General features: G+C 67.8%; 88 protein-coding genes and 1 pseudogene (2 of these 89 running past the window's edge). 44 read left to right on the plus strand and 45 right to left on the minus strand.

The window, feature by feature from the left end:
• The 9 genes from G6N75_RS12825 to G6N75_RS12865 form a co-directional block, all read left to right on the plus strand.
• Nucleotides 1-136 carry the 3' portion of a nickel-dependent hydrogenase large subunit gene (locus G6N75_RS12825; protein WP_165348763.1) on the plus strand. 1,598 nt of this gene lie to the left of the window's left edge, so the window shows 136 of its 1,734 coding nt (coding positions 1,599-1,734); the start codon falls outside the window, past its left edge; the stop codon is at nucleotides 134-136.
• A gap of 120 nt (nucleotides 137-256) precedes the next feature.
• Nucleotides 257-1,576, plus strand: a complete 1,320-nt coding sequence (locus G6N75_RS12830; RefSeq protein ID WP_165348764.1) for a mechanosensitive ion channel domain-containing protein — start codon at nucleotides 257-259, stop codon at nucleotides 1,574-1,576.
• Nucleotides 1,573-3,540 (plus strand): oligopeptide transporter, OPT family, encoded by a 1,968-nt coding sequence (locus tag G6N75_RS12835; RefSeq protein WP_165348765.1) that lies wholly within the window; start codon nucleotides 1,573-1,575, stop codon nucleotides 3,538-3,540. Before G6N75_RS12830 ends, G6N75_RS12835 begins: the two co-directional genes overlap by 4 nt.
• Nucleotides 3,530-5,167, plus strand: a complete 1,638-nt coding sequence (locus tag G6N75_RS12840) for a peptidoglycan-binding protein (protein ID WP_165348766.1) — start codon at nucleotides 3,530-3,532, stop codon at nucleotides 5,165-5,167. Before G6N75_RS12835 ends, G6N75_RS12840 begins: the two co-directional genes overlap by 11 nt.
• An 84-nt stretch (nucleotides 5,168-5,251) precedes the next feature.
• Nucleotides 5,252-6,709, plus strand: coding sequence for a wax ester/triacylglycerol synthase family O-acyltransferase (locus G6N75_RS12845; RefSeq protein ID WP_165348767.1), 1,458 nt, complete (start codon nucleotides 5,252-5,254; stop codon nucleotides 6,707-6,709).
• Nucleotides 6,696-7,469 (plus strand): alpha/beta hydrolase, encoded by a 774-nt coding sequence (locus G6N75_RS12850; RefSeq protein ID WP_165348768.1) that lies wholly within the window; start codon nucleotides 6,696-6,698, stop codon nucleotides 7,467-7,469. Before G6N75_RS12845 ends, G6N75_RS12850 begins: the two co-directional genes overlap by 14 nt.
• An 81-nt stretch (nucleotides 7,470-7,550) precedes the next feature.
• Nucleotides 7,551-8,954, plus strand: a complete 1,404-nt coding sequence (locus G6N75_RS12855) for an alanine/glycine:cation symporter family protein (protein ID WP_165348769.1) — start codon at nucleotides 7,551-7,553, stop codon at nucleotides 8,952-8,954.
• A gap of 115 nt (nucleotides 8,955-9,069) precedes the next feature.
• A complete protein-coding gene (locus G6N75_RS12860) occupies nucleotides 9,070-10,116 on the plus strand; it encodes a lipocalin-like domain-containing protein (RefSeq protein ID WP_165348770.1) in 1,047 nt (348 codons plus the stop codon).
• A 27-nt stretch (nucleotides 10,117-10,143) separates the two neighbouring features.
• On the plus strand, nucleotides 10,144-11,553 hold the full coding sequence (locus G6N75_RS12865; protein WP_165348771.1) for a c-type cytochrome: 1,410 nt from the start codon (nucleotides 10,144-10,146) through the stop codon (nucleotides 11,551-11,553).
• On the opposite strand, the gene G6N75_RS12870 is transcribed toward G6N75_RS12865, so the two are convergent.
• On the minus strand, nucleotides 11,540-14,263 hold the full coding sequence (locus G6N75_RS12870) for an HAD-IC family P-type ATPase (protein ID WP_165348772.1): 2,724 nt from the start codon (nucleotides 14,261-14,263) through the stop codon (nucleotides 11,540-11,542). The two genes, G6N75_RS12865 and G6N75_RS12870, sit on opposite strands and share 14 nt — an antisense overlap.
• Before the next feature lie 146 nt (nucleotides 14,264-14,409).
• Between G6N75_RS12870 and msrB the strand changes: the two genes are divergently transcribed.
• The 7 genes and pseudogenes from msrB to G6N75_RS12905 all read left to right on the plus strand — a co-directional run bounded on the left by msrB (nucleotide 14,410) and on the right by G6N75_RS12905 (nucleotide 23,212).
• On the plus strand, nucleotides 14,410-14,928 hold the full coding sequence (msrB, locus tag G6N75_RS12875) for a peptide-methionine (R)-S-oxide reductase MsrB (protein ID WP_165348773.1): 519 nt from the start codon (nucleotides 14,410-14,412) through the stop codon (nucleotides 14,926-14,928).
• Nucleotides 14,925-15,563, plus strand: coding sequence for a peptide-methionine (S)-S-oxide reductase MsrA (gene msrA, locus G6N75_RS12880; RefSeq protein ID WP_165348774.1), 639 nt, complete (start codon nucleotides 14,925-14,927; stop codon nucleotides 15,561-15,563). Before msrB ends, msrA begins: the two co-directional genes overlap by 4 nt.
• A 25-nt stretch (nucleotides 15,564-15,588) precedes the next feature.
• Nucleotides 15,589-17,661, plus strand: coding sequence for a S9 family peptidase (locus G6N75_RS12885; RefSeq protein ID WP_206203119.1), 2,073 nt, complete (start codon nucleotides 15,589-15,591; stop codon nucleotides 17,659-17,661).
• 246 nt (nucleotides 17,662-17,907) lie between these two features.
• Complete coding sequence (locus G6N75_RS12890; protein ID WP_240901131.1) at nucleotides 17,908-18,945, plus strand: efflux RND transporter periplasmic adaptor subunit; 1,038 nt, start codon at nucleotides 17,908-17,910, stop codon at nucleotides 18,943-18,945.
• Nucleotides 18,945-22,031, plus strand: a pseudogene (locus tag G6N75_RS12895) (multidrug efflux RND transporter permease subunit); the annotation flags it as partial. The gene G6N75_RS12890 and the pseudogene G6N75_RS12895, both read left to right, overlap by 1 nt.
• Nucleotides 22,032-22,072: 41 nt before the next feature.
• Nucleotides 22,073-22,687 carry a TetR family transcriptional regulator gene (locus G6N75_RS12900; protein WP_165348777.1) on the plus strand — a complete coding sequence of 205 codons (615 nt, stop codon included), beginning with the start codon at nucleotides 22,073-22,075 and terminating at the stop codon, nucleotides 22,685-22,687.
• An 84-nt stretch (nucleotides 22,688-22,771) separates the two neighbouring features.
• Complete coding sequence (locus G6N75_RS12905) at nucleotides 22,772-23,212, plus strand: universal stress protein (RefSeq protein ID WP_165348778.1); 441 nt, start codon at nucleotides 22,772-22,774, stop codon at nucleotides 23,210-23,212.
• A 16-nt stretch (nucleotides 23,213-23,228) separates the two neighbouring features.
• Here the strand turns inward: G6N75_RS12905 and G6N75_RS12910 are convergent, their stop codons facing one another.
• From G6N75_RS12910 to G6N75_RS12935, 6 genes are read right to left on the minus strand one after another with little or no spacing between them, the layout of a single operon-like run.
• Nucleotides 23,229-24,842 carry a tetratricopeptide repeat protein gene (locus G6N75_RS12910; protein WP_165348779.1) on the minus strand — a complete coding sequence of 538 codons (1,614 nt, stop codon included), beginning with the start codon at nucleotides 24,840-24,842 and terminating at the stop codon, nucleotides 23,229-23,231.
• Nucleotides 24,839-26,551, minus strand: coding sequence for a CRTAC1 family protein (locus tag G6N75_RS12915; protein WP_165348780.1), 1,713 nt, complete (start codon nucleotides 26,549-26,551; stop codon nucleotides 24,839-24,841). Before G6N75_RS12915 ends, G6N75_RS12910 begins: the two co-directional genes overlap by 4 nt.
• A gap of 21 nt (nucleotides 26,552-26,572) precedes the next feature.
• Nucleotides 26,573-28,396, minus strand: coding sequence for a CRTAC1 family protein (locus tag G6N75_RS12920; protein WP_165348781.1), 1,824 nt, complete (start codon nucleotides 28,394-28,396; stop codon nucleotides 26,573-26,575).
• A gap of 2 nt (nucleotides 28,397-28,398) precedes the next feature.
• Complete coding sequence (locus tag G6N75_RS12925; protein WP_165348782.1) at nucleotides 28,399-31,188, minus strand: multiheme c-type cytochrome; 2,790 nt, start codon at nucleotides 31,186-31,188, stop codon at nucleotides 28,399-28,401.
• Nucleotides 31,185-34,496: a VCBS repeat-containing protein gene (locus G6N75_RS12930; RefSeq protein ID WP_165348783.1), complete on the minus strand. Its 3,312-nt coding sequence runs from the start codon at nucleotides 34,494-34,496 to the stop codon at nucleotides 31,185-31,187. The genes G6N75_RS12925 and G6N75_RS12930 overlap by 4 nt, the downstream gene beginning before the upstream one ends.
• On the minus strand, nucleotides 34,493-35,470 hold the full coding sequence (locus G6N75_RS12935; protein ID WP_165348784.1) for a nitrilase-related carbon-nitrogen hydrolase: 978 nt from the start codon (nucleotides 35,468-35,470) through the stop codon (nucleotides 34,493-34,495). Before G6N75_RS12935 ends, G6N75_RS12930 begins: the two co-directional genes overlap by 4 nt.
• A 61-nt stretch (nucleotides 35,471-35,531) precedes the next feature.
• On the opposite strand from G6N75_RS12935, the gene G6N75_RS12940 reads away from it, so the two are divergent.
• Nucleotides 35,532-36,965, plus strand: coding sequence for a GntP family permease (locus G6N75_RS12940; protein WP_206203121.1), 1,434 nt, complete (start codon nucleotides 35,532-35,534; stop codon nucleotides 36,963-36,965).
• Here G6N75_RS12940 and G6N75_RS12945 read toward each other — a convergent pair.
• The 18 genes from G6N75_RS12945 to G6N75_RS13030 form a co-directional block, all read right to left on the minus strand.
• Nucleotides 36,962-38,287 (minus strand): MFS transporter, encoded by a 1,326-nt coding sequence (locus G6N75_RS12945; protein WP_165348785.1) that lies wholly within the window; start codon nucleotides 38,285-38,287, stop codon nucleotides 36,962-36,964. The two genes, G6N75_RS12940 and G6N75_RS12945, sit on opposite strands and share 4 nt — an antisense overlap.
• 16 nt (nucleotides 38,288-38,303) lie before the next feature.
• The gene (locus G6N75_RS12950) at nucleotides 38,304-38,786 is read right to left on the minus strand and encodes a cyclic nucleotide-binding domain-containing protein (protein WP_165348786.1); all 483 of its coding nucleotides are present in this window, start codon (nucleotides 38,784-38,786) and stop codon (nucleotides 38,304-38,306) included.
• 103 nt (nucleotides 38,787-38,889) lie between these two features.
• The gene (locus G6N75_RS12955) at nucleotides 38,890-40,320 is read right to left on the minus strand and encodes a DUF5666 domain-containing protein (protein WP_165348787.1); all 1,431 of its coding nucleotides are present in this window, start codon (nucleotides 40,318-40,320) and stop codon (nucleotides 38,890-38,892) included.
• A 177-nt stretch (nucleotides 40,321-40,497) separates the two neighbouring features.
• A complete protein-coding gene (locus tag G6N75_RS12960) occupies nucleotides 40,498-41,355 on the minus strand; it encodes a DUF6502 family protein (RefSeq protein ID WP_165348788.1) in 858 nt (285 codons plus the stop codon).
• Nucleotides 41,356-41,448: 93 nt separating this feature from the next.
• Nucleotides 41,449-42,432 (minus strand): aspartyl/asparaginyl beta-hydroxylase domain-containing protein, encoded by a 984-nt coding sequence (locus tag G6N75_RS12965; protein WP_165348789.1) that lies wholly within the window; start codon nucleotides 42,430-42,432, stop codon nucleotides 41,449-41,451.
• Between the two features lie 10 nt (nucleotides 42,433-42,442).
• Nucleotides 42,443-43,603 (minus strand): porin, encoded by a 1,161-nt coding sequence (locus tag G6N75_RS12970; RefSeq protein WP_165348790.1) that lies wholly within the window; start codon nucleotides 43,601-43,603, stop codon nucleotides 42,443-42,445.
• Between the two features lie 28 nt (nucleotides 43,604-43,631).
• Nucleotides 43,632-44,477, minus strand: a complete 846-nt coding sequence (locus tag G6N75_RS12975) for an alpha/beta hydrolase (protein WP_165348791.1) — start codon at nucleotides 44,475-44,477, stop codon at nucleotides 43,632-43,634.
• 10 nt (nucleotides 44,478-44,487) lie between these two features.
• A complete protein-coding gene (locus G6N75_RS12980) occupies nucleotides 44,488-46,122 on the minus strand; it encodes an ABC transporter ATP-binding protein (RefSeq protein ID WP_165348792.1) in 1,635 nt (544 codons plus the stop codon).
• Nucleotides 46,106-47,254, minus strand: a complete 1,149-nt coding sequence (locus tag G6N75_RS12985) for a hypothetical protein (protein WP_206203122.1) — start codon at nucleotides 47,252-47,254, stop codon at nucleotides 46,106-46,108. The genes G6N75_RS12980 and G6N75_RS12985 overlap by 17 nt, the downstream gene beginning before the upstream one ends.
• A 164-nt stretch (nucleotides 47,255-47,418) precedes the next feature.
• Complete coding sequence (locus G6N75_RS12990; RefSeq protein ID WP_240901154.1) at nucleotides 47,419-48,219, minus strand: glycine betaine ABC transporter substrate-binding protein; 801 nt, start codon at nucleotides 48,217-48,219, stop codon at nucleotides 47,419-47,421.
• A 116-nt stretch (nucleotides 48,220-48,335) separates the two neighbouring features.
• Entirely contained in the window at nucleotides 48,336-49,187 is an 852-nt protein-coding gene (locus tag G6N75_RS12995; protein ID WP_346765534.1) for a proline/glycine betaine ABC transporter permease, read from the minus strand.
• Between the two features lie 3 nt (nucleotides 49,188-49,190).
• Entirely contained in the window at nucleotides 49,191-50,399 is a 1,209-nt protein-coding gene (gene proV, locus G6N75_RS13000) for a glycine betaine/L-proline ABC transporter ATP-binding protein ProV (RefSeq protein WP_165348794.1), read from the minus strand.
• Nucleotides 50,400-50,529: 130 nt separating this feature from the next.
• Entirely contained in the window at nucleotides 50,530-51,477 is a 948-nt protein-coding gene (locus G6N75_RS13005) for a patatin-like phospholipase family protein (protein WP_165348795.1), read from the minus strand.
• Complete coding sequence (locus tag G6N75_RS13010; protein ID WP_165348796.1) at nucleotides 51,467-52,717, minus strand: mechanosensitive ion channel domain-containing protein; 1,251 nt, start codon at nucleotides 52,715-52,717, stop codon at nucleotides 51,467-51,469. The genes G6N75_RS13005 and G6N75_RS13010 overlap by 11 nt, the downstream gene beginning before the upstream one ends.
• 26 nt (nucleotides 52,718-52,743) lie before the next feature.
• Nucleotides 52,744-54,750: a S9 family peptidase gene (locus tag G6N75_RS13015; RefSeq protein WP_165348797.1), complete on the minus strand. Its 2,007-nt coding sequence runs from the start codon at nucleotides 54,748-54,750 to the stop codon at nucleotides 52,744-52,746.
• Nucleotides 54,751-54,870: 120 nt separating this feature from the next.
• Entirely contained in the window at nucleotides 54,871-55,317 is a 447-nt protein-coding gene (locus G6N75_RS13020) for a hypothetical protein (RefSeq protein WP_165348798.1), read from the minus strand.
• Nucleotides 55,318-55,333: 16 nt separating this feature from the next.
• On the minus strand, nucleotides 55,334-55,675 hold the full coding sequence (locus tag G6N75_RS13025) for a hypothetical protein (RefSeq protein ID WP_165348799.1): 342 nt from the start codon (nucleotides 55,673-55,675) through the stop codon (nucleotides 55,334-55,336).
• Between the two features lie 105 nt (nucleotides 55,676-55,780).
• Nucleotides 55,781-56,332, minus strand: coding sequence for a hypothetical protein (locus G6N75_RS13030; protein ID WP_165348800.1), 552 nt, complete (start codon nucleotides 56,330-56,332; stop codon nucleotides 55,781-55,783).
• Nucleotides 56,333-56,544: 212 nt separating this feature from the next.
• Between G6N75_RS13030 and G6N75_RS13035 the strand changes: the two genes are divergently transcribed.
• A complete protein-coding gene (locus G6N75_RS13035; RefSeq protein ID WP_165348801.1) occupies nucleotides 56,545-57,180 on the plus strand; it encodes a TIGR02466 family protein in 636 nt (211 codons plus the stop codon).
• Nucleotides 57,181-57,217: 37 nt separating this feature from the next.
• Here the strand turns inward: G6N75_RS13035 and G6N75_RS13040 are convergent, their stop codons facing one another.
• Nucleotides 57,218-58,690: an MFS transporter gene (locus G6N75_RS13040; protein WP_206203123.1), complete on the minus strand. Its 1,473-nt coding sequence runs from the start codon at nucleotides 58,688-58,690 to the stop codon at nucleotides 57,218-57,220.
• Between the two features lie 121 nt (nucleotides 58,691-58,811).
• Here G6N75_RS13040 and G6N75_RS13045 point away from each other — a divergent pair, with 121 nt between their 5' ends.
• The 8 genes from G6N75_RS13045 to G6N75_RS13080 all read left to right on the plus strand — a co-directional run bounded on the left by G6N75_RS13045 (nucleotide 58,812) and on the right by G6N75_RS13080 (nucleotide 72,042).
• On the plus strand, nucleotides 58,812-61,040 hold the full coding sequence (locus G6N75_RS13045; protein WP_165348802.1) for a glycoside hydrolase family 3 N-terminal domain-containing protein: 2,229 nt from the start codon (nucleotides 58,812-58,814) through the stop codon (nucleotides 61,038-61,040).
• Nucleotides 61,041-61,135: 95 nt separating this feature from the next.
• Nucleotides 61,136-62,095 (plus strand): glycosyl hydrolase family 17 protein, encoded by a 960-nt coding sequence (locus G6N75_RS13050; protein ID WP_165348803.1) that lies wholly within the window; start codon nucleotides 61,136-61,138, stop codon nucleotides 62,093-62,095.
• A gap of 6 nt (nucleotides 62,096-62,101) precedes the next feature.
• Nucleotides 62,102-63,019, plus strand: coding sequence for a LysR substrate-binding domain-containing protein (locus tag G6N75_RS13055; RefSeq protein ID WP_165348804.1), 918 nt, complete (start codon nucleotides 62,102-62,104; stop codon nucleotides 63,017-63,019).
• A gap of 107 nt (nucleotides 63,020-63,126) precedes the next feature.
• A complete protein-coding gene (locus G6N75_RS13060; protein ID WP_165348805.1) occupies nucleotides 63,127-63,327 on the plus strand; it encodes a hypothetical protein in 201 nt (66 codons plus the stop codon).
• 174 nt (nucleotides 63,328-63,501) lie between these two features.
• Complete coding sequence (locus tag G6N75_RS13065; protein WP_165348806.1) at nucleotides 63,502-64,455, plus strand: glycoside hydrolase family 16 protein; 954 nt, start codon at nucleotides 63,502-63,504, stop codon at nucleotides 64,453-64,455.
• Nucleotides 64,456-64,528: 73 nt separating this feature from the next.
• The gene (locus tag G6N75_RS13070) at nucleotides 64,529-68,095 is read left to right on the plus strand and encodes a carbohydrate binding domain-containing protein (protein WP_165348807.1); all 3,567 of its coding nucleotides are present in this window, start codon (nucleotides 64,529-64,531) and stop codon (nucleotides 68,093-68,095) included.
• Nucleotides 68,096-68,154: 59 nt separating this feature from the next.
• Nucleotides 68,155-71,292: a hypothetical protein gene (locus tag G6N75_RS13075; RefSeq protein ID WP_165348808.1), complete on the plus strand. Its 3,138-nt coding sequence runs from the start codon at nucleotides 68,155-68,157 to the stop codon at nucleotides 71,290-71,292.
• A gap of 33 nt (nucleotides 71,293-71,325) precedes the next feature.
• Nucleotides 71,326-72,042 (plus strand): hypothetical protein, encoded by a 717-nt coding sequence (locus G6N75_RS13080; RefSeq protein ID WP_165348809.1) that lies wholly within the window; start codon nucleotides 71,326-71,328, stop codon nucleotides 72,040-72,042.
• Between the two features lie 12 nt (nucleotides 72,043-72,054).
• Here the strand turns inward: G6N75_RS13080 and G6N75_RS13085 are convergent, their stop codons facing one another.
• From G6N75_RS13085 to G6N75_RS13095, 3 genes are read right to left on the minus strand one after another with little or no spacing between them, the layout of a single operon-like run.
• Nucleotides 72,055-73,089, minus strand: coding sequence for a LacI family DNA-binding transcriptional regulator (locus G6N75_RS13085; protein WP_165348810.1), 1,035 nt, complete (start codon nucleotides 73,087-73,089; stop codon nucleotides 72,055-72,057).
• Nucleotides 73,090-73,106: 17 nt separating this feature from the next.
• Nucleotides 73,107-73,994, minus strand: a complete 888-nt coding sequence (locus G6N75_RS13090) for a glycosyl hydrolase family 17 protein (RefSeq protein WP_165348811.1) — start codon at nucleotides 73,992-73,994, stop codon at nucleotides 73,107-73,109.
• 22 nt (nucleotides 73,995-74,016) lie between these two features.
• The gene (locus G6N75_RS13095) at nucleotides 74,017-77,478 is read right to left on the minus strand and encodes a hypothetical protein (protein ID WP_165348812.1); all 3,462 of its coding nucleotides are present in this window, start codon (nucleotides 77,476-77,478) and stop codon (nucleotides 74,017-74,019) included.
• A 267-nt stretch (nucleotides 77,479-77,745) separates the two neighbouring features.
• Between G6N75_RS13095 and G6N75_RS13100 the strand changes: the two genes are divergently transcribed.
• The 3 genes from G6N75_RS13100 (at nucleotide 77,746) to G6N75_RS13110 (ending at nucleotide 83,407) form a co-directional block, all read left to right on the plus strand.
• Complete coding sequence (locus G6N75_RS13100) at nucleotides 77,746-80,169, plus strand: phosphoketolase family protein (RefSeq protein ID WP_165348813.1); 2,424 nt, start codon at nucleotides 77,746-77,748, stop codon at nucleotides 80,167-80,169.
• A 119-nt stretch (nucleotides 80,170-80,288) separates the two neighbouring features.
• Complete coding sequence (locus G6N75_RS13105) at nucleotides 80,289-80,870, plus strand: ECF-type sigma factor (protein ID WP_165348814.1); 582 nt, start codon at nucleotides 80,289-80,291, stop codon at nucleotides 80,868-80,870.
• On the plus strand, nucleotides 80,867-83,407 hold the full coding sequence (locus tag G6N75_RS13110) for a serine/threonine-protein kinase (protein ID WP_165348815.1): 2,541 nt from the start codon (nucleotides 80,867-80,869) through the stop codon (nucleotides 83,405-83,407). The genes G6N75_RS13105 and G6N75_RS13110 overlap by 4 nt, the downstream gene beginning before the upstream one ends.
• A 132-nt stretch (nucleotides 83,408-83,539) precedes the next feature.
• Here the strand turns inward: G6N75_RS13110 and G6N75_RS13115 are convergent, their stop codons facing one another.
• Both G6N75_RS13115 and G6N75_RS13120 read right to left on the minus strand, forming a co-directional pair.
• A complete protein-coding gene (locus G6N75_RS13115; RefSeq protein ID WP_165348816.1) occupies nucleotides 83,540-84,799 on the minus strand; it encodes a hypothetical protein in 1,260 nt (419 codons plus the stop codon).
• A 15-nt stretch (nucleotides 84,800-84,814) separates the two neighbouring features.
• Nucleotides 84,815-85,321 carry a hypothetical protein gene (locus tag G6N75_RS13120; protein ID WP_165348817.1) on the minus strand — a complete coding sequence of 169 codons (507 nt, stop codon included), beginning with the start codon at nucleotides 85,319-85,321 and terminating at the stop codon, nucleotides 84,815-84,817.
• 322 nt (nucleotides 85,322-85,643) lie between these two features.
• Here G6N75_RS13120 and G6N75_RS13125 point away from each other — a divergent pair, with 322 nt between their 5' ends.
• The 6 genes from G6N75_RS13125 (at nucleotide 85,644) to G6N75_RS13150 (ending at nucleotide 94,699) form a co-directional block, all read left to right on the plus strand.
• Entirely contained in the window at nucleotides 85,644-86,234 is a 591-nt protein-coding gene (locus tag G6N75_RS13125; RefSeq protein WP_165348818.1) for a peptidoglycan-binding protein, read from the plus strand.
• A gap of 32 nt (nucleotides 86,235-86,266) precedes the next feature.
• Entirely contained in the window at nucleotides 86,267-88,147 is a 1,881-nt protein-coding gene (locus tag G6N75_RS13130) for a peptidoglycan-binding domain-containing protein (protein ID WP_165348819.1), read from the plus strand.
• Nucleotides 88,148-88,290: 143 nt separating this feature from the next.
• Nucleotides 88,291-89,958 carry a LamG domain-containing protein gene (locus G6N75_RS13135; protein WP_165348820.1) on the plus strand — a complete coding sequence of 556 codons (1,668 nt, stop codon included), beginning with the start codon at nucleotides 88,291-88,293 and terminating at the stop codon, nucleotides 89,956-89,958.
• A 69-nt stretch (nucleotides 89,959-90,027) separates the two neighbouring features.
• Nucleotides 90,028-90,480, plus strand: coding sequence for a hypothetical protein (locus G6N75_RS13140; protein ID WP_165348821.1), 453 nt, complete (start codon nucleotides 90,028-90,030; stop codon nucleotides 90,478-90,480).
• Nucleotides 90,481-90,539: 59 nt separating this feature from the next.
• Nucleotides 90,540-93,578, plus strand: a complete 3,039-nt coding sequence (locus G6N75_RS13145) for a serine hydrolase (RefSeq protein WP_165348822.1) — start codon at nucleotides 90,540-90,542, stop codon at nucleotides 93,576-93,578.
• A gap of 53 nt (nucleotides 93,579-93,631) precedes the next feature.
• A complete protein-coding gene (locus G6N75_RS13150; RefSeq protein ID WP_165348823.1) occupies nucleotides 93,632-94,699 on the plus strand; it encodes a Yip1 family protein in 1,068 nt (355 codons plus the stop codon).
• Nucleotides 94,700-94,729: 30 nt separating this feature from the next.
• On the opposite strand, the gene G6N75_RS13155 is transcribed toward G6N75_RS13150, so the two are convergent.
• Together G6N75_RS13155 and G6N75_RS13160 are read right to left on the minus strand one after the other, a co-directional pair.
• Nucleotides 94,730-95,368: a DUF4412 domain-containing protein gene (locus G6N75_RS13155; RefSeq protein WP_165348824.1), complete on the minus strand. Its 639-nt coding sequence runs from the start codon at nucleotides 95,366-95,368 to the stop codon at nucleotides 94,730-94,732.
• A gap of 82 nt (nucleotides 95,369-95,450) precedes the next feature.
• Entirely contained in the window at nucleotides 95,451-96,602 is a 1,152-nt protein-coding gene (locus G6N75_RS13160; protein WP_165348825.1) for a hypothetical protein, read from the minus strand.
• A gap of 236 nt (nucleotides 96,603-96,838) precedes the next feature.
• On the opposite strand from G6N75_RS13160, the gene G6N75_RS13165 reads away from it, so the two are divergent.
• The 6 genes from G6N75_RS13165 (at nucleotide 96,839) to G6N75_RS13190 (ending at nucleotide 104,079) form a co-directional block, all read left to right on the plus strand.
• Complete coding sequence (locus G6N75_RS13165; protein WP_165348826.1) at nucleotides 96,839-97,561, plus strand: cytochrome d ubiquinol oxidase subunit II; 723 nt, start codon at nucleotides 96,839-96,841, stop codon at nucleotides 97,559-97,561.
• A gap of 97 nt (nucleotides 97,562-97,658) precedes the next feature.
• Nucleotides 97,659-98,474, plus strand: coding sequence for a hypothetical protein (locus tag G6N75_RS13170; RefSeq protein WP_165348827.1), 816 nt, complete (start codon nucleotides 97,659-97,661; stop codon nucleotides 98,472-98,474).
• An 18-nt stretch (nucleotides 98,475-98,492) separates the two neighbouring features.
• The gene (locus G6N75_RS13175) at nucleotides 98,493-98,843 is read left to right on the plus strand and encodes a hypothetical protein (RefSeq protein WP_165348828.1); all 351 of its coding nucleotides are present in this window, start codon (nucleotides 98,493-98,495) and stop codon (nucleotides 98,841-98,843) included.
• Between the two features lie 168 nt (nucleotides 98,844-99,011).
• Complete coding sequence (gene acnD, locus G6N75_RS13180; protein WP_165348829.1) at nucleotides 99,012-101,612, plus strand: Fe/S-dependent 2-methylisocitrate dehydratase AcnD; 2,601 nt, start codon at nucleotides 99,012-99,014, stop codon at nucleotides 101,610-101,612.
• A complete protein-coding gene (prpF, locus tag G6N75_RS13185) occupies nucleotides 101,609-102,787 on the plus strand; it encodes a 2-methylaconitate cis-trans isomerase PrpF (protein ID WP_165348830.1) in 1,179 nt (392 codons plus the stop codon). Before acnD ends, prpF begins: the two co-directional genes overlap by 4 nt.
• Nucleotides 102,787-104,079: a serine hydrolase domain-containing protein gene (locus tag G6N75_RS13190; RefSeq protein WP_206203124.1), complete on the plus strand. Its 1,293-nt coding sequence runs from the start codon at nucleotides 102,787-102,789 to the stop codon at nucleotides 104,077-104,079. The genes prpF and G6N75_RS13190 overlap by 1 nt, the downstream gene beginning before the upstream one ends.
• 24 nt (nucleotides 104,080-104,103) lie before the next feature.
• On the opposite strand, the gene G6N75_RS13195 is transcribed toward G6N75_RS13190, so the two are convergent.
• Together G6N75_RS13195 and G6N75_RS13200 are read right to left on the minus strand one after the other, a co-directional pair.
• Nucleotides 104,104-104,295, minus strand: coding sequence for a hemin uptake protein HemP (locus tag G6N75_RS13195; protein ID WP_165348831.1), 192 nt, complete (start codon nucleotides 104,293-104,295; stop codon nucleotides 104,104-104,106).
• 71 nt (nucleotides 104,296-104,366) lie between these two features.
• On the minus strand, nucleotides 104,367-104,762 hold the full coding sequence (locus G6N75_RS13200; protein ID WP_165348832.1) for an HMA2 domain-containing protein: 396 nt from the start codon (nucleotides 104,760-104,762) through the stop codon (nucleotides 104,367-104,369).
• A gap of 128 nt (nucleotides 104,763-104,890) precedes the next feature.
• Between G6N75_RS13200 and G6N75_RS13205 the strand changes: the two genes are divergently transcribed.
• The gene (locus G6N75_RS13205; RefSeq protein ID WP_165348833.1) at nucleotides 104,891-105,310 is read left to right on the plus strand and encodes an HMA2 domain-containing protein; all 420 of its coding nucleotides are present in this window, start codon (nucleotides 104,891-104,893) and stop codon (nucleotides 105,308-105,310) included.
• Between the two features lie 13 nt (nucleotides 105,311-105,323).
• Here G6N75_RS13205 and G6N75_RS13210 read toward each other — a convergent pair whose 3' ends face one another.
• From G6N75_RS13210 to G6N75_RS13250, 9 genes are all read right to left on the minus strand, one after another.
• Nucleotides 105,324-105,644 (minus strand): YtxH domain-containing protein, encoded by a 321-nt coding sequence (locus G6N75_RS13210; protein WP_165348657.1) that lies wholly within the window; start codon nucleotides 105,642-105,644, stop codon nucleotides 105,324-105,326.
• A gap of 15 nt (nucleotides 105,645-105,659) precedes the next feature.
• Entirely contained in the window at nucleotides 105,660-107,810 is a 2,151-nt protein-coding gene (locus G6N75_RS13215) for a heavy metal translocating P-type ATPase (protein ID WP_165348834.1), read from the minus strand.
• Nucleotides 107,811-107,822: 12 nt separating this feature from the next.
• Nucleotides 107,823-108,128 carry a hypothetical protein gene (locus G6N75_RS13220; protein WP_165348835.1) on the minus strand — a complete coding sequence of 102 codons (306 nt, stop codon included), beginning with the start codon at nucleotides 108,126-108,128 and terminating at the stop codon, nucleotides 107,823-107,825.
• Entirely contained in the window at nucleotides 108,121-108,477 is a 357-nt protein-coding gene (locus G6N75_RS13225; RefSeq protein WP_165348836.1) for a hypothetical protein, read from the minus strand. Before G6N75_RS13225 ends, G6N75_RS13220 begins: the two co-directional genes overlap by 8 nt.
• On the minus strand, nucleotides 108,474-108,896 hold the full coding sequence (locus tag G6N75_RS13230; protein WP_165348837.1) for a hypothetical protein: 423 nt from the start codon (nucleotides 108,894-108,896) through the stop codon (nucleotides 108,474-108,476). Before G6N75_RS13230 ends, G6N75_RS13225 begins: the two co-directional genes overlap by 4 nt.
• Before the next feature lie 161 nt (nucleotides 108,897-109,057).
• Nucleotides 109,058-109,405 (minus strand): heavy-metal-associated domain-containing protein, encoded by a 348-nt coding sequence (locus G6N75_RS13235; protein ID WP_165348838.1) that lies wholly within the window; start codon nucleotides 109,403-109,405, stop codon nucleotides 109,058-109,060.
• Nucleotides 109,406-109,639: 234 nt separating this feature from the next.
• Nucleotides 109,640-110,551 (minus strand): non-homologous end-joining DNA ligase, encoded by a 912-nt coding sequence (gene ligD / locus G6N75_RS13240; RefSeq protein WP_165348839.1) that lies wholly within the window; start codon nucleotides 110,549-110,551, stop codon nucleotides 109,640-109,642.
• A 1-nt stretch (nucleotide 110,552) separates the two neighbouring features.
• Nucleotides 110,553-111,560: a non-homologous end-joining DNA ligase gene (gene ligD, locus G6N75_RS13245; protein WP_165348840.1), complete on the minus strand. Its 1,008-nt coding sequence runs from the start codon at nucleotides 111,558-111,560 to the stop codon at nucleotides 110,553-110,555.
• A complete protein-coding gene (locus tag G6N75_RS13250) occupies nucleotides 111,553-112,071 on the minus strand; it encodes a DNA polymerase ligase N-terminal domain-containing protein (protein ID WP_165348841.1) in 519 nt (172 codons plus the stop codon). The genes ligD (G6N75_RS13245) and G6N75_RS13250 overlap by 8 nt, the downstream gene beginning before the upstream one ends.
• A gap of 80 nt (nucleotides 112,072-112,151) precedes the next feature.
• Here G6N75_RS13250 and G6N75_RS13255 point away from each other — a divergent pair, with 80 nt between their 5' ends.
• Nucleotides 112,152-113,387: an APC family permease gene (locus tag G6N75_RS13255; protein ID WP_165348842.1), complete on the plus strand. Its 1,236-nt coding sequence runs from the start codon at nucleotides 112,152-112,154 to the stop codon at nucleotides 113,385-113,387.
• On the opposite strand, the gene G6N75_RS13260 is transcribed toward G6N75_RS13255, so the two are convergent.
• Nucleotides 113,384-114,463, minus strand: coding sequence for an AI-2E family transporter (locus tag G6N75_RS13260; protein ID WP_165348843.1), 1,080 nt, complete (start codon nucleotides 114,461-114,463; stop codon nucleotides 113,384-113,386). The genes G6N75_RS13255 and G6N75_RS13260 overlap by 4 nt on opposite strands.
• Nucleotides 114,464-114,618: 155 nt before the next feature.
• Here G6N75_RS13260 and G6N75_RS13265 point away from each other — a divergent pair, with 155 nt between their 5' ends.
• A protein-coding gene (locus G6N75_RS13265) for a CARDB domain-containing protein (RefSeq protein WP_165348844.1) crosses the window boundary here: on the plus strand, nucleotides 114,619-115,343 show its 5' portion. 799 nt of this gene lie beyond the right edge of the window; only the first 725 of its 1,524 coding nucleotides appear in the window; the start codon lies at nucleotides 114,619-114,621; its stop codon lies beyond the right edge, outside the window.

Raw genomic sequence — 115,343 nt, forward strand, 5'->3', positions numbered from 1 at the left:
CAACCACCAGATGTACGATCCGCAGCAGCCGATCGAGATCCTGCGCACCGTCCACAGCTTCGATCCCTGCCTGGCCTGCGCCGTCCATGTGGCGGACGAGGACGGCAAGGAGCTCATCCAGGTGAAGGCCGTCTGAGGCTCGCCTGAAGAAGCTGCGCGGGTTTGCGCCCGCGGGAAAGCCCGGCTCCGGCCGGGCTTTTCTTTTTTGTGACGATGGTATTCTGCGCAGCTGAAGGCCGCGGCAACCGAGGCAACGATGGAGGAGTGGTACAACCCGGAGCAGCTCTCCCAGTGGGTGGGGACGGCCTGGGCCTGGGTGCGCGCGGAGGTCATCGTCTGGCCGAGCCTGCTCCAGCTGCTCGCCGTTCTTTCGACCTTGCTGCTGGCGGCCGTGGTCGGGCCGCGGCTGCGGCGCTTCCTCGGCAAGATCGGAGGCACCGGGCGCGGCCAGCGCATCGTGGCCGCCTCGGGCCCCCTGTTGCTGCCGCTGCTCTGGCTGCTGCTGGTGGGGCTGGCCTGGCAGGTAGCGGTACTGCAAGCATGGCCCGCGCGAATTCTCGAGATCGCCGTCAGCCTGTTGTCGGCCTGGGTGGTGATCCACCTGGCTTCGATGGTGATCCGCAACCCGGTCTGGTCGCGCGCCGTGGCGATCAGCGCCTGGACCGTCGCCGCGCTGAACATCCTGCGGCTGCTCGAGCCGACGGTGACCCTCCTCGACGGCGTGGCGATGCAGCTCGGCGGGGTGCGGATCTCCCTGCTGTCGCTGGTGAAGTCGGTGTTCGCGCTGGCAGTGCTGCTGTGGGTCGCCACGGCGCTGTCGGAGCTGCTCGAGACCCGTCTCAGGCACAGCCCGAATCTCACGCCTTCGGTGAAGGCGCTGTTCGGCAAGTTGCTGAAGTTCAGCCTGGTCACTCTCGCCGTGCTGGCGGCGATCACCACTACGGGGATCGACCTGACGGCGCTCGCCGTGTTCGGCGGCGCGCTGGGCGTCGGCATCGGCCTCGGCCTGCAGCGCGTCGTGGCGAACCTGGTTTCGGGCATCATCCTGCTCGTGGACAAGTCGATCAAGCCCGGCGACGTTGTCGCCGTCGCGGGCACCTACGGCTGGGTCAACACGCTCGGCGGCCGCTACGTGTCGGTCATCACCCGGGACGGCATCGAGCACCTGATTCCGAACGAGGAGTTCATCGCGACCACGGTCGAGAACTGGACCCACTCGGACACCAAGATCCGGGTCAAGATTCCGATCGGGGTCCACTACAAGTCGGACGTGGAGCGGGCGATCGCGGTCTGCGAGGAATGCGCCGGGGAGGTCGATCGGGTCATCGCCGATCCCGGGCCCGTCTGCCAGTTGCGCAACTTCGGCGACAGCGCGGTGGAACTGGAACTGAGAATCTGGATTGCGGATCCGATGAACGGGGTCAACAACGTGCGCAGTGAAACCCTGCGCCGCATCTGGCGGGCCTTCCACGAGGAGGGGATCGAGATTCCCTATCCGCAGCGGGATCTGCACCTGGCCAGCGCCGTGCCGCTCGAGGTCAGGCTCGGACAGGGACAAGGAGAAGAAGCGAAATGAGCGCGCGCAAGGGACTGGGGCCCGGCGCCTTCGAGCCGCCGCCGCCCGGCCGCTCGTACGAGCCTTACGTACCCGCGGCGGCAGGGCTGGCCGAGTTCACCTTCAAGGCGATCGGCCTGGGCATCGTGTTCGGCATCGTGTTTGGCGCCGCCAACGCCTACCTCGGCCTGCGGGCCGGGTTGACCATCAGCACCTCCATCCCGGTCGCGGTGATGACCGTGGCCGTGTTCAAGGCGCTGCAGGCGGCGGGCCGCAAGGGCACCATTCTCGAGGCCAATCTCTCGCAGACGGTCGGCTCGGCCTCGAGCTCGCTGGCCAGCGGCATCATCTTCACGCTGCCGGCCCTGTTCCTTTGGGGACTGTCCCCAAGCCTGCTGCAGATGACCATGCTGGCCATGTGCGGCGGGCTGCTCGGCATCCTCTTCATGGTGCCGCTGCGCCAGTTCCTCATCCACCGGGAGCACGGCAAGCTGCCCTATCCCGAGGGCACGGCCTGTGCCGAAGTGCTGGTGGCGAACGAGACCGGCGGCGGCAACGCGCGTTTCGTGTTCATCGGCCTCGCCGCCGGCGCCGCCTTCAAGGCCCTGACCTCGTGGGCACGGGCGATTCCGGACTCGGTCCACGCGGCCCTGCCCTGGCCGCGCAAGGCCGAACTCGGCATGGACCTGTCGCCGGCCCTGTTCGGCGTGGGCTATATCCTCGGCATCCGCATCGCTGCAGTGATGGTGGGCGGCGGGCTGCTTTCCTGGCTGGTGATCATCCCGCTGCTCGACTGGTGGGGCGCCGGCCGGACGCTGCCGCTCTACCCGGAGACCCAGCTGCTCATGACCGACATGAGCCCGGCACAACTCTGGACCCGCTACGTGCGCTACATCGGCGCCGGCGCCGTCGCTGCAGCGGGCATCATCACCCTGGTGCGCAGCCTGCCGGTCATGCTCGACAGTTTCCGCATCGGGTTCGACCAGCTGCGCGACCGCCGGGACCAGGTCCCGGTCGCCGTGCCCCGGACGGCCCGCGACCTGCCGCTGCGCTTCGTCGGCATCGGCGTGGTGACCATCGTGGCCGTGCTCGCGGTCGTGCCGGTGGCGTTCGGCGAGGTGGGCGGGGTCGGCATCCGGCTGGTGGCGGCGGTGTGCGTGGCGGTGTTTGCCTTCTTTTTCGTCACCGTCGCCTCGCGCATCGTCGGGCTGGTCGGCGTGACCAGCAATCCCACCAGCGGCATGACCATCGCCGCCCTGCTGGGCACGGCCGGCATCTTCCTGGCCTTCGGCTGGACCGATCTCAGCGGCAAGGCGGCGGCGATTACGGTCGGTTGCGTGGTGGCGATCGCGGCCTCGATCTCGGGCGACACCTCCCAGGACCTGAAGACCGGTTACCTGCTGGGCGCGACACCGCGCCACCAGCAGGTCGGCGAGCTGGTGGGCGTGCTGACCTCGGCGGTGTTCGTCTGCCTGGCCGTGCTCCTCCTGGCCGAGACCTTCGGCTTCGGCAGCACCGAGCTCCCCGCGCCGCAGGCCACCCTGATGAAACTGGTGATCGACGGCGTGCTGGACCAGTCGCTGCCGTGGGGGCTGGTCGCGGTTGGCATTGGGATTGCGGTGGCCTGCGAGTTGCTGAAGATCCCGTCGCTGCCCTTCGCTGTCGGGGTCTACCTGCCGGTCTCAACCATGACGCCGATTTTTCTCGGCGGGCTGATCCGCTGGTGGGCGGAGCGCAGTGCGCAGGGTGCGGTGGAGGCCGGCGAGCGGCGCGAGCGCGGCATCCTGCTCGGCAGCGGTTTCGTCGGCGGCGAAGGGCTGCTGGGCGTGGCGATCGCCGGCGCGGCGTTCGTGCTGGGCCGGCGGCCCCTCGGGCTGGGCACGGGCTGGCTGGGCAGCGACCTGCTGGCCACGCTGGTGGGCCTGACGGCTTTTACCGCTTTCGCGGCCTGGTTCGTGCTGCAGGTATACCGCAGTGGGCGTTGAGGGCGCGCGCGGCCTGGCTAGGGGCGCCCGGCTCGCGGCCTTGCTGGTCCTGGTCGCCTGCCTCGGCGCCTGGGGCCCGGTGGCCCGGGCCGCCCCGGAGCCGGCGCAGATGGCCGAGCTGCTCCGCCGGGCGGCGGAGCAGTTGCGCAGCACCGGCCGCATGGAGGTTGCCGGACAGCCGGTGTTGTCGGCCGCCACGCTGCCCCAGCTCTACGAGCAGCGCGGTTTCACGCTGCTGTGGACCGTGCCCGCGAACCGGGAGGCCATGCTGGGAGAGATCGCGGCGGCCAGCGGCGACGGGCTGGACCCGGCTGACTACCACTTCCAGGTCCTGCGCCGGATGCAGACGGCGCGCGAGCAGGCCCCGGACGACCCGGCGCTGGCCGTGGCCGCGGACCTCTTGTTCAGCGATGCCCTGGTGCGCCTCGCCGCCCACCTGGCGCACGGCAAGCTCGACGCCGAGACGCTGGCGCCGCGCTGGGACGCGGACCGGCCGCTGCGTGGCGAGCCGGCGGCCACGGTCCTGACGCGCATCGCCACCGGCAACGCGCTCGCCGTCCAGCTGGCCGAACTGCGGCCGGTCCAGCCGCTGTACGGGCGCCTGAAGTCCATGCTGGCGCGCTACCGGCTGGCGGAAGAGCAGGGCGGGTGGCCCGAGATCGGCTCCGGGCCGGTGCTGCAGGAAGGCATGGAGGATCCCCGGGTCCCGTTGCTGCGCCGGCGACTGGCGGAAACCGGGGATTTCGACGGGGTGGTCGTGGATTCGCCGCGCTTCGAACCGGCCCTGGCTGCCGCCCTGCGCAGCTTCCAGGCGCGGCGCGGCCTGGAGGCGGACGGCATGTTCGGCCCGGCGACCCGACGGGCCATCAACCTCCCGGCCGCAGAGATGGTCAACCGGCTGCGGGTCAACCTGGAGCGTGCGCGCTGGCTGCTCAGCGAGGTGCGCGGGCGCTTCCTCGTAGTAGACCCCGCGGGCGCGCGCGTCCTGCTGCTGGACAACAGTGAGCCGACGGTTTCCCTGGCTGCTGAATTCGCGCCCGCCCTGGCGGCACTGCCTGCGCTGCGCGGCGAGTTACGATATTTCGTCGTGAACCCCGACTGGGTGCTGCCGCCGGCCCTGGTGCGCGGCCAGGTCGGGCCGCTGGCCCGACGTTCGCCCGCCCGGCTGGAGGCCATGGGCATCCGGCTGCTGAACCGCGACGGCACGGCGCGGGCGCCGGCCGCAGTGAACTGGACGGCAGGGGACATGGTGGTGCAGCAGCTGCCCGGACCCGGCAGTTTCCTCGGCGGCTTCCGCTTTCCTGCCGGTCCGCGGCCGGAAGTTTTCCTGCACGGCGCGGCGACGGCGTCGGGAGAATCCCTGCCCGGCTCGGTGCGGCTGGATGATCCGGGGTCGCTGGCTTTCGGGCTGGCCTCGCCGGAGGCAGCGTGGGATGCGAGCGAGGTCCGAGCGGCGCTGGAATCCGGCAGCCCGCGTACCTTTGTCCTGCCGCGGCCGGTGCCCGTGCTGTTTGCGCCCTGGACGGCCTGGGCGGACAACGCAGGGCAACTGTTCCTCCGGCCCGGCTACGAGGAGCGGGATGCAGCGATCGCGGCCGGTCTTGCCCGGCGCGCTGCGCAGGACTGAGCGCTCCGGCATGGTCTGCACTGCGCTTGCTTGCCGCCCGGGGCGGCGCATAATCAGGGGTTGACCCGGACGAAAATGAGCCCCATGGAGCAGCTTTCCGGCCTCGACGCCGCTTTCGTTTATCTTGACGCTCGCAACGCGCCCATGCATGTGGGCGGCCTGCACGTTTACCAGCCGTCGCAGGGCCGCTTCGGTTTCGAGGAATTCCGCGCCCACATCGCCGCCTGTATCGACCGGTCGCCCATCTTCCGGCGCCGGCTGCAGCAAGTGCCGCTGCGGCTGGGCCGTCCCTTCTGGATCGACGACCCGCATTTCGACCTCGACCTGCACCTGCAGCATTCCGCGCTCCCCGCGCCGGGCAACTGGGAGGCGCTGCGCGAGCTCGCGGCCCGGATGTTCTCCCGCCCGCTCGATCCTGAGCGGCCGCTCTGGCACCTGACCTTCGTCGCGGGCCTCGAGCATTGCGGCAGTTTCCCGCCGGGCAGCTTCGCGGTGATCTCCCGAGTTCATCATGCGGCTGCGGACGGGCTGGGCACGCTGGACATGTTCAACGCTATCTGGAGCCACCAGCCGCAGCGCCTCAAGGCCCGCCGTCATCGTGCGCGGCCCCGGCCGCCGCGTCCGCCCGGCGCGCTCAAGCTGCTGCGGAAGAGCCTCGGCGGCGTGTTCCGTGAGCCGGGCGACACGCTCGGCTGGGCGGCCGGCGTGCTGCGCGGCGGCCTCGGCGTCGGGCGGGAGTTCATCGCCCGCGAGCACCATGCGCCGCCGATGCTGTTCCAGGCGCCGCGCAGCCCTTTCAACGTGCCGATCAGTTCACGGCGGGTGTTCGACGCGGCCAACCTGCCGCTGGAGCAGGTGCGCGCGATCCGGGCGGCCGTGCCGGGCGCCACCGTCAACGACGTGGTGCTGGCGGCCTGCAGCGGCGGCTTGCAGCGGTACCTGGGGGACTACGGCAACCTGCCGGAGCGGGATCTGATCGCGATGGCGCCGATTTCCGTCCGCAACCAGGTCAACAAGGGCGGCAACCGGGTGTCGGCCATGCTGGTGCCGCTGGAGCTCAAGGCAAAGGACCCGCTGGAGCGCCTGCGCCGGATTCACGAGCACGCCGTCGACAGCAAGGCCTACACCGAGGCCATCGGCGCGGCGACGCTCGCCGACACTTCCCGGTTCGTGCCGTACTCACTGGCGACTGCGGCGGCGGGGCTGTACTCGGGCCTGCACCTGGCGCGCTACCACCGGCCGCCGTTCAATCTGGTCATCACCAATGTCCCTGGGCCGCGCGAACCGCTCTATCTCGGGACTGCGAAGCTGCTGGAGGGCTACGGGACCGCCCCGGTCCTCGACGGCCTCGGCCTCATCCTGGTGGTCACCAGCTATCTCGATACCCTGACGGTCAGCGCCACCGCCGCGAATGAAGCCGTGCCCGACGTCGAGCGGCTGATCGAAGGCGTCCGGGCGAGCTTCGCCGAGTTGCACGCCGCCATCGGCAAGCGGAAACCGGTGCCGAGGGCGAAGAGGAGGCGCGCCGATGCCGCCGGCTGAAGAACGGGTCGGCCCGCCGCCGCTGCTGTGGCAGTTCCTGGAAGGCCGGGCGATGCTCGAGCTCGGCGCCATGGCCTGGCTCTACCCGCTGCTGCGGCAGGCGCCCCGGGGCGACGGCCATCCCGTGCTGGTGATTCCGGGCTTCCTCGCCAGTGGCAGCTCCACCTTTCCGTTGCGCCATTTCCTCAAGACGCTCGGCTATGCCGCGCACCGCTGGAAGCAGGGGCGCAACCTCGGCGGGGTAGGAGAGACCGAGGAACGCCTGGTCGGCCGATTGAAAGAGCTGCGGGAGCGCTACGGGCGCCGGGTCAGCGTAATCGGCTGGAGTCTCGGCGGCATGTACGCCCGCGAGCTTGCCTGGCTGGCGCCCGACGACGTGCGGCTGGTGATCACGATGGGCTCGCCGTTCCGCAACCATACCGGTACTGCGGTGGCGTTCCTGTACGAGGATGTCAGCGGCCAGAGCGAGGCGCACATGGACCCGCGCCTGCTGGACCGGCTGTCGCAGCCGCCGCCGGTGCCCGCGACTTCCATCTATACGCGGACCGACGGCGTGGTGCACTGGCGCTGCTCGCTCGAGCATCCCTCGCCGACGACCGAGAACATCCGGGTGGCGGGGAGCCACTGCGGGCTGGGGCACAACCCGCTGGCGCTGTGGGCCATCGCCGACCGGCTGGCGCAGCCGGAGGGCGACTGGCGGCCTTTCCGGCGGGAAGCGTTGCGCCGTTTCGCTTACCCGGCGCCCGACCGCGGCGACTAGCGGCCGGGCAGGTACCCCCCTGCGATACCGCCCGTTCTGGCGTAGACTCTCGCGCTGTTCCAGTCCCGGAGAGCGAACCCCGTGAAGGACTTCGTCGACGCTGCCAACAACCTCATGTGGGGTTCGCTGCTGATCTGGCTGCTGCTGGGCGCCGGGGTGCTGTTCACGGTGATCTCCGGTTTCATCCAGCTGCGGCACTTCGGCCACACTTTCGGGGTCATGAAACGCAGCTTCCGGCGCGAGCACGGCGGCATCTCCTCCTTCGAGGCCTACTGCACCAGCCTCGGCGCCCGCGTCGGCACCGGCAACCTCGCCGGCGTGGCGGTGGCGCTGGAGCTCGGTGGTCCGGGCGCGGTGTTCTGGATGTGGGTCACCGCCATGCTCGGCATGGCCACGAGCTTTTTCGAGTCGACGCTGGCCCAGCTGTTCAAGGTGCCGAACGGGGACGGCAGCTACCGCGGCGGCCCCGCCTTCTACATGCAGTACGGGCTGGGCAAGCGCTGGATGGGCGTGCTGTTCTCGGTGTTCCTGATCCTGGCGTACCCCATCGCCTTCAACGGCGTGCAGTCCAATACCATGGCGGCGGCCGTGGCGGAGGTCACCGACATCGGCACCGCCTGGACCGGGGTGCTGACGGCTTTTTTCGTCGGGCTCGTGATCTTCGGCGGCATCCGCCGGATCGCGCGCGTGGCCGAGATCATCGTGCCTTTCATGGCGCTGGCATACCTCGGCATGGCCCTGTGGCTGGTCGCCACGCACGTGGGCCAATTGCCCGGCGTGTTCCGCCTGGTGATCGAGAGCGCCTTCGGCATCGGCGAGGCGGCCGGCGGCGTGCTGGGCTACGGGATCGCGCAGGCGCTGATGCACGGCGTGCGCCGCGGGCTGTTCTCGAACGAGGCGGGGTCGGGCAGCGCGCCGATCGCGGCCGCGACCGCCGACGTGCGTCATCCTGCGAGCCAGGGCTACGTGCAGATGCTGGGCGTGTTCACCGACACCATCGTGATCTGTACCAGCACGGCCGCGATCATCCTGCTGTCGGGGCAGTTCGAGGCTGGCGCGGGGCTGACCGGCATGGCGTTGACCCAGGGCGCCATGAGCGCGCTGGTGGGCGACTGGGGCGCGGGCTTCATGACCGTCGCGTTGCTGTTTTTCGCCTTCACCTCGATCATGGCGAACACCTACTACGGCGAGACCAGCCTGGCGTTCATCCGCAGCGACGCGCGGCTGGTGACGGCCTACCGCTGTATCGTCCTGGTGGGCGTGTTCGTGGGTTCGCAGCTCAACCTGCCGCTGGTCTGGGCCATCGCCGACCTCTCGATGGGCTTCATGACCATCGTCAACCTGGTTGCCGTGCTGCTGCTGTCGGGGCTGGTGATCAGGGTCATGCGAGACTACAACGCGCAGCTCGCGTACCACGTCGAGCCCGTGTTCGACGTCTCGCGCCACCCCGAGATCCAGCGACGGTTGCCCGGCGGAAGCTGGTGAGCGCGCGCTGCGCATGAATCGCCTGGGCCGGATGCCGGCGGCGGCGCGAGATACACTCCTTGGCATGCGCAAGAGCAGGGTTGCCAGGATGGCCGGGGTAAACCGATGGGTGGGGATGGGCCTCGCGCTGGTCCTGGCGGCCGGCTGCGCGCCCGGCGACGAGCAGCCGGCGCCGGGCGGCATGCGCGAGTTCGAGGCGTCACTCGAGGGACTCGAGCAGCTGGCGCGCGAGTTCCCGCCGGTCGACGGCGCCCCGCTGCGCTGGCCGCAGGACCATGCGGCCCATCCTGGCCAGTTCACCGAGTCCTGGCTGGTGGCCGGCCTGCTGCGCGACCAGTCTGGCGGGCGACACGGTTTCCAGCTGTTGCTGCAGCGGGTTGCGCTGTGGTCCGCCGAGGCGGAGCGGGCGTCGGCCTGGGCCGCCGAGGCCGCGTGGTACGGCCGCTTCGTGCTGGAGCAGCCGGGTGCGCCGCAGCTGGCGGCGGATCGGCTCAGCCGCGATGCGCTGGGCCTGGCGGGGACGACCGAGGCACCGGTGGCGGCGTGGCTCGAGGACTGGCGGATCGAACTGCAGCCCGAGAGCGGCACGCTGACAGTGCGGGCACAAAGCGACACGGGCGGCATGGAGTTGCGCCTGGCGCTGCCGCCCGCGCCGCCCGCACCGCTGGCCGCGGAGGCGCGGCGCGGTTACTGGTGGCCGGGCCTCGAGGGTACTGGTGCCATCCGGCACGGCGAGACCGTGCTCGAGGTACGCGGCACTGCGCTGCTGGAGCGCTGGTGGGGCCGGGCGCCGCCGGCCGGCAGCGGCCAGCTGGCGCTGGCCCGCGTGTGGCTGCTCGACGCGACGGGTGGCGCCGTGCGCTGCGAACAGTTGCGACGTCGCGGCGGCGGCGGCACCCCCCTGGGTTCGTGCACCGAGTATCCTTCCGGCAGGGAAATTACCGCCGTGCCGGCGCCCGCAGGCGACGAGGGCGTCGCGGGGGCGCCGCCGCTGCGCTGGCGGCTGGACTGGCCGGGCGGCGGGGGCGACTTCGCCTGGGAACCGCTGGCGAGGCCCGGCGACCCGGGCCCGGAGTGGTCAGGCTTGCTGGTGCCAGAAGCGGCCGGCGTCGCGGCCGGTCGCTGGGGCTTGCTGGCCCTGAGCAATTTCGGGGCGCCCTGAGCCGCAAGCGGAAGGAGGACCCGTGCCATGAAATCCCCGGCCATCGCTGTTGCCACGCTGATCGGACTGCTGGCGCTCGCGGGCTGCGGCCGAAGCGAACAGGTTCCGGTCGAACTGGGCGCGCCCGGTCAGATTCCGCCTTCGGCCCAGCGCGCGGGTGATCCGGCGCTGGGCTACGAGATCCTGGTCAATCGCGGCTATGTCAGCTGTGGCGTGCCGCGCGCGGCCTTCGAGCGAGCCGCTGCCGAGGCCCCGGCAACACGCCGGTTCGAGCTGCCGGGACGCGACGAGCACAATGCCGGCCTGCCTTACCAGCTGAACGCCGCCACCACCGCCGACGGCGTCGAGCTGGTGGTGTCCAATTGCCTCGCGTGCCACGGCGGGGAGTTCAACGGCGAACTGGTGGTCGGGCTCGGTGACGCCTTCGCCGACTTCACGACCAGTCCCATGGCAGGTATCGAGCGCCTCGGGCTGCTGGTGGAAGACGGGGCGGAGGCCGCGGCCTGGCGGCGCTGGGCCGACCGGATCGGCGCCATTGCACCCTACATGGTGACCGACACTGTCGGCGTGAATCCCGCTCCCAACCTGACCATGGCGCTGATGGCCTATCGCGACCCGGATACGCTCGCCTGGCACGGCGAGCCGCGGCTGGAACCGCCGCCGTACGAGCCCCTGCCTACGGCCGTGCCGCCCTGGTGGCGCATGCAGAAGAAGCACGCCATGTTCTATCACGGCGGCGGGCGGGGCGATCACGTGCACTACATGATGCTCAAGTCGCTGGTATGCACCGACGAGGTCGAAGAGGCGCGGGAGATCGACGGCTGGTTTACGCATGTGCGTGCCTACATCAGTTCGCTGCAGCCGCCGGCCTGGCCGTTTGCGCTCGACGAGGCGCTGGCGGCCGAGGGGCGCGTCGTGTTCGAGCGCCAGTGCGCCGCCTGCCACGGCACCTATGGCGAGAACGAGACCTATCCGAACCTGGTGATCGGCCTCGAGGAGGTCGGCACCGATCCCGCTTACGCACTGCAGGCGGTCGAGGCCGAGCGCTTCATCCGCTGGTTCAACGGTTCCTTCTACGGCCAGGGTGCGCAGGCGATGCCGGCGCCCGGCTATGTCGCACCGCCGCTGGACGGCGTCTGGGCCACTGCGCCGTACCTCCACAACGACTCGGTGCCGAGCCTGGCGGCGCTGCTGGACAGCAACCGGCGCCCGACCTATTGGCGGCACCGGACCGGGCCGCGCGAATACGACCCGGCAGCGCTGGGCTGGGCCTACGATGCGCTCGATCGCGGCAAGGAAGGCGCGGCCGATCCGGCGGCAGCACGCTACATCTACGACACCACCCGGCGCGGCTACGGCAACTACGGCCACACTTTCGGCGACGCTCTGACCGAGCGGGAGCGGGCCGCGGTGCTGGAGTACCTCAAGACCCTGTGAGGTTGCCTCCGCCGGCCCCGCGCCGCCGCAGCAGGAACTTCTCCAGCTCCACCAGGGGCACCACCGTCGCGGCGACGAGGACCAGCGGGAGCCACTCGCTACGGCCCAGCGGCGCGGTGCCGAAGAGGGTGTTGAACGTCGGCAGGTAGGTGAAGCCGAGCTGGAACAGCAGCACGACGACGACCGCGGCGACGGCGACGCGATTGCCGAACAGGCCGTTGCGGTTGAGGGTCGGCGCCAGCAGGTGTCGCACCGTCAGCAGGTAGAAGACCTCGAACAGCACCAGCGTGTTCACTGCCATGGTGCGCGCCGTCTCGAGTTCGTAGCCCGCGTTGCGGGCCGCCAGGAACACGCCGAAGGTCCCGGTGACGACGAGCAGGGACACGAAGGCGATGCGCCAGGTGACGAAGCGCCCGAGCAGCGGCTCGTCGGGGCGCCGGGGCGGGCGCTGCATGATGTCCCGCTCGGGAGGCTCGAAAGCCAGCGCCAGCGCCAGCGTGACCGCGGTGATCATGTTCACCCAGAGAATCTGCAGCGGCGTGATCGGCAGGGCGCGGCCCAGTGCGATCGCGAGGATGATCATCAGCGCTTCCGCGGCATTGGTGGGGAGGATGAAGAGGATCGCCTTGCGGATGTTGTCGTAAACGGTGCGCCCTTCCTCCACGGCGCTTTCGATGGAGGCGAAGTTGTCGTCGGAGAGCACCATCTCCGCGGCCTGGCGGGACACTTCCGTGCCGCCCCTGCCCATGGCCACCCCCACGTCGGCGCGTTTGAGCGCCGGCGCGTCATTGACCCCGTCACCCGTCATGGCGACCACTCGGCCGCTGGCCTGCAGGGCTTCCACCAGCCGCAGCTTGTGCTCGGGGCTGGCGCGCGCGAACACGTCCGCTGCCACGGCCACGCGGCGGAGCTCGCTGTCGCTCAGCCCCTCGAGGTCTGCGCCCAGCACGGCGGCAGAGCCATCCCCGATCCCCATTGCTGCGCCCACTGCGCGCGCCGTGCTGAGGTGATCGCCGGTGATCATCTTGACCCGGATGCCGGCGCTGCGGCACCGGGCCACGGCGGTGACCGCCTCCTCCCGCGGCGGGTCGATCAGGCCCACCAGCCCGAGCAGCGTCAGCCCCGACTCGACCTCGGCGAGCTCGAGTTCCGGGCCAGACTCCGGACCCGGGGTGCGAGTGGCCAACGCCAGCACCCGCAAGCCGTCCCGCGCCAGCGCCTCGGCGCGCTCCAGCCATTCCCCGGCGCGGCAGGGCGCCACGCCATCGGCGCCGGCGACCTGCGCGCACATTTCGAGAATTCGCTCGGGTGCGCCCTTGGCGAAAATCACCCGGTGGCCTTCGTGGTCGTGATGCAGCGTGGCCATGTAGCGGCGCTCGGACTCGAAGGGGATGGTGTCGTCGCGGGGCAGCGCGTCCCCCAGGCGGCCGGGGTCCAGGCCGGCCTTCAGCGCCAGCGTCAGCAGCGCCCCCTCGGTGGGGTCGCCATCCAGTTTCAGGCCGCCGGCCCGGGCGTGAAACTCCGCGTCGTTGCACAGTGCCGCGGCGCGACACAGCCGCATCAGCACCGCGTCCCCCGCCGGGTCCGGCTCTTCGTCTCCCAGGCGCAGGGCGCCGTGGGGGTCGTAGCCGACACCGGTGACGTGGTACTCGCGCCCGGCGAGCACGATCCGGCCGACGGTCATTTCGTTGCGCGTCAGCGTTCCGGTCTTGTCGCTGCAGATGACGGACACCGAACCCAGGGTCTCGACTGCCGGCAGCTGCCGGATGATGGCGTTGCGCGCGGCCATTCGCTGCACGCCGATCGCCAGGGTAATGGTGATGATTGCGGGCAGCCCCTCCGGGATGGCGGCCACGGCGAGCCCGACGGCGGCAAGGAACATCTCGTCGAGCGGGTAGCTGTGGACCAGCGAGCCGAAGGCCATCGTGCCGAGCGCAACAACCCCGATGACCAGGCTGAGCTTGCGGCCGAAACGGTCCAGCTGCCGCGTCAGCGGGGTGCTCAGGGTCTGGACGCGGGCCAGCATGGCGCTGATGCGGCCGAGCTGGGTCTGCGCCGCCGTGGCGACCACCACGCCGGTGCCGGTGCCGGAGGCCACCAGCGTGCCGGACCAGGCCATCGATGCCCGGTCCCCGAGCCCGGCGCCTGGAGCGACCGGGGCGGCGCTCTTGGCCGCGGCGACGGATTCGCCGGTCAGGAGCGCCTCGTCGACCTGCAGGTTGCGGCACTTCAGCAGCCGGAGGTCGGCCGGCACGAGGTCACCCGCCTGCAGCAGCACGATATCGCCCGGCACGATTTCCTCGGCCGGCAACTCGCTCCGGCGGCCGTCGCGAAGCACCATCGCGCGCGGGGAGAGCAGCTCCGTGATGGCCTCCAGGGCACGCTCGGCCTTGCCTTCCTGCACGAAGCCGATGATCGCGTTAATCAGCACCACGCCCAGGATTACGCCGGTGTCGGTCCATTCGCCGAGCAACCCGGTGACCGTAGCGGCGGCCAGCAAGACCCAGATGAGCACATTGTTGCATTGCGCGAGGAACCGTCGCAGGGCGCTGCGCCGGGCCGGCTCGGGCAGGCGGTTGGGCCCGTAGCGGGCCAGCCTTGCCCTGGCCTCTTCGGCGGCGAGGCCGGCGGTATTGGCAGCGAGCTGGGCCAGGACATCGGCGGCCGGCAGGCTGTGCCAGGCGGGCGCAGTATCCGGGGCGAGCGGCATGGAACTCTCGAGTGGCTTTCCCATCTAGAGGCTAGACGGGTGGCATACACATGCAAGTCGTGTTTTCCGTCGCCGTGCCTGGTGCCGACTCCGGTGTCTCGGCTGCCTCGAAGTACAATCCACTCTCTGCGCACGAGGAACTGGAGATGAGGAGACGAACGATGCTGGGTCACATGGCCTTGATGCTCCTGGCGCCACGCGTATGGCCGGTAGCTGCATTCGCTGACGAGCCAGGACCTGCGCGGCCGCTGCAGGCTACGCGGGAGGACTGGAAGGAAATCCTGCCCGAGGACCGCTATCACATCCTGTTCGAGGAGGGCACCGAGCCGGCGCGCAGCAGCCCGCTGGACAAGGAATACGGCGACGGCACCTACATCTGCGCCGCCTGCTACCAGCCGCTGTTCGACAGCGCCGACAAGTTCGACAGCGGCACCGGCTGGCCGAGCTTCACGCGGCCGCTGCCGGGCGCGATGGACACCAAGCGCGACTTCAAGCTGATCTGGCCGCGGACCGAGTACCACTGCAGCCGCTGCGGCGGCCACCAGGGCCACGTCTTCAAGGACGGCCCGCCGCCGACCGGCGAACGCTGGTGCAACAACGGCCTGGCGCTCGAGTTCGTGCCGCAGGGCCAGCCGCTGCCGCCCCTGCGGGACCCGGGCCAGTGAGGGCGCGCTGGCAGGCTGCGCTCGCCCTGGCCCTCGCCGGGCTGGCCGCAGGCGCCGCAGCGAATCCCGCCGGCGAATCCGGGCCTGCGACGGGCGAGAAGGCCGTTGCCACCTTCGCGGGCGGCTGCTTCTGGTGCATGGAGCCGCCCTACGACGCGCTCGAGGGCGTCCTGTCCACGACCTCGGGCTATGCCGGCGGCACGGAAGAGGATCCGAGCTACGAGCAGGTGGCACGCGGCCTGACCAGCCATGCCGAGGTGGTGCAGGTGGTCTACGACCCCGCCCGCGTCAGCTACGAGGAGTTGCTCCGCGTGTACTGGCGCAACATCGACCCGCTCGCCGTGGACCGGCAGTTCTGCGACGCCGGGCGGCAATATCGCAGCGCCATCTACTATCACGACGAAGCCCAGCGGGCGGCGGCGGAGCGGTCCTTGCAGGAAGTGCAGGCGCGATTCGACGCGCCCGTGGCGACCGAGATCGAGCCGCTCGCCGACAGCTTCTACCCGGCCGAGGCCTACCACCAGGACTACTACCAGAAGAACCCGCTGCGTTATCGCTTCTACCGCTTCAATTGCGGTCGCGACCAGCGGCTGGCGGAGCTTTGGGGTGAAGAAGCAGGCGGCTACAATAAATAAAACAGAAGTTTAGGGGAATTATCTGATGTTGATTATCATGCGTATCCTGGTGCTCGCCGGATTGTTGGCCATGGCGGCGACAGTGGCTGCGGCGCGGCCCTTCGACGTCGAGGACCTGGTGCGGCTCGCCCGGGTGTCCGACCCGCAGGTGGCGCCGGACGGCCGGGCGGTAGTTTATGTTCTGCGCGAGACCGACATCGAGGGCAACCGCGGGCTGAACGGCATCTGGCTGGCGCGCACCGACGGTGCGGCCGAACCGGTTCGGCTGACTGCGCCCACCGCCAGTGCCTGGCACCCGCGCTGGGCACCGGACGGTTCGGCGCTGTATTTCCTCTCCACCCGCAACGGCTCCGCCCAGGTCTGGCGACTGCCCCTGGCCCAGCCCGGCGAGGCGCGCCCGGTCACCGGCTACCCGCTGGCTGTGAACGCCTTCGCGGTCTCGCCGGCGGGCGACCAGCTGGCGCTCGGCATCGATGTGTTCCTCGACTGCGACAGCCTGGCCTGTACCCGGGAGCGGCTCGACGAACGCGCGGCCGACCCGGCCACCGGCGCCGTCTTCGACCGCACCTTCGTGCGGCACTGGGACAGCTGGAAGGACGGGCGCCGGGGGCAGCTGTTCCTGGCGGAGCTCGATGCCGACGGCCAGGCCGGCGCACCGCGTCGGGTCAGCGTCGGGCTGGACGCCGATATTCCCACCCGTCCGTTCGGCAGCGCCGGCGAGTGGGCCTTCAGCCCCGAGGGCGATGACCTGGTGTTCGTGGCCCGGGTCGAGCCGGCGGGCGAGCCCTGGAGCACCAACACCGACCTGTACCGCGTGGCGACCCGTGGCGAGGCGCAGCCGGAGAACCTCACCCCCGACAATCCCGCCTACGACAACTCGCCCGTGTTCTCGCCGGACGGCCGGTACCTCGCTTGGCTGGCCATGAGCCGCCCGGGATTCGAGGCCGATCGCAACCGCATCCTGCTGCGCGACCTGCGCAGCGGAGCAACCCGCGAAGTGGCGCCGGATTGGGACCGCTCGGCGCATGGCCTTGCGTTCTCGCCCGACGGCCGCCGGCTCTACACCTGGGCGGACGACCTGGGCCATCGCCGCCTGTTCGGGGTGGATGTCCGCTCGGGCCGTGTCGACGCGCTCAGCGGCGACGGCAGCGTGGCCGGATTCGGCATCGGCCCGGGCGTAGCGGTATTCGCGCGCCAGCATCTCGCCTCGCCGGCGCAGCTGTTTGCCGTCGACCTCCGCGGGCGGGGGGAGCGCCAACTCACCGGTCACAACGGCGCGCTGCTGGAGGAGGTCGCGTTCGGCGCCTATGAGCAGTTCAGCTTCCCCGGCGCCGGCGGCCGGACCGTCTACGGCTGGGTGGTGAAGCCCGCGGCCTTCGAGCCGGGCCAGCGCTACCCGGTGGCCTTCATCGTCCACGGCGGGCCGCAGGGCAGCATGGGCAATTCTTTCCATTACCGCTGGAATCCCCAGACCTACGCCGGCAAGGGCTATGCCGTGGTGTTCATAGACTTCCATGGATCAACGGGTTACGGGCAGGACTTCACGGACAGTATCACGGGAGACTGGGGCGGGAAGCCGCTCGAGGACCTGCGGCTGGGATGGTCCGCCGCGCTCGAGCGGTACGACTTCCTGGACGGCGAGCGGGCTTGTGCACTGGGCGCGAGCTACGGCGGTTACATGATCAACTGGATCGCCGGGGCGTGGGCCGACGGCTTCGACTGCCTGGTCAACCACTCGGGGATCTTCGACAACCGCAGCATGTATTACTCCACCGAGGAACTCTGGTTCCCCGAATGGGAAATGGGCGGGCCGCAGTTCGTGGCGCCGCAGGGCTTCGAACGGCACAACCCGGTCAACCTCGTCGCCGGGTGGGAGACGCCCATGCTGGTGATCCACGGCGCCCTGGACTTTCGCGTGCCGCTGGAGCAGGGGCTGGCTACGTTCAATGCGCTGCAGCGGCGAGGGATCCCGAGCCGGTTCCTGTACTTCCCGGATGAGAACCACTGGATCCTGAAGCCGGCGAACTCGGTGCAGTGGCACCGGGTGGTGGAGGACTGGCTGGACCGCTGGATCGGGGCCGGCGCCGCGCAGGACTGAGTAGCTCGAGGGGCGCCGGCCGGGCCCGCGCCCCTCTTTTTCGATTGTTTACATACATCCATGAATGTATAATTCAGGGTCTGTTGTCCCGCCGCCGGCGTCCCGTTGGAGTCAAGCATGCATGCGCCCCCCATGACCGGCCGTGGCCTCCCGTCATGGCTTCTCCTGCCAGCTGTCCTCGCGCTCGCTGCGTGCAGCCAGGAGGGCGGCGAGGGCCAGCCCGGGGGCCCGGGCGGCCCGGGCGGGATGCCGCCCGCGCCCGTTACCGTACAGGAGGTGACCACGCGCTCGGTGGTGGTCGAAGCCGACTACACGGGCCGCGTGCGCGGCCTGCGGCAGGCCGAGGTCCGGGCCCGCGTCGGCGGCATCCTCGAAACCCGCCTGTACGAGGAGGGCGAGGAGGTCGCCGCGGGCGCGCCCCTGTTCCAGGTCGATCCGGCGCCGTTTCGCATCGCAGTGCAGCGAGCCGAGGCGGCACTTGCCAATGCGCGGGCCGAGCTGAACCAGGCCCAGCGCGAGTGGCGGCGCGTGTCGCGGCTGTTCGAGCAGGGCGTGGCGAGCGAGCGTGAACGCGACCTGGCCCTGTCGGTGCGCGAACTCGCCGAGGCCGGGCTCGCGCAGGCCGAGGCCGGACTGGCGCAGGCCGAGCTGGAACTGGGCTATGCCACGGTCCGCGCGCCTGTCGCCGGGTTTACGGGCCTGGAAGCGGTGACGCCGGGCAACCTGATTGCGGCCGGGGACCTCCTGACGACGGTCACCCAGCTCGATCCGGTGCAGGTCCGGTTCTCGCTCCCGGCCGACGCCGCCGCGGCGCGCCGGGCCCTGGCCCGGACAGGCGCAGGCGCGGATCAGGAGACCCTGCAGCTGACGCTCGTCCAGCGCGGCGCCCCGCCGTATCCGGAGCCGGGCCGGATGGATTTCCTCGCCAGCACGGTGGACCCGGCGACCGGCAACGTGATGGCGCAGGCCGTGTTTCCGAACCCGGAGCGGATCCTGCGCCCGGGCGAGACGGTGCGCGTGCGGCTGGCAACCGAGCGGCTCTCGGGGGTGATCGTCGTCCCGCCGGAAGCCGTCTCGCAGAGCCCGCGCGGCGCCACGGTATTCGTGGTCGGCGGAGAAGGGAAGGCCTTGGCGCGGGTGGTGACGCTGGGGCCGGTACTGGAGGAGGGCCAGGTGATCCTCGACGGCCTGGAGGCCGGCGCGCGGGTGGTGGTGAACGGGCAGGTGGCGTTGCGCGACGGCGCCAGGGTCGAGGTCCAGGCGCCGGGTGACGAGGCCCGCTGATGCTGCGCTTCTTCATCGACCGGCCGATCTTCTCCGCGGTCGTCTCCATCCTGATCGTGATCGGCGGCGCCGCGGCGCTGCGCGTGCTGCCGGTCGAGCAGTACCCCGACGTGGTGCCGCCGCAGGTCGTGGTCACGGCAATCTTCCCTGGCGCGAGTTCACAGGTGCTGGCCGACTCCGTGGCGGCGCCGCTGGAGCAGGAAATCAACGGCGTCCAGGACATGATCTACATGGAGTCGGCGGCGAATGATTCCGGCGCGGTCCAGGTCACGGTGTCGTTCGAGATCGGCACCGATCCGGACCAGGCCCAGGTCGACGTCAACAATCGCGTGCAGGCAGCGCTGCCGCGCCTGCCGCAGACCGTGCGCAATCTCGGGGTCCGGGTCGAGGCGCGTTCGACCAGCATCCTGATGGTGCCGGTGCTGCTTGCTCCAGACGGACGGCACGACACGCTGTTCATCAGCAATTACGCCCTGCTGAACGTGCTGGACGAGCTGGTGCGCCTGCCGGGCGTGGGCGATGCCGCGCTGTTCGGCGCGCAGGACTATTCCATGCGCATCTGGCTGCGCCCCGACCTGATGGCGCAGTACGGGCTGACGCCGAGCGACGTGGCGGCTGCCCTCCGCGAGCAGAACGCACAATTTGCCGCGGGCCGCATTGGCGCCGCCCCGGCGCCGCCGGACCAGGCTTTCACCTACACGCTGTCGACCCGCGGGCAGCTGACGACGGCCGCGGAGTTCGAGGACATCATCCTGCGCAGCGAGCCCGACGGTTCGATCCTCCGGCTCGGCGACGTCGCCCGCGCCGAACTGGGTGCCCAGGACTATGGTTTCTCGGCGACCTACAACGGCCAGCCGGCCGTGCCGATGGGGATCTTCCTCCAGCCCGGCGCGAATGCGCTGGATACGGCCGACGCCGTCTACGCCGCCTTCGATGAGATGTCCCAGCGCTTTCCGCCGGGGCTCGAGTACCGCATTCCCTACGACACCAGCGATTTCGTCCGCATCTCCATCCGGGAGGTCTATGTCACGCTGTTCATTGCCGTGGGGCTGGTGGTGCTGGTGACCTTCCTGTTCCTGCAGCACTGGCGGGCCACGCTCATCCCGATCGCCGCCATCCCGGTGTCGCTGGTCGGCACCTTCCTCGGCATGCAGGCGTTCGGGTTCTCGGTGAACCTGCTGACGCTGTTCGGCCTGGTGCTGTCGATCGGCATCGTGGTCGACAACGCCATCATCGTCATGGAGAACGTGGCGCGACTGATCCAGGAGGAGGGGCTGAAGGCCCGCGAAGCCTCCATCCGCACCATGCAGCAGGTCGCCGGCGCGGTGGTGTCCTCGACCCTGGTGCTGGTGGCGGTGTTCGCGCCCGTGACCTTCCTGGGCGGGCTCTCCGGCGAGCTGTACCGCCAGTTCGCCGTGACCATCGCGATTTCGGTGGTGGTTTCCGGCATCGTGGCGCTGACGCTCACGCCGGCGATGTGTGCGCTGCTGCTTGACCGCGAGGCGCGCGCCGTAGCCGCCCCTTTCCGGCTGTTCAATACCGGCTTCGAGCGCCTCACCTCGGCCTTCGTTGCCGGCGTCGGTTTCCTGTTGCGGCGCCAGGCGCTGGGCGTGCTCTTTTTTGCCGCCATGATCGCCGTGACCGGAGTGCTGTTCCAGCGGCTGCCGACCGGCCTGGTGCCGCAGGAAGACCAGGGTGTCGCCATCGTGGTCGGCCAGCTGCCGCCGGCCTCGGCGCTGCCGCGGACCGAACGGGTCCGCGACCAGCTGTCGGCGCAGCTCCTGGGCGGCTTCGAGGAAATCGAGGAGTTCACCAGCTTCGCCGGCTTCGACATCATTGGCCGGGCGCAGCGGACCAATGCCGTGGTCGGTTTCGCGCGTTTCGCCGACTGGCGCGAGCGCACCGGCCCGGGCCAGGACACCGCAGCGGTGGCGCAGAAGATCATGGGCATGGGCTTCGGCATCCAGGAAGCCAGTGTCTTCGCCTTCACCCCGCCGCCCATCCAGGGCCTGTCGCTGACGGGCGGGGTCGAGGGCTACCTGCAGGCCCGCGGCGCACTGGACGCCGGCAGCCTCGGGATGCTTTCCAACCAGTTCCACGGCGCGACCGAGGGCCGGCCGGCGATCGGCAGCCTGCGGCTCTTCATCGACGCCAGCGTGGCCCACTATCGCGCCGAGATCGATCGCGACCGGGTGCGGACGCTCGGCGTGCCGATCGATGCCGTGTTCGACGCCATGCAGAGCACCTTCGGCAGCCTGTATGTCAACGACTTCACGCTCGAAGGCCGGAACTGGCAGGTGAACGTCCAGGCCGAGGGCGAGTTCCGCAGCCGCCCGGAAGACCTGCGCCGCATCTTCGTGCGGGCCGGCGACGGCAGCATGGTGCCCCTGAGCTCGCTGGTCCGACTCGAGCGCTACGGCGCTGCCGACAGCGTGGAGCGCTACAACCTCTTCCCGGCCATCCGCTTCCTCGCCGAGCCCGCGCCCGGCTACACCAGCGGCGAGGTGAAGGCGGCGCTGGAGGCGGCCATGGCAGAGGGCATGGGCAGCGGCGCGCGGCTCGGCTGGATCGGCGAGGCCTACCAGCTGGAGGCGGCCGCCGGCGCCGGCGGCATCGCTTTCGCCATGGGCCTGGTGATGGTCTTCCTGATCCTCGCGGCGCAGTACGAGCGGTGGTCATTGCCGGTCGCGGTCGCCACCGCGGTCCCCTTCGGCGTGCTGGGCGCGGTGCTGGCCGTCATGCTGGCGGGCTTCCCGAACGATATCTATTTCCAGGTCGGCCTGTTGGTGCTGATCGGCCTGGCGGCCAAGAACGCCATCCTGATCGTCGAGTTCGCGGCCCAGAACCGCGCGGCGGGCATGGACGCGGCCGAGGCCGCGCAGCGGGCCGCGCGCCAGCGTTTCCGGGCCATCATGATGACGGCCCTGACCTTCATCATCGGCAGCCTGCCGCTGGTTTTCGCCACCGGCGCGGGCGCTGCCAGCCGCCGGGAGATCGGCACCGTGGTGGTGGGCGGCATGATCCTGGCCAGCACGCTGGCGCTGCTGTTCGTGCCCCTGTTCTACAAGCTGCTGGAAGACCTGTCGGCCTGGCGCCGGCCGGCTGCCGGCCCGGCCGGGGGCTGAGCGTGCCCAGGCGCACCCGGGCCGAGGCGGAGGCGACGCGCGAGGCCCTGCTCGATGCGGCGGAACAGGAGTTCCTGCAGCGCGGCGTCGCCCGCACCAGCCTCGAGCACATCGCCCGGCGCGCAGGGGTCACCCGCGGCGCGATCTACTGGCATTTCCGCGACAAGGCCGCCTTGTTCGCGGCCATGCTGGAGCGCGTCCGGCTGCCCTTCGCCGACATGGCCGACGCCTACCGGCGGGAAGTCGACGGCCAGGACCCGCTCGGGTTGCTGCGCCGGCTCTGCCGCATTGCCCTGGCGACGCTGGCCACCAACGAGACCTACCGCAACGTTTACAGCATCCTGTTGACCCGCTGCGAGTTCGCCGGCGAGGTCAATCCGGCCTTCGAGGGGCAGATGGCCATCGATGCGGAGAGCCTGCGACGGGTCGAGGGGGACTTCCGCCTGGCGCGCGACCTCGGCCAGATGGCGCCGGACATCGAGCCCGACGTAGCCGCTCGCGCCCTCTATGCCCTGATGAACGGGATCTACACCTCCTGGCTGCGCGCCCCGGAGAGCTTCGATATCCGGGCCGACGGCGAGGCCATGCTGGACCTGTTTTTCCGCGGCCTGCGCTGAGCCGCGCTCGCTGCTGGCGGCCGCCGGGGGGACAGCTAAACTCAGGGTAGGCGTCCCGGCGGCGGGACAGGCGGGAGAAGCCGGATGAAGGGCTACATCAACTCGATCCTCGTGCCGGTCGACGGTTCGGAGAACTCGGCTCGCGCGGCGCGTTTCGGTATCCAGCTGGCGGCCAGCCTGGAGGTCCCGGCGACTTTGTTCTACGTCTTTCCCGCCGCCTCGATGGAGCTGGTCGGGATGGCCGGCATGTCGCGCCAGGACGTCGAGGAAGCGGCCCAGGGCTGCGGCCAGCGGGCTTTCGACCAGGTCCGCCTGGCGCTCGATGCCGAGATGCAGCAGCGCTTCGAGCCGGCCATCGCCATCGGCGACCCGGCCGAGCAGATCATCGCCCGGACCGAGGCAGAGCCGGCGACCCTGGTGGTGATGGGCCGGCGCGGGATGTCACCGCTGCGGACCCTGGTGCTCGGCAGTGTCAGCGACAAGGTACTGCGCCACGCCGCCGTGCCCGTGACCGTGGTGACCTAGGACACGAACGCCCGGCTCAGGAGCCGAGGCGCCGCGCACTGAACAAGGGGTGTTCCGGCGCATAGGCCGCCGCCGCCCCCTGGCCGCTCTCGTAGCGTTGCAGGTTCTCCCGCAGGTCGGGGCGACCTTCCAACCCACCGGACTTGAGGGCTTCGAAAATCGCCTGCATCTGCAGTTCCACCGCCTCGTCGAAACTGCCGGCCGCCGCGTAGGCCATGGCCAGGGCCTCGGCCGACACCTGCCCCGGGACCTGCTGGTAAAGTGCTTCCGCCAGGACCACCGCGGCCTGGCGACGGGCCGGCTCGTTGCGGCCGCAGGTCGCGCGCAGGCGCACGACCATGGCGGTCAGCTCCACGGCCGCCTGGCCGGTGGTTTGGAGCGTCTGCTCCGCCGCGGCCAGGGCGCGCTCGCAGTCGCCAGCGCCGAGCAGGCTCGCCCCCAGCAGCAGGCCGTAGAGGGTTTGCTCCTCGACGCGTCCCGCGCCGTCACGCAGGCGCTGGTATTCGACCGCGGCCGCCCGGAAGTCGCCGCGGCTGAACATCAGGTCGGCGAGCGCCAGCCTGGCGTCGGACTCCTCTGCATCCGCGGCCAGGGCACGACCGTAGCGCTCCAGCGCAGTTTCCGGCTCGCCCTCCAGTTCGTCCAGCTGGCCGAGATAGAACCAGGCGCGGCTGTCGTCGGGGTCCAGGGACACCAGGCGCTCGAAGACCATCCGCGAGGCAGCGGTGTTGCCGAGCCGGGCCAGCAGCTCGCCGGCATTGAGCAGGGCCGGGCGGGAATCGGGATCGAGCTGGATGGCCCGCTGCATGGCCAGGGCGGCGTCCTCCAGCCGGCCGGTGGCGGCAAGGTCCAGGCCCATTTCGACATAGAACTGCGAGCTGCGGGACTTGGACCGGACGGCGTCGAACAGCGGGTCCACGATCGAGGCTGGGCGGTTGCCGCGACGTTCCAGGTGGTAGCGGGCCCGCTCGATCTCACCCAGGCCGCGGTAGGCCATGCCCAGCGAGTGGTGCAGCTGGGAGGCGGCCGGATCGAGGGCCAGTGCCTGTTCCAGGTACTCCGCGGCTGCCGCATAGCGCTCCCCGGCGAGGGCCACCTGCCCGAGGCCGGCGAGCGCAGCCGGAGCCTGCGGCGCCAGCCCGCGGGCGCGCTCGAAGTCGCGCGCCGCGAGGTCCGGCTGGCCCGCTTCCAGGCGCATCCGGCCGCGCCGCAGCAGGGCCGGGACGTCGTCGGGCGCCAGTTCGAGCACCTCGTCCAGGAAAGCCGTGGCGGCAGCGGGATCATTGGCGCCGACCTCGACCAGGGCCTGCAGGTACGCCCAGGACTGGTTGTCGGGCTGCAGGGCCCGCGCCCGGGCGTAAGCTTCCCGCGCCTGGGCGAGCAGCTCATGGACGAACAGGACGTCCCCGTACTGGCCCCAGGCGAGGGCCTGGCGATCGGGCTGGCCGGGTTCGGCCAGCGCCTCCTCGAGGCTCGATCGGGCCGCCGTGATCGCGGCCTGCACCGGCGCCGGGAAGCCGCCGAGATCGGCGGTCGGAATCGTGGCGTCGGACGCCCGGACGGGACCGCCGGCGCCCAGCAGCAGCACGCACCACAGCGCGCCCAACATGATGCCGGGCCGTTTATTCACCGCGCGCCCTCCACGGCGACGCCTTCGCCCTGGGTGAGCGTGTGGTACCGGTCGGCGGCGAGGCCGCGAAACTCTTCGTCGCTGCCATCGGGCCAGCGCACCCGGACTGCGCGCGGCGCCGCGCTGTCGCCGAGGGCGAAGCGCAGGCGGGGGTCCTGGGCCGAGGCGTAGGACCCGTCCGCCCGCGCGTGGCGCAGGTACGGGGGCGCGTCTGCGTCGAGCAGCCAGGCGAAGCTCCCCGTCGCATGCCGCCGGCCCGAGGCGTCGACCAGCTCCAGCCCGAGCCAGTGGCCGGCAATCTCCATCCGGTTCATCAGCACCTGGGCCGGCCCCTCGATGTTGCTGAACACCACGTCCGGGCGGCCGTCGTTGTCCAGGTCGCCGACCGCGGCGCCGCGGGTCACATTGGGCACGGCGAAGGCCGGGCCGGCCGCCTCCGAGGCCTCGCGAAAGCGCCCGTTGCCCTCGTTGAGGAACAGCTGGTTGCGCTGGTGGTAGGGAAAGTCGCTGCCGGCCTCGACCAGGTCACGCTCGAGGGTGACGGCGCCATTGCCGATGACGAGGTCCAGCCAGCCGTCCAGGTTCACGTCGGTCCAGGCCGTGCCGAAGCCGGTATAGCTGAGGCTCGGCACCCCCAGCCCCGCGCTGGAGGTCACGTCGGTGAACCAGCCGTCGCCTTCGTTGCGATACAGCGTGTTGGTCTCGGCGCGCATATGAGTCACGAACAGGTCCTTGGCGCCCGAGCGGTTGTAGTCGCCGGCATCGACGCCCATCCCGGCTTCGGTCATGCCGTCCGCGTTGACCGCGCTGCCGGCCAGGAAGGCCTCGTCCCGGAAGCGCAGGCCGCCTTCGTTGAGCCAGAGCGAATTGGGATCGCCGTCGTTGGCGACGTAAATATCCGGCCGGCCGTCATAGTCGAGGTCCGCGACGATCACGCCCAGGCCGTGGCGTGCCACGTCGCCGAGGCCGGCCCTCGCAGTCGCATCCTCGAAGCGCCCGTCGCCGAGGTTGTGGAACAGCCGGTCGGGCACCCCCGCGTACGTGGAGGGAGAACAGTAATCCAGCTGGCTGGTCAGCGCGCTGCGGCATTCCTTGTTCCGGGCCACCGTGTAGTCGGCGTAGTTGGCGACCACGAGTTCCTCGCGGCCATCGCCGTCGAGGTCGGCGAAACTCGCACTGACGCTCCAGCCCGGGTCGTTGACCCCGGCGGTGCCGGTAACGTCGCTGAAAGTGCCGTCGCCGTTGTTGCGCCAGAGCTGGTTGTCGCCCAGGTTCAGCAGGTAGAGGTCGGTGAAGCCGTCGGCGTCGTAGTCCCCGGTGGCGACACCCATGCCGTAGCCGTGCGCCTCGATCCCGGCCGCGCGCGTGACATCGCGAAAGCGGGGCACCCAGCGGCCGTCCTCGTCCCGGAATGACTCGTTGCGAAACAGCCGGTCGCCGCCGGCCGCCTTCTGGTCACCCGCGGTGCCGGGCATGAGCCCGCCCTGCACCAGGTAGATGTCGAGCCGCCCGTCGTTGTCGTAGTCGAGCAGGGCGACGCCGCCGCCCATGATCTCGGGAAACCAGAACCGTCCGGCCATGCCGTTGCGGTAGGTGAAATCGACCCCGGCCTCGGACGCCACGTCTACGAACCAGGGCTCCTGGGCAGCGGCCGGGGCCGTCAGGGCGCCGAGCAGGATCGTCATGGCAGCCGGGCGAAATCCGTTCATGGCGCGGGATTATACGGCGGGTCAGGGCTGGTGGATGACATGCAGCCGGTCGGGCTCGAGGCCCTGCAGCACCTGTTCGGTGCCGTCCGGCCAGCGGATGGTCAGGGTTCCGACCGAGGTGGCGGCGCCCAGCCCGAAAGTCAGGGGCAGCTCGACCTGGGACAGGTAGCTGCGCGTCGGGTTTACCGTCCGTCGCTGCGCGCCGTCGGGACCCTCCAGCCGGACTTCGGCGCCGATGGCGTGGGTATTGGGCGCCCGGCCGACGAGCTGCAGCCTCAGCCAGCGGTGCGAGATCGGCGTCTCGTTGCGCAGCAGCAGCGGTGCGCCGCCGGCCTGGGTCAGCACGAGGTCGAGCCGCCCGTCGCCGTCGAGGTCGGCATGGGCGGCGCCGCGGCCGACGATGGGTTGCGCGAGATCCATGGTCTGCGCCGGCGGGACGAGCACGTATGGCTGCCGGCAGGCAGCGCCGCAGTTCCAGAACAGCTGCGCCGGCTGGCGGTACTGCTGGCCGGCCTGCACCCGGTTGATCTCGTTCTCGACATGGCCATTGGCCTGCAGGAAATCGAGCCGGCCGTCCAGGTCGTAGTCCAGGAACAGCACGCCGAAGGTCAGTGCGGCACGCGAGGCCGGGCCGATGCCGGCGATGATGGTTTCGTCGGAGAACTGACCACTGCCCCCGGCGGCGACGAAGAAGGAGCTCATCTCGTTGGCGAAGTTGCCGATGGCCACCGCCAGCGCGTCGTCGTTGCGGAAGTAGGCGGCGTCGATGCCCATGGCGCCGGTGGCCAGGCCGTTCCGGTCGAACCCCGCGCCGGCCGCGATGCCGATCTCCTCGAAGGTGCCGTCGCCGTGGTTAAGGAATACGAAGTTGCGCACGGTGTCGTTCGCCACCACCACGTCCAGGTCACCATCCTCGTCGAAGTCGACCAAGACCAGGGCGAGGCCCTTGCCGACCGGCTGGCCGGTGGCGGCGTGGCTGACGTGAATGCCCGCCGCGGCGCCGGTTTCGGTAAAAGTGCCGTCGCGGTTGTTGCGGTACAGGTAGGACTGGGTGCCGCGGAAGTTGGTCGGCGGCCCGTAAGCGCGGCCGACGCCGGCCAGCCGGTAGTCCACTTCCAGGTCGATCTCGCGCGACCACTGCACGTAGTTGACGACGAAGAGATCGAGCCAGCCGTCGCCGTCGTGATCGAAGAAACCCGCCGACGTGCTCCAGGTGTCGGCGCCGCCGGCGACGCCGGCCGCGGCGCTGACGTCGACGAACTTCCCGCCCAGGTTGCGGTAGAGGCGGTTCTCCCCCACGGCGGTGACGAACAGGTCCGTCCAGCCGTCGGCGTCGAAATCCGCGACGGCGACGCCCTGGCCATAGAATGCCGCGGCGCCGAGCCCGGCCTCGTCGGCGACGTCGGAGAAGCGACCGGTGCCGTCATTGCGGTACAGGTAAAGGGCGCGCGGGCGGGGCGCGGCTGGATCCCGCGCGAACGGCCAGGTGTCGGAATTGACGAACAGGAGGTCCTGGTCACCGTCGTTGTCGAAGTCCAGCCAGGCCACGCCGCCGCCCATGGTCTCCGGCAGCATGCGGTCGCCCCGGGCGCCGTTCTGGTGCACGAAGTCGATGCCGGCAGTGCGGGTGATGTCGCGAAACTGCGCCGGCGTCGGCGTCGGCTGGCGCTCGTTCGCGAGCAGGCCGGAGAGGTCGACATCGGCTTCGGGAATCTCCGGTGGCGGGGGCGCCCCGAGGAGCCGGACCAGGACGACGACCAGCGCCACGGCCGCCACCACGCCGATGACCACCAGCGAGCGCCGGAAGGCCACCCCGATGGCGGCGTCACGGGACGGTCGGTTCATGCTCACCGGTCCTCCAGGCCGGCCGCGAACGCCGGCACCGAGAGCGGGTAATCCGCGCGGCCCGGTCGGTGCAGGTCGTAGACCACGACCGGGTCGGCCGCATGGTTGGCCGCCGGGTTGGCCCGCCGCGCCGCGGCGACCGCATGGTCGCGGGCATTGTCGTTGACCCGGTAGCGGGCGTACTCGGCGCGGTGCCGGTCGGCCTCGGGCGCATCGCCGAGTTCGGCGTAGACCCGCGCCAGGTTGTAGTGCGCGGTGCTGTTCTCGGGATCCTCGGCGAGCGCGGCGAGAAACCACTCACGGGCCTCGCGCAGCGCTGCGCCCCGCGCCGCGCCGTCGCCGCCGCCAACCTGCCGGGCGCGCTCCAGCCATGTCAGGCCGAGCTGGTTGAGGAGGCGGTAGTCCCGCGAGAAGTCGAAGCCCCGTTGCCGGGCTGCGGCAAACCGGGTCTCCGCCAGCGCGGTGAAGGCGGCCGTGGCTTCTTCCAGGCGGCCCTGCTGAAACAGGAGCTGGCCGCCGAACCAGGCGCCGGACCAGGCCGGCGCCGGCTCGGGATGCTCGAGCGCCCGCCGGAGCGCGGCGGCGGCCTCGTCGAGGCGGCCCTCCTGCAGGTAGGTCCGGGCCAGGTTCAGCGAACCGTCAGCCCGGCCCAGGGCCTCGACGCGCCCGAAGGCCTCCTCGGCCTGCCGCAACTGGCGCCGCTGGGGCTTGCGCAGGGCGCCGATCCCGTAGTCGTTCCAGCGTTCCCATGCCGGCGTAGCCGGGGCCTCGACGGAGTGCCAGCCGCCGTCCTCGCCGACCTCGAACACCAGGGCATCCTCGGCCAGCGTCGTGATCGGCAGGTCGTTGCCGGCGAATGCCGGGCCCAGCATGAGCTGCATCAGCCGGGTGTCGAACTTGCGGTAGTGCAGGCGCGCCCGGATCTCGAGCTCGCCGGCAAGGCCCTCGGGCACGGCGAGACGATAGTGCAGCAGGTCCGCAGCGCCGGGTGGGACCTGGTGATCGTACAGCGGGACGAAGATGTCCTCGGCATTGCGCCGGTCGATACGCTGCCCGTCACGGTCGAGCATGTAGGTGTTGGCGAAATGCGCCCAGGGGTCGACGGCCCCAGTCACCGGATCAATGCCGCCGCTGCGGGCGATGACCGCGCCGTCGTGCAGCACTTCCAGTTCCACCCAGGTTTCGTTCGAGTCGGAAGTGCCCTGCGTGAAGGCATGCCCGACCCGCAGGTTGCGCAGCACGAGCTGCAACAGGTATTCGCGGCCCGGCTGCAGCACCGGCACCTGCGGCCGCAGCGGCCCGACCAGACGGCCGTCGACCGCGGCGCCCTCGCGCAGCGCCACGATGTCGAGGCGCATGGAGCCGGTAAGCATCTCCCGGTGCTCGGCCGTGACTTCCGGCGGCAGACCGAAGAAATGGGGCAGGGCGGTGTTGGCCGCCGGGAACAGGTGGCCCAGCACGGTCGCTTCCTCGCCGGGCGCCCGGACGCGGCTGGAAAAGTCGTCGGACGGGCGCGGCACCATGTGGCAGCCGTTGCAATTGGGCTCGGCCTCGGGCGGGTAGTAGAAGCTGGCGACGCCGTGGCCGGACACGCCGCTCAGCAGGAAGGAGTCGTAGTGGTTCTGGCCGCGCAACCACTGGTACCGGTTCAGTTCCTCGGGCAGGTGCACCTTGTGGCAGGCGCCGCAGAACTCGGGCGTGCGATGCAGCGGCTTGAGAAAGGTGCGGCGATGGAAGTCCGGCTTGGCCTTGATCAACTGCCGGTTGACCCAGGCCAGCAACGCGTTGTCGCTGAAGGCGAAGGGGTAGTGCCGGGGCGCCGTGATGGTGAGGTCGGCATTGCCCCGCGGGCTGTCGACCGAGGTCACGGCATGGCACACCGTGCAGTTGATCCCGGCGGCGGCGGTAGGATCGTGCACGTCGTCGAAGCCGGGATCGTCCAGGGCGCCCGAAAGCATCGGCACGACGTCGTGACAGCCGGCGCAGACGCGGACCCCGGCAACGTCGCCATCGCGCTCGGCCAGCACCTGCCGGGTGTTGCGCACGGCGAACAGGTAGACGGGATTGTTGAAGGACGCGAAGCGATGGGCGCTGTGGCTCCATTGCTCGTAAACGTCGGCATGACATTCGGCGCAGTACTCGTCCATCATCAGCTCGCGCGCCGGGATGTGCTCGCCGGTGGCGGTGGCCATGAGCGAGGGCGCGAACTGGGCGTCATCGTTGCCGCCGGCGGGACCGGCCCGGAGACCGTGGACCTGGAAGGCGACCAGCACGGCTGCCGCGGCCAGTCCCGGGCCCGCGATCAGCAAGCCGCTGCGCCAGCGGATCCGGGGCCCGGCCAGGCGATGCAGCACGAACAGCCAGACACACAGCAGGGGTGCGACCACGTGCACCCAGTAGGCGATCTCGCGCACCGCGGGGTTGCGCACGCTGAAGAAGTCGAAGCGCACCAGCAGCAGGCCGCTCGCCAGCAGGGCCGCAATGGCGGCAAGGAGGCCGAGGCCGGCCCGCACCGCGTTGCGATTCGGCCGGCGCCAGGCGCGGCGCAGGTGCGAGGCGATGAAGATCGCCGCCGGCACCACGAGTGCGAGTCCGGCCACGAGGTGGAACAGGAACATGAACTGGTAGAACTGGTCCTGGATGCCGCGCTGCTGCCACCACTCCAGGAAGGTCACCAGCCCCAGGTAGAAACTGTTGACCGCCAGCAGGCCGAATACCGCCAGCAGGATTGCCAGCAGGATTCTCAGCCGCGGGCTGACGGCGGGCCCGGTGACGACGGCGCGTGGCTTCATTCCCCGCCCTGGTAGCGGATCAGGTATTGCTCGTGCAGCGCCTCGCGGCGGCCCGGGTCGCCGGCGCCCGGCGTGCTGGGCAGCGGGCCGACGGTCTCGCCGTCGAGGGTGTACATGTCCATGTCCTTGGCGTAGCCGCGCGCCTCCAGCACGAGCACGCGGCGCCGGTCGGGCAATGGCGGCGGCGCGTCGAACTCTACGTGGAGCTCGTCACCCGGCCCGATCACGGCGAAGGCGTCGTTCTGTTCCTCGACCAGGGGCAGGACCGGTCCGAGCGCGGTATAGAAACCCGACTGGTAGCGGGTGTCCCAGAAGGGGCTGCGGTCCGAATAGTCGTAGTAGGGTCGCTGCTGCTCGAAAGTGACCCGGCGGGCGAAGCCGGTCTTGGCGACGCGCGCGGCGACCATGGACGGGGACTGCAGCACGGTGGCCGCGGGCTGCGGCTCGTGGCCGACGATCCGGATGCGATCCCAGTAGATTTCCCAGTTGGAGCGCAGCCGCAGCCGCTGCGTCCCGGCCGGCAGGCCCACCAGCGGGAGCGACATCTCGCGCGGCATGCCGGCCGGGTAGCCGAAGGCCTCGTAAACCACCACCCATTGGCCGGCGGCGTCCTGCGCCTCCAGCGTCGGCGGCGCGTACCCGGCGCCGGCCTGCCAGGCGGCGAACACGGTCTGGGAGTAGGGGTACTCCACCCAGCCGTCCGCCACCAGCACGGGCGGCCCGGCCAGGCTGTCCAGCGGCGCCTCGAACTCGAGTTCCAGCACGTGCTCCCCGGCCAGCCGGGCGAGGAAACGAGGGTCCCGGCGGCCGGGCGGCGCGGCGCGGTTATCGCGGGCGGCCAGCAGTTCGGTCACGTCGTCGCCACGGTCGTCGATCGCGCGCGCCACGGCGAGGATCTTGTCGTCCCGGTAGAACACCGGCGCGCCGGTCGGGGCCGGGCCGCCGCCGGTGTACATGCGCTCGTCCAGGGCGAGGTTCCAGCCGGGCGGCAGGTCGTAGACGTGCAGCCGCAGGGTGTCGAGATACGCGATCTCCTCCATCGGCTCGCCGATCTTCAGGGCATAACGGCCGTCGCGTGCGACCAGTGCGCCCTCCGGCAGACGGAAATACTCCCATGGGCGCGGCGTCGAATAGCGGCCCGGCTCGAGCAGGAAGCCGATGCCGCCCACCCCGAGCACGTCGCTGACGAATTCGAAGCGCTCGCCGTTCCAGGCGTAGAGGATGGGGCAGCTGGCCAGCTGCCGCTGGGTTTCCGCGATCGGGTGCAACTCGCCCGCGTCCAGGCCCAGCTCCGTCTGCAGCACGCCGTCGGTCCAGGTCAGCCGGATGAAGTCGGCGCGGTTGCGGCCGCCGAGCCCGAGGGCGAGCGGCTGCAGGCTCTGACCCGGGGCCGAGTGGCGGTCGTAGGTGTCGGCCAGGGTCCAGCCGTCGAGCGTGCGCAGCATCACCGCGGTGCCGATGCCCGATGCGTTCGAGCGCATGCCCTCGCCGGTATCCGAACGGCCGGTCGGCGCGAGGGCCAGGAAGGATTGCCGGCCGGGGCCGGCCGGCCAGAGCGCCAGCTCGGGACCGTCCGCTCCGGCCGCCACGCCGGCCAGCGCGTAGCCCCGTGCGGGGTCCAGCAGCACCGGCGCCAGGACATCGAGCGCCGCCTCTTCCTCGTGCAGCACCACGAGCTTGCCGGCGGCGTCGAAGCCGAGGGCCATGAAGCCGGCGGCATGGTGTAACAGCAGGTCGGCGCGCCCGGAACCGTCGAGATCCAGCAGCGCGAGCTCGACGGGGGCGCCGGGCGGGGCGACGGCTGGCCTGATCACGGCGGCGACCCATTGGCCGTCTTCGTCGGCCCGCCATTGCAGCAGGTCGCCGGCCGCGTCGACGGCGTAGAGTTCCAGCTCGCCGTCGGCATCCAGGTCGCCGGGCGAGGCGGCCGCCAGCGGCGTTGACGCAAAGGCGGCGAAACCCGCCGCAGGCTCGTAGCGCCAGAGACGGTCGTTGCGCAGCACCTGGTGGGGACCTTCTCGGTTGAGGACCAGGATATCCGCGTCCCGGTCGAGGTCGAGGTCCAGCGCCAGGCTGCGGCGCGCGGTGGCGGACTGGGGCGGCAGCGCGTCGAGCCGCCGGAAGGTGCCGTCGAGATTGTTGTTGAACAGCGTCGCCGGGCCGTCGACCAGGCTCAGCAGGAGGTCGATGTCGCCGTCGTGGTCCGCATCGAAGGCGGCGACCGCGATGCAGGAACCCGCGTCCGCCAGGCCGGCCGCTGCCGCCACGTCGCGCCAGCCGTCGGCATCCTGCAGGAACAGCGCCGGGGCATCCCGGCGGCAGAGGAACACGTCGAGCCGGCCGTCGTTGTCGATGTCGGCCCAGGCCGCTGCCGTCACGCCGGCATGCCCGCTGAGGGGATGGTCCGGACGGGCCACGAAGTGTCCCTCGGCGGACTGCAGCAGCACCAGGCTGGCGGCGTCATCCCCACCGGCAAGGTAAAGGTCGAAGCGCCCGTCAGCGTCGATGTCGGCGACCGTAAGGTCGATATAGCCGCCCTCCGGCACAGCGCCGGCGGTCACGCGCTGGCCGAACACGGGTCCGACGGGCCTGGCCGGCGGGTCTGCCTCGGGCAGGTCGATCGCCAGCGCTTCGGCCCGCGGCCCCTTGCGCGTATAGCGAAACTCTGCCAGGTGGGCGCGGGGGTTGTTCTCGAAGCGCTGGTAGGCCTCGAGCATTGCGCGCGCCTCCTCGCGACTGCCTTCGCGCCTCAGCACCAGGGCCGCACCGTAGTAGCCGCTGCGCAGGTAAGGGTCGCGGCGTACCGCCTCGCGGTACCACTGCAGCGCTTCCTCGGTGCGACCCAGCTGGACCAGCGCCTGGCCCAGGAAATACGCTGCATGCGCGTCGTCGGTCGCCTGGGTTGCGACGCGCTCCAGTTTCTCCACCGCGGCCTCGCTCGCGCCCAGGTACAGGTTCAGCAGGCCGGCCACATACAGGGCCCGCTCGTGGTCCGGATCCTCCGCCAGCACGGCACCGACGATGTCCAGCGCCCGTTTCTCGTCGCCCTCGCGCTGCCGGTTCAGCGTGGCGATGGCGAGGTTCACCCGCGCGTCCAGCCAGTCCGGCCGCGCTTCGACCAGCTCGGCAAAGACCTGCCGGGCATCCTCGTTGCGATACTGGCCCATCAGCCCGACGCCGAGGTTATTGCGCCGGATCTCGTCTGCGGAGAACGGATCGGGTGCGGGCCGGCAGCCGGCCAGTAACGCGCCGAGCACGACCGCGGCGAGCAGGGAAAGCATGCGCATCGAATGAGCTTTGGTGTTCATTTCAGCTCCCGCCGTGCCGCCACGATGCGCGCCTTCAGCGCATCGCTGCTGATCTCCGCGCCGGTGGCCGGCTCGAGGTAGGCGCGGCCGGCATAGCGGTGCACGGCGCTGCGGAAATGCGCGCGGGTGTCGTGACCGAGCCGTCGCTCCCGCTCCGCGCGGAGCATGTCGATGTTGATCGGCGCCACCACCACCTTTTCACCGGCGCCGGGATCGGCCTGCGCCAGGACACGGCCGTCGTAGTCCACCACCATGCTGCCGCCGGGCCAGCTGAATGGCGGGTAGTTCTCCAGCTTCGCGCCCTGGTTGGCCGCCACCACGTAGGCGGTGTTCTCCAGCGCCCGGGTCCGGTTGACCAGCGTCCACCAGTCCATCGGCGCGGCCGTGCCCCACGGGTCCATGTAGGCGGAAACGCGGATCAGCACCTCGGCGCCGCGGAAGGCCAGTTCGCGAATGGTCTCCGGAAACAGCCAGTCGTAGCAGATCGCCACTCCCAGCTTGCCGAGTTCCGTGTCGACGACCGGGAAGGGGTCGTCGGCGTAGTCCGGGAAATCATGCGGGCTGGCATGGATTTCCCAGGGAATCCAGGGATTCACCTTGCGGTATTTCGCCAGCACCCCCTGCGGTCCGACCAGCGCGGTCGTGTTGAACACCGTGCCGGGATAGTCGTCGTCCCGCTCCAGGAAAGTGCCGGTCTGGATATAGCAGCCGTATTTCCGCGCCAGTGCGTGGTAACGGTCGGTGTGCTCGTTCGGGACCGGGATGGCGAGGTGGCGCAGCAGCTTGTCGACCGAGTCGTGGATCGGCACGGCGTGGGCGAACTCGGGAAAGGCCAGCAGCCGCACGTCGAAAAAGGGCTCGTAGCCGAGAATGGCCTGCTCGGCGATCTCGCACATCCGCCGGGCACGGGCGGCGATCTCGGAGCGGTCGGCAGGGCAGGGGAAGTCGGTCTGGCAGGCGGCAGCGTAGTACATCGGTCAAGGGTCGTCGTCCGGGTGCCGGCCGGGGCCGACGCGAACCCGCAGGATACCTGATTTGGCCGGTTTTTCCCGCCCGATGCTGGACGCCGGCAGCCTGTCCAATTATCTTCCGCGGATGCTTGCGAACCTCGGCCTCCTGCTGTCCCTCGCCTTGCTGATCTGGCTGGTACTGCGTGGCGTGAATGTCATCCTGGCCTCGCTCCTGGCGGCGATCGTGGTGGCGCTCAGCAACGGGCTGCCGCTGACCGACAGCCTGCTGCAGCACTATGCGACCGGGCGCTCGGGCGCGTTCACTTTCGCGGGCCAGTTCTTCCTGATTTTCATTGCCGGCGCGATCTTTGGCAAAGTCATGGCCGAGGGGCGCGCCACGACCACCATCGCCCTGATGTTCCGCGACCTGCTCGGGCGTGAACGGGTACTGTGGATCATCATGCTGGCCTGCGCCCTGATGACCTACGGCGGCGTCGTGGTCTTCGTGGTGATTTTCGCCGTCTACCCCCTGGCGCTGGAGCTGGCGCGGGACGCCAACACGCCGAAGCGCCTGCTGGCGGGCGCAGCGGCGCTGGGCGCCGGCACTTTCACCATGACCGCCATGCCGGGCACGCCCTCGATCCACAACGTCATAGCGGCGCGCTCGCTGGGCACCGACCTGTTCGCCGCGCCCGTGCTGGGACTGGTGGCCAGCGCGCTCATGATCGTGTTCGGCATGGCCTACCTGGAGCGGGAGCGGCGCGCGGCCCTGGCGCGCGGCGAGGGTTTCGACCCGGCCCCGAGCGAGCACGTGCCGGACGACGCGGAGCTCGAGGCCGGCCGCCCCGGCCGCCTGGCGGCGCTGCTGCCCCTGCTGGTCGTGCTGGGCATCATCATCGGTCCCCGCCTGCTGGCGATCGTCATCCCGGCGGGCTCGGCTTCCCTGCCCGCCCGCGTGGTGGGCTTTGCCGGCAGCCAGCCCGTGTTCTGGCCCAGCCTGGCGCTGGCCGTTGGAACCGTCCTCGCGCTGCTGCTGCTGCCGCGGCTGCGCGGCCAGTGGCTGGCGAGTCTCGGGCGCGGCACCAACGACTCGATCCTGCCGATCGCGAACACGGCCGCCATCATCGGCTTCGGCGGCGTGGTGATCCAGACTACGGGCTTCGCGGCCTTCTCCGGCCTGGTCGTGGACAGCAGCCTGCCGCCGCTGTTGTCGGCCTTCCTGTCCATCAGCACGGTGGCCGCCATCACCGGGTCGGCCTCCGGCGGCCTGCAGATCTTCATGGCCTCGCTGGCGCCGCGCTACCTGGAGATGGGCATCGAGCCCGAGCTGCTGCACCGGATCGCAACCCTGGCCTCCGGCGGGCTGGACTCGCTGCCGCATTGCGGGGCCGTGGTCGTGATGATGACCATCATGGGCCTGTCCTACCGCAAGGCGTACCGGGATATCGCCATGGTGACCATCGTAGTGCCGGTGTTCGCCACCCTGGCGGTGCTGGGACTGGCAGTCCTTACTGGCTAGCGGCGGCGGTCCGGCGGCGTCGCCAGCGTCAGGTTCTGGCAGTTCGTCTCGACCAGCGCCCGGGACGCGAGCACGGCGAGGGCGGCGAAGCCCGCCAGCAGCCACAGCCCGCGGCCGTAATCCGTCGCGCTGTAGACCGGCGCCCCGCCGACCAGGGTCCCGTCCCAGCCGAGATCCATGGCCCAGCCGAACAGCGGCTGGAACAGGGCCGTGCCGAGAAACAGTCCCGTGTTGACCAGGGCGATGGCCATGCCGGAGACGGCGGGGGCGGTGACCTCCTTGGCGTGGGCGTAGGCCACGACGAAACTGCCGGCGCTCAGGCCGAGCAGGGCGAACAGCCCCAGCGCGAGCCAGCCCGGCCGCCAGGGCAGCAGTAGCAGCGCCAGGCATACCGCCAGGTAGACGAGGGCACCGCCGCGCAGGATGGGGCGCCGCCGGCCCATCCGGTCCGACAGGCTGCCCGCGACCAGGCAGCCCACGGCGAAGGCGGCCGTGGCCAGCGTGGTGTAGACGGAGGCCTCCCCGCGGCTCAGGCCGTGGACGTCGCGCAGCAGGGGCACCGCCCACAGGCCGAGCATGGCGAACAGGCTGCCGGTCATGCCGAAGTCGTAGACGAAGCCCGGCCACAGGCGCCGGTTGGCCAGCACCGAGCGCAGGTCCTGCAGCCAGTGCCGCGCGCGCGGCGCGTGCGCCGTCTCGCCCTCCATTTCCCGCACCGAGGGAAAGCCGAGCTCTTCCGGCCGGTTACGCACCAGCAACCAGGACACGACGCCCAGGACCATGGCGAACACGCCGAGTCCGACGAACAGGGTGCGCCATTCCATCCGCATCAGGATCAGCGCCATCGGCCCGGTCGCGGCGATGGCGCCGAGGTTGCCCAGCAGCAGCGTCAGGCCGCTGATGGTCCCGTAGCGGCGCTCGCTGAACCACGCGGTATTGCTCTTCATCAGGCCGACGAAGACGACGGACACCCCGAGCCCGACCAGGAAGCGGCCGGCGCTGGCCGCCGCGAAGGTTTCCGCCAGGCCGAAAATGATCGAGCCGCCCCCCGCCACCACGTTGCCGATGGTGACGCTGAAGCGGGCGCCGAGCGTGTCTGCGAGCACCCCGGCGGGAATCTGCATGGCGGTGTAGATGTAGAAGTACATCGCCGCCAGCGAGCCGAGGGCGGCGGCGGTGATACCGAAGGACTGGGCGAGCTCGGAGGCCACCATCGCCGGGGCGAAGCGATGGAAGAAGGCCAGCATGTAGGCGGCGATCAGGACGCCGTAAATGGTCCAGCGGATCCGGTCGAAGCGCGCCGGATCGTAGCCGCCCGTCATGGCCGGCGGGCGGGATTCAGTAGCGCCCGCCGGTCTTCATCATGTAGTTGCGCAGCTCGGTACTCTCGAGGTTCATCCGCATCAGGTTGGCATGGGTGACTCGGAACAGCGAGCGCATGACCTTGTAGACCGCCCAGGGCTGGCGCTCCACCAGGCCCTCGAAGTCCTCTGGCTCCAGTGTCAACACGGTGCTGTCGGCGTCCGCCCGCAGGCCCGCCTTGCGCGGCGAGCCATCCAGGAAGGCGCGCGTGCCGGCGACCTCGCCGGCGCGCAGCTGGTAGATGGCGTGTTCGCCCTCGTCACCGTGCGTGCAGACGCTGAGCCGGCCGTCGGCGAGCATGAACAGGGTCCGCCGGGCCTCGCCCTCGCGCACCAGGTAGTCACCCTTGCGGGTGGTCGCCACGCCCATCACGCCCGCAAGGGCCTCGAGTTCGCCGGCGTCGAGCTCGGCGCCGAGGATGGACTGGGAGATCGCGGCCGACTTGTCGAGGGTGGTCATGGTGCTGTCCCAAATGCTCCGGGCGAGGGATGAGGATCGTCAGCAGCAATTCTACCGCGTCCCGGAGCCCCGGTGTGCAGGGGCTCCGGGACGCCCGACCGGCTCAGTCGTCGATCTCGTCGTCCTCCTGTTCGACCTCGTCGGCCAGGATGGCGGCTTCGCTGATCTGGATCCCTTGCACGTCGACCAGCTCACCGGGCTGGATGGCGCCAAAGAACTCCGCCTGGGACGCATCGTCGTTGTCACGCAACTCGAACTCGGTGTTCGCCGTGGTCTGCACGGTGACGCCCAGGATCACGAGGTCCGGTAGGGCGAGGCTCTCGACGAAGCCCTGCAGGGAAACGTCATTGTCATCGTCGTCGGCGCGCTCGATCTTGGTCGCGACGACGTCTGCACCGGCATCTGCGGCTGGTGTGCCGATGATCTCCAGGTAATCGCCGACCCGAATGTCCTCGGCGCGGAACGGGAATGCCTGGGCGGCGCTGAAGTCCTCGAACCGGGTCGTGGCGGTCATCTGGACACGGATGCCCAGCAGTGTGACCAGGCCGTTGCCGAGGTCTATCGCTTGTACGGGGGCCTCGATCTCGATCGGCCGGTCATCGTCTTCGAAGTCGATTTCCTCGGCTACGATCACGCCGTCCGCGTTGATAAAGCCGTCGACCTCGAGCTGCACATTGATCGCGATGTCGGCCGCCGTGCCGTCCTCGAACGCGGTGTCGGCGTTGATCAGTACGCGGATGCCATTCAGTTCGAAGCTGGTGTCTGAAGTCACTGCCGAGACGTAGCCCTCGATCTCGACCTCGCAATCGCCGTCATCGTCGTCACCATCGAAGTCGTCGCAGAGCAGCCGTGGCCGGTTGCCCCAGAAGTCGATGTCGTCGGCGAACAGGGTGCCACTGTCGAATACAGTGCCCTCGACCTCGACGAGGTCGCCGTCGGCAATCGCGCCAGCCGGGAAATCGTCGTCCAGGCTCGCCCCGGAGTAGTCGACGGCCAGGCCGTTGATGGCGAACGTGCGGGCGCCGCTGTCCAGGCTGGTGACGTAACCCACGATCTCGAAGCCGTCGTTGTCATCGTCGCGTTCCACGCGGGTCGCGATGAACTGGCCGTCCCCGATGAAGCCGGCGATTTCCACGACGTCCCCGGTGGTCAGCCCTTCGAGGGTACGCGGTGTGAAGTCGTCATCGAAGATGGTGTCTGCGGTGACCATGACGGTCTGCTCCAGCACCGTGAACCGGCCCGCCGCCAGGTCGATGGAGTCCACCGCGCCTTCGAGTACATCGTCGGCGATCACGCGCTCGGCCACGCCGGTCACGCCGTCTTCATTGACCGTGCCTGCCACGAGCACCACGTCGCCGACGCTCAGGGCCGACTGGGCGGCGGGCAAGTCGTCGACGGTGACGGCGGCGTTCGTCGTGTCGTAGCGAACGCCCCTGACGACAATGCTGCCGAATGCAGTGATCTCGGCGTACAGCAGGCCGCCGCGATCGATGCCGATGCTCGGGTCGCCGCCGCCGCCCGGGGGCGGGGTCACGCCGCCGCCACCGCCGGGAGGGGGGGTTACGACAGAGCCGTCGCCGGACGACCCGCCCGAGCCGCCGCCGCACGCAGCCAGGGCCGCGGCGACCGCGAGCGCGGCCGTGGGCCGGTGTATCTTTGCGAGCTTGGACAAGAGTTCAATCATGATCGAGTTCCCTTCGGTGGAGGATGTTCAGGAGTTCGGCTTGGCAGGCGGAGCGGGGGTCCCGCTTTCAGGTGGCTCGGTGATCTGGTAGACGCCGACGCCGAGGCGGATCGCATCCTTGGCTTCGTGAGGGGACTGGGGTGCATGTTGCAGCAGCCAGCGGTCCATGGCCTCGAGAAAACGCATGCCCTCTGTTTCGAGGAACTGCCTGAATTCGGCTTCGGCTCGCGCCGGAATCTGCGGGTGGGTGGCCCGCCCTTCGAAGCGCCCGACGCTGCCCGGCTTCCGCGTCAGGTTGCGCGTCACGGTGTTGCCCATCGCCATCAATACGTCGCCGGCCCGATCCACCGCATCCGCCTCCAGGGGCAACGGCATGAAGTATCGGGTGAGCGCACGCAGGCGACCGTCCTCGCCGATGCCGACCGCGCCGGTCCGGACCAGGTCTTTCTCCAATGTGGAGGCGGGGATGTCGCCGCCATGCTCGTGGTGCAGTGCTGCGAACGAAGGGGCCGGGCCTTCCCGTGGGATCGCGAGCGGAGCGCCATCCGCGTCCTGGTACCCCGGTGATTCATGCCACGCGCTGAGCACGCGGGTGGCCTCCGTCGTCTTGCGCAACGCCGGGGCCGGCGGATCCTGCTGGGCCAGCTCGTCCCGCAGTTTCTTCACTTCCTTGCGTGCGATACCCGTCATGAGCGACACGCGTGAGACGTTGGTGGGACGGCCGCCGCGGCCAAATTCGTCCGTCGCCACGGAGACGAAGACGCGACGGGCAAGGGCGTTGAATTCGCGGAAAGTCAGGCCGCTGGCGAGCAGCATGCGCGCGAGCGGACGCAGGGCGCGGCTGGCGGCCTCTACGATGGCTGACTTGAAATCGTCGTTACTCATGGCGACCTAAATTGCATCTGGGGAGGCTAACCCCACATATAGGAATGTCAATCCCTGGCCGTGCGATCGCATCGTGGCTTCCGGTGCCTGTATTCAGCCCGAGGCGACGGCGGCGCTGTCCGCTTGCGGCCCGTTCCGGCGAAAATCGTAGATGGCGCGGTCAGGGTCAGCCCGCCACGCCCGGTGTACTGCATCGAGCCCCCCGGCTTCGGCGATCGCCCGGGAGATTTCCTCGGCTCGGATGCAGCCCGTGTCCAGCAGCCCGAGTGACCAGGCAACGGCGGATTCACGTCGGGCCCGCGCCGCACCGCCCAGACCGGGCCAGAACAAGCGCGCGAGTGCCCCGAGGGGCTTTTTCTGCGCCAGTTCCAGCAGGTTCGCAGCGGTGAGCGTGCGAGCCCAGCGCTCCGGCCGGCCCCGTGCCGCGACGTAGAGCGCGACCGCGCGGGCCACCTCCTCGACCGACCGTTCCTCCCGGGCAGCCAGCTCCGCTGCCAGGAGCCTGGCGGGATCTTCGACCAGCGCGGACGGTTCCGCATCCGCGGGCAGCAGGTCGAAGATCAGGTGGACTCGATCCGACCCCGAGTCATTGCAGGCATCGTGTACGGCCTTGTTGTCGAACCACCACAGCTCGCCCTCGCGCATGCGGGCCGATTCACCACCCGCGTTGAGCAGGCTGCCGGTCTGGCTCCGGATCACCAGGTGGTAGCGATCGCGCAGACGGTAATATTCACCGCGATCGATATGCGGCAACACCGTTTTGCCCGGCGGCAGGGACGCGAACCGCGCGCGGCCCGGCGAGCCGCGCTGCTCGGCGGCGAACGCCTCGATGAAGGCCACGGTGGCGGGAAACTGCGCGGACAGCGACGTCCAGCGACTCTCGTGCACGTCCCGCCGGCGGCGCCCCCGGATGCAGGACCGCCTGAGCCCCCGGATCGGTATCGCGTTGGTATGACGCTGCGCGGGCGCCGTAAGCTGGCGACCCACCTGAAGATCCCAGGCGCTCGAGTGCTGCGCCAGTTCCCGGCGCAGGGGCTCGAGGTCGACGCCAGCGCGAATGAGGCGGAAGTGTTCCATGGCCATTCTCCTACAAGGCAACCTGGAAGCGGAACATCAGGATTGAACCGTCCTCGTCGATGCCGTCACTGTTGGGCGCGGCATCGTAGCGGCTGTAGTTGAGGCTGGTCCGCAAGTTCTCGGTCAGGTACAGCGACACTGCGGCCGTGACCTGCGTCTGTTCCCCGCCCGTGACGAGCCCGTCATCGAGATCCAGCATGCTGTAGCGGAGGGAGAGTTCGAGGGCGCCCCAGTCGCCTTTCGGGCGCACCGCCGTCGGCACGCCGCGGGAACGGCTGTAGCGGTAGCGCTCCCCGGTTGCCAGCCAGCTCGCCTGGACATAGCCGCCGCTGAAGTCCGCGTCGCTGGGCCCGCCGTCCAGGCTCATGAGCATGTACTCGGTCTGCAGCCGCACATTGTCCAGGATGGCCATCAGCTCCAGCCCGGTGGTGGAGAGGCTGTCGACGCCGGCAATGCCGCCGGTGTCCACCAGGCGCTCATCGGTAAGCCGCGATTCCGGGCGCGCCCGGATGCGCACCTCCGCGTTGGAGTCTATCGAGCGGTACTCGTGGGCGAGACCGAAGTGCAGCACCTGGCGCCGCTTGCGGATGGGCGCATAAGTGAACCGGCCGATAACCGAGGTTCCGTCGGCGGTGCGCCGGTCGAGATCACTGAGTTCGTCGCCGAACACGCCCGCCGTCGCGCTCCAGTTCTTCCCCCAGGTCCTGGCGGCAACACCCGTGAGCATCGCGGGACTCAGGGCGGAAGCGAGCGACCGTTCCAGGAAAGCGAGGTCGTTCGAGCTCGACAGCTCGTCCAGGGAAAAGGGCGCCACCTGGTTGCCTGCGGTGACCCGCACGCGCTGCCAGCCGCCGTAGCGCACGTACAGGCTGCGCCAGCCGTCCACCAGGCCCAAGTCGTAGTCGGCGCGAAACTGCCAGTCGTCGTAGCCGGCGCGCAGTATCAGGCGCGCCCGCCGGAAGTCCTGGTCGTCCTCGAGCAAGGTGACATCGTCGCTGAAGCGGGCCAGGTCGTAGTGGATGCGGGCGCCGAGACGCAGGTAGCGATCGTCGTCCCAGGCTACTTTCGCGCCGTCTTCCAGCGTGACCGAAGTCTCTGCCCCCTGGGCGGCCACCGCAGGTGCCAGGGCAAGAGCGGCGATCACCAGGTAACGATTCCAGGGACTTTGCATCATCATCTCCATGAGTTCGGTAGGTTTGTCAGTGGGCGGCGACGCGCGTGGCGTCGACGGGCCGATGGTGTTCTTGCCGGCTGCGCCACAGGTCGTCGCAAAAGCGGGTGACGAGTTCATGCATGCGCCCACGCTCGTAGCATTCCTGCCAGTCGTGCCCCGCGCCGGGCACGACGACGAGCCGGCAGGCCGGCGCCTGGCCGGTTTTCTCGCTCGCGCGGTTGACGGCAGCCGCCCAGGCCGTGGCGCGGGCGAGACGGTTATCGCCCTGCTCGCGGTCCAGCACCTGGTTGGCACGCAGCGACGGGTCGCGTTCCACGTCCCGGTCGCCGACAAGGACACATTTCGGCAGCTGCAGGAAGGCCGCGAAGTCGATCACCAGCGACCCGGGCAGTCGGCCGGGCGCGAGTCCGTAGGGGAAGCTCGCCGCGGCGGTCGGGAAGGTGTACCAGCCTGCCGCAGCCAGGGCCATGCCGGCGACGCGCTCCGCGCGCACGAGGGCATAACGGTGGGCGAACTGGGCGCCCCCGGAGAACCCGTACAACAGGCAAGGCCGGTGGCCGACGGTCTCGTCGAGGATGGCGTCCAGCGCTGCCGTCGGGTGCAGCGTGCGGTTCGACGACTTGAGCCGCTGGTAGCCGCGGTAACGGCGGCGATCGAACAGCGGCGCCAGCAGCTCGGTGCCAGTTCGTTCGGCCCAGTCCATGAAGGCTGCCAAATGGCCCTCCGCATCCCGGCTGATGCCGTGCACGCAAACCAGCGGAGGACGCTGGGGGTCCGGGTTGCGGGGCAGGAATCGCAGGTAACGGGTGCGGTGGTCGATTGCCAGGCGGTGTGTTGCCGGGATGCCTGCGGGCAGGGGTGAACGGGTCACGCGGCGCCTCCTAGGCCACGGCCGCCGCCGGCCGGCGGCGGTCGCTGGCCACGGCGCCGTCTGCCCCCAGTTCGATCACGCGCTCGGCCGCATCCAGCAGGCGCGGGTCGTGGGTGACGATGATGACCGTGCCCGGGAAAGCGGCGATGACGCTGCGCAGCACCTCGAGGCTCTCGGCATCCAGGTGATTGTCGATCTCGTCCAGCAGCAACACGCTGGGTTCGGGCCACAGCGCCCGGGCCAGTGCCAGGCGCTGACGCTCCCCGCTGGACAGGTTGAGGCCGGCCTCCGCGATACGGGCCGGAGAATCGCCGCCGTTCTCCACGAGATGTTCCAGCCGGCAGCGCCGCATCAGCGCGCGGCAGGCCTCAGCCGTCATGCCCCGGCTGCGGTAACTCGCGTTGCGCCGCACCGAGCCACGAATGAGCGGGAGATCCGGGCCGACGATCGCGATGTGTTGTCTCAGGTCGCGGTTGCGCACCAGGGCAAGGTCCTGGCCGCCGAGCCGCACCCGGCCGGCCACCGGCGCCTGCAGCCGGGCCGTGACCGCGAGCAGCGAACTCTTGCCGCAGCCGTTCGGGCCGGTGATGACCGTGACGCTGCCGGGCTCGAGGGCCAGGTCCAGCGGCGTGCCGCCCGGGCAGGCCACCACGCCTTCGTAGCGCAGTTCGCCGCCGGGCCGGCGCAGCCGCCGGCCGTTGCGCACGCCGGGAAGCTGCGGCCAGCGAAAGAACGCGCTGATCCGCTCCCGGGCGACCGCTGCGGCCTGCCAGTATTCGAACACGCGCCCGAGATCCCGGATCGGTGTCGTGAGCCAGGCGACGATCGTGAGCGCGGCCACCATCTCACCCGCCTGCAGTCGCGCGGCGCCGATGATGAGGACGGCCAGCAGGGCGCCCGAGCCGAGCAGCTGCACCAGGCTTCGCGCCCGCCCGACGAGCACTGCGCGGTCACAGGCGGCCTCGATGACCTTCTCGCCGCGCGTATCGAGACGCCGCTGCTCGCGCAGCTCCTTGCCGTGCGCCTGCACCGAGGGGGCGGCGCCCATCATCTCGGTGACGAAACGTGCCAGTTGGCCGCGGCGGTTACGGAGTTCGCGGTTGGCGTCCGCCAGCGGGCGTGCCAGGAGGGCGGCGCCGATCGCACCGGCGCCCACCAGAACGGCCGCGGTGATGCCCAGCACCGGGTCCATCCAGCCCAGTACGGCCACGGAAGCCACCAGCATGGGCAGCGCCACGATGAGCTGCGCCAGGCCGCGGCTGATCCAGGACTTGATCGCCTGCAGGTCGCCCACGAAACGCACCAGCGCGCCCCCTTTCGGGCGCTCGCTGAGATCACGCGACGGCACGGCCAGCAGGTGATCGAACAGCCGCAGGCGCACGCCATGGACGAAGCGCTGGCCGAGCGCCTCGCCGTCGACGCGCTCGCGACCGCGGAGCCAGGCGCCGCCGAGCGCGGCCGCGACGAGCACCGCTATCGTCACCGCGCCCAGCCCGGAATTGATCGCCGCGCGGGCGCCCAGCGCGAGCGCTACGGTGCAGGCGGCCTGGGCGACGGCGTTGGCCAGCAGCGCCGCGAAATGCCATGGCGCGGCGGCGGCCGCCGCGCGGACGTCGAGCGGGAGCGACTCAGCCGGCGCGGGCATTGCACAGCTCCGCGCCGCGAGCGTCGCGGGCCAGGAGGGAACGGGAGACATAGCGATCTGAAAGGCCGTCGAGACCGATCACCGGTTGCTGCACCAGGTCACCCGCCTCCCGCATCGCCAGCGGCGCCGCGGTCAACACGCCGGACACGGCCAGCACTTCGTGGCCGCGCTGTTCCAGCCAGTCCACGCCGGCCTTCGCGCCCATGGCGTCCTGGGCGCAGAACACGACCCCGTCGATGGCATGCCGGAACCAGGCCGCGCTGAGGAGCCATGCGGTTTCCGCCTGGACCAGCCCGTCGGCGACCTCGAGCACCGCGACGTCAAGCTCATGGCGCCCGAGTTCCGCACTCAGGGTCTCCACGATCCGCCGGATCGCCGGCTCGCCGACGCGATAGGTAGAAACATGCCCTGCGTCGGTGAAATCCAGTACCACGGCTGCGCCGGCGTCCTGCATCAGGAAATAGTCGTTGCAGGCGCCGGTCCCCGTGACCTTGGCAGCGCCTACGCGCAGGCCGGCGCGACTGAGCCCGCGCACCAGGTGAGCACCGGCCGTAGTCTTGCCGGAGTCCATCGAGGTCCCGGCAACGACGATCAGGCGAGGGCGCGGGACCTCGCTCCGCTGCGGCTGCAGCGCGTAGTGCCGGAGGTTGAGGGCGCGGCCGTCGGCGTCCCCGAGTATCCCCAGCACCTCGATCTCGGTCGGGCCGCGCTGGATCCGCTGGTGCCAGTTCACCGCCTGCGCGGCCACGCCGCCCGAGGCGACGAGGTGGCACGGGCCGATGGTAGCCGGGACGTAGGCTTCGAACTGCTGGGGCGCATACCGGTCGCCGTAGCAGACCACGATCTCGTCGCCGTGAAAGAGCTGGACCCGGCGGCCGTTGGCGCACTGCAGCTTGGCGTGGTGGCGCAGGCGCTTGACGCGGGCCAGCACCACGTCGCCGGCCCGGGGCGCGGCCTTCGTGAGCAGGGTTCGGGCGTCTCCCAGTTCCACCCGCCGGGTGACGAACGCGGCCCGCGCAGCGGCCAGGCGCTCCTTGGCGAGGGGTAGCGCCTGGCCGGCGGGGCTGGTGGTATCCGCCTCCCCGGGACACGGCTCGCACGCGATATTCGAGATCGAGGCTTCACTGGTCATGAGGCGGACTTCCTTTTGGCCGGCGCTTGCCGGGAGGGGGCAGGTCAGGGGTGAAAGTTCATATGTGGGGAGAATAACCCCAAATATGAAATAGTCAACCCCCGGGCGATAAAAAAAGGGCGCCCAAAGGACGCCCTTCTTCACGACCGGGGTCTCGTGCGTGGTTACAGTTCCCCGGTCACCCAGTAATCGATGCGCGCGGCGTTCGCGGCGATGTAGTCGCTCACGGCCTGCTCGTAGGAGGTTTCCTGGGCTTCGTACATGGCGGCCTGCAGGTCATCGATCGGGATCTGCATGCGTGACAGGAAGGAGGCCACCTCGACATTCTCCTGGTAGAAACCCATCCGGGCCACTGCGTGCACGCGCTCGAAGCTGCCCAGCACGCCCTCTGGGTCTTCCAGGTAACGCAGGTCATAGGCGCCGAATTTCCAGTGCGGGCTCCAGCCGGTCACCACGATCCACTCGTCGCGGCGCACGGCGCGCTGCAGGGCGGCGGTCATGCCGGCGCCTGATGAAACCTGGAGCTCATAGCCGTCGAGGCCGTACGCGTCGATGGCTTCACGGGACAGGCGGGTCAGGCCCGCGCCGGGATCGATCCCGGTGATGGTGCCGTCGAGCCGCTCGCGCACCTCGGGCTTGGCCAGGTCGGCAATGCTTTTCACCTCGCTCTCCGGCACGTAGTTCGGCACCGCCCAGCCAAGGCGCGCATGGGTGTACAGCAGGCCGAGGTTGACCGTCTTTGCGCCCACCCGTTCGACGTAATCGGCATGCGTGTCCGGCTGCCAGGACATCAGCATCACGTCGATGCTGCCGGTCGAAAGCCCCTGGTACTGGGGAGCGATGTCGGTCTGCATCAGTTCGACCTCACGGCCGAAGCGATCTTCGATCACTCGCGCAGCCAGCTTGGTGACGAACTCGGCGTCCGACCAGGCGGTCCAGCCGATCTTGATGGGTTCCTGGGCCATCGCCTGCGCCCCCGCGCCCAGCGTCAGCGTGGCGATGATGAATAGCTTGCGGAAAATGCGTCCTGTCATGGAACGTCCCTCTTGTCGCTTGAATGGAACAGGCCAGCGCCCGGCGCTCAATGCGGATTGCGCCGCTCCGCGCCGAAGCTCTGGGTGATGCGATCCAGCAGGATCGCGAGGAGCACGACGCCGAGGCCACCCTCGAAGCCGAGCCCGACATCCAGGCGCTGGATGCCGGTGAGTACCGTGTTGCCGAGGCCGCCGGCGCCGATCATGGAGGCGATCACCACCATCGACAGGGCCAGCATGATGGTCTGGTTGACGCCGGCCATGATGGACGGCATTGCCAGCGGCAGCTGGACCTTGAACAGCAGCTGGCGAGGAGTGCAGCCGAAGGCGAGCCCGGCTTCGACGTTTTCCTCGCTGACCTGGCGAATGCCGAGGTTGGTCAGCCTGACGGCGGGCGGCATGGCGAAAATAAGGGTGGCGATCGCGCCCGGCACTTTGCCGAGCCCGAAAAAGATCGCGGCGGGAATGAGGTAAACGAACGGCGGCATGGTCTGCATGAAGTCCAGCACCGGGCGGATCACCATCTCCACCCCGTCGCTGCGGGCCATCGCGATCCCGATGGGAATGCCGATGATCAGCGCCAGCAGGCTCGAGCCGATCACCAGCGCCAGGGTCGAGATGGTCTCGTCCCAGATCTGCATGCCGAAAATGAGGATCATGGACACGGCCGCGAAGACCCCGAACCGCCAGCCGACGCGCCACCCCGCCAGGAGCACGATCGCCAGCGCCAGTCCGAGCGGCGGCAGCGCCAGCAATCCGTCCTCGAAGCCGTCGATGACGAAGGTGAGGCCGTCCGAGATCCCGTCCAGCACGCCGGTGAGGTTGTCCTGGATCCACTCGACGCCGCCCTGCACCCAGTCGCCGATGGGGATCGTGAATTGGTCCTGTGCGCGCGCCACGGCTCAGCCTGCCTTGTCGAGTGTCTGGAGGAGGATCTTGCGATCGATGATGCCGAGGTAGGTGCCGTTCTCATCGACCACGGGCACCGGCTGCTCGCTGCCCGCGACCAGCGACAGCACCTCCGACAGCTCCATGTTCTTCGGTGCGGGTGCGACGCCGGGGATGAAGGCCTGGTCCCATTTGGGCTCGCGGCCTGCCCGTTCGGCCGTGGCCAGCGTGTTGACGCTCACCAGCCCGCGGAACTTGCGGCCGCGGTCGAGTACCACGGCCAGGTTGCGATGGTGGTCGCGCAGCTGCGCGAGGGCGGCGCGGACGTTGACGCCCGGGCGCTCGAAGACCGTCAGGGCCTTGTTCTCGGCGATATCGCCCGCGCTGAAGACCTTGCTGACGTCCACGCCGTAGAAGAAGGAGCGCACGTATTCGTTGGCCGGACGCGTGACGATCTCCTCGGGCGTGCCGATCTGCACCACCGCGCCGCCTTCCATGATCGCGATCCGGTCGCCGATCCGGATGGCTTCGTCGAGGTCGTGCGAGATGAAGACGATGGTGTGGGCCTCCTGCTCCTGCAGGCGCACCAGCTCGTCCTGCATTTCGGTGCGGATCAGCGGGTCGAGAGCCGAGAACGCCTCGTCCATCAGCAGGATCGGGGCATCGGTGGCAAGGGCGCGCGCCAGTCCCACGCGTTGCTTCATGCCGCCGGAGAGTTCGTCGGGGTAGCTGTCGGCGAACGGCCGGAGGCCGACGGTTTCGAGCGCCCGCATGGCGCGCTCGCGGCGGTCCTCCCGCGGCGAACCGGAAACCTCGAGGCCGAAGGCGGCGTTGTCCACCACTGTCCGATGGGGCATGAGGGCGAAAGACTGGAACACCATGCTCATCTGGCGGCGACGCATCTCGATGAGCTCGCGCCGGCTCATCTGGGTGATGTCCTGGCCATCCAGCAGCACCCGACCGCGGGTCGGCTCGATGAGCCGGTTCAGCATGCGGACCAGCGTGGACTTCCCGGAGCCGGACAGGCCCATCACGACGAAGACCTCGCCGTCGCGAATGCTGAAATTGGCGTCCTGCACGCCGACGGTCGTACGGGTCTGCTCGAAGATCTCGTCTTTGGACAGGCCCTGCTCGAGAAGGCGCAGCGCCTTCTCGGGTTCCGGACCGAAGATCTTGTAAAGATCCTCGATGACGAGTTTCTCGGTGGCCGGAGTCTCGCTCATTCCACTGTCGTGGACGGGACCCGCGCGGCCGATGGTGCCAAGGCTACGAGGATGGGTCTGCGACCGTAAGGTTCGAATTCAACCGCGCTAGGATAGCAGTTCCGGCTGCAGCCCGCAGCGATGCGCCGCTTCAGTCGCGCGCTGCGCGCTGCACGTGCTCTTCCAGTCGGCGGCGGAGCTCCTGCGCGGCCGGCGCCGCCTGTTCGAGTACCTGGTCGATGCGGTTGAAATCGAGCAGACGGATGCCGCTGGTATCCACCTTGATGTAGATATCCGGCGGATCCCCGGCGAGTCGCAGCGCGATGAGCGACTGCTGCATGATCTCGAAGGTCTTGAACAGCATCTCGAGCATGCCCGGCGAGGCCTCGTCATCGCCGGCCCGGCGCGACCCGGTCACGTCGACTGCCACGACGATGTCGTGCCTGCCCTGGAGCAGGTCGAAGGGCAGCGGGTTCGACGTGCCGCCATCGACGAGGAGGGCGCCGCCGCGTTCGACGGGCGCGAACAGCGCGGGCACGGCCATGCTGGCGGCCAGCGCCGGGAACAGCTCGCCCTCGCTGATGACCCGGGTTTCGCCAGTCCAGTAATCGGTGGCCACGACACTGAGCTCGATCTCGAGGTCGGCGAAGGTCCGGGCCTCGATCTTGCCGCCCAGGAACTCCAGGAAGCCGTCGATATCCACCAGGCCCCCGTTGATCAGGTCCGTCTCCAGCAGGCCGGTGACGGGGCTGCCGCCGTCGGCCTCCAGCAGCCCGGACAGCAGGTCCAGGCGCGAGCCGCCGAACTCGCGAAACACCGCCCCGATTTCAGCGGCGTCGAGCCCGCCGGCATAGAGGGCGCCCATCACCGCGCCGATGCTGGTGCCGGCGATGGCCTGCGGACGCAACTCGAGCTCGTCGAAGACCTCGAGCATGGCGATGTGGGCCAGGCCTGCCGCGCCCCCGGAGCCGAGCGCGAGGCCGATGGAGGGCGCCGGCGGGGCAGCGGAGGCGAAGAGGGCAGCCGGCCCGGGGGCCGCTGCCAGGACGACGGCGAACAGCAAGGCGAGCCGCCGGCAGCAGGCGCGCTCAGCCGGCATCGCGGGGTACGAGGGCCTGGCGGATGTCCCCCCCGGCCGGCGCCTGGAATACCCGCAACCCGAACTCCGGCAGGATGGCGTACAGGTGGTCGAAGATGTCGGCCTGGATGCTCTCGTATTCGGCCCAGGCCGTGGTGCTGGTAAAGCAGTAGATCTGCAGCGGCAGGCCTTCGGGCCCCGGCTGGAGCTGGCGCACCATGCGGGTCAAGCCCTGGTGCACGCGCGGGTGCGCCGCCAGGTAGGCGGCGATGTAGGCACGGAAGGTGCCAATGTTGGTGACCCGGCGCGTATTAACGGGGTCGCGCCCCTCCGCCAGGAGGCGCTGGTTGTAGTCCTCCAGCTCCTTCTTCTTGCGGTCCAGGTACTCGTCGATCAGCGCGAAGCGGCGCATGCGGTCGCGCTCCTCGTCGCTCAGGAAGCGGATCGAGCCCTGGTCGATGTACAGCGCCCGCTTGATGCGCCGCCCGCCGGCTTCGCTCATCCCGCGCCAGTTCTTGAAGCTCTCGTTGATCAGGCGCCAGGTCGGGATGGTGGTGATGGTCTTGTCCCAGTTCTGCACCTTGACCGTGTGCAGGGCGATGTCGATGACGTCGCCGTCGGCGTTCAGGGCCGGCATCTCCAGCCAGTCGCCGACCCTCAGCATGTCCTGGCCGGACAGCTGGACCGAGGCGACGAAGGAGAGGATGGTGTCCTTGAACACCAGCAAGAGCACAGCGGTCATGGCGCCGAGGCCGGACAGCAGCAGCAGGGGCGAGCGGTCGATCAGCACCGCGAGCACCAGGATCGCCGCGACGATGAAGGCGACGAGCTTGACCAGCTGCAGGTAGCCCTTGATGGGCTTGTTGCGGGCCCGGACCGGATTCGCGGCCTCGTAGATATCGCCGAGCGCGTTGAGCAGGTTCCCGAAGGCCAGCGCCACCGTGAGGATCATGTACGCGCTGGCCACGCTGCGGGTCACGAGCGCGGCCGCCTCCGGTACCCCGGGCACATGCGGGATGCCGAGGTAGATGACCACGGCTGGGACCACGTGGGCGAGGCGCGAGATCACCCCGCGCCCCAGCAGGGCATCGTCGTAGCGCGTGGAGGAGGCGGCGACCGCCCGGCCGACCAGCCGCAGCAGGACGCGCCTGGTCAGCCAGTCGGCGGCAAAGGCCAGCAGGAGAAGGCCGGCAAGGAACACCGTGCTTTCGAGCCACGGTGTTCCCTGCAGGCGGACGAGCCAGCCTGGGCCCTCGGGCACGCCTCAGGCCTCGCAGGCGCGGCGCATCAGGGCGCCGAAGGGGCCTCGCCCGACGAGGGCCCCCCGGGGCCGATGTGATTCTCGAAAAAGGCCAGCATGGACTCGTAGAGATCCACGCGGTTGGGCACCTGGTAGAAGCCGTGCCCTTCCTTCTCCTTGATCATCCACTCGTAGTCCTTGCCGATCTTGTCCAGCGCGTCGCGCAGGCGGTATGAGTGACCGACGGGCACGCGCACGTCGTCTTCACCGTGGACGATGAACAGCTCGGCCTTGATCTTCTCGACATGGTGCACCGGCGAGTACGGGCGCAGCGACTCCGGCGTCGGGCCGACCGCCGAGCTCATGAAACGCTCGAAGTTCTCGCGCGACTCGCGGCCGAAATTCCGCGAAAAGTCCGAGCCGTCGCCTTCGCGGAACCAGGTCAAGTCGTAAACGCCGACGTAGCCCACGCCGCAGGCATAGAGATCGGGCTCCTTGATCACGCCCATCAGGGTGGCGTAACCGCCGTAGCTGCCGCCGTAGATGCAGACGCGCTCGGGATCGGCGATGCCCTGCTCGATGGCCCAGCGCGTCGCATCGGTGACGTCGTCCTGCATCTTGCCGCCCCACTCGCGCCAGCCGGCCTGCTGGAAGTCCGTCCCGCGGTTGCCCGAACCGCGGAAGTTGACCTGCAGGGTGGCGTAGCCGTGCTGGGCGAAATACTGGGCCTCGTCGTTGAAACCCCAGGAGTCGTAAATGCCGAAGGGACCGCCGTGCACGTTGACGATGAGCGGCAGGTTCTTCTTGGCGTCCTTCGGCCGCGTCAGCAGCGCATGCAGCACGAGTCCGTCCCGCGCGGTGATCCGCACCGGCTCCATGGGAACCAGCTTGTCCTTGTCGATGTCGGGATGGGAGGAGGAGAGGAACTCTACCTTGCGCGCTTCGCTGTCGAACAGAAAGAACTCCGGCGGCCGCCGGTCGCCGGTCACGGCCAGGGTGGAGAGCCGGCCGTCGCGCGTCGTGGAAGTAATGAAGACGTTGTCGTCCGGGAAGGCGTTGAGCAGCCCGACCAGCAGGCCGGCCTCGGTGGCCAGCGCCTCCACCTGGTCGTCGAACAGGGCATAATCCGCCGGCCCGAACACGCTGTAGGCGCCGAGGACCTTGCGGCCCGGTGTATACAGCAGGCCCCGCGCGTCGGACTCGTCGTCCCGGAACATGAGCTCGATGTCGCCGGTTTCGAAGTCGTAGCGGAACACGCCCATCGTATCGTTCTGTGGCATGTCGTGGTTTGAGGAGAAATAGATCTGGGTGTTGTCGGCCGAGAATCCCATGAAATTCACCATGGGCCGGGGACGCTGGCTGGGAAGGTCCACCGTCTCCCACTTACCCTCCTTCTTGACGTACAGCCGGATGTCGACGTCGTCGAGCGTGTCGCCGACCTTGACCGCCACGGCGCCGCGCAGGTTGCCGTCGTTGTCGGCCACCAGGCCGGCCATGTCCGGGTCGAGCGGCTGGTCGTCGAGAAACGTCAGGTCGCCGTCGTAGATGTCCAGCAGGTTGCCCTTGGGCTCGCCGTCGTCGCCGAAATGATAGCGCGCGATCAGGATGTGCCGCGGGTCGTCCGGCAGGGTATCGAGGATCTGGTAACCGGAGAACCCCGCTTCGAAGATCTGCTGCCGTTGCGTGCCATCGACATTAGCGGCATACAGCGAGGGCGGGCGCCGGGCGAAGAGTCGGTCGAGACTTCCAGTAACTTCGTTGACGCTCATCACCAGACGGGAATCGCTGGCCCAACCGAAACTGGTGACATGCATGTTCTCGCCAAAGCCGAAGGACGTGAGGATCTTCTTGCTCTCCCGCTCCATGACGCCAAGCTTGACCTCCGTGTCCTCCTCGAAGGTAAAGGCCAGGTGCTTGCCGTCGGGCGAGATCACAACCGACCGGACCAGCGCGTTGCCGAACATGATTTCGGCGGGGATCGTCTCCTCCGCCAGCGCGGGTGTGACAAAAAACGCGACGAGCGCGAGCACGAGAATCAGGAACTTCTTATGCATCGGGGCTTACCTATTCCACGTTGACGACGGGATACCTGCGGCCGGGAATTGTATAGCATCCCGGGCCGCGAGGCCCGAAGACTAAGAGTGGCGCAGGTGCGCCGGGGTTCCCCCCGCGCCTCAGCGCAGGACCCCGCGGGTGGTCATGGACTTGCTGTACCACACCAGCAGGACGCCGATGACGACGATGAGGCCGGAGAACACCACGCCGCCGTTGCCCATCATGGCGGCGCCGTCCGACAGCAGGAAGCTGTGGACAGTGCTGGCGAGCATGGCCACGAGTGAGATGGTGAACAGCAGGTAGGCCAGCCGGCGGCGGAGCAGCAGGGCGATCGAGCCGAACAGGGCGAACCACACCGCGCACGCCCAGGCCGCGACGGCCCAAGCCGGGAAACCATAGAAATAGTCCAGCTGTTCCTGGGTGAACTGGCTCATGTAGCCTTCGAGCCGGAGCTGGGTCGCGACGTAATCGAAGGCGCCCACGGCGTTCCACAGCAGCGCCAGTACGCCGACGACCCACAGGTGGGCCGGGGTCCTGCTGCGCTGCGGCGTTGCGGTGTCGTTCATCGGCTGCCTCCGCGCGCTAGTGTACGTCGCGCGGCTCCTCCGGCGAAACATTGCCGGGGCCGGGCACGGTGGGCGCCGCCAGCGCCTCGGCGAGCAGGTGGGCGCTCAGCCCGCCCATCCGCGCCGGGTCGCCGGGCAGGATGCGGGTGCGCACCGCCAGCGCCATGGCGACGGCCTGCAGCACGTCGCCGTTGCTCATCGGGCCGAGCTGGCGAATCTCGCGATCGAGCGTGGCGAGCACCGCGTCGAGCAGGTTGGCTACATGCACCGCCGAGCCGGTCTCGGGGTGGAGGGGGAAGTCGAAGTCGAACCGGTTGCCGCTCGCCGTGGTGGCGCGGTAGGGCAGTCGCTTGGGCATGTCGGGCTCCCGTGTCTGGTTTCCAGGCAAGGACTTCGCCCCCATGATGCCATTGGTGTCGCGCGCCTGGGTGAGCAGCGAGTTGCCATGCAGCCGGCCATGCGCCTATAGCGGATTGCGCGATGCTGCCCGGATCGCCTGCTCGAGCCCCGGGTCCCGTAGCGTGGGCACGCGCATGACGGCTGCACGGCCGACTCTCTCGATCGGGTCGAGGTAGCGGGCCGCTTTCCAGTACCACGGGCGGGTGGCGTAGTCGTCGAAGAAGACGAGTGTGCCGGGCCGCGCGTGGGCCGCGGTCGCCAGCGCGCAGGCCAGGCGAAAGCGCCCGTCGATGAGTACCAGGTCGGGCGCGAGGCCGAGCCGCCAGGGCGCGAGCGCGTAGTCACCCCAATGGCTGAGCGCGCCGAGGGTTTTCGGGAAGCCGAGATAGGCGGTCGGCCCGAGGTCAACGTGCACCGGGTTCCAGCTGATGGCTTTGCCCGCTTGCTCGACTACCCGTCCGACAGCCTCCAGGAAACGGCGGTCGGAGTCGACCCCGATGAGCGTCGCGGGTCCCGCCCGGGCCGCCAACTGGGTCGAGCCGCCGACACCGTATTCGAGGTAGGTATTGGAGCCCACCAGCAGCGAGGAGAGTCGGGCGGCCGCGTCGGCAGGCATCCAGGGGGAATCGGGCAGCTTCGGGGCGTTGTCTCGCATGGCCTCGGAAACAGGATAAACGGTTAACGCTGCCTGACCCAGATGACGAAATCATGAAAACGCCCGGTGGCCGGCCAGGCCGCAGCGGTCCGCGCGCCCTCCGGTTCGTCCGCAGGGGCAGTCGCGGTAGACTCCGGCGGTCAGGGCGCGTCGCCCGGATGGGGGAAATTGCGATGAGTGCTAAGGACCACAACCCGCCCGAGATCACGCGGCTGTGGCCGACCCTCATGCTGCGCCACCGCCTGCCGGGCGCCGAGCGGGCCAACCCGGTGCTGGTGAAGCTCCTGACCGGGCTGGACGAAGGCAAGGCGGAATTCACCACCGATTACCTGTCGGGCAACCTGTTCGACCACGAGCACCCCGCCATCGGCTGGCTCAAGAGCTGCGTGAACCGGGCCGTGCTGGACTACGCGAAGGCGGCCGGCGTCGACTACGAGCTGGATTTCTACCTGCAGGCCTGGGGCAACGTGAACCGCTTCGGCGATTACCACAACCTGCACAACCACCCGCATGCCTGGCTCAGCGGCACCTATTACGTGCAGGTGCCGGAGCCGAAGGCGCTGCCGGGGCGATCCGACCGCAACCCCGGCGCCATCAGTTTCTACGACCCGCGGCCGCAGGCGAACATGCTGGCCATCCGCGGCGATCCCCAGGTCGACCCGGAGCACCGGATCCTGCCGCAGGCGGGCGAGATCCTCGCCTGGCCGGCTTTTCTCCACCACCTGGTGCACCCGAACCTCTCCGACGAGCTCCGGGTGTCGATTTCCTTCAACGTGGTGTTGCGGATGCGGCGGGAATACCTGCCCTGAGGATTTCGAGCCGCGGCGTGCGCGTGCCCGCCAGTGCCTAGGCGGACGCGGCCGCCAGTTCGCCGCCGACACCGCGGCGGCGCTCGAGCTCGGCCCTGATCTCGTGGGCTCTCTCCTCCGTGATGGAGAAAGTGTAGATCGAGTAGATGGCGATCGCCGAGGCGAGGAAGGGGATGAAGGCGTCGAAAAAGCGCATCAGGTAGATGGTGCGTTCCGCCTGGGCCCCGCCGAGGGCCTCGTCGAAGCCGGTCGCGTTGAGCAGGAAGCCGCCCCCGGCGAGGGCCGCGGCCATGCCGAGCTTGACCATCCACCAGAAAATGGACCCGTACATGCCTTCCCGGCGCTCGTTCGTATCGAGCTCGTCGGCATCCACGACGTCGGCGATCATGGACGGCATCAGGGTGAACAGCGCGCCGAGCCCGAAGGCCATCAACGGCGCAGGGACGAGCACCAGCCAGGGGAGGTCCGGGTTGTAGCAGACCCACTTCAGGGCATAGCCGACCATCGAGACGCCGATCGCCAGGAAGAACGTCTTGCGCTTGCCGAGCCGGGTGCCGATCCAGGTCACCAGCACGATCACCACGAAGCTGGCGATGGCCTGGACGGTTCCGGCGGCGCCCGCGTATTTCGCGCCCGCCACCGTGTCGCCGCCCGCGACGTAATAGATGATGACGTAGAACTGGAAGGAGGCGATCAGCATGAAGCCGTTGAAGACCAGGAAGGTGGCCACGCAGAGCTTGACGAAGGGCTTGAACTTGAGCGAGAGCACGAAACCCTTGAGGAAGCACTTCAGGTTGCGCAGCAGGCTGGCGCCGAAAGTCTCCCGGGGAGCATGTCCGTCGCCGCAGGAATCCGCGATATCGGCCTTGAACCGCTCCCGCAGCAACAGGGCAGGCAGGACGCCCACGCCGGCGGCGATCAGGCCGATCATGATGGCGAGGCCCGCCGCGCCGTCTACCATGCCGTCGAAAAATCTCTCGTTCTGCATGAACAGCAGGAACCAGGGCGCGACGACATAGGCGAGCTGGCCGATGAAGTTCTGCGTGCCCATCAGGCGGGTGCGCTCGTGGTAGTCGGGCGTCAGCTCGTAGCCCAGCGCGACCCAGGGCGTGGCGAACATGGTGTAGGCGAGGTAGAACAGCACCGACCCGCCCAGGAAGAACCAGAAATAGAAGACCTCGCTGCGGCCCGCCGGCAGCTGCCAGAGGAGGGCGAAAAACAGCCCGGCCAGGATTGCGCCGCAGAAGATATAGGGCCGACGCCTGCCCCAGCGCGAGCGCGTGTTGTCCGAGATGTAACCCATCAGCGGGTCGGTGAAGGCGTCGGTAAGGCGGGGCAGGGCGGCGACCAGCCCGACCAGGGCGGGGTTCATCCCGAGGCCGATGTTCAGCACGATGACCATGCCGCCGATGGCGGCCGCCAGCAGGTTGTTGACGAACGCCCCGAGGCCGTAGACCACCTTGTGGTGGAAAGGTATCCGATCCCCCGGGGCCGTTTCGTAGTGCGTCATTATCGTTATGCCCTGGCCGCGATCCCCACATTGCGGCGTACCGCAGGAGCGATACTCCGCCAAATTGACAGCGCTGTCAAACATTGCTACAAGTCTTGACCCCCTTGGATTTCCGCAACAGATGAACGCGAGCCGCGCATACCCGTCTGGCCCGAGCGAGCCCATCGAGCAACTTGTCCAGGCGCTGCTCGCGCGCATGACCCTGGCCGAGAAGGTCGGACAGATGTGCCAGCGCAACGCCAGCGAGGGTCATCCGCCGGATTACCTCGGCGCGGACCTGCGCGCGGGCCAGGTCGGCGCGGTCCTCAATGTCGTGGAGGTCGACGCGGTCAACGAGCTGCAGCGCATCGCCGTCGAAGAGAGCCGGCTCGGCATTCCCCTGCTGGTGGGGCGGGACGTGATCCATGGCTTCCGGACGGTCATGCCGCTGCCGCTCGGCCAGGCGGCGAGCTGGAATCCCGGGCTGGTGCGCGAATGCGCCCGGATCGCGGCACGCGAGGCCGCGGGCGCCGGCATCAACTGGACCTTCGCCCCGATGATCGACATCGCGCGCGACCCCCGCTGGGGCCGCATCGCCGAGAGCTTTGGCGAGGACGTGTTCCTGGCCAGCCGGCTGGCGGCGGCGGCGGTCACGGGCTTCCAGGGCGAGGACCTTGCGGCTCCGGGGTCGCTGGCGGCCTGCGCCAAGCATTTTGCCGGTTACGGCGCGGCCGAGAGCGGGCGCGACTACGCCACGACGAGCATCCCCGAAGTGGAGCTGCGCAACGTGTACTTCCCCCCCTTCCAGGCGGCGATCGAAGCCGGGGTCCGCACCTTGATGCCGTCCTTCTGCGAACTCAACGGCGTGCCCTGCTCCGGCAACGAGTTCCTGCTGCGCGACGTGCTGCGCGGGGAGTGGGGCTTCGACGGGGTGGTCGTCAGCGACTGGGACTCTGTCCGCCAGCTGAAGGTCCACGGCCTGACTGCGGACGACCGGGCATCGGCGCTGGCCGCAGTGACCGCCGGGCTGGACCTGGAAATGGCAGGTGACGCTTATCGGAACCACCTGGCGTCGCTGGTGGAGTCGGGCGCCGTTGAGGAGGGCCTCCTCGACCAGGCGGTAGCCGGGATCCTCCGGCTGAAGTTCGAGCTCGGGCTGTTCGAGAATCCGTACACGGACCCGGCGCGCCTGCCGCCGCTGCTGGATGACGAGGCGCTGGCGACCGCCAAGCAGGCGGCCGCACAGAGCGCGGTGCTGCTGCAGAACCGCAACGGCGTGCTGCCGCTGAAGGCAGGGCGGCTGCAGGCGGTCGCCGTGATCGGTCCGCTGGCGGATGCGCCGCATGAGCAGCTCGGGACCTGGACCTTCGACGGCAGCGCGGCTGACGCCGTCACGCCGCGCCAGGCGATCGAGGCGCTGGCGGGCCCGGAGGTCCAGCTGCGCTTCGCCGCGGCGATGGCGAACTCCCGCAGCAGCGCCGGTCCCGGGTTCGACGAAGCGGTCGCGGCCGCGCGCGATTCGGACGTGGCGCTACTGTTCCTGGGCGAGGAGGCCATCCTCTCGGGCGAAGCCCATTCTCGCGCGGAGATCGGCCTGCCGGGCGCCCAGGAGGAACTGGTCAGGCGGGTGCGGGAAGCAGGACGGCCGGTGGTGGCCGTGGTGATGGCGGGCCGCCCGCTGACCCTGGCGGGTATCGTCGACCAGGTCGATGCGCTGCTCTTCGCATGGCACCCAGGGACGATGGGCGGGCCGGCCCTGGCGGAGCTGCTGTTCGGGGTGCAGTCGCCCTCAGGAAAGCTGCCGGTCACCTTCCCGCGCATGGTCGGCCAGGTGCCGATCTATTACAGCCAGAAGAACACCGGCAAGCCGCCGACGCCCGACCAGGTCGTCCACATCGACGACATCGACACCCATGCGCCACAGACTTCGATCGGCATGACCGCTTTTCACCTGGATGCCGGCTATCGGCCGCTGTTCCCCTTCGGCTTCGGCCTGTCCTACACCGAGTTCCACTACCGGGACATCCGGGCCAGTGCGCCCGAAATCGCGCTCGGGGAATCCGTGCGGATCAGCGCCGAACTCAGCAACCAAGGGCCGGTGGCGGCCGAAGAAGTGGTGCAGCTCTACGTGCGTGATCTCGTCGGCAGCATCACGCGCCCGGTGAGGGAGCTGAAGGGCTTCAAGCGCCTCCGGCTGGCGCCGGGGCAGACCGTGACCGTGGCTTTCGACTTGCACACCGACGAGCTCGCGTTCCACGGGCGCGACATGCGGCGCGTCACCGAGCCGGGCGAGTTCCGGGCCTGGATCGGCGGCAGTTCAGACACCGAGCTTGGCATCACGTTTCACATCAGGGGAGATACCTCGTCATGAAACCAGGGCACGGGATCGCAGCGATCATTATCGGACTGGCGCTGGGCGCATACGTCCCACCGAAGGAGGCTCCCGATGCGAGCGAAGAAGCACCAATGAGCGAGCAATCGTCGTCCTACCTGCTGGCCGGCGAGGTCGTCGCCATCGCCTACTCGGGTTTCCGCGAAGGCCAGCACCCGGATCGAGGGGACGGCGCAGTCAATCCCTCGCGGGCGGAGATCCTGGAGGACCTGGAGATCCTCGCGGCGAACGGCCTGCGGCTGATACGCCTGTACGACGCGGGTGAGAACGCCGTGATGACGCTGGAACTGATCGCGGAGCACGACCTGCCGATCAAGGTGATGCAAGGCATCTGGCTCAGCGCCGAGATCAGCAATCACGAGGGGTGCCCCTGGCTGGACGAGCCGATCCCCGACGAAGTCCTGGCGGCGAACCTGCTGAAGAACCAGGAGGAAGTGCGGCGGGGCATCGAGCTCGCGCAGCGCTTCGACGACATCGTGGTGGCGGTGAACGTCGGCAACGAGGCCCTGGTCAGCTGGAACGACCACATGGTTCCGCTGGACCAGGTGATCGCCTACGTGCGCCAGGTCAAGGCAGCCATCGACCAGCCCGTGACCGTCGCCGACAACTATGTCTGGTGGATCGAGGAGGGCGCGCCCCTGGCGGCCGAAGTCGACTTCGTCGGCGTCCACACTTACCCGGTCTGGGAAGGCAAGAGCATCGACGAGGGACTCGCCTACACCATCGAGAACATGGAGGCCGTGCGCCAGGCGCTGCCAGGCAGCCGGCTGGCCATCCTGGAGGCCGGCTGGGCGACCACGGCGGAGGAGTTCCCCGCCGAGGCGAATATCGAGAACCAGGTGCGCTACCTGCGTGAGCTGGTCGGGTGGGCGCGCGACGAGCAGATGACGGTATTCATCTTCGAGGCCTTCGACGAACCCTGGAAGGGGGACCCGGCGCGGCCCCTCGGGGCGGAAAAGCACTGGGGGATGTTCTACGTCGACCGGACGCCGAAATACCCTCTCGAGCAGGTGCTCCCGGCGGCGGAGAATTGAGCCCGGATGGCCGTCAATCCACGGTTTTCCCTGCGCGGCCTGCGCTCCTTCCTGGTGGCCGCGCGCTATGGCAGCTTCCGGACGGCGGCTGATGAGCTGTGCATCACGGCCTCGGCGGTGAGCCACCAGATCAAGAACCTGGAGGAAACCCTGGGAGAACAGCTGTTCGAACGCGGCAGCCGGGAGCTGAAACTCACCAGCGTCGGGGCCCAGCTGTGCGAGGACGTCAGCCCCATCATCGAGCAGCTCGACGCGGTAGTCTCGCGCTACAAGAAAGCCCCGGAGCGCAGCTCCATCCGGATCTCGGTGCAGCCGTTCTTCGCCAGCGAGTATTTCATTCCGCGCCTGCACGAGTTCAGCGCGGCGAACCCGAGCATCGACATCAAGGTGGGGACCAGCGACGAGAGCGCCGAGCGGCACCCGGCCGACGCGGACCTGTCGATCCGCCTGTTCCGCTCCCCGCCCGCGGACCTGCGCTCCGACCTGTTGTTCCCCTTGCGGATGGCGCCGGCGGGCTCGCCGGAGTTCCGGCGGCGGCTCCAGGTGAGGGACGGCCGCATCCTCAGCGACTTCCCGGTCATCGTCCACGAGACCTACCCCGCGGCCTGGAAGCAGTGGCAGGAAGGGGCCGGCATCAGGCTGCCGGACAACTCCAAGGTGATCCGCCTGGACTCGATGATCGCCTGCGTGCGCGCCGCGCAACGCGGGATCGGCGCGGCGCTCGTCCCCGTGCCGATCGGCCGGCTGTGGTTCGAGGAGGGCAGTGTGGTGCGGCTGTTCGACCACGAACTCGTGGCCAGCGTGAGCTATTACCTGGTCGGGCCGAAAGAGCCGGCGGCCGACGCAGGGCTGGCCAGTTTCCGCGCCTGGATCCTCGACGCCTTCGCCGAAAAAAGCGCTGACATTTCCTCAACCCAGCGCTGAATTCTTTTCGTTTGTAGTCCCATGGGCCGTCGCCTAGAGTGCGCTGGCGGACCGCGATGCTGCATGGCAGCAGGCGGCGGCCAGACGGACCGGAAGGAGAGACTGCCATGGGACAGAAAGCTCGAACCGCGCGTGACCCCTTCGCGTTCAGCCTCGGTGGCCTGACGGCCATCGCTGCCTTCGTGCCGCCCCCGGTGGTGGCCAGCGACAGGATCCGGACGCGCCGCCAGCGCCACGCCGGGCGCCCCTCGCCGGCCAGTGCCCAGGGCACTCCGGAAGCCGACAAGGACTGCGTCTCCGCCGCCTAGCGGCGACCGGCCTGCGCCGATCCGCGGCCGTTTCCAGGCGCCCTTGAATGGGAGCCGCGGCCGTGCCCGCAGCAAAATTGACAACGCTGTCATTTATTGCTACTTGTTAGCCCCGCGGACACAAAAAAACAGCCTGTCTGTCATGTTGCGGCCAGGTTATGGAGGGGCAGCCTGATGAAGTTCCTGGAGGGTCGCAGGCCCAGGGTCCTGCTTGTTCTTTGCGCGATCGGTGCGCTGGGCGGTTGCCTCGACAACGGGGCCGACGGACAGCTCCTGGACGGAGTCGAGGTCGCACCGCCGCTGGTCGTTCCGCCGCAGGACAACGTCAACAGCACCGATCCCGCGCTGACGCTGCTGGACAACGAACCGGTCGAGGTCGGGGATACGCTGCAGCTCGTCTGGAGCGACGAATTCGACGGCGACCGCCTCGATCCCGACGTCTGGTTTTTCGAGACCGGCGACGGCTCGCAGTACGGCATCCCGGGCTGGGGCAACAACGAGCGGCAGTTCTACCTGCCGGATAACGCGCAACTCGACGATGGCGTGCTGCAGATCACCGCCCGCCGCGAGCAGATCGGCGCATTCCGCTACACCTCCGCCCGCATCAACACCCGGGATCGCTTCGCCTTCCGCTACGGCCGGTTCGAGGCCCGCATGCGGCTGCCCGGGGGGCAGGGCCTGTGGCCGGCGTTCTGGATGCTCGCGCAGGACAGCCCCTATGGCACCTGGGCTGCGTCCGGCGAAATCGACATCATGGAGGGCGTCAATCTCGGCGCAGCCGGCGGCAACCGGATCTACGGCACGATCCACTACGGCGGCGAGTTCCCGAATAACCTCGAGTCCGGGGAGAGCTACGTCGTGGCCACCGACGTGACCACCGACTTCCACGTGTACGCCGTGGAATGGGATCCGACCGAGATCCGCTGGTACGTGGACGACGTCCTGTATGCCGTCCGGAACAGCTGGTCCTCGACCGCCGCCCCGTTCCCCGCGCCGTTCGACCAGCCGTTCTACCTGATCTTCAACGTCGCCGTGGGCGGCAATTTTCCCGGCGCGCCGGATCCGAACACCGAGTTCCCGGTGACCATGGAGGTCGACTGGGTCCGGGTGTATTCCGGCGAGACGTAGGCGGGCCGGCTCGGTTCGGGGCGCGCCCCGGCCTGATCGGCAGTCCTCATCGAATTTCTGAGAGATCAAGACCATGCATGCAACGAGCTCCCTGCGCCTCGGCCGCCTCCTGACCCTGCTCGCGGTGCCGCTCTTCCTGGCCGGCTGTCTCGGCGAGGGCGACGGTCCCACCCGGATCCCTGGGACGCCGGCGCCGCCGCCACCGGTGATCCCGCCGGGCTTCTGCGATGCGATCAACTTCGAGGATCTCTGCGGGCCGGTGGAGTTCATCAACTTCGGCGGCACCGCGACTGGCGCGGGCGGCCTGGCCGCGATCATCGACAACCCGGACGCGAGCGGCATCAACACCAGCGAAAGGGTGGCCCAGCTGCAGAAGTTCGCCGGCGAAGTCTTTGCCGGCAGCGCGATCCAGCTCAACGAGACGCTCGACTTCGCCGAGGGCGAGGCCTTCACCATGAAGGTCTGGGCGTCGCGCTCCGTGCCGCTGCTGTTCAAGCTGGAAGACGCGGTCTCCGGCGACCCGAACCTCGGCAAGGAGCGAACGGTCAACCACAGCGGCAGCGGCAGCTGGGAGGAGTTCTGCGTCGATTTCTCCGGCGACGTGGACGGCTTCTCGAGCGACAGGATCACGCTGATCTTCGACCTCGGCGTCGAGGGTGATGCGGCCGACAACCCGGGCGACTGGACCTTCTACATCGACGACATCGCGCAGGCAGACGACTGCGGCGGCGGCGGAACCGACCCGGTGAACCTGCCGGTCGATTTCGAACTGGAGCCGGCGAGCTACAACTTCGGCGCGGACGCCGGTTTCGGCGGCGGCGTCGCCACCGTGATCGAGAACCCCGACCAGTCCGGCCTGAACACCACGGCGCAGACGGCGCGCATGCAGAAATTCGCCGGCGAGGTCTTCGGCGGCAGCACGCTGGTGCTGAGCGATCCCATCGACTTCGGCGCGGGCGAGGCCTTCAGGATGAAAGTCTGGGCGGCCCGCGAAGTACCGTTGCTGTTCAAGCTGGAAGACGCGGTCTCGGGCGATCCGGCGCTCGGCAAGGAAGCCACGGCCACCCATAGCGGCAGCGGCAGCTGGGAAGAGTTCTGCTTTGATTTCTCTGGCGAGGTCGCGGGATTCTCGAGCGACTCGATCACCTTTATCTTCGACCTCGGCATCGCCGGCGATGCGGAGAACAATCCCACTGACTGGACCTTCTACTTCGACGAGATCGAGCAGGTGGCCAGTTGCGACGGCGGCGGTGGCGCGGATCCGGGCATCGTGCCCGATGTGGTGATTTTCTCGTCCTCCGCGCCGCCGGACCTGGTGTTCGGGGTGGATTACACGGGCTTCGAGCCTTTCGGGTCGGGTTCCGTGTTCGACAACAACGTCACCACGGACCCGGACTTCAGCCCGGCGTTCGGCGTGACCACCGGGGACGGCTACGGCGCCCAGGTCGGCCAGTTCGCGATCGTTGGCTTCCAGGCCGGGTTCGCCTCGAGTTACGAAACGCTGGATTTCAAGGCCAAGGGGCTGAACAACGACCTCATCCGCGTGCGGTTCCTGGATGACGGCGAATACCTGGACATCGTCCTCACGGGTTCGGCGTTCTCGACGCCGCTAGGCAACGACTGGTACCAGGTGTCGATCCCGCTGACCAGTTTCACCGGGGTGGATACGGCGACGGCGCTGCTGTTCGAGACGGACAATACCGCGCCCAGCGCGTTCACTTTCCTGCTGACCGATTTCGGCTTCAGCGGTTCGCGCGGCCCGGCCAACAGCCCGAACTCGATCATCCCCGAGAACGTGCTGTTCGCCACGGATCCCAATGTGCCCGTGGACTTCGTGTTCGGCGTGGACTACACCGGCTTCGACCCGTTCGGGTCGGGCTCGGTGTTCAATACCAGCTTCGCCGACGACCCGGACTTCATTCCTGCCATCTCGATCACGAGCGGCACCGGCTATGGCGCCAACGTCGCCCAGTTCGCGATCGTCGGCTTTGCCCCGGGCTTCGCGGCGGGTTTCGGCACCCTCGATTTCAAGATCAAGGGCATCCCGGACGACCTGGTCCGGGTCCGCTTCCTCGATGACGGCCAGTACGTCGACATCGACCTGGCGACCTCCGATTACTCGGCTCCGCTGGGCAGCGACTGGTACCAGGTGTCGATACCCTTGTCGCTGTTCACCGGTGTCGACACGGCGACCGCGCTGCTGTTCGAGAGCAACAACACCGCGCCGGCCCAGTTCACCTTCCTGCTGACCGACATCGGCTTCAGCGGCACGGCCGACACGGGCGGCGAGTTGCTGGTCAACGGTGATTTCGAGGCGGATGACGCCGACAAGGCCCCATGGATCAACGCCGGCGTGGTGGTCACGAACAATTACTACACGGCGACTGCGAATGACGGCGAGCCGGTGTTCCAGACCAACCTCAGCCAGGTCGTCGCCCTGACGCAGGGCGCCGACTACATCCTGACCTTCCGGGCCAGGGCGAACGTCGCGCGCACCATGCTTGCCGGCATCGGCCTCAACGTGAGTCCGTTCACGGCAGCGACGGAGAGCGTCTCGCTGACGACGGAATGGCAGACCTTCAGCTACACGCTTAGCGCCAGCGCGGATATCGGCACGGCCGAGAGCCGCGTGTTGTTCGACATGGGCGGCGTGGCCAGCACGGTCGACATCGACGACGTCAGCCTGGCGCTGGCGAGCGCGCCCGGCGTCAACTTGCTGGTCAACGGCGATTTCGAGGCAAGCGACGCCGACAAGGCGCCGTGGCTCAATGCCGGCGGAATCGCTACCAACAATTACTATACGGCGACGGCCAATGACGGCGAGCCGCCTTTCCAGACCAACCTCAGCCAGGTCGTCGCCCTGACCCAGGGTGCCGACTATGTCCTGACGTTCAGGGCCAGGTCTGACGTCGATCGCACCATGCTCGCGGGTATCGGCCTCAACGTGAGTCCTTTCACGGCAGCCACCGAGACCGTCGCGCTGACGACGGAATGGCAGACCTTCAGCTACACCCTGAACGCCAGCGCGGACATCGGCACGGCGGAGAGCCGCGTCCTGTTCGACATGGGCGGTGTCGCCAGCACGATCGACATCGACGACGTCAGCCTGGTCCTGGACGACGGCGGCAGCGGTGGCGGTGGCGGCGGCGGCGCCGGCGGTGAGCTCGCTGACAACGGCGGGCTGGAGGACGGCGGTCTCGAGACCGGCTGGACCGTGTTCGAGAACGGCGGTTCCGTCAGTGTCGTGTCGGACGCCTTCAACGGTTCCTTTGCGGCGGCGCTGGTCGCCGGTGAGAGCCAGAACCCGGTGCTGAAGCAGGAAGAAAAGGGCGCGGGCGTAGTGGCGCAGGGGGACACGATCAATGTCACCTTCGCCATGAAAGGCTCGGTCGGGCCCGGCGGCGTCATCTTCGTCGAGTTCTTCTCGGAGAACTCCGGCTCGGTGGATGCGCAGTTCCTCGGCGGCGGGCCGATCCCGCCCACCGCGGACTGGACCAGCTACACGTTCTCGCCGACGGTCGCCGGGGATGCGGCGCGCGGCATCACCCTGCAGTTCGCCGCAGTCTGCGGTCCTGTGGCGGGGTGCTCGGCCGAGATCACCGTCGATGACGTGAGCATGACCATCGCAGACGGCGGATGACGGCGATGAAAGCTTACGCAGAACCAAAAGAATTGCACGAACAGCAAAGAGTGGTCGCTATGGCGCATGCAAATCTTCCCAAGAGCCTCGGCCGGGTGGTCGGCGCGATTGTCCTCGTGCTGGCGGCGACGTTCGCCCTGGCCGGTCCGGCCCAGGCCAGTGCAGTCGTCACCACCTACAAGGACGACAATGGCTGGCAGCTGCGGGTGAACGGCGAGCCCTTCTATGTGAAGGGTGTCGTCTGGAGCTACACGCCGCGGGGCGAGAACTACACCTTTAACCTGTGGGGCGAGTCGGACGAACACATCCGGAATGTCCTCGACTACGACTTCGGGCTGTTGCGTGAAGCCGGCGTCAATGCGATCCGCAGCTTCGCGATGATCCCGCCGAAGTGGGTCACCTACATTTACCAGGAACACGGCATCATGACGGTCATCAACCCGCTCATGGGCCGCTATGGCGCCACCATCGGGGGCAAGTGGGTACCCTTCACCGACTACTCCGACGAGCTGACCCGCGCGACGCTGAAGGCCGAGACCCTGGCGATCGTCCAAGCCTACAAGGACGTCCCCGGGGTGCTCATGTTCGCCCTGGGCAACGAGAGCAACTACGGCCTGTCGTGGTCCAGCTTCGAGATCGAGAACCTGCCGGAGGGTGAGCAGAACACCGCCAAGGCCCGCTATCTCTATTCCCTGTTCAACGAAGTGATCGTTGCCGGCAAGAAGATTGCGCCGAACCACCCCTTCAGCATCGTCAACGGCGACATCCAGTACATCGACCTGATCGCGGAACTGGTGCCCGAACTCGACGTGCTCGGCAGCAATGTCTACCGCGGCCGGAGCTTCACCGATCTGTGGGCGCAGGTGGACGAAAAGCTCGACCTCCCCGTGCTGTATTTCGAGTTCGGCAGCGATGCCTACAACGCCCGGGAAGACCGCGAGGACCAGCTGGCGCAGGCCAGTTACCTCAAGGACCAGTGGCAGGAGATGTACCACAAGGCCTACGGCAACGACGAAGAGGGCAACGCGATCGGCGGCTTCGTCTTCGAGTGGCGCGACGAGTGGTGGAAGTACCTGCAGGAGGAGCGGCTCGACATCCATGACACGAACGCTTCATGGTCGAACCAGGCCTACCAGTTCGACTGGGTGGCAGGCCAGAACAACATGAACGAAGAGTGGTTCGGCATCGCCGCGCTGGGACTGCCGAATGCCGACGGCGTCTCCGCGGCGCGGCCGCGCATGGCCTACGATGTCCTGGCCGCGATCTGGGAGATCGATCCTTACGCCTACAAGAAAGAGGCGATCAACCAGCATTTCGCCGGCATCAACATGGATTTCCTCGAGCTCAAGGGCGAGGTCCGCGCGCTGAGGGAATCCACGGATGAGAGCCGCAAGACGCTGCACTTCACCGGCGGCGAGTTGCGGCTCGAGATGGTGATGAAAGGCGAGGAGCAGGCCATCACGGAATCCGGCGAGAACGGGGTCGAGTTCTCCGACGGGCAGATGGTGTTCCTCGACTTCGGCTTCGCCCCGACGGAGCGCATCGACGGGCAATTCTCGGTCAACATCCTCGGCAACGTGGCCGACACCGAGCCCCTGGAGATCCAGTACGGGCGCCGCGGCCTGCCCTTCGAAGTGGTCATCGCGCCCGACGGTAACGTGCGCCTGGCGCGGGCGGAAACCCTGACCGATCGCGAACGGGTCGAGATCTACGATTTCAACGCGACCTACGAAGGTGACCGCGTCGATATCGAGGCTTTCTACCATACGCCGCGCTACCACTGGAAATACGAGGGCGACTTCTTCGGCCTGATACGCGAGACCACCGATATCCAGGGCATGGATATCTGGAATGCGAAGGCGCCCAGCGGCGTGGAAATGAGGGGCAAGGGCGCTCTTGACGGCCTGACGTTCCTGTTCGGGCCCGAGGTCTACTGGGGCGCCAACCCCAAGTGGGTGCTGAAGTACGACTTCGACCTGGGCGGCGTCGAGTACACCTTCATCCACTCGGAAGACGTGGCGCGGCTCGACGACTCGGCCACCGCGACGCAGGCCACCGAGCGCCAGAGCCGCCAGACCACGATCTACGCCGCGACCGACGTCGCGGACGGCGTGAAGCTCGAACTCGGCGGGATCATTTCGGCGACCGAGAAAGTCGACGACCAGTTCGACCGGATCGAGGGCGGCAACGTCATTCTCGACGAGGTCGAGTTGAGGGACACCCTTGGCTTCAAGGGGCGCCTCAGCTTTGACGTGGACACGGCGCTGTTCGGAGGCATGGCCTACGTCGCCACGAACATCGGCGGCCTGGTGGCCGACGGCGGCGATACCCTGCGGGAGTTCGGCACCCGGCTGCCGTATTCGGCCTTCGGCAACAAGGAGGAGTACGAGGCCGGGCTGATGATGACCTTCGGCGACTACACGCTCTTCCCGCGGTTCCTCTACCGGACCAACCTGGTCGACGCCAACCCGTCGATTCCGGCCGAGATCGGCCCCGGCGGGGTGCTGTTCCCCGGGCTGACCCCGCGCAACCGCGACGACGACCCGTTCGCCGTGCTGGACAATCGCGAGGCGAGGGCGGCGGAGATCATCCTGACCTACGATCCCACAGGTGCGACACCGTTCTACGCCTGGGACAACGACATGCGTGAAGACGCGGGCTTCGCGTACAACATCGGCGCGAACTACACGCGCTACCCGACGTTCACCGACACCTACCAGTTCTTCTTCGACGAAGGCGGCACCAACGCGCCCTTTGGCGCCGGGCTGCCGGCCGAGGACGTCTGGATGCTGTCGAGCCGGATGGTGTTCAATCCGAACGTCAACGCGCGCTATATCGTCAACGCGATGGCGGGCTTCGACCAGTCGACGGGCGATCCCACGGGCGGCACGCGGAGGTTCTACGAGCTGGACGGCAAGATGGTCTTCAACCAGCGCCATGTCCTTGAGGCCTACTTCAAGAAGGACGCCTGGGGACCGTACGACTTCCACCGCCAGTTCAATATCACTTACCCGGAGCAGCTCATGATCGATTACTCGATCCTGCTCGACCACCAGCGGGACCAGCTGCGCTCGACCCAGATCGGGTTGCGGGGACTGTACCGCTCGCTGGACGAGAACTCTCCGGACAACGAGTTCCTGGACGGGGACAACGACTACCTCGCCCAGCTGCACTTCTACCTGATCTTCCGGTTCTGAAGACAGAGCATGGCTGACCAAGGGATAACGATCATGAGTGAGAAAAATACGCATGGCGCGGGCCCGGCCCGGCCGGCAAGCCTGGTTGCGCTCCTGCTCGGCTGCGCGATGCTCGGCGCGACCGGATGCGACGGCCGCTCGGCCAACGACGGCACGAACATCAACCAGATCCTCCTGCCGAGCGACACGCTGCTGAACCTCGCCTGCGCCGAGGTCGGCATCGGGCCGGAAACCTGCGTACTGGCAGATCCCGAGAATCCGTTTGCGACGGTTCCGGTGCCCGAGTTCGACGTCAACAACCCGGAAGGCGAGACCAAGTTCGACCTGGCGGACGACATTCCGGCTGGGCCGACCGGCGCCAAGGCCCGGTTCTACCTCTGGGCCACGGCGCTGGCGCGCCGGCCGTCCGGAGAGAACCAGTGGCTGACGGCGCGGGCGCTGCATGAGCTCTACGACGCCAACAGCGACCCGCTGATCCGGGACCAGGCGCTGAAGGCCTACCGCTCCGTGCTCGACAACTTTTTCGGGTCGGTGACCTTCTTCGAGTGCTGCGGCGGGGTGTCTTTCCCGGGCACCCTGAACGAACGGGTGGCCGACGACCTCTACCGGACCGAGGCGACCGGCTACGAGCGGCTGGTGCCCGGCGATCCGGTTAACGTGCTGTCCCTGTTCGGCGAGTGGGGCTACACCTACCGGCCGGCCAACCCGCCCAATTACGACGACGGACTGGTGACCATCAACCGCGGCTGACCAGCCAGGCGCTCAGTCGGGCGCGGGTCCGGTGGACTCGCGGTACTGGATCGTGCCGGCCACGATTTCCATCCCGCCGCCGGGGCCGTCGTCGACCGCGCCGTCGATGATGGACCATGCGGCGCGCTCGGCCATGGTCACCAACGGCTGCCGGATGGTCGTCAGCATCGGGTGAATCTGGCGCGCCAGCGAGATGTCGTCGCAGCCCGCTACCGAGAGCTCTTCCGGCACCTTCACCTCGTTCCTGGCGGCGACCCGCAGCACGCCGGCGGCCATGTCGTCATTAGCGGCGAAAATGGCAGTCGGCGGGTGCGGCAGCTGCAACAGCTGTTCCGCGCAACGTTCCCCGCTGCCGACCGAGTTGTCGCCCGCTACGACCAGCTCATCGGCACGCTCGAGCCCGGCGCCGCGAAGTCCGTCCAGGTAACCCAGGTAGCGCAGTCCGACCGCCTTGTGTTGCCGGTGTCCCTTGATGAAGGCAATCCGATGGTGTCCGAGCGAGGCGAGATAACGGGTCATTTCGGCCGATATCTCGCGGTCGTTGGTCGCCACCACCCGGTGCCCGGGAATCTCGCTGCCGGGGGACAAGCGGACCAGCGGCGTGCCGCTGGCTTCGATCGACGCCACGATCTTCGGCATGTTCGACAGCGGGGCCGCGAGGATGATGCCGGCCGGCCGGACCTGTGCGATCAGCGTGCGCAGCTCGTCCACCACCTGCCGGCTGTTGTACCGGCAAGGGTGGATCAGCAGCTCGTAACTCGCATCGCGACATGCCTTCAGCGTGCCTTGCTGCAGCCTCAGGATGTAGCCGGAGCTCGGCACCTCGTAGGCGCTGGGGTCGTCGTAGATCAGCGCGATCAGCCGCGACCGGTGGCTGGCCAGGTTGCGCGCGAACTGGTTGGGATGGTAACTGAGCTCGGCGATCGCCTGCTGGACCCGCTCCCGGGTGGCGGCGCGCACGTTCGGCTCGCGATTGACGACGCGGGAAACCGTCTTCGGTGAGACGCCCGCCAGCCGGGCCACGTCGTCAATGGTCGGTTTGGGCATCGTGGCTGTGCTCGCGCTCACCAGTACTTCGGGTCGCCGGCCTGGTCCCAGAGGCCCCAGTAAGCACCGACATCGCCCTCGGTGGCAACCTTCCAGGGCTCGTCGAAGGCCGAGAAGTAGAATACCTCCACTCCGTCCTCCTGTGCCCACTGGCAGGTATCGATGAAGTATTTGATGGCGTTCCGATACGAGGGCCGGGCGCCGCCGCAGTCGGCGCCCCGCGTGGGCCAGCCGGTCTCGCTGACGATCACCGGCTTGCCATGGGCGGCGCCGACGGCCCGCCGGTACATGTCTTTCATGTAGGGCAGCGCGTACTCGGCCGGGCAGCCTTCCCAGAAGGGATAGCAGTTGGCCAGCAGGACGTCGCAGGCGGCCGTCACGCGGGGGTAATCGACGAACTTGAAGTAGGCGTCGACATAGCCCACGGGCACGCCGGGAACCGCCTGGCGCGCCCGCTCGAGGAGGGTCACGAGCTCGTCTTCCCCGAGGTCTTCCCGGAGCAGCACCTCGTTGCCTACGGCGAGAATGTCGGCATGCCCGGCCCGGGCCACCGCAATGCCGTTGGCCAGCTCCTCCTCGTTTTTCTCGCGGTCGTCGCCGAGCCATACGCCGACCATGGTCCGCAGCCCGCGTGCTCGTGCCAGCGGCGGGATCAGCTCGTTGCCGTCGGTGCAGGAAAAAGTCCTGATCCAGCTCACATGGGGCCGGACGACCTCCAGGCGCTGGACAATGGCAGCGGCCTCGACCGGGGTGCCCGGCGCCTGGTCCGGCAGGTAAGGGCTGAAGCAGAGCCCGTGGATGCCTTCGGCGAGGAGTACGCGCACCATGGCGCGCAGTTCGTCCTCTGACATCTGCGTGCTGTCGATACCGGCCAGGGACAGCCTTCTCTGGTAAGCGTGCGACATGCGTGGCCTCTCCTTGGCGGGCCTAGGTGAACAGCCAGGTGCTGGGGAAATTCAGGTCGAGCCGCCGGATCCGGCCGTTGCGCGCGAACAGGTCCGCACTGTCGGCGGCCGGCAACGAGGGCTGGTCCAGCCGGTCCTGGCTGCCGTCGTCCCGGGTGACGACCAGGACCGGCTGCCCGGTTTCCGCCAGGTGATAGACGACCGGGACCTGGCACCAGGTGAAAGCCAGGGCGCCGGCCGGCACCTCGAGCTCCTGCCAGCAGCCGTCGACGTCCAGGTAGCGGAAGGGCAGGGGCGCCTCGCTGAACTCCCGCGGCTTGAGCAGCGCAGGCTGGAAACGTGCGGCGCCGCCCCTCACCCGGACCCCGAGCTCCCCGAAGCGGGCCAGGATCTCCTCCTTGACCTGGCCGGTCATGCCGGGCTGCTGGGCGCCCGCATGGCTTGGCGTGTGGGAGTACGGGTCGGTCGGAAAGGCGCCGTAGTCGGACGGGCGCTTGTTGAAGCCGATGCCGGCCCGGATCCGGTAATACAGCCGGCCCAGCCGACGGCAGGTTTCCTCGTCGGCGCCCTGGTCGACGGCGGCGAAAAAGTTTTCCTGGGCCGCGAGCAGCAGCTTGGCGACCATGTGCCAGTAGATCGACCCCAGCCCCTCGAAGGCGAACATGGTGCCCGAGCGGCCCGTAAAGGCCCGATGGCGGAAGACCGACTCATAGAGCCGGCGGAGCGCCGGTCGCGCCGCTTCGAGTTCGCCGCCGTACTCGGGCAGCAGGCGGTCGATCTCGGCGTCCAGGTCGCGGACGTTCCGGAACTCCGCGCTGAAGCGGTAACAGCCCTCGGCATCCTGCAGCACGAGGCGCTCGTCGCCTTCTGCCAGCATGCGCCCCAGCACCGGCAGTTCCGCGACGTCTGCGGGGGGGATCCGGTTCTTTTCCAGGAAGCTCGGGAGCTCCCGGTCGGGGTACAGCAGGAAGCTGTGCTGGTCGGGACGGTAGAGTTCGCTGTCGAAGAGGGTTTCCAGCACCTTTGCCGCCTCGCGCGGCGCGATGGTGCCGGCACTGAGGGCCGCGACCTGGCCTTCCAGCATCGGGTAGAGCGGCTCGACGCCTACCGCGTGATGACCGAGTGACACGAGGTTGTAGGAATGAAACAGGCCGTCCTCGCGCCGGTTGACCTGGATGCTGTGATCGATCGCGGCCAGGGCGTCGTCCAGCAGGCGCGTGACCCGGCCGGCCGGCACCTGGACGGGGCCGCTGAGACCCTCCTGGCGGTAAACCGTTGCGCGGTGACGACCGGCCGCCTCGCCGAGTTCAGCCAGGACGCGATAGCGCACTGTGTCTGCTAGCGGTTCGCGGTCCAGTTCGGGGCGCAGCTGCGCGAGCGCGGCTGCGGACTCCTCGAGCCAGCGGGCGACCTCGCTGGACAGCGCGAAGCCGCTGCCGGCTTCCGCCACGAGTTCGCCGAGGAAGGCCGCGTAACGGCGCATGTAGCACAGGGTCACCATCGAGAGGCCGTGACCGACGAGCGCATTGTTGGCGTCGTTCCACTCGGGCCGCTGCGTGTTGAGCCAGATGCCGCCGTCCACCACCAGGTTGCCGAGCTTGGCCAGGAGCGGCACCAGCAGCTTCTCGGCCAGCGTCACCAGCTGAACCTCGCCCGTATCGTCCAGCACCAGCTTGCCGTCGGCGCCCAGGCTGGCGATCCGGCGCTCGATCTCCTGCCCGAGTTCCTCGTCATAGCTGATGGTCTGCTGCGGGTCCTGCAGCAAGGCGCTGAACGGCTCGATGCGATAGGGCACGTTGGCGTAGCAGAACAGCCGCTCGTGCAGCAGGCCTCGTAGCTGGTCCGGATAGAAGCGGCGGGACAGTTCGAGCAGCTTGAGGAGGTAGATGACCTGGTGGTCGCCCCAGTAGCCGATGTAGCTCCACGGATCATCCGGATCCTCGACTTCCCAGTCGATCCCCTCCTGGGTGATCCGATACGGGTTGTACCCGTCCATGGTGGAGCCGTTGACGAACTTGGTGATCATGCCGCCGACAAAAGCGGGGAAGCTGAAAGCCAGGGCCTCCCAATTCTGGAAGATATCGCGCCAGTTGCCCTCGTAGGCCAGCAGGTCCTTGCCGTACTGGTCGTGCAGCCGGATGGCGAACTGGTTCCAGGGCCGGCTGGGGTCCCCGTGCCGGCGGCTGAAAGTGATCGGCAGGTACTCGGCGGCGAGCCGCGACAGCTGCGCATCACCGCGGCCGGCGACGGCGTTGTTGAGCTCCTCCAGCGAGATCCGCGGCGGCAGGCTATCCAGCAGGTCCTTGTTGCGCTCGTAAACGGGCTGGTTGAAATGCCGGACGGTCCGCGCGAAGTGGCCCGAACGGATCGAGTACTGGTCGAAAAAGATCCCGCCGCGGAGCACGTTGAACAGCACGTTGGCGTAATGATGGACGGTGACGTGCTCTTCGGCGGTGGCCTGGAAGCCGTCGGCCGCCGCCATGATGCGCGCCAGCCGGTCGGAGCCTGTCGCGATCGATCGTGCCAGCGCCCGGCGCAGTTCCGCCGGTTCCCGGAGTTCGCGCCGCAGGGCGACGACCTCCTTCTGACCCTGCGCCGTGTTGGCGACCAGCTCCCAGTCGTGAATGCCGCCGGGCGCAAGGTCCACGGCGGCACCGACGAAGTAGGCGCCGCGCTCGCCGCGCTGCCGCTCTTCCGTGACCAGCGGGAGACCGAGACGGAACCCATCGACCTGGCGCGAGGAAAGGAGCACGGTGGGCGCCTCGAGTCCCAGGCAGAAGACGGTGGTCGCCTTGAGTGACTCGCTGGGCTCGGCCCGGTCGGTGATGGTCGAATAGAGCGTCAGCAGCGCCAGGCCGGTGGCCGGATCGAGCTCGTTCCACTTGTATGCGTCGACGAGGTTGCTGACGTTCGTCTGGGTGTACAGGGGGGTGTTGGCCGGCAGCAGGTTCTGCAGGCCGTCGAGCAGCTCGAGCTGGCGCCGGTCATCGCCCTGGTTCTCCAGTTCGCAGCGCCGGACGAAGCCGTACTCGCGGCTGCTCATCCACCAGTAGCGAAAGGCGAGCCCGAGCTCGTGGTGGACCTCCTCGAAGCACACCTTGTTGCCGAGCGTGTTCTTGTAGATGTTCCGGGTCAGTGCCGGGTCGCCGGCATGCTCCGGGTTGAAGGGCTCCCAGAGTACGGGCCCGTCGGGCGCGCGAACCCGGACCAGCGTCCGGCTCCCGGTATGGCCGGCGCTCTCGTGGAGCTTGTCGACCGTGATATACGGAAACAGCGCGTGCTGCGGCGAGACCCGGCCCGCCGTCAGCCCGCCGGTGGAGGAAAGGAACAGCCAGTGGTCGTCGTCGGACACCACGCTGATGAAAAAGGGCGGCATCCGGTCGACGTTGCGGATGACGTAGCAGCGCTCGCCGGCGAGGTCGAAGAATTCGCCCTGTACGGCTGCGTTGTCAGCGACCCTCTTCGAGCCGGCTCTTGCGTCCACGAATCACCCCCAGATTGGCGCCCCCGGGGTGCCAAACGAATAGTTCGGCGCGCCTGCAGGCGCCGTCCCCCGCCCGGTTGCCCCCGAAGCCGATTCTAGTCAATACTGACAGCGCTGTCAGCCAGCGGTCAGGATCCCGTCGAGAAGCATCATGTCCCCAAGGCGCAAGGCGTCAGCCAAAGTCGACGGTGGCCGGGTGCATGCGGGTGGGCGCCCTGGCCCCTCCGCCGCGCCCCGGTGCCATAGCGGTAAGCCGAGGAGAAACCCATGTCGAAGGTGATTGCGGGCCGTGGCCCATTGTCGGACGAAGCGTTGCGCCACATGGACGCCTACTGGCGCGCGGCGAATTATCTCTCCGTGGGGCAGATCTACCTGCTCGACAACCCGCTGCTGCGCACGCCACTCGAGCGGGAGCACATCAAGCCGCGCCTGCTCGGGCACTGGGGCACCTCGCCCGGCCTGAACATGTTGTGTGTGCACCTCAACCGGGTCATCCGCCGGGACGACCTGGACATGATCTACATCATCGGGCCCGGCCACGGCGGCCCGTCGCTGGTGGCGCACGCCTACCTCGAAGGGACCTACAGCGAGGTCTACCCGGAGATCAGCCAGGACGAGGAGGGGATGCGCAAGCTGTTCAAACAGTTCAGTTTCCCCGGCGGGATTCCGAGCCATGTCTCGCCGGAGACGCCGGGCAGCATCCACGAGGGCGGCGAGCTGGGCTACGCATTGAGCCACGCCTACGGCGCCGCTTTCGACAACCCGGAGCTGGTCGTGGCGTGCATCGTCGGCGACGGCGAGGCCGAGACCGGCCCGCTGGCCACCGGCTGGCACGGCAACAAGTTCCTCAACCCGGCGCGCGACGGCTGCGTGCTGCCGATCCTGCACCTCAACGGCTACAAGATCGCCAACCCCTGCTTCCTGGCGCGCATCCCGCAGGAAGAGCTGCAGAAGTACTTCGAGGGCATGGGTTACAAGCCGTATTTCGTGGCCGGGCACGAGCCGGACGACGTGCAGCAGCAGCTCGCGGCCGCGCTCGACACGGCGCTGGCGGAGATCCGGGAGATCCAGCGCAATGCACGCGAAAACGGCGACCTGCGCCGGCCGACCTGGCCCATGATCGTGTTTCGCACGCCCAAGGGCTGGACCTGCCCGGCGGAGATCGACGGCAAGAAGTGCGAAGACTACTGGCGCAGCCACCAGGTGCCGATGGGCGACATGAGCACGACGGAACATATCGCCATACTCGAGGACTGGATGAAGAGCTACCGCCCGGAAGAGCTGTTCGACGAGGACGGCCGCCTGGTCCCGGAGCTTGCCGCGCTGGCGCCGCAAGGCCCGCGCCGCATGAGCGCGAACCCGCACGCCAACGGCGGGCTGCTGCTGCGCGACCTGCGGTTGCCGGACTTCCGCGACTACGCCGTGGAGGTGCCGAGCCCCGGCGCGACCATCGCGGAGTCGGCGCGGGTGATGGGGACCTTCCTGCGGGACGTGATGAAGCGCAACCTGGATCACAAGAACTTCCGCCTCTTCAGTCCGGACGAGAACAACTCGAACCGCTGGCAGGACGTGCTCGAAGTCACGGACCGCTGTTACATGGCCGAGATCTATCCCGAGGACGACCATCTCTCGCCCGACGGCCGCGTCATGGAAGTGCTCAGCGAGCACCAGTGCCAGGGCTGGCTGGAGGGCTACCTGCTCACCGGGCGGCACGGCTTCTTTTCCTGCTACGAGGCCTTCATCCATATCGTCGACTCGATGTTCAACCAGCACGCCAAGTGGCTGAAGGTGTGCAACCACATCCCGTGGCGGCGGCCGATCGCGTCGCTGAACTACTTCCTCAGCTCGCACGTCTGGCGCCAGGACCACAATGGGCTGAGCCACCAGGATCCCGGCTTCATCGACCACGTCGTGAACAAGAAGGCCGAGGTCATCCGCGTCTACCTGCCGCCGGACGCCAACTGCCTGCTGTCGGTCACGGACAAGTGCCTGCGCAGCCGCAACTACGTGAACGTCGTGGTGGCCGGCAAGCAGCCGGCGCCGCAGTGGCTCACCATGGACCAGGCCATCAAGCACTGCGAGGCGGGGATCAGCATCTGGGACTGGGCGAGCAACGACCAGGACGGCGAGCCGGACGTGGTGATGGCCTGCTGCGGCGACGTGCCCACGCTGGAAACCCTGGCAGCCGTGGCGTTGCTGCGCGAGTACTTCCCCGAGATCAAGGTGCGGGTCATCAACGTCGTCAACCTGATGAAGCTGCAGCCGCAGAACGAGCACCCCAACGGGCTGTCCGACCGGGAGTTCGACAGCCTGTTCACCACCGACAAGCCGATCATCTTCGCCTTCCACGGCTATCCCTGGCTGATCCACCGGCTGACTTACCGGCGCACCAACCACCGTAACCTGCACGTGCGCGGCTACAAGGAGGAGGGCACCACGACCACGCCCTTCGACATGGTCGTGATCAACGACATGGACCGCTTCCACCTGTGCGAGGACGTGATCGACCGCCTGCCCCAGCTCGGCAGCCGCGCCGCCTACTTCAAGCAGAAGCTGCGGGAAAAGCTGGTCGATCACCGGCATTACATCCGCCAGCACGGCGACGACATGCCGGAGATCAGCGGCTGGGCCTGGGGGCGCAGCAAGCCGGTGGCTACGGCGGGCACTTCGACCGAGGGGGACAACGTCTGAAATCGTGATCGGCGGCTATATGCCGGCGGTGTTGTACTATTCGGATGAGATCGATGGTCTCGCCGGAAATCCAGGCGGGACGCGCTTGCACGGACGGCGATCTGGCTGGAAGGAAGCGGATGGGCGACAACGGCGCCGAACATCAGGGGCGGATTCACGCGCTGCTCGCGCGGGTTGAGCGGCAGGAACCGGAGGCGTTCGGCGAACTCGTTGCGATCGTCTACCCCGAGCTGAAACGCCTGGCGCATTTCCAGCTGACCCGGGAGCAGCCCGGACATACCCTGAACACCACGGCAATCGTGCACGAGGCCTACGTGCGTATGGCGTCCGGCAGGGGGCATTGGGAAGATCGCAAGCATTTCCTGCGTGCGGCCTCGGCCGTGATGCGTCACCTGCTCGTGGACCATGCGCGCAGGAAGCGTGCCGACAAGCGCGGCAGCGGAAGCATCCCCGTGGAACTCGAGGAAAGCCGTGTCGAGGGAGACGACGACAGCCTGGCGGTTCTGGCGCTCGATAGCGCATTGAAGGATATCGCCGAGATCGACCCGCGCCTGGAACAGATCGTCGAATGCCGGTACTTCGCCGGGTTGAGCGTCGAGGACACGGCGGAAGCGCTGGGCGTATCGGTCCGCACGGTCGAGCGCGACCTGCAACGCGCCAGGGCGTACCTGGCGGAAGCGATGGGCCCGGATGAACATTGAGCAAATCGTTCGACATAATCGCTGACCGGATTTTCAGTGCAGCGCTGCTTCAGCCGGCCGGGGAGCGGACGCGGTTCGTGCGAGAGGAGTCGGCGGGCAACCCGCAGCTGGAACGGCGCGTCATGGCCTTGCTGGCGGCATCGGGCACGCCGGACGACAAGCTGTTGGGTTCGTTCGATACCGCGCGCGAGACCTTGTGGCGAGCCGTCCTGGCGGAGGAAGCCACGGCAGGCGAGGACCTGTCAGGCCAATGCGTCGATGACTGGCGTCTCATCCGCCGGCTTGCGCGCGGTGGCCTGGCCACCGTCTACCTCGCCCAGAGGGCGGACGGCAACTTCGACCAGAAGGCGGCATTCAAGGTGTTGCGCCGCGGCCTGGACACCGACGACGTCGTGGCCCGGTTCCGGGCTGAACGGCAAATCCTGTCGACTCTCGAGCATCCGTCGATCGCGCGGATTTTCGATGGCGGCGCGCTGGAGGACGGCCGCCCGTACCTGGTGCTGGAGTTCGTCGACGGCCAGCCGATCACCCGTTACTGCGACGAGAACGGTGTTGAGCTGCGCGGCCGCATCGAGTTGTTGATGCAGGTGCTCGAGGCGTTGCACCACGCGCACAAACACCTGGTCGTACACCGTGACATCAAGCCCTCGAACATCCTGGTGAACGCCGAAGGCCACGTTTCGTTACTGGATTTCGGTATCTCCAAGCTGCTCGACCCGGAGGCATTGCCGGGCGGCGGCACGCTCACTCGCACCGGCGTTGCGCTGCTTACGCCTGGTTACGGCAGCCCGGAGCAGCAGGCCGGCCGACCGGTGACGACCGCGTCGGATATCTACCAGGTCGGCCTGGTGGCCTATGAACTGATCACCGGCAAGCGCCCGTTCCGCGATCTCCGCCTGCCTGGGCAGGTTGAGACACCGCTTCCGAGCCGGTCGTTGGACGACGGCAAGCTGCGGCGTGAAGTGATGGGGGATCTCGATGCCATCATCGGCATGGCCATGCACGACGATCCCGGCCGTCGCTACGCATCCGCGCTCGACATGCGCGACGATCTGCAGCGCTATCTCGATCACCGGCCGATCGTCGCCCGCCCCGACACCCTCGGCTATCGCTTCGCCAAGCTCGCGCGCCGGCGTCCCTGGATGGTTCCTGCGGTTACCGTCGGCATCCTCGCCATCGCCGGCTACCTTGCTACGCTGACCGTCTACAACCGCCAGCTCGAGTTCGAGAAGCGACGCGCGCAGGCCGCAGAGAGCTTCATGGTGGACCTGCTGCGCAGCCCGGACCCGTTCACCCCAGCGGACCCGGAACTTGGCAGCAGTATCACGGTGGTCGAGGCGCTGGATCTCGGCGTCGCACGCCTGGGTTCGGAGGATATCGAAGACCCCGCGCTGCGGGCCTCGCTGCTCGACTCGATCGCGGGCGTCTATGCGAGCCTGGACCAGCACCGCGAGGCGATTGAACTGGGTGAAAAGGCGCTGGCAATCAAGCGCGAGCTTTACGGTGACAATGCGGGCGAAGCGCTCGCGGGGCTCGTAATGCTCGCGCAGCAGCACCAGGCTACTGGCGACTACGCGGCGGCGCTGGTTTATCGCGAGGAGGAGCTCGCGCTAGCCAGGCGGCTGTTTCCGGAATCCCATCCCCGGGTGGGCGCCGCGGAGACCGGCGTCGCGGCCCTGCAGGAAGCACTGGGCAACTTTGAGGAAAGCGCGCGGCTTTACGCGCTGGGCATCGACAAGATGCGACAAGCGCCTGAGGAGCATTCCCGGCCGCTGATCAACGCCCTGGCGGCACTGTCCGGCCTGCTCGATGAGCCCGATCCGCCTGAAGCCGCGGCGCTCCTGGAGGAGGCCCGAGCCCTGGCGAACGAGCTTTTTGGCGCAGACAGCCTCTCGATGGCGTTGATCCATGTACAGGCCGCCACGGCAGCATCCAACTACCGGGACTTCGAGACCGCAACGAGGGAGTTTCGCGCCGCGCTCGACATCTATGAAGCCCGGCTGGGGCGGCAGCACGGTGCAACGCTGACGGCCTTGAACAACCTCGGCGTGCTTCACACGAGGGCGGGGGAGCAGGAACGTGCCGAGCAGGTGTTCCGGGAACTGCTCGAGTTGTCCGAGCAGAAGTACGGCCGCGAGCACCGCAGCGTCGCCGTCCAGTATCAGAACCTCGGCACCGTGGTCGGCCGCCAGGGCCGCTTTGCAGAGGCTGTGCCGCTGCACCGCCAGGCCCACGAGATCTTCAACGCAACGCTGCCCGGGCATTTCATGACAGCGTATCCGCTCATCTCTCTTGCCTATGCGGACCTGCAGATAGGGGACGCGGCGGCCGCCGAACAGGCCGCCCGCCGGGCGCTGGAAATACTGGGAACATTAGATAGCCAGGCGTATGCGATCGGCGTAGCTCGCTGCCTGGCGGCCCTGGCGCTGGAAGCACAGGGCGCCGAAGCCGAAGGCGAGCAATGGATGGTCGATGCGCGCGCGCTGCTGGCGGGGCTGCCGGTGGATCCGATCTACCAGCTCGCCTGCCGGCTCTGATCGGGGCCTGACCCAGCCCCCGCAATCCGAACCGGTGCGACCCCCGATAAGGCTCCAGGCCCCACGAGGAAATATCGGTTCTTCATGTTTCGGTTTCCTGTTGCAATCCCGACAACTCGCGGGCCTTAGGTCTCACGCCCTGGCGATGGCTGCAACCAGGTAGCCGCGCAGCCACTCGAGCTCGTCGTCTTTCAGTCCGGCCCCCATGGTGCGCTCCGTATTGTCGGTGGAAAGCAGCAGGTGTTTGCCGGAAAGCTTGAGCGTTCGGGCATTCGTTAATTCCGAGTCCCGGTCACGGACACTGATGCTTTCGATGTCGGACAAGGGGATGACGAAGCTGCGCCGTTGCACCAGCCGATCTTCGTGGCGGACTTCCTTGCGCGTGATGATGATTCGGTTCGGGTTCTTGCGCTGCAGGTACCAGATGCCGAACGCTACGCCCCCAAGCAACAGCCCGGCGAAAACCGGGCGGAACTCCAGGTTCCATACACCCAGAAACAAGAAGAAACCGCCCATGCCACCCAAGATATAGAACACCGGCTTGGGAAGGCTGGCGGCATGAACGGTCAAGTGCAGCTCCTGTGATGCCGGATCGTCGGCGCTGCCGCGCTGCTCCACGGCCAGCGAAGGCGGTGGCGCGTTATCGTTCCAGTCGACTGCAATGCTGCCTTCATCTGCCATTTGCCTGATCGACTTGTCCAGGTCGACGGCCTGGCGAACCTCGCTGGCGCCATCGCGCGCGTCGATGGCGGGGAGACCCAGTGATGCGGCCAGTGTCTCCCACAACGGTCGCAGATCACTTTCGGCTGCGTGATGCGCCGATCGACGGGCTGCCCCTCTCGTGGTGGCGCGCTCGATCAGGTATTCCAAGACATGGCGCCGGCCGGTGGTCTTAACTGCCAGGGGAATTGTCTTGGCCTCATCCGGATGGACCAGTTCGATCACGTGCCGGAAACGCTGTTCGTCGCGTGTCACCGGGACATCACGCGTGCTCGTCTGGATTTTGTAGCGCTGCCAGCGCACACCGTTGTAGTTGGCGAGGGGCTCTGACCACTGGTGACTTTTGAGCCACCGCTTTGTCGTGACGGTCACGCTACGGCCATCGATCACGGCGCGGCTCTCAGTCTTCCATCCCGCCAGGCCGCGCCACAGCCGACGCGAGGCCACGACAATCAGCGCCACCGGCAGGAGCGCCTTGACCGGCGCCGTATGTTCGCCGAACGCATTCTCGGGAATCAGTTCGCCGGCCATGAAGGCAAGTACCAGGAATATGGCGGCCAGTCCGAAGATCGCTATAAGGCTCCCGCCGGACCAACGCCAGGCAATCTCGAGTGGGAGCGTATTGCCATCGCTGAGTTGCTCGACGTTCAGGTGCGCGTGTTTTCTGCTCATCTTTGCGATCCGCAGCTAACGGACGTTCGAGCCCCTGAAGCCGATCATTGCGTCGCACGTACCGCGCGCATCGACGAAACGCGCGACGATGCCGATCATGCCGTTGTCTTCCAGAACCCAGTTCGAGTCGATCACCGCCCAGTCCGATTCGAGGGCCTTGGCCTGGGAATCCGGCTCGCCGAATCGCTCGACCAGGATCGGCAAGACCTCGTCGTGGAAAGCCAGGCAGGTGTCGCGCTCATCGGCGATTTCCGGTCTGATCTCAGCGCCTGTCAGCCTGTTTTCAAGTTCCTCATCACCGCGCGTGAAATCCCCGAGGTGCGGGTATATGTCGAAATTCCTGTCGGCGAAAGACAGTTTGCCGTCGGGAAAGGCTTCCAGGAGCTCGGCTTCGGTCATGCCGACCACCAGGCCTTCGAATCCTTCGAGGGCCTTTGGCTCCTCGGCTTTTGCCGCGGCCTGGTAGGCGGGCACGAGGGCAATGAACGCGGCGAGGCCAAGGACGCGGGTGATCTTGCGCATGGTGATGTCCTTTTCAGTCGAGGTTCTGCGGTATTGGTCTTGCTATAAGCGCACTGGCGTTGCCCGATCCGCCATTGGGGTGCTACCCGCGAGCAGCCGCCCGACTGCCGACCCTGATTCGCGCTGTAGCCGGCAACGAACCCTTGGTGCCTCCCGGTGGCGGATTTGTCGCTGGGCTGCGCTTTAGATGCTTGAGAGCTTTGGGAAAGCACGTCGCACCGATTCCCACGACCTGCGCCGGGAGGCGGTAATGCAGCCTGTGAGCGACTCGTAGACGCCGCCGCGCGAAACTCAGATCGCGGTCACACCAGAGGAGAGAAGCATGCGGATAAATACTTTAGCGGCGATGTTGTTCGCAATGGCTCTGCTTCCGGGACTGGCGACTGCCGATGAACTCACTCAGGTGATCCAACAGGATCTGGCCGCACTCGGTTACGACCCGGGAAACACTGATGGGGAAGCATCGACCAAGACGGTAGTGGCGATATCCAAGTTCCAGGCCGAAAACGGTCTCGAAGTCACGGGCGTCGCCAGTCCGCAACTCGCCGGGGTCATCAAGGCGGCGATCAGGCAACAAAACTCGCCTACGGCTACCCGCCAGCCCCGTTCGACCGCGGCGCCACCGCCACAGCAGGATCCCGCTGCGCTGGAGGCCGCCCGGCAGGCGTGCCTGCAAGAGAAGATCGCTGCCGCCCAGGCGGCCAGCAAGACCAAGCGCGGATTCGGCAGCCTGATTCGTGCCGCCACGCGCACCGCTTCGCGCTTCGCCGGAGGCGACACGGCGCGTGCCATCTCGAGCACAGCTCGCGATATATACGACGTGAACGCAACGGCTGAAGATCTATCGTCCGCGGCCAAAGATCTCGGGCTGACCGAGGACGAAATCGAGCAGTGCCGGAATCCGCAGAGGTGATTCACTTGTTTTCAAGGATCAAGGGGAGTCCCATGAGCCGAAGAACGTCGTCGAGAAATCACTCGGTCGCCGGAATCGGCTTTCTCGCATCTATTTTTGCAGGGCTGCTGGGCTCCAGTCCTCTCAGGGCGCAATCCTTCGATGTGCCGGCCAATGTATGTCTCGGTGACGAATTCGAGGTGGAATGGACAGGTCCCAACGGCGCCGATGACCAGATTACCTTGGCCGAGCCTTCATTCAGGTCCGATCAATCTTTGAGTTCTTGGGAAACCATGGACGGCAGTCCGGCGGAGCTTCAGGCGCCTGGACAAGAAGGGTACTTGGAGATCCGCTACGTGCAGGCAGATCCGGAGTCGATTCTTCTCCGACGCGGCGTCAATGTGATTGACTGCCTCTCGTCTGGTTCCAGCACAAGACTGCCGGCCGGAACGTCGTCCGGTCCCAGCGGCGATACAGGCGCACCCGGCACGCCGAGCGCACAGCGCCTGGCCGGAATCAACCAGGCTGTCCTGGTGTCTGGCGTACAGACCAACTATGGCGACGTAATCCAGGAGACTTCACCGCTTGGCGAATTCGACGGCAGGATCGACGCACTTTGCGGCGCCAGCGATACGATCGGATGGGCGATGAATGCGATCATCGGCCAGATAGAGCAGGGCATGGCGGAAGTCGGGTCGCCAATCAACTTTGACACGATCGAGGCGCTGCCTGACGCGCCATCACGGGCGGACATCGCCGCCAGCGCGCAGGTTGCGCGCGATGAACTTTGTGATCGTGAAGAAGAGCGCCCCCAAGTGCAGCCGTTCACGATTACATATGCGTATTGCCGGATGGCGATGGTCACGCCGCACCAGGTGATGGACATACACTTACCGCCCCGGATTGGTACCGGGATGATGTCACTTGCCGACTACCTTGAGGGTGAGGCGCTCCAGCTCACGCTGAGCCGGAGTTTCGATGCGGCTTCGACCGTTGTCGGTCGGGGTTGGAGCAGTCAGGTAACTATGACGTCACCAACTGACGGCGGTACGCACATCGGGTATCCCACGACGCGTTACCAGTTCGGTTACGAGGGAGGCCTCGGTGGTGGTGGAGCCGGCGTGCCCTTCGCGGGCATGGTCTCGACCGAAAACAGCGGTACCGTCTGGGTATCTGACGCCGTGCCGGGCCTCGATATCATCAGGTCGTTTTACGAAAACCTGACCAACGAGGTTTCGCCAGAACTCGCGTCGAATTCGTTTTTCGGTGGCCTTATCAATAACCTGGTTGGCATGCTGCGCAACGGCCTGCCGCTCGAGATCGAGCAGACGGTTGAATCAAAGGTTCTGGGCAGAACCTCGGTCAGTGGGCGCTCGCACCAGATAGTTACTGACATCCGGCTTGTCGAATTCCGGCCTGAATGGTGTTCGGAAAGCCTGCTTCCGCCAGGCATGCCAGTACGAGACATCGACCAGGAAATCGCCGATGCGATGGGCCAGTCCGGTACGCAGTCCGCTGAAATGGCGGAAGCCATGCAGCAGTATGAGCAGGCCATGCAGGAAATAAGCCCCGAGCAGCGGCAGATGATGGAACAGTTCGGCGTGGGGGGCATGATGGAACAGATGATGGGCGGGGGTAATCCAGCGGGCCGACAGTCCACCGGTGCGCAGGGACAGCCGGGCACCTCGCCGGCTGCCCCTGCAGGCGGAAGCCGGCCATCGTCTGAGGATCTGTATTCCGACAATCTGACACAGATGGTTCAAAGGCATCTCGAGGCGCTGGGTTATGACCCCGGCACTACCGATGGCGAGCCTGGTCTGCAAACGACGATCGCGATCTCCCAGTTTCAGGCCGAACAGGGTCTGGAGGTCACAGGCGAGGTCAGCCCGCAACTCGCCGGTGTCCTGTCAGCCGAGGTCGATCGGCAGCGCTAGCATCCTCACGCGCAAACGTTGAAAGCTCCGGCTCATTGCATGTTTATTGTGGGGAATCGATCCGCTGTGCCGATAGACGGGCAGCGGGTTTCGCTCGGAAAAATACCGACATAACGCCCTGGATGCACACCGAGGTGCGAGTCATGCAGAAAAAAGAATACAGCTCATATGTAGTCATGCTGGGATTCTTGGCATTCGTGCATGCGGGCACGGCAATAGCCCAGTCCTGCGAAGCCTACTTCCCTTTCGATGGCAGTCTCGCCGATGCCAGCGGCAACGGCTTCGACGGCCGCATGCTCGGCCAGGACGGGGCGGCAGCTACGCCCCGCTTCGTGGAGGGACGTTCCGGCCAGGCGCTCGCCTTCGACGGTACTTCGGCGATGCGGGTACTCATGGACCTCCATTACGAAGGTTGTCCGCAGGTCAGCTTCACGGCCTGGATCCGGGTTGACGGTCCTGTTCAGAAAGGGAATCAGGCCGTCCTCGCTACTGGAGGATCAGGCCCGGGACTCCGCATGGGAGGACCGAACCTGATCCTGAACGGTACCGCGAACGGCCTTGCAGCGCGAGGTGTAGTCAGTGGCGACAGCGGCTGGATGTTCGTCGCGGGTGTCTATGACTATGACAACAACACTTATTCGCTGCACTGGCGCAATCGCAGCATCGAGGGGACGCTGAGCGAGCATCGACGTCCACCCGAGGACGCCCTCTGGGTCGGGGCGATGAACGACCGGCTGACGGATGCCGCAAGCATCCTGTTGGATGATCTGCGCCTCATCGGCCGTGCGCTGGGTGTCGAGGAATTGGCGGCCCTGCGGTCCGGTGGTTCGAGCGGTACCGCTGTAGCTGCTGCTTCGGCTGGCGGATCAAGCGATTGGCAGGGTGCATCGTGTTCTCAGCATGTGCAGTGCGGGGCCGGCAGCTACTGTGGACTCGATGGTCGGTGCCATCCGGCTCAGCATGCGCCGATGCAGCAGGCGCCGCGCGGCAGCGGGATCACCGCCACGACGAATCCGATTGAGCCCGGCGCCACGATTGGCCTGCCGAGCGGTGCGCCGTTATCGGGGACCGGGTCTACGCCAGAGGAGGGCAGTGCTGGTTCGACAGTGGGGGTCTCTGTGCTTCCCGAAAGCCTCGGGGATGCGGATCTGGCGAGCGGACCGAGCGGTGCGCCGGATCTCACTTACGAATCGGAGGAAGCGGCAGAGGTCGCTGATGCCGATGCCGGTGGCACGGCGGACGGCACCGGGCAGGCGCAAGCGGCGGAGCCGCGCCCGACCGGTTCACCGAGGTTCAGTGCGATCGCCGGTACACCTGGTGACGTACAGAGAATTGTTGATCTGGAGACGGCATTTTTGCGTCGGATTTGGTGGCGCGAGCATAGCGACGTTCCATGCCGAATTGGCGTTAGTGAGGCGGGCAGCCAGGCGACGCTTGACGGAGCGACTGGCGCTCAGACTCCAATAGAGATATGTCCGGCGGCCGTATTTTCAGCAGGCAATTTTCGTGTGGCACTCGATTCAAGTGTCATCTCCAGTATCGAGGTCTGCCAGCGCGACAGCAATCAAAGACTGAAGGGAATTCGGGTCGTCGGCGACCGGGTGAACACTGACGGAACGGTTGAGTACGTACCTGGCGCGACGGACCAGGAATCGGTAACCAACTGCCAGACGTGGAGTCCGAGGGTGCTGTGCCCATCGCAGCAAGTTGCGACGGGCCTCGTAGTGCATACGCAGGAACGACGAGGAGACACCGAGGCTATCACTGGACTGCAGCTTGTCTGTCGAGCGGTGACGGTGCAAGCGAACTAGGGGCAGGCAGACCATGCTGAACCGCAATCACACTCCCGCGCTGCACGACTGCGGCGGAGGATTCCAGGAATGACCATGCATTCGAGGTCCGGGCCGGCCGGACTGGCTTTGCTGTTGGCGTTCACGCTTGCTGCCTGCGATCGCGAAGCCTCGGGAAGCAGCAATCCGGACGGACCCAAATGGCGCCTCAACTACTCCGGCGACCTATCCGGCCACATCGAGGGAAAGTCCGTGGTAATCGTGAGAACGGGTCCGTCCGAGCACCTGAATTTCGCCGTGAGGACAATCGGCAATAACCCCGGGCTGACGGCGACGCTCTCAGTGCACGAAGGCAAACCTTCCGGGTTCCTTACCTGGGTGACCCTCGAGGACGGCACCCGGTGTGCGCCTTTCAAACGATCCGATGTGAGCATTCTCGATACGAGCAAGGAGACCTTCCACGCGACGGTCAATGGGCAGATGAAGTGTGGACAGGCCGAAGATCAGATCATCGACTTCCAGGCAGTCATTCAGGAGCGTTGATGGCGTGTACTTGGTGATGATCATGCAAGGGCAAAGCGACACCTTGATGCGCGGTCTTGATGAATAGATTGCGCGGTGCGTTTGTTATCGTTTCGTGCTTGCTTGCGGGAATGTATTCCTCATGGGCCGAGGCCCAGTCCTGCGAGGCTTACTTCCCGTTCGATGACAGTCTTGTCGACGCCAGCGGTAACGGCTTTGATGGCCGCATGATCGGCCGGGACGGCGCCGCAGCCACACCACGCTTCGTCGACGGACGTGCGGGGCGCGCGCTGGCCCTCGATGGCACCGCCGCGATGCGGATTTTCGTGGATCTCGATTACGATGTTTGCCCGCAGATGAGCTTCACGGCCTGGATCCGGTTCGAGGGGCCCGTAAGAAGCGAGAATCAGATCATCCTCACCACGGGTGGTTCCGGCCCGGGGCTGCGTGCGGTCGGGTCAAGCCTGGTGCTCAACGGTACCGCCAACGGTCTTTCGGCGCGGAATGCAGTTCGTGGCGACAGCGGATGGATGTTCGTGGCAGGCGTCTATGACTATACCGATAACACCTATACGCTTCACTGGCGAAATCGCAGCGTCGAGGGAACGCTGAGCCAGCATCGACGTCCGCCCGAAGACGCGGTCTGGATCGGGGCGATGAACGACAGGCTCGCGCATGCGGCCGGAGGCATCCTGTTGGATGACTTGCGCATCATCGGCCGTGCGCTAAGTGTCGAGGAATTGGCGGCACTGCGATCTCGCGGCGCGCCTGACATCGTTTCGCCTGCCGGTGCGCCGCGCGAGAGTGGGACCACGGCCACGACGAACCCCATCGAGCCCGGTACGACGATCGGGACACCCCGCGGCGCGCCTTTGTCTGGAACCGGGTCCGTGTCAGGGGAGGGTAGTGGTCGTGCACCGATAGCTGTCTCTGAGCTTCCCGAGGGCCTGGGGGACCCGGACTTGGCGAGCGGACCGCCGGGCGCGCCTTTGTTTGGAATTGGGTCGGCGTCAGAGGGGGGCAGTGGTCGTGCACCGATAACGGTCTCTCCGCTTCCGGAGGGCCTGGGGGATCCAGACTTCACAACCGGACAGCCGGGCGCGCCGGAGCTCGGCTACTGTTCGCCGAATGCAACCCTCTACGGCAATGAGGGATACCTAAGCGTCGAGCACGAGGGTGCGGGCACTTCACTGCTCGACGCCATCCAGCAGGTCAAGACGGCCAGGGAAAATATTACCGCGATGCAATACACATCCGCAGGTGAGTGGTTCCTGCTTGCCGGATATCAAAGTTGGTACAGCAACCCCAGCTACTTCGACAACCTGAAGGGAGATGGGCAAAACGGGTTTCGGGCGGAGCTCGAGACCCTCCTGAAGAACTGTCAGAAAATCCGCTCCGTTGCAATCGATCCGGCAGGTAATTGGCTCATCCTGATGCTGAACGGAGACGTTGTTTATTCCTCCCAGACGTTTTTTCAAAGCACCGGCCTCGCTACCGCCATCGAATCAATTCGCAATAATCAAAGCCGGGCAACAGGTGTTTATCTCGGCCCGCAAAAATCCTGGTTACTAAAAGACATGCATGGGCGGCTTTACTCTCGAGGACTGCCTGCGGACCTTAAGCGCCTTGTAGATTCGGTGGAGGAAAGCAGGCTCACCGTCTCCAACCTGGCTTTCCGCTTCACGTCTGATGGCCAATTTCATTACGTGCTCACCGCGGGTAACCACTTCTGGAAGAGCGGCGTTCCTTCTAGTCCTCTCTGGAAAAAGCTGAACAGGATACAAAACAGACAGGATAGCTTCACGCGTGTAGCGCTTGCACCGGATAACAGATTTGTTGCCGTTTCTCAGCACAAGTGGTCTCCAAGCACGAACGATATTCTCAGCCGCATGGAGCTGAACGTGGGTGGGTCCACGATTTGGGAGCGCATGCGGCAGCAAAGAGTTCCGGGCATGTCGATCGCCATCGTCCGAAACGGCACGATCGTTGATGTCCGGTCCTATGGCTATCGAAGTCGGACCAGTTGGGCTCCTGTGAACAACGATACGGTGTTCAACAACGCCTCGATTTCGAAGGCCGTTGCAAGCGCCGGTATCATGAAAACAGTCGAAGAAGGTCGCGTGGATCTGGACCGGCCGGTCTTCAATGTGTTGAACGCCGATCCGTCTCTTGTAACCACCCGCAAGTGGTATCGCTCATTGACAGATCGTCAACAACAGTTTGTTCGGCAGGCCCCTTTTCACACCCTGCTTGATCACACCTCGGGGTTCGGCGTATGGGGAATAGGACTCTCAGACGCGAACACGAAGCAGACTCTTGAAGATATTATTTTTGGCAAGAAAGGTAGGCAGAAGGTGGAGCCGCAATGGATACCACAGACGCGCCGGGCGTATTCCGGAGGAGCGTACTCGGTGGCCGAAAGCATCATCGAGGAGACCTACGCAACGAGTTTCGCGCACCGAATGCAAACGACGGTACTGCAACCACTGAAAATGTCCCTAAGCACATTTGGAAACCTCTCGGCTGCAGCGCAAGAAAACTACGCTTTCGGCCATGACGAGAACCAACGGCTGCCTTATCGGGTCTGCGTCGGCAAAGCGGCCGGAGGGCTTTTCAGCACCGCTCGGGACTACGCGAAATTTCTGGCGACGCTAATGGGCCTGGGAGTGTCGCCGGATGGGAACAGGGTCCTAAGTGAGGCGAGTGTTCGGCGAATGATGACTCCGGCTCACACCAAAACCAGCTCGGAGAAAATCTGCACGGCGAACCCGTATTGCCCAATTATCGGCGAGAATTGCTACGAAAACAGATGCCTTTGGCCCATTATGGATGGCGATTTTCACTCAGGGCTTGGTCTTAAACTCAGCGCCGCGCGGAACTCCATTGGAGTCCCGAAGTTCGTTGAGCATGGGGGATCGCAGCCGGGTTACAGCACCCGATTTTATGCAGATCTGGAGCGGAATGCCGGGTTTGTGATGCTCTCGAATGGCAGTTGCAAATGGGAGTTGGTCGTAACAGGAACGGTTGCAGGTGCGGCAGAGGTGGAGGAACGCGGAGGGTGCTCGCTCAGCAGTGAAATCAAAACAGCCTTTGATCAGGCGTTGGGGGCTCTGGAATGAGTCACGCCGAGCACTCACCGCCTGAATCGGAAAACTAAAGGAGGAGACCAACCATGCTCAATCTGAACCGCACGTTCTCGCTGATCAGGGGCGCCCTGTTCGCTCCCGAGGCGACCTGGCGTGGTTATCTCCCGGAGGCAGACAACTGGCAGAAGACTGCATTCCTGCTGACCGGCCCGCTGATCATCCTGGCGGCCGTGCTCGGCTACGTGCTCGGCCTGCTTTTCAGCGGCGCGTACGTTGTCGGCTTCCGCCCCACCATCGGGATGACGCTGCTCAGTATCGTCTTCGGCGCGATCGCCGCCGGCATCGTCGCATTCATCGTCAGCACGCTGGCCGGCCTGTTCGGCGGCAAGCGCAGCTTCGCGCTTGGGCTGGCGGCTACCTCGCTGGCGTTCGTGCCGGGCTATCTCGGCCAGGCGCTGAGATGGCTGCCATGGATCGGGGGTTTGGTGTTTCTCGTCCTGTTCATCTATGCCCTGGTGCTGTTGTGGCGCATCATCCCCCTCTACCTCGAGGTGCCTGCCGGCAGGCGCGTCGGCCATTACATCCTCACATTGATCGCTACCGTCGTAGTCATGGTTCTCATCGGGTTGCTTTTGCGACCGGTCATCGGTCCTGAGATGTCGGGCCTCGGTGACTACGCTGACGTCCAGTTCCCTGACGGCGATACAAGTGGTGTCGGTGGAGTGATGGGTGGCGCCATCCGCCAGGCGGAGCGCCTGGCGGCGGCGGAGGAGGACCGCTATGCGCCGCCAGCGAACGGCAAGCTCGAAGAGAATCAAGTCAAGGAGTACGTCCGCGTCATGATTCGGGCGCGCGACATCTCGGCAGAGAACGCCGAGCGGCTGCAGGCACTCGCCGAGCGGGCGGATCGCAACGAGCGGATGTCGCTGAGCGACATGAACGAAATGATGAGGGGCGGCACGCAAATGATGGGCATGAACACCATCGAGCTCGAGGTGGTGAAATCAGGTGGCGGCAACTGGGCCGAGCACCAGTGGGTTCGCGAGGCGCTGCGCACGGCCTACTTTCAACGCGACACCGACGCGGTCGCTGCGCACAACTACCAGCTCTTCAAGAAGTACGAGGACGAGCTGGCCCAGTTCATCGCGCGGTAATTCGACCGGAGTCGACCGCCGCCCGTTTGCCTAGTCGCAGCCACTGTATCCGGCAGGCACCTCGTAGGTTCCTGCGGGCGCCGCCTTCTGCTCGATGGACTCGAGCTCGGTCCACATCTGTATCGGGCCCATCTGGATCTCGGAGCGGACCGGGAAGCCGCCGAGGTCGTAGATTGCGAGCATCGCCGCGGAATCCGGCGTGACAACACTCTCCATGTAAGCCCGCTGGGCTGGGTCGACGCCAAACTCGCTGGTGATCCAGACCACCATATCGATACCGCTATTGCTGTCGGTCAACTCGTGGACTTCGGCCTGCCAGGGGCCGATGGCCTCTGACTTGCCTGTGTTGCGGAATCGCACGGCTTCCACGGCGGCCTGCAGTGCGTGCAGGTCGCGATCCGGATTGCGGGTGGACATGGCATGACACGTTTTTGCCTCGTCATTGACGATGTACAACATGCCGGCGGCGAGGTCGCCGATCATGCGGCCATTGCCGTCGATGCGTGCGACCCGGTCGCGACCGGACCAGAACTGCACCGTGGTCGCGCCGTCGTCCGCCGGGCCGGAGCCTTCGCGGATGACCATCAGGGTATCTCCCAGGGCCAACGGTGCCGCGAGTAGCGTCAGCACACAGAACGGGGCCATTCGTCGAGAGAGGGTTGAAGACATCGGTTGCTCCTCTTTACGCGACAGGGTGACATCAAGCTGGCTGGAACTGCGCCGATGGCTTAGTGGCCGCCGCGAGGCCAGCCTAGAACTGCAGCTGGAACGCCACCTCGAACACTGGCCAGCCCTTGTGAGTGCAGCGGATCTCCCTGACCCGATCCGAGGTGTCTCCGATGTCCACGAGCTGGTACATCGGCACCACCAGCCGCCCGCTTGCAGCGGGCAGCGGGATACTTCGCGGCACGGAAGGAACGAAGTCCGTTCCAGGCCCGACCCGCTGCGACTCGATCGGGTTACCGGCCTCGTCCAGCGGCGTCATGCTGATCTGCGCGTCTTCCGACGTGTCCGCGCTCTTCAGTACCTGCTGGAAGAGTCCCATCAGCTGTGCCATGCCGTCGGCCTCGGGGCCTTGCCCTTGCTGCGGCATTGCGTCGGCGGCTCCCTTCAACAGGTTGCCGACGAAATCGCCGCCACCGGTGGTGCTCGCAGAGCACTCCAGCGGTACGGCCGGGTCGGCATTCCGGTAGTCGAACTCCACACCATACCGGGTACATCGGCCGCGCTCACAGGTGTCCTGTCCATCGACCCGAATGGTCGTCGCCTGATTGCAGACGCGCTCACCGCACAACGCCCCGGCGCGGAAAGCCGCCACTTGCATCGCGTCGGGTCCCGCCGTGGGATAGGAGTCGAATACCGGCTCGACGGCGGCCCCGCCAGCGGTAAGGCAGCGGCCAAGGCCGCTGCTGCAGCTGAGCCGCGCGCCCTCGGGACAACGGAACGCCGGCTCATGGCTGTTGGGGGCATGCAGCGTGTACTCGAAGCGGATCGGGTCGCCGTCGAACGGTCCGCTGCCCATGCTCCAGGACGAAGCTCGCTCGATACCCCAGGTTTCGATGGCCTGGGTGTGACAATACGTGTCGCAATCGAGCCCATCAGCATTCATGCGGCAGGCGTCGAGGCAGTCATCATGCTCGCGGCAGCCCCGGTGGGTGCCGCAGGTGTAGGACACGACGCGACGAGCGCGCTCGGAATCGAGACACTCGAAGGTCACCGACTGGCTGCACGACTCGGGGCAGGCCTTGCCGCAGGCGCCGCGACACATCGACGGCAGCGTTCCCGGCATTGGCCCGAAGGCATTGCGGACCGTGTCGCCCGGCTGGGCCGACCACTGGGCGGAGGCGCCGATGGGCGCGAGCAGCACGAGCGCCACCAGAAATAGCAGTCGGGCAGGGCTCATCGCTTCGGCTCTCCTGTCAGTCCGGAGGAGGGCGCCGCGTTATCTCGAGCGCAGCACTCGCTCGAGCGCGCGGTTTCCTTCGTTACACCTGACTAAAGCGCAAAACCTCAAGGGTTCCGCCAACTCGGCGTCGATGCTGCAGCCAGGAAAACCAGCCTATACTCCGCGAGCATGAGTGCTGCGGGTGAGATCGAATGACTCCGGCTATGAACGGGGTGCCCGGAAGCCGGGTGCGGATGGCGTGGAAGGTCCTGCTGGTAGTGGCGTCGATTCTGCCGGGCATGGTACTCGGCGCCTGGCTGGGCGCGCAGCTCCTGGTGCCGCGCGATGCCGGCCTGGTGGCTGGCGCCATGGTGCTGTGGTACGGCTTGCTTGGCGGGCTGGCGACCGTGGTCGCCGCACTGCTGCTGGTGCGTTACGTGGCAGCATCACGGCTCCGCGTCGCGGCGTTGTTCATGGCCGGAGTGAGCGTTGTGTTGCTGGTGTGGCTGACGCCGAGGTTCGCCGAGATGGGGACGGAACGGGCTGAACACCGGCGACAGGCCGTAGCGATGTTGCCGGCCTTCGAACTGGCGCTGACCGGGCGACTCGAGCCACGACTGCGACGCTTCATCTATACGTCGCGAAACAATGACTGGCGCATCGAAAGAATGGATGGGACACGTTGCCAGGGGGGACTGCCCGAGGGCAAGGCTGGAGACAGGGCTCGGGTGGAACTGTTGAGCGCACTGCGCGGACTGGACGTGGCCGGCGTCCTGGCGGTACCGCCGAGCTGTCAGCAGACGGGCGAGTTGCTTGCCGTGCTGGCCATGACGATTCACGAGTCCAGGCCACCGCCTACCAAAGGAAATCTTTCCCTGACCACGGCCTGCCGCGCCGAGGTTCCCGAGCTTGCAGCATTGCTGGAGCGTGTCGAGCGAGTCTATCGGCTGCACCAGCAAGGCCTGACCTGCGACTGAAGAGTGCTGCATTCGACGATCCGGCAGCCTGATGAAATTGTCCGCTCCATGTACTAACATGGCCCCCCGCCACGAAGTTCAGCGGGAGTCCCGGCCCATGCCAACTTTTCCGCGAGCCGCGTCATGCTGCGCGCCCTTCAGCGTATGCCTGCTGGCCGGCATATCTTTGACCAGCCTGGTCGGCTGCGGGGGTTCCTCCTCCAGCCCGGCGCCGCCGCAGGCGGACAATGTCGATGACCTGGTGCTCGAGACCTCGCAATTCTGGGACTCAGCCGCGCGCGGCGTGGGGATCGCGGTCGTCTACGAGACAGCCGCGGGCACGGTGCTGAGCGCGACGGAAGCCGTGGTGCGAAGCGCCGGCTTCGGCGAGCTGCGGGCGTCACGCATCGCACTGGACCAGGGCGAGCGCCGTCTTTTGGCTGATGACTTCGGCGCGCAGTTCCTTGTCATCGAGCTTGGGCAGGGTGTGCAGGTACTGCCAATCGGCCAGGCCACCAGGGCCATCAGCCCGGGTTGCGACCTGGGCCTGGCGCAGCAGTTGCGGATCGACGACGAGATCGGCCAGGGCCGTCTCGAGTGGCGCTTCGAAGAGACGGTGACGCTGGATGACAATGGCGGCCAGCCGCGATGCGCAGATGTGCTGGACGCATTTGCTGCTTCGCTGGACTCGTCGACCGAGGTGGAGTTTCCCTATGACCTCGTTTCGCTGGTCGGTCTCCGGGCGGTCGACGTGCTGTACCTCGATCAGCTCCGCTCCTGGACCGTGACGCACTCGCAGGTCGTGGCGAAGTACTTCCGGGCCATCGGCGACGAGCGCTATGAACTGGCAGGGCCTGCACAGCGAGTCCGGCTCGATGTGTTCGAACCGGCGGACGTGCGGGCAGAGCAGTTGCTGTCCCAATTGACCCCCTGAAATGGAAAGGAGTCGCTGATGAAGCGCTTGTCGATCCTGCTGGCCCTACTGCTTGCGACCTCCGTTATGGCGGACACCGACGCCGTATACGGCGAACTGATCAGTATTGATGTCGTCACCTCGGGGTCCAACCTGTTCGGAATACGGCGTGGCGAGGCCGTCGTCCGGGAGAACGGCATTGATGTCACCTATACGTGGGGCGGCAATACTTGTCCCGGTCGGAACCTGACGCCAGAGGAAGTCGCACTGCTGCAAAACGCGCTGCTGGCCCCTTACCTGCGCATCCGGATTTCTCATGTGAATGGCGCGGGTGGCAATCTCTGCATTGTCCGCATGGCGTTTGTCAACGAGAAGTACCTGGCGCAGTGACCGTGGCATAGCGGGGCCGAAGCCGCCCCGCCCCCGAGAGTCTCGCGCGCGTGGCCGATGCAGGCGCCGCTGCGAGGATCGGTGGACCGTCGTCAAAGCGGCTGGCGCCAGCCTTGGGGCTATAATCGAGTGCCTCAACCCTTGGCCAGCGATTCACCCCGGGCAACCATGAACACCACATACCGCAATCCGCTTGCGGGCACCGAACTTGACCACTTCGATGCGCGCGCTGCGATCGAGAAGATCCAACCCGGCAGCTACGACAAGCTGCCCTACGTGTCGAAAGTGCTCGCCGAGCAGCTCGTGCGCCGCTGCGAGCCGGAGTCTTTGACCGACGCGCTGGGCCAGCTCATCGAACGCAGGCGTGACCTGGATTTCCCGTGGTATCCGGCGCGCGTCGTGTGTCACGACATCCTCGGCCAGACGGCGCTGGTGGACCTGGCCGGCCTGCGGGATGCCATCGCGGAGCAGGGCGGCGACCCGTCGCTGGTGAACCCAGTGGTGCCGACCCAGCTGATCGTGGATCACTCGCTGGCCGTGGAAGCCGCCGGCTTCGACCCGGACGCCTTCCGCAAGAACCGCGAGATCGAGGACCGGCGCAACGAGGACCGCTTCCACTTCATCGAGTGGACCAAGACGGCCTTCAAGAACGTCGACGTCATCCCGGCTGGCAACGGGATCATGCACCAGATCAACCTGGAGAAGATGTCGCCGGTGGTGCAGGTGCGCGACGGCGTGGCCTTCCCGGATACCTGCGTCGGCACGGACTCGCACACCCCGCATGTGGACTGCCTCGGCGTGATCGCCATCGGTGTCGGCGGGCTCGAGGCCGAGACCGTCATGCTCGGGCACCCGTCGATGATGCGGCTGCCGGACATCGTCGGCGTGAAGCTCACGGGACGCCGCAAGCCCGGCATCACCGCCACCGACATCGTGCTGGCCATCACCGAGTTCCTGCGCCGGGAGCGCGTGGTGGGCGCCTGGCTGGAGTTCTTCGGCGAGGGCGCGGCGACCCTCACCGTCGGCGATCGCGCCACCATTTCCAACATGACCCCGGAGTATGGCGCCACGGCCGGCATGTTCTACATCGACGCGCAGACCATCGAGTACCTGAAACTGACCGGGCGCGAGCCTGAGCAGGTGGAACTGGTCGAGCGCTACGCGAAGACGACCGGCCTGTGGGCGGACCAGATGCAGGCCGCCGAGTACGAACGCGTGCTGGAGTTCGACCTCTCGACCGTGGAGCGCAACCTGGCTGGTCCTTCCAACCCGCACCGCCGCCTGCCGACCGCGGCGCTGGCCGAGCGCGGCATCGCCGGGCACCTCGAGGAGGCGCGCGCCGAAGAGGTCCAGGGGCTGTTGCCGGACGGCGCGGTGATCATCGCCGCGATCACTTCCTGCACCAACACCTCCAACCCGCGCAATGTGGTGGCTGCGGCGCTGCTGGCGCGCAAGGCGAATGAGCTCGGGCTGGTGCGCAAGCCCTGGGTGAAGTCCTCCTTTGCGCCGGGCTCGAAGGTGGCCCAGCTGTACCTCGAGGAGGCCGGGCTGCTGCCCGAGCTGGAAAAGCTCGGCTTCGGCATCGTCGCCTTCGCCTGCACCACCTGCAACGGCATGTCGGGCGCGCTGGACCCGGACATCCAGCAGGAGATCATCGACCGCGACCTCTACGCCGTCGCGGTGCTGTCGGGCAACCGCAACTTCGATGGCCGCATCCATCCCTACGCCAAGCAGGCGTTCCTGGCCTCGCCGCCGCTGGTGGTGGCCTACGCGATCGCCGGCACGGTGCGCTTCGACATCGAGCGCGACGTCCTGGGCACCGACCAGGACGGGAGACCGGTCACGTTGAAGGACATCTGGCCGTCCGACGAGGAGATCGACGCTATTGTCGCGGAGTACGTCAAGCCGGAGCAGTTCCGGCGCGTGTACATCCCGATGTTCGACCTCGGCAAGGTGGAGGAGGCGGCGAGCCCGCTGTACGACTGGCGGCCGCAATCGACCTACATCCGTCGCCCGCCCTACTGGGAAGGCGCGCTGGCCGGGGAACGGACCCTGCAGGGCATGCGCCCGCTGGCCATCCTGGGCGACAACATCACCACCGACCATCTTTCGCCCTCCAACGCCATCCTCGCCAGCAGCGCGGCCGGCGAGTACCTGGCGCAGATGGGCCTGCCGGAGGAGGACTTCAACTCCTACGCCACGCACCGCGGCGACCACCTCACGGCGCAGCGCGCCACCTTCGCCAACCCGAAGCTCATCAACGAGATGGCGGTGGTGGATGGAGAGGTGAAGCAGGGCTCGCTGGCCCGCGTCGAACCCGATGGCCAGGTCATGCGCATGTGGGAGGCGATCGAGACCTACATGACCCGCAAGCAGCCACTGATCATCGTCGCCGGCGCCGACTACGGCCAGGGCTCGTCGCGCGACTGGGCCGCGAAGGGCGTGCGCCTGGCGGGCGTGGAGGCGATCGTGGCCGAGGGCTTCGAGCGCATCCATCGCACCAACCTGGTCGGCATGGGCGTGCTCCCGCTGGAGTTCAAGCCGGGCCAGGATCGCAAGACGCTCGAGCTCGACGGCACCGAGACCTACGACGTCGAGGGCGCGATCGCCCCGGGCGCCGACCTGACGCTCGTGGTCCACCGCAAGGACGGCAGGACCGAGCGCGTGCCCGTCACCTGCCGGCTCGATACGGCGGCGGAAGTGCGCGTGTACGAGGCCGGCGGGGTGCTGCAGCGCTTCGCGCAGGACTTCCTGGAGTCCGCCGCATGAGCCACGCGCCGCAGGTCCGGATTCCTGCTGTCTACATGCGCGGCGGCACGTCCAAGGGCGTATTTTTCCGGCTCGACGACCTGCCCGACGCGGCGCAGGTCCCGGGCAAGGCGCGCGACCGGCTGCTGCTGCGAGTGATCGGCAGCCCCGACCCCTACGGCAAGCACACCGACGGCATGGGCGGGGCGACCTCCAGCACCAGCAAGACCGTGATCCTGGCGCCGAGCACCCGGCCCGACCATGACGTGGATTACCTGTTCGGCCAGGTGTCGATCGACCAGCCCTTCATCGACTGGAGCGGCAACTGCGGCAACCTCACTGCGGCGGTCGGCTCTTTCGCCATCAGCACCGGGCTGGTCGACCCGGCGCGTGTGCCCGAGAACGGCACCGCAGTCGTGCGCATCTGGCAGCAGAACATCGGCAAGACCATCATCGCCCACGTGCCGATGACCGGCGGAGCGGTGCAGGAAACCGGCGACTTCGAGCTCGACGGCGTGACCTTCCCGGCGGCCGAGGTGCAGGTGGAGTTCATGAATCCGGTCGATGCCAGCGATGCGATGTTCCCCACCGGGAGTATCGTCGACCAGCTCGAAGTGCCGGGCATCGGGACCTTCCCCGCGACCCTGATCAACGCCGGCATCCCGACCGTGTTCCTCAACGCCGCCGACATCGGCTACGGCGGCTGCGAGCTACAGGAGGCGATCAACGGCGACCCGGCCGCGCTGGCGCGCTTCGAGATCATCCGCGCCCACGGCGCGGTGAAGATGGGCCTGATCAAGGATATTGCCGAGGCGGCTGCGCGGCAGCACACCCCCAAGGTGGCTTTCGTCGCCCCGCCGGCGGGCTATACCGCCTCAAGCGGCAAGGCGATCGACGCCAAGGACATCGACCTCAACGTGCGCGCCCTGTCCATGGGCAAGCTGCACCACGCCATGATGGGCACGGCGGCGGTGGCCATCGGCACGGCGGCCGCGATCCCCGGCACGCTGGTCAACCTGGCGGCCGGCGGCGGGGAGCGCAGCGCGGTCACCTTCGGCCACCCGTCCGGGACGTTGAAGGTCGGCGCCGCGGTCAGCGAAACCGACGGCGACTGGAAGGTCGAGAAAGTCGTCATGAGCCGCAGCGCGCGCGTACTGATGGAAGGCTGGGTGCGGGTGCCCGGCGACTGCTTCTAATGCCCATGCAGTTCCTGCGCCAGAACGTGCTCCGCCTGAGCCCGGTGCCGGAGGACCTCGACGAGGTCATCCGCATCGACACGCGCCGGGAAGTCGACCCCGCAAGCGTCGGGCTGCGCCGGCCCGACCTCGACCGGGTCTGGGACGAGGTCGTCAAGGTTTACCGCAGCGGCGTGCACCCGGCCATCACCATCCACCTGCGCTACCGCGGCAGGACCGTGATGGCGCGCAGCATCGGCCATGCCCGCGGCAACGGCCCGCACGACGGTCCCGCGAGCGCGCGGGTGCTCGCCCGGCCCGACACGCCCATGTGCCTGTTCTCCGCCTCCAAGGCGGTCACGGCCCTGCTGATGCACCTGCTGGCCGAGGACGGCCTGGTGGAACTGGACCGCCCCGTCGCCTTCTACAACCCGGAGTTCGGCCGCAAGGGCAAGGACAGCATCACCCTGCACCAGGTGCTGGCGCACCGCGGCGGCATTCCCGGCCTGCCGAGCGACACGCCGATCGAAACGCTGTGGGACGAGGACGCGACCTGGGAACTGCTGTGCGATTCGGAGCCGATCATTACCGACGGCTCGAAGCTGGCCTACCACGCCATCACCGGGGGCTTCGTCTTGCAGCGTGTGCTGCGGACGGTGACCGGCGCCGACATCGATGCCTACCTCGAGCGCAAGATCCGCGGGCCGATGAAGATGAAGTACTTCACCTACGGCGCGCGGCCGGAGCATCGCGCGGCGCTGGCGCTGAGCTACGCCACGGGACCGCGCCAGGGGCCGGTGCTGAACGCGCTGATCCGGCGCGCGCTCGGCACCGACATGGAAGCCATTGAAACCATCAGCAACGACCCGCGCTTCCATGAGGCGATCATCCCCGCCGGCAATCTCGTCGCCACGGCGGCGGAAGTATCGGCGTTTTTCCAGATGATGCTCGACGGCGGCACCTGGCGGGGCCGCCGTATTTGCCGTCCGGAGACGATCGCGGGCGCGGTGCGGGAAGTCGGCAGCCGCGCCCTCGACCGGACGCTGCTGTTGCCGATGCGCTACAGCGCGGGCCTGATGCTCGGCGACGCGCCGTTCGGCTTGTGGGGACCGCACAGCCGCGAGGCCTTCGGGCACGTCGGACTGATCAACAAGTTCGCCTGGGCCGACCCGCAGCGACAGTTGTCGGCGGCGATCCTGACCTCGGGGATCCTGCTGGTGGCGCACCACCTGTGGCCCTTTGCCAGGCTGGTGGGCCGGGTCGCCGATCTTGCCCCGAGCACGCCGGAACGCAAGGCCGTGACCGCCGCTTGACCGTGCGCCAGGCGGCGATCGGGGCTACTTGTTGAGGATCAGCTTGCCCTGCCGGGTCCGGCGCAGGGTGTAAGTCTCGCCGTCGTGCTCGATGAGCAGCAGGTCGGCGCCGCGGAAGAGGGCCTGGCTGGTGGTGCGCGGGACGCTGGAGTGCTGGTTCGCCAGGCGGGGCGGGGCGGGCGTCGGAGCAGCCCTTGCGGTGCGGTCGGGGTTCATGGCGTCATCCGCTCCAGCGCCAGCCGCCGGGCGACAGGGCGGCCCGAGGCGACCATCTCCGTCCATCTACTTCAGATGCGAGCGCCGAGCAGCGACGCCAGGGAGAACGTCACGCCCTTGTTGACCAGCACCCCCAACGCCATCCGGCCGATCTCGGCCGCGAGCGGGTTGCCGGCGCGGGCGGGACGGGGCGCTGCCCGGAGCGCGGCGGGGCGGACGGCCGCAGCCTGGGCCTTGCTCGCACGCAGGCATTCGGACTGCATGAAGTCGAGGATCTGCTGGGCGTCGGTGGCCTCGACATCGTAGAACACGGTCACGCTGCCGGCCTTGGGGTTCAGCTTGACGCTGCGGATGCCTTCCTTCGCCTGGAGCTTGCGCAGGGTCGAGGCGCGGGCCGTAGCGTCACAGCGCAGGGACCTGGCTCGAACGCGCAGGCGCCCGGGGACGTGGTGCAGGTAGTCGGTCATACAGTTGCCTCCGGCAGAGGAAATGAGACAGAACCGCGCTGCTTCACGGGCAGCTGTTGCAACTGTAGTGAGAATCGTTACTATTCGCAACCGTAGTTTCCGAAATCCTTTCTGAGCCGGGGTCCCCCATGATCGTCAGCGCCGTCGCCGGGCGGATACGCGTTCGTTCCAACCTGCTGAAAGTGAAGGATTTTGGCAGGGACGTACAACAGCAGGCCCAGCGCCTGCCGGGCGTCAGCGAGGTCCGGCTGAATGCCTCCGCCGGCAGCCTGGTCGTGAGCTACGACACCGGGACTGCGGATGTCGAGACGCTGGAGAACGAGCTCGAAGCCCTGTGCTTCCGACGGCCGCCCGTAGTCCGGCCGCGCAACGGCGACCTGGCGCGCCAGTTCAACCGGGCGACCAAGATCGGCATGGTGACCTCGCTCGGCACCGCCGTGGCACTCGGCTTCATGGGCAAGAAGAAAGCCCACATCGGCTTCGGCACCGCCTTTTTGGCGCTCGCCGGCCTGCACATCTGGCGCAACCAACGCACCCTGTTGCGCTGATACCTCGCGCCGGCTAGCTCTTCGGCGCCGACCGGGTGGTAGTTTTCTTCTTCTTTTTGGCGGCCGGTTTCTTGCGCGAGACCTTCTTCCTGGCGGGGGCCTTTTTCGCCGGCGCCGCAGGAGGCGCCGCCTTCTTCGGCGTCACCTTCTCGCGCAGCTCGCCCAGGCCCTCGGAGACCTTGTCCGAAACCTGGTCGGCGGTCTTTCTGACCTTGCCGCCCAGCTCGCCGGCCGTGCGTTTCATTTCTCGCCGCAGCTTGTCGTCGCGATAGAAATACGCGCCCAGGCCGCCGATCACGGCCCCGGCCACGAAGGGGATGAGGTGGATTGCCATGTGTCGATCCTCCGTCTAGCTATCGAGGCTGCCGACGGCAGCCGTGATGGTGTCTCCGAGCAGGACGCGCTGGGCCGGGGCCGAGTCCCCGAGTCCCCGCAGCGCGCGCACCAGCAGGCCCACGGTGGTGCCGTTGTGCAGTACGGCTGAAGCCACCGGCGAGACCATGCCGAGCGCCGCCCCGACCATGACCCCGGTGTTGATGCCGATGGCGGCGCGGTAATTCGAGGCGATGAGCTGCATGGTCCGCTGCGAGATGTCCACGGCGTCGATGAGCAGGCCGAGCCGGTCCTCCAGCAGCACGACGTCGGCGGTCGCGCGCGCCAGCTCGGCGCCGCGGGACATCGCGATCCCGACGTCCGCCGCCACCAGGGCCGGACCGTCGTTGACGCCGTCACCCACGAAAGCGACCTTGCGTCCCTCGGCCCGCAACTGCTCGATCACGCCGGCCTTGTCTTCGGGCACCTGTTCGGCGAAGACCTCGTCGATGCCCAGCTGGCGGGCCATGGCGTCGGCGCGCTGCTGGTGATCGCCGGTCAGCAGCACGAGGTTCTGCACGCCCAGGCGCCGGAGTCCGGCCAGCACCTCGGCGGCGTCATTGCGCAGCGTGTCGCGCAGGGCGATGAGCCCGATGGGCTCGTGCCGGGTGCCGATGTAGAGCAAGGTCTTGCCCTCGGCTTCGAGCGTCTTGATCCGGCGCCGGAACAGGTCGAAGGAAAGGCCCTCATGCTCTTCCACGTAATGGCGGCTGCCGATCAGCAGGTGGTCGCCGTTCACCGGGCAGCTCATGCCGTGGGCGACGAGGTACTCGGCTTCGCCATGATCGATGTGGTTGAGCTTCTCCTCGCGCGCCTTGCGCACGATCGCCTCGGCGATCGGGTGGGTGGCGTGCTCCTCGATGGAGGCAGTGACGGCGAGCAGGCGGTCGCGCGGCCAGCGCTCCGGGTCGAGCACCACGACGTCGGTGACCTCGAGATCGCTGTGGGTCAATGTGCCGGTCTTGTCGAATACCACGGTGTCGACCTCGGCCAGGCGCTCCACGGCCTCGCCGCCCTTGAGCAGGATGCCCTCGGAGGCGGCCCGGAACATGCCCGACTTGAAGGCCAGCGGGGTGCCGAGCTTCAGGGCGCAGGAGTAGTCGACCAGGAACACCGAGGACAGGCGCCGCTGGTCCCCCGTCAAGAGATAGATCAGCGCACCGGTCCCCAGGGTCAGGTAAACCCGCCGGTCGGCCATGCGCTCGGCCAGCCGCTGGGTCTCCGAGGTCTGCTGCAGCGACTCGTCGATGAACCGGGCGATGCGAGCCGTGGTGGTGTCCTCGCCGACATGGCGGGCCTCGATGCGGAGCCGGCCGTCTTCCACCACCGTGCCGGCGATCACCCGGTCCATGATTTCCTTGCGCACGGGGACGGACTCGCCGGTGATGGCCGCCTGGTTCACCAGCGCAGCGCCGTCCAGCACCAGCCCGTCGATGGCGATCTTCTCACCCGGGCCGACCTGGATCCGGTCGCCTGCCGCGATCTCGTCGTCGGGGATCTGCCGCAGCGTGCCGTCCCGCTCGACCCAGGCCAGGACCGGGTCGGGGCGCAGCAGGCGGCGCAGCATCTGGTCCGACTTGCGCTCAGTCCGCTTCTCGAGGAACTCGCCCAGGTGCATCAGGAAGTCGGTGACATTGGCGGTGAGGTATTCGCCCCGCCAGGCCGACAGCCCGATCGCGGCCGCATCCAGCACCTCGATCTTCACGCCGCGGTGAATGAGCGTGTCTACGCCCTTGATCAGGGTGTTGCTGATGTTGAGGAAAGTCAGCAGGCGGCGCACCGGGGGCGAGAAGAAGGGCAGGGCGAAGATCAGCAGTCCGGTGGCGAGCATCGGACCGAGCTCGGCATGTTCGGCGGGCTCCGACTCGCCGTTGGGAATACGCTCGCGCCGCAGCCCGCCAAGCAGCTCGACTATCGACGCGCGGGTCGCCGGCCGGCCGTCGTACTCGAAAATGATGGAGCGGGCATGCCGGTTGACGCGCACGCTGGTGACGCCGCGGATCGATTCCAGCCAGGTTTCCAGCCAGGAAAAATCGATCAGCGGATCGACCAGCATCGGCAGCCGGAAGCGCAGGCGCGCCGGGGTCTCGTGGACCAGCTGCAGGCTGTTTTCCGCCGCGGCTGTCATCGCCGTGCGGGGTCAGTCGCCGTCCTGGGCCTGCGCGGCATGCAGCTCCGCCTCGGCGTCGCGGAAGCGCTCTTTCATCTCCTCGACCCCACCTTGCAATAGCGACCACGCCTTGACTGCACCCCTGATGGTGGCCTGCTGCCTTTCGGGGTTGCTCAGCAGGTAGGCCGCCAGGGCGCCGACCGCGGCGCCTTTCAGGAACCGGGTGTTGGCGAGGGGCGGCGGCGGCATGGGGGCCGGCGGCCGCATCGGTGCGGGTGCGCCGGGGTAATAGCCGGTCGGCGGATAGCCGGCATAGTAAGCGCGCGGGTCATTCATGGCCGGCCTCCTTGCGCTGCTCGGTGAGCACGTACATCACCGCCGTGCCGGTGGCGAAAGTGGCCGCCATGGACAATGCCGGGTAGCGCACGAACATGCGGCCCACGGCGGTCGCGGCGGCCGTCGCCACGCCGGCGGTCAGCCCGACCTTCGCGGTCCGGGTCACGGCCTGCTGCCAGTTCGTCTCTTCGTTGCGGAGGCGGTGCAGGTTCAGCGCGGCGGCGCCGGTCGCGCCGATGAGCGCGCCGGTGCGGGCCGCGTTCAGCAGCAGGTTCATGTCGTGGCGCTGCTGCCAGGCCTGCTGTTGTTCGTAGGGCATGTTCACCATGGGGTAGTAATGCTGGGTCATCGGCCTTGCTCCTCTTCACCTGCCTGAGCGCCTGGTTCGCCCTGCGCCGCCGCCTCGGCGTCCTCGCCGAAGGCGGCCAGCCCGTCTTTCATCGCGTTCGCGGTCTTCGCCGCGCCGCCGAGCAGGGCGCCGCGCAGCTCGTCATTGGTCATCAGCAGCACGACGGCGGCGCCGACCAGCGCGCCTTTCCAGAACTCGCTGTCGTTGAAGTTCATGAAGCCCTTGAGCGCCCCGAGGCCGCTCTGGTCAGCGAACTCGTTCATCGCGGCCGAGAAGCCGGCGGCCGCCGGGTCGGGCCCCATCGGCTGCTGCGGGCCGTAACCAGGCGGGAAGCCGCCCCAGCCCGGGCCGGGGCCGTATGGGCCGGGCGGCGGCCCATAGGCGAAGCCGGGCCCCTGCGGCCCCCACTGGTACTGCATGCCTGGCCCGGGCCCGAACGGTCCCGGCCCCATGCCGTGGTGCATTCCCGGGCCATATGGGCCCGGCCCCCCGACGCCCGGGCCGCCCTGGCCCATGCCGGCGCCGGGAGATCCATGTTGGTTGTGGTCCATCTTCTCCATACCTCTTGTCTAGCAGGGGTTCATTCGCCCCGCGCCGCGGCTACGGCGGGGGCGAGTTCGTGTTCGAGCAGGCGGCGGAGCAAGTCCACGGCGGCGGTTTCCTCCCCGTGGATGAGCGTCTCCCACCATTCCGGCTTGATGATCGCCGGGACGTATTCGACGACGACCGAGCCCGCCTGCGGGTTGGCGCGGAAGTCGCGAATGCCGTCGAGCGCGCCGAGCACCCGCTCCAGCGCTTTCCCGTCGACCGCACCCAGTTCCTTGACGATGCCCGGTCCAGCCCGGAGCCGGACTCGGCCGGGGATGTGGTGGGCGATCCGCAGGTGGCGGCGGAGGGTAAGAAAAGGCTTGAGGTCGATCTCGGTCATTGGGATCCCATGCCCCGGGCGACAGGCCGGGGTTTCAACTGGCCGCGCAAGCGCTGTAACCATGGCCCGGCACTCCGGCGCATTGGCACGTCGCAGGGTTCACTGGCTGGCTGGGATGCGGGCCGCGAAAAGCCGCGGGATCCCTGGCTGGCTGGGCGCTCGGCAAGGAGCGCCAAGAGCAGTTTATGGAGGCCCCCGGAGCGCCACAATGTGAAAATTACCTAGGGCGCCGGGCTACCCGCGCTGCAGTTTGCGGCGCGCTTGCCGGGCCGAGGCGGCATGGCGTCGGATGTCCCGCCAGGGGTCGGCGCGCTGTCCGAGCCGCCGCAGGATGTTCTTGAGCCGCCAGCGGCGCGGCTCGAGGCGCTGGTCGCCCAGCTCGTCGATGCCCAGCGGGGTGGCGACCGGCGCTTCGGGCAGTGCCCGCACCGAATAAGGCACGACGCCCGTCTGGCCGTAGGCATTGCGCATGACATCGAGATAGAGCCGGCCGCGGCGCTTGTTCTTGCGCTGCTCGAGCGTGAGCTCGTCGGGATGCTCTTCGGCCAGCTGGTCGGCCATGGCACGCGCGAACTCGCGGACCTCGTCGAAGTCCAGCTCCGGCCGGAGCGGGGCGACCACGTGCAGCCCGCGGGAACCCGTGGTCATGACGAAGGGCTGCAAGCCCAGCTGTTCCATCAGTGCTGCGACCCGGCGAGCGGCCTCGCGCACGGGCTCGAAATCGTCTCCCGGGGGGTCGAGGTCGAACACCAGCTTGTCCGGCGTATGGAGCTTGGGGGCCCGGGCCAGCCAGCCATGGAAGGTGATGACGGCCTGGTCTGCCAGGTAGGCGAGGGTGGCCTCCTTGTTGCAGAGCACGTGCTCGACGGGTCCCCGATCGTCGTCGCCGGCGCGGCGTACGCGGCAGGTGTCGATCCAGTCCGGGAAGTAGTCGGGCGCGTCCTGCTGGTAGAAGCCGCTCTCGCCGATGCCGTCGGGGAAGCGGTGCAGGGTCAGCGGACGGTCTTCGAGGTGCGGCAGCATCACCGGCGCGATCTTGCGATAGTAGGCGATGAGCTGGCCCTTGGTGATACCGGCGTCGGGAAACAGCACCTTGTCGGTGTTCTTCGTTTCGAAGCTGCAGGCGCCAAACTTCAGCTGGGCCATGTCAGGCCGGCTCCTCGCGCACGACCTTGCGGGCCGGCTTGTCCCGCCGCAGGCCGAGGAACCGCGGGTGGCGCAGCCGGTTATCGCTGGTCCACTCGGTGAAGGCGATCTCGCCGACCAGCTTGGGCGTGACCCAGTGAGTGCCCTTGCCGGCATTTTCCGGCGCCTGGGCGAAGGGACAGCCCTGCCGCTCGAGGGACTCGAGTTTCTCGCCCAGGCGCTCGAGCAGCTCGTCGTCGAAGCCGGTGCCGACCTTGCCGGCGTAGCAGAGTTCGTCGTCCTCGTAGTAACCGAGCAACAGGGCGCCGAAACCGATGCGGCTGCCCTGCGGGTCGGTATAGCCGCCGATGACCAGTTCCTGCTGGTTGACGCACTTGAACTTCAGCCAGTCGGTCGAGCGGTGATGGACGTAGGCCGAATCGGCGCGCTTGGCGATGACGCCTTCCCAGCCCTTCTTGCAGGCGGCCGCGTGATAATCCTCGCCGGACTCGTTGCGATGGGCGGTGTACCGGAGCGGCCCGCCGAAATCGACGCAGCGCCGCAGCAGCGACTTGCGGGTCCGCAGCGGCAGGCCGGTGACGTCGTAGCCGTCGAGATGCAGCAGGTCGAAGAGGTACAGGTACACCTTGACGCCGCTCGTGCGCGCCTGTTCGGGATCGGTCAGGCCGATGCGCTGCTGCAGGCGCGAGAAGCTGGTGACGTTACCGTCGAAGGCGACGATTTCGCCGTCGACGATGATGCCGCTCGGCACCCGTGTGTCGAGGGCGTCCACGAGTTCCGGGTAGGTGTCGCGCAGGTCGCGCTGGTTGCGCGACAGCAGCCGCGTCTTCTTCCCGCTGCGAAAGGCGAGGCAGCGTTCCCCGTCGAGCTTGCGCTCGTAGATCCAGTCCGGCGAAGAGAATCGTTTCTTCGTCAGCGTGGCGAGCATCGGCGCGGTCCAGTCCGGCATGGCCGTGCGCCGGAGCGTGTCGCGCTCCTCCGCCGACAGCTTTTCGCGCCACTCAGCCATCGTCCGGCCCTGCCTCTGCTTCGATATCCTCCAGGCTCCGGCCGCTGAGGGCCGAGTCCGGCTCGGAGCTGACGGGATTGCGGCGGGCGTCGGCCTGCTCGTCATCCATCTTGATGACCAGCCACTTCGGGTCGCTGCCGTCCTCGATGCGCTTCAGGGCGTAGCCGCCGGTGAGCTTCTTGCCCTCCAGCCAGACCTCGATCAGTCCCTCGTCCAGCGCGGCCTCCATCCCGGTCTGGTCGCCGCCCTTGCCCGAGCGCAGGTTCCGGTAGGTGCCGATGTCCCAGACCATGACCGTGCCGGCGCCGTAGCCCTCGGGGATCACGCCCTCGAAATCGAGGTATTCGAGCTCGTGATCCTCGGTCTGCATGGCCAGGCGCTTGTCTTTCGGGTCGGTGGAAAGCCCCTTGGGCACGGCCCACGACACCAGTACGCCGCCGATCTCCAGCCGGAAGTCGTAGTGGAGATTGGTGGCGTCGTGTTTCTGGATGACGAAACGTCGCTTGCTCATGGTCCTCCCACCTGGCTCCTGCCTTGAGTGTAGTAGACGCGTGACCTAGGCTCAGGATGCGACACGCCAGGTGTCCCGCCATGACCGAAGAAACCCAGCTCAAGCGGATCGTCACCCTGCCGTTCATGGTGTTGTACGGCCTCGGGACCATGGTGGGCGGGGGCTTCTATGCGCTCATGGGCAAGGTCGCGGGCGAGGCGGCCCTGTTCGCGCCGGTGGCGCTGCTGTGCTCGGGCGTGCTGGCCTTGCTGAGCGGCCTCGCAATCGCCGAGCTGGCCTCGCGCTTCCCCGACAGCTCGGGACCGGTGCGCTATATCCGGGAGGGCTTCGGGCGCGACTGGCTGGCCGGGACGGCGGGGGTGCTGATGATCCTGACCGGCGTGGTGTCGGCAGCGGCGCTGGCCGTGGCGACAGTCGGGTTCCTGCAGGACTTCGTGACGGTGCCACAGCTGCCGGCGATCGCCCTGCTGGTCCTGGCGATGGGCGCCGTGGCGGCGTGGGGGATCGGCGCCTCCGTCGCCGTGGTCACCGTCATCACCGTGATCGAGGTGGGCGCCCTGCTGTATGCCGGCGTCGTGGCCGAGGCCGACCTGGCCGAGGTCGCCGGGCGCTGGCGGGAATTCGTGCCGCCGCTGGAAGCGCAAGCGTGGGTCGGGATCTTCTCGGGCGCTTTCCTCGCCTTCTACGCGTTCATCGGCTTCGAGGACATGGCGACCATGGCCGAGGAGGTGAAGGACCCCCGGCGGACCCTGCCGCGCGCGATCGTCATCAGTGTCCTGTTGACCATCGTGCTCTACGTCGTGGTGGCGCTGATCGCCGTGGCTTCGATCGGCGCTGAGACGCTGGCTGCCAGCAACACCCCGGTGGCGGCCATGGCCGAGGGACAGGGCTGGTACTCGACCACCGGACTGGGCATCGTCAGCCTGCTCACCGGGCTGAACGGCGCGCTGGTCCAGATTATCATGGCCTCGCGCGTGACCTATGGGATGGCCCGCCGGGCCTCGGCGCCCGGGGCCGGCTGGCTGGCGCAGGTGAGCCCGAGAACGCGTACGCCGCTCCCGGCGACGGGCCTGGTGACCGCCGTCATCCTCGTGCTCGCGCTCCTGTTCCCGCTCACCACGCTGGCGAAGGTCACCAGCGCCATCATCCTGGTCATCTTCGGCGCGCTGAACGTCGCGCTCTGGCGCATCAAGCGGCGCGATCCCGATCGGGACGGCGCGGGGCTACGGTTGCCGCTTTGGCTGCCGGTGGTCGGGGCGTTGAGCGCCGCCCTGGTGCTCGTGTTCCAGCTCTGGCTGATGGCGACGGGCGGCTAGTCGGGCGGGTCGACTGCTTCGGCCTGCGCGCGCGTGCGCGGGTTGAACTCCCGGCCGAAAATCTGCCAGAAGGCGACGAACAGCACGGCGATCAGCGGGCCAATCACGAAGCCGTTGATCCCCGCCATGGCAATGCCGCCGAGGGTGGAAAGCAGCACCATCCAGTCCGGCAGCTTGGTGTCGCGGCCGACCAGGATCGGGCGCAGGATGTTGTCGGCCAGGCCGATCACCACCACGCCGTAGGCGATCAAAACCGTGGCGGAGACCCACTCGCCCACGGCATAGAGATAGATCGCCGCCGGCAGCCAGACCAGGCCGGCGCCCACGGCCGGAATCAGCGACAGCACGGTCATGACCACGCCCCACAGCAGCGCCGCAGGCAGGCCGAGGACCCAGAAGATCAGGCCGCCGAGCATGCCCTGCACCAGTGCGACGAGCAGGTTGCCCTTGACCGTGGCCCGGGCAACCTCGGCGAACTTCTGGAACAGCAGCCGCTCGCGCTCATCGCCCAGCGGAATGGCGAGGACCAGCTGCTCGACCAGCTTGCGCCCGTCGCGCAGCAGGAAATAGGTGACATAAAGCATCAGGGCCAGCTTCAGCACGAAGCCGAAGGCCCCCTGGCCCACCGAGAGCGCATTCCGGGCGAGAAACTGGCTGGCCGCCACCGCGGCCTGGGTGGCATTGTCCCGGACCGTGTCCATCTCGATGTTGAAGCGCTCGAGCAGCTCCTGGAGCACGGGGAAGGCGCTGCGGACCTGGTCGATGTACTTGCCGGGCTGGAGCTCGCCGGCCTGGATCTGCTCGAACACGGAAAGCCCCTGCTGCAGGAAGGAGACCAGCAGCAGCAGCACCGGGATCACGACCAGCACGACGCAGGCGAGCAGGGTGGTCAGCGCCGTGATGTTGGGCCGATGGCCCCAGCGCTGCTCCAGCCAGACCTGCACGGGGTGGAACAGCACCGCGATGATGCAGGCCCACAGCAGCGGCGCGAAGAACGGCTTGAGCAGCCACACGAACGCGACCGTGACCAGGGCGAGCAGGATCAGGAAGGCGGCTTGCTCGAGCTTCTCGCTCATGGGCGGGGTCCGGTGGCGACTGGGGCTGCCGCCACTTTATGCAGTGGGGTCGCCGGGGGCAACTCCTGTCGCAGCGGGCGACAAAGTGACCGAGGCCACGTTTCGGGGAGGGTTTTTCGCTTAAATTCGGCGCACAAGTAGTGTGAGGTGTCGTCATGAACAACAACAAACGGCTTCCCTGGAGTTTTCTCGCTATTGTCCTGCTGCCCGGCACAACGCTCGCCGTTGGTCTGGATTACCTGGATTACAACGCGACCCTGCCGTACCCGGCCATCGAGGTGACGGGGCAGGGAAACGAGTTCAAGCAGGCAAGCAATGCGCCGATCAGCTTTCTCGGCCAGGCGCGAGGGAAGTGCAAGCGGGGATACCGGGTCACCTATTTCAGTCACACCGTGGACCCGAATGGCACCAACACCGGACAGGTCTACGCGTCCAACAGGCTGGTCGACAATCCTGGCGCGACCAACATGACCTGGTCCAGCAGCTGGAAGGCCCTGGGTACCGACTGGGCGCCCAACAGCAGCTGGCGCAATGCCGCCGTGAACGCCTGCAACAAGCGGCTGGAGGAACGCCTGGCCCAGGGCGAGAGCTACCAGCAGATCCGCGGGCAGGACTTCGATGTGGTCATCCAGCGCGATCTCTGGTCCGGCGTCCACATGGCGTGCTGGGACTACGGGATCGGCGCCGCGACGCACCACGAGTTCCGCAAGCATCCGGTGGTGGCACGCTGCATGGCCGGCACGCTGGCAGAGCCGACGCCGACAGTCCCAACTGCCGGCACCCTCGGCCAGGCCTTCAGCCTGGCTCACGTGAGCCTGCAGTCGCCGCGGCCGAATTACCAGGGGGTCTGCCCTGGCGAAATCCCGTTCACCGCCACGGT

Source organism: Thioalkalivibrio sp. XN8, from assembly GCF_011058255.1.
Classification (GTDB): Bacteria; Pseudomonadota; Gammaproteobacteria; order Steroidobacterales; family XN24; genus XN24.

Bases quoted from the DNA above. Each gene is read 5' to 3' on its own strand.
- G6N75_RS13040 (WP_206203123.1), bottom strand. From the start codon at position 58,690: ATGACGCACTACGAAACGGCCCCGGGGGATCGGATACCTTTCCACCAC.
- G6N75_RS13160 (WP_165348825.1), bottom strand. From the start codon at position 96,602: ATGAGCCCTGCCCGACTGCTATTTCTGGTGGCGCTCGTGCTGCTCGCG.
- G6N75_RS13225 (WP_165348836.1), bottom strand. From the start codon at position 108,477: ATGACCCAGCATTACTACCCCATGGTGAACATGCCCTACGAACAACAG.
- G6N75_RS12915 (WP_165348780.1), bottom strand. From the start codon at position 26,551: ATGAACGGATTTCGCCCGGCTGCCATGACGATCCTGCTCGGCGCCCTG.
- G6N75_RS12935 (WP_165348784.1), bottom strand. From the start codon at position 35,470: ATGTACTACGCTGCCGCCTGCCAGACCGACTTCCCCTGCCCTGCCGAC.
- G6N75_RS13045 (WP_165348802.1), top strand. From the start codon at position 58,812: ATGAACGCGAGCCGCGCATACCCGTCTGGCCCGAGCGAGCCCATCGAG.
- G6N75_RS13205 (WP_165348833.1), top strand. From the start codon at position 104,891: ATGATCGTCAGCGCCGTCGCCGGGCGGATACGCGTTCGTTCCAACCTG.
- ligD (WP_165348839.1), bottom strand. From the start codon at position 110,551: ATGGCCCAGCTGAAGTTTGGCGCCTGCAGCTTCGAAACGAAGAACACC.
- G6N75_RS13250 (WP_165348841.1), bottom strand. From the start codon at position 112,071: ATGAGCAAGCGACGTTTCGTCATCCAGAAACACGACGCCACCAATCTC.
- G6N75_RS13260 (WP_165348843.1), bottom strand. From the start codon at position 114,463: ATGAGCGAGAAGCTCGAGCAAGCCGCCTTCCTGATCCTGCTCGCCCTG.
- G6N75_RS12985 (WP_206203122.1), bottom strand. From the start codon at position 47,254: ATGACCAGTGAAGCCTCGATCTCGAATATCGCGTGCGAGCCGTGTCCC.
- G6N75_RS12860 (WP_165348770.1), top strand. From the start codon at position 9,070: ATGGGCCTCGCGCTGGTCCTGGCGGCCGGCTGCGCGCCCGGCGACGAG.
- G6N75_RS13155 (WP_165348824.1), bottom strand. From the start codon at position 95,368: ATGTCTTCAACCCTCTCTCGACGAATGGCCCCGTTCTGTGTGCTGACG.
- G6N75_RS12890 (WP_240901131.1), top strand. From the start codon at position 17,908: ATGCCGCCCGCGCCCGTTACCGTACAGGAGGTGACCACGCGCTCGGTG.
- G6N75_RS13085 (WP_165348810.1), bottom strand. From the start codon at position 73,089: ATGCCCAAACCGACCATTGACGACGTGGCCCGGCTGGCGGGCGTCTCA.
- G6N75_RS12920 (WP_165348781.1), bottom strand. From the start codon at position 28,396: ATGAACCGACCGTCCCGTGACGCCGCCATCGGGGTGGCCTTCCGGCGC.
- G6N75_RS12870 (WP_165348772.1), bottom strand. From the start codon at position 14,263: ATGCCGCTCGCCCCGGATACTGCGCCCGCCTGGCACAGCCTGCCGGCC.
- G6N75_RS13005 (WP_165348795.1), bottom strand. From the start codon at position 51,477: ATGCCGGCTGAGCGCGCCTGCTGCCGGCGGCTCGCCTTGCTGTTCGCC.
- G6N75_RS13055 (WP_165348804.1), top strand. From the start codon at position 62,102: ATGGCCGTCAATCCACGGTTTTCCCTGCGCGGCCTGCGCTCCTTCCTG.
- G6N75_RS12850 (WP_165348768.1), top strand. From the start codon at position 6,696: ATGCCGCCGGCTGAAGAACGGGTCGGCCCGCCGCCGCTGCTGTGGCAG.
- G6N75_RS13230 (WP_165348837.1), bottom strand. From the start codon at position 108,896: ATGCAGTACCAGTGGGGGCCGCAGGGGCCCGGCTTCGCCTATGGGCCG.
- G6N75_RS13210 (WP_165348657.1), bottom strand. From the start codon at position 105,644: ATGGCAATCCACCTCATCCCCTTCGTGGCCGGGGCCGTGATCGGCGGC.
- G6N75_RS13120 (WP_165348817.1), bottom strand. From the start codon at position 85,321: ATGCGCAAGATCACCCGCGTCCTTGGCCTCGCCGCGTTCATTGCCCTC.
- G6N75_RS13140 (WP_165348821.1), top strand. From the start codon at position 90,028: ATGACCATGCATTCGAGGTCCGGGCCGGCCGGACTGGCTTTGCTGTTG.
- G6N75_RS13080 (WP_165348809.1), top strand. From the start codon at position 71,326: ATGAGTGAGAAAAATACGCATGGCGCGGGCCCGGCCCGGCCGGCAAGC.
- G6N75_RS13190 (WP_206203124.1), top strand. From the start codon at position 102,787: ATGCCCATGCAGTTCCTGCGCCAGAACGTGCTCCGCCTGAGCCCGGTG.
- G6N75_RS12960 (WP_165348788.1), bottom strand. From the start codon at position 41,355: ATGAGTAACGACGATTTCAAGTCAGCCATCGTAGAGGCCGCCAGCCGC.
- G6N75_RS13020 (WP_165348798.1), bottom strand. From the start codon at position 55,317: ATGAACGACACCGCAACGCCGCAGCGCAGCAGGACCCCGGCCCACCTG.
- G6N75_RS13075 (WP_165348808.1), top strand. From the start codon at position 68,155: ATGGCGCATGCAAATCTTCCCAAGAGCCTCGGCCGGGTGGTCGGCGCG.
- G6N75_RS13170 (WP_165348827.1), top strand. From the start codon at position 97,659: ATGCCAACTTTTCCGCGAGCCGCGTCATGCTGCGCGCCCTTCAGCGTA.
- G6N75_RS12980 (WP_165348792.1), bottom strand. From the start codon at position 46,122: ATGCCCGCGCCGGCTGAGTCGCTCCCGCTCGACGTCCGCGCGGCGGCC.
- prpF (WP_165348830.1), top strand. From the start codon at position 101,609: ATGAGCCACGCGCCGCAGGTCCGGATTCCTGCTGTCTACATGCGCGGC.
- ligD (WP_165348840.1), bottom strand. From the start codon at position 111,560: ATGGCTGAGTGGCGCGAAAAGCTGTCGGCGGAGGAGCGCGACACGCTC.
- G6N75_RS12930 (WP_165348783.1), bottom strand. From the start codon at position 34,496: ATGAACACCAAAGCTCATTCGATGCGCATGCTTTCCCTGCTCGCCGCG.
- G6N75_RS13235 (WP_165348838.1), bottom strand. From the start codon at position 109,405: ATGACCGAGATCGACCTCAAGCCTTTTCTTACCCTCCGCCGCCACCTG.
- G6N75_RS13145 (WP_165348822.1), top strand. From the start codon at position 90,540: ATGAATAGATTGCGCGGTGCGTTTGTTATCGTTTCGTGCTTGCTTGCG.
- G6N75_RS12965 (WP_165348789.1), bottom strand. From the start codon at position 42,432: ATGGAACACTTCCGCCTCATTCGCGCTGGCGTCGACCTCGAGCCCCTG.
- G6N75_RS12845 (WP_165348767.1), top strand. From the start codon at position 5,252: ATGGAGCAGCTTTCCGGCCTCGACGCCGCTTTCGTTTATCTTGACGCT.
- G6N75_RS13220 (WP_165348835.1), bottom strand. From the start codon at position 108,128: ATGAATGACCCGCGCGCTTACTATGCCGGCTATCCGCCGACCGGCTAT.
- G6N75_RS13115 (WP_165348816.1), bottom strand. From the start codon at position 84,799: ATGAGCAGAAAACACGCGCACCTGAACGTCGAGCAACTCAGCGATGGC.
- G6N75_RS13015 (WP_165348797.1), bottom strand. From the start codon at position 54,750: ATGCATAAGAAGTTCCTGATTCTCGTGCTCGCGCTCGTCGCGTTTTTT.
- G6N75_RS13090 (WP_165348811.1), bottom strand. From the start codon at position 73,994: ATGTCGCACGCTTACCAGAGAAGGCTGTCCCTGGCCGGTATCGACAGC.
- G6N75_RS13165 (WP_165348826.1), top strand. From the start codon at position 96,839: ATGGCGTGGAAGGTCCTGCTGGTAGTGGCGTCGATTCTGCCGGGCATG.
- G6N75_RS12950 (WP_165348786.1), bottom strand. From the start codon at position 38,786: ATGACCACCCTCGACAAGTCGGCCGCGATCTCCCAGTCCATCCTCGGC.
- G6N75_RS13130 (WP_165348819.1), top strand. From the start codon at position 86,267: ATGAGCCGAAGAACGTCGTCGAGAAATCACTCGGTCGCCGGAATCGGC.
- G6N75_RS13065 (WP_165348806.1), top strand. From the start codon at position 63,502: ATGAAGTTCCTGGAGGGTCGCAGGCCCAGGGTCCTGCTTGTTCTTTGC.
- G6N75_RS13195 (WP_165348831.1), bottom strand. From the start codon at position 104,295: ATGAACCCCGACCGCACCGCAAGGGCTGCTCCGACGCCCGCCCCGCCC.
- G6N75_RS12830 (WP_165348764.1), top strand. From the start codon at position 257: ATGGAGGAGTGGTACAACCCGGAGCAGCTCTCCCAGTGGGTGGGGACG.
- G6N75_RS13135 (WP_165348820.1), top strand. From the start codon at position 88,291: ATGCAGAAAAAAGAATACAGCTCATATGTAGTCATGCTGGGATTCTTG.
- G6N75_RS13070 (WP_165348807.1), top strand. From the start codon at position 64,529: ATGCATGCAACGAGCTCCCTGCGCCTCGGCCGCCTCCTGACCCTGCTC.
- acnD (WP_165348829.1), top strand. From the start codon at position 99,012: ATGAACACCACATACCGCAATCCGCTTGCGGGCACCGAACTTGACCAC.
- G6N75_RS13125 (WP_165348818.1), top strand. From the start codon at position 85,644: ATGCGGATAAATACTTTAGCGGCGATGTTGTTCGCAATGGCTCTGCTT.
- G6N75_RS13200 (WP_165348832.1), bottom strand. From the start codon at position 104,762: ATGACCGACTACCTGCACCACGTCCCCGGGCGCCTGCGCGTTCGAGCC.
- msrB (WP_165348773.1), top strand. From the start codon at position 14,410: ATGAGGAGACGAACGATGCTGGGTCACATGGCCTTGATGCTCCTGGCG.
- G6N75_RS12905 (WP_165348778.1), top strand. From the start codon at position 22,772: ATGAAGGGCTACATCAACTCGATCCTCGTGCCGGTCGACGGTTCGGAG.
- G6N75_RS13150 (WP_165348823.1), top strand. From the start codon at position 93,632: ATGCTCAATCTGAACCGCACGTTCTCGCTGATCAGGGGCGCCCTGTTC.
- G6N75_RS13215 (WP_165348834.1), bottom strand. From the start codon at position 107,810: ATGACAGCCGCGGCGGAAAACAGCCTGCAGCTGGTCCACGAGACCCCG.
- G6N75_RS13050 (WP_165348803.1), top strand. From the start codon at position 61,136: ATGAGCGAGCAATCGTCGTCCTACCTGCTGGCCGGCGAGGTCGTCGCC.
- G6N75_RS13025 (WP_165348799.1), bottom strand. From the start codon at position 55,675: ATGCCCAAGCGACTGCCCTACCGCGCCACCACGGCGAGCGGCAACCGG.
- G6N75_RS13100 (WP_165348813.1), top strand. From the start codon at position 77,746: ATGTCGAAGGTGATTGCGGGCCGTGGCCCATTGTCGGACGAAGCGTTG.
- G6N75_RS13030 (WP_165348800.1), bottom strand. From the start codon at position 56,332: ATGCCTGCCGACGCGGCCGCCCGACTCTCCTCGCTGCTGGTGGGCTCC.
- G6N75_RS13060 (WP_165348805.1), top strand. From the start codon at position 63,127: ATGGGACAGAAAGCTCGAACCGCGCGTGACCCCTTCGCGTTCAGCCTC.
- G6N75_RS12990 (WP_240901154.1), bottom strand. From the start codon at position 48,219: ATGGCCCAGGAACCCATCAAGATCGGCTGGACCGCCTGGTCGGACGCC.
- proV (WP_165348794.1), bottom strand. From the start codon at position 50,399: ATGAGCGAGACTCCGGCCACCGAGAAACTCGTCATCGAGGATCTTTAC.
- G6N75_RS12970 (WP_165348790.1), bottom strand. From the start codon at position 43,603: ATGCAAAGTCCCTGGAATCGTTACCTGGTGATCGCCGCTCTTGCCCTG.
- G6N75_RS12885 (WP_206203119.1), top strand. From the start codon at position 15,589: ATGTTGATTATCATGCGTATCCTGGTGCTCGCCGGATTGTTGGCCATG.
- G6N75_RS12865 (WP_165348771.1), top strand. From the start codon at position 10,144: ATGAAATCCCCGGCCATCGCTGTTGCCACGCTGATCGGACTGCTGGCG.
- G6N75_RS13105 (WP_165348814.1), top strand. From the start codon at position 80,289: ATGGGCGACAACGGCGCCGAACATCAGGGGCGGATTCACGCGCTGCTC.
- G6N75_RS12925 (WP_165348782.1), bottom strand. From the start codon at position 31,188: ATGAAGCCACGCGCCGTCGTCACCGGGCCCGCCGTCAGCCCGCGGCTG.
- G6N75_RS12945 (WP_165348785.1), bottom strand. From the start codon at position 38,287: ATGACGGGCGGCTACGATCCGGCGCGCTTCGACCGGATCCGCTGGACC.
- G6N75_RS13035 (WP_165348801.1), top strand. From the start codon at position 56,545: ATGAGTGCTAAGGACCACAACCCGCCCGAGATCACGCGGCTGTGGCCG.
- G6N75_RS13255 (WP_165348842.1), top strand. From the start codon at position 112,152: ATGACCGAAGAAACCCAGCTCAAGCGGATCGTCACCCTGCCGTTCATG.
- G6N75_RS12835 (WP_165348765.1), top strand. From the start codon at position 1,573: ATGAGCGCGCGCAAGGGACTGGGGCCCGGCGCCTTCGAGCCGCCGCCG.
- G6N75_RS13175 (WP_165348828.1), top strand. From the start codon at position 98,493: ATGAAGCGCTTGTCGATCCTGCTGGCCCTACTGCTTGCGACCTCCGTT.